Origin of the sequence: Rhodococcus sp. BP-261 (genome assembly GCF_019835205.1) — a bacterium.
GTDB lineage: Bacteria > Actinomycetota > Actinomycetes > Mycobacteriales > Mycobacteriaceae > Rhodococcoides > Rhodococcoides kyotonensis_B.
Window position 1 is genome coordinate 1 of sequence record NZ_JABUCO010000022.1, and the last position, 81,240, is coordinate 81,240.

An 81,240-nucleotide genomic window follows, 5' to 3' on the forward strand; every position below is an offset into this window, starting at 1 on the left:
CCTCCGCCAGCACGAACTATCTAATAAGTCCGATAGCTATAACGGACTTATCCAGTGAAAGTCTGCGTATTGCATCAGATGCATCATCTCGGCGTCGGCTGATCAACCGAGTCCTCCGCAAATGTTCGTCCAAAAAAGTTGTGCAGCAATGGTATGTAGAACATCTACGGCTGGGGCGTCGGCCATGTTGCATTCGTTTTGCGATGCACCGCAGATGCTACTCACCGAACCTTTTTTTCCTCCAACGCTATTGATACCGACGAATCACTCGTTCGTCGGAAATTAACGGATGCGAGGGGACATCGCTTAGGTGCTGTCGGAAGCGGGCGCGCGATACTGATCGGGGCGGTGATCCGCTCCATCGCGAAGGAACGGACGGTCGAGGGCATGCTAACGGGATGGCGCAGCCAGCAGCCGTGCCGCAATCTGCAACTCGAGACAAGTCGAGCAACACTAGTAGATAGTGCGGCGTTCCTGGACCACGCTAACGAGCCTCCCAAGGCATGGACACTGGGCATGGTCGAGGAGTTCTTTGGCGACTTCCGCTCTATTCGCCGCGCCGCTCACTGGACAAATCGTAGCTACCAGTCGTCGTTGAAGCTGTTCACTGCTACAGCAGTACCCTGCCCATGGTTGAAACCAGTTGTGCGAGAATCGGTTCAGGACGAATGCGCGTAGGTGTTCTTCGAGTGGAGTACTGCGGCACGCAGGTGAGAGCCACGTTGGCGTCCGGTACCCCTGGGGGTATCTGTTGGTATGATCGGTGACATGCGGCCAGCAATCCAACACCGGCGCCGGGGCCCGTTGTCGGTGACAGGTGTGCTGGTCGCCTTGACGGTGTTCGGGGTGCTGTTGATGCATTCGGTGATGCCGGTGACGTCGATGAACGGACCTCAGATGACGGCCCGCCACTCCGCGATGGCGCCGACACCCCGGGTCGATAGTTCGGTTCCGGTGGCGTTCGGTGAGCACGACTGCCCGTCTGGACACCAGATGATGCATCCATGCGTCGGCACCACGGTGTCCTGGCCCGCGTTGACGATCCCATCGGTGAGCATCGACGCTACGCCGTCCTTGCTTTCGGCGAACGGTCTCGATGCTCGTGCCGTCACCACGCAGGAACGCGCACCGCCGTGGACATTGTGGGAGTTGGACAGATCGGTGACCTTGCGAGTGTGACAGGGAGCCCGGTGAGCGCACGCCCACCGGCGGATCGGATTACCTCCGTTCTTCCCAGATCAGGCACTCGTACAAGGAGTTTCACATGCGTACCAAACTAGTAGTATCGCTCGCCGCTGCCGCCATCAGTGCACTCGTCGTGGCCGGCTGTAGCGACAACTCGACCGATTCGTCGATGGACGGACATTCGATGGACGGGCAGTCGATGTCCTCATCCGCGCCGTCCTCGTCGCAGGCTGCGAGCGCGTCGGCGGAGTTCAACGACGCCGATGTCATGTTCGCGCGAATGATGTACCCGCACCACGCGCAAGCAGTCGAGATGTCCGCGATGGCGCAGGGGCGTACCGACAATCCGGAGGTGTTGTCGCTGGCATCGGCTATCGAAGCCGCGCAACAGCCCGAAATGGACCAACTGACCGCTTGGCTCGCCGAATGGGGCCAGCCTGCACCGTCGGCGGACATGGGTGAGATGGAGGGGATGGACCACAACGCCGACAGCGGCATGATGACCCAGCAGGACATGGACGCCCTGATGGCGGCGTCGGGTCCGGAGTTCGACCGCCAGTGGCTGACGATGATGATCGCCCACCACACCGGCGCGATCGAGATGGCGAACACCGAGATAGCTGACGGTTCCAACCCCGACGCCCAGCAGATGGCACGCACCATCGTCGAAACCCAGCAGCAAGAAATCGACACCATGCAGCAACTGCTCGGCTGAGCTGACACCGAAGAGTTCGAAGGCCGCACCCTCCGCCCGGAAGGTGCGGCCTTCGGCTCGTTCTGCGGTGACCGTCTGAATCCGTTCAGGGGTCAAGGTCTCAGCTGCGCGTAACCGATTCACTCTGCGGCTTCGTAGTACGAAAGCTGTCAGTTCGGGTACCGGTGATGGCGTCGGGTACGAGGTCGCCGCCGACGCAGCAGCTGTGCGTCGGCGGCGACGATGATCGCCGACAACGACATCAGAATCGCGCCGATCGACATCGGCAGTACGAACCCGACCGACGCCAGCACTCCCGCCGCGAGCGGCACGGAGATCAGGTTGTATCCCGCTGCCCACCAACGTTTTGCTTCGTATTTCAGTAGGAAGCGCGAGCGATGATCACCGACAGCACCGATTCGGGGATCATCGCTGGTATTTCCATCACAGTCCGGTGGCGTCCCCGCTGCCCAGCAGGTGGCGAGGGTGTGTTGTAGCAGCGCTTTGATTCGGTCGTCGACGTCGTCCACCAGATCAAGTGCATCCGCCATATCCGCATGGGCACACCTACGAGCAGCGATTCCGCGGTCCTAGTAATTGAGGGTCGAGATCGACCGATATCGACTCGTGTACAACGCTTTCGGCAGTAGTCTCGTTGGACTGGTCGTCGAATCTGCGGCGCGTCGGCCTAGAGGTGCGCCGGGGTGGCGCGCCCATGAGGTGCGCTCGTGCGACCGTAGCGACTCCGTCCGGGGTCATGGCGGTATTGGGGAACGGCATGTGGCCCCATCGATCGATCGGCACTGCTACCGGACCTGGACTGCGTGGCCACTCTGCCATGTCCGGAGAGATGCCCCGCTGAAGATGCTCTGACAGCAGCGCCGTGGATGGGTAGCGGTCGGAGAACTGCAGCGCTGCCGCCCACCGCTCCCACAGGTCGGCCGGCGAGCTCTCGCAGCCAGTACGTGTCTGGATTCGAATCTGGTCACTTCCTCCGATCCACAGCTCCGGTCCGTCGACCGTGACGTCGGTGCGGTCCAGGGTCTGCGATCGCGGTGTAGGACAGGCCGGCGCCGGGCAGCAGGATCAGGACGGCATCTCGGCGCCCCCAACAGCGCTTCTATCGATCCGATCGCAGTGAAGTGACGCGCTCCTGGCGGTGAATGTCCGGCGTCTTGGTGTGCTCGATTGATCGCCGAGACCCGGCGCAGCTGCACCGCATCACTGTTCTGGTCCATGAACTCGGCCACCGTCATCGGCGTCGCAGGCATGGGTGTTGCGTCGGCTGCGGCGCACCAGCGACCATAGGTGGCTGTGTCCAATGCTGGTAGAAGGGGGCACAACTGCGACGCCACGCCAGGTATCGATGCTGGCGACGAACCGGGTCGCACAGGATTGTTCGTCGAGGTCAACTCTGTTGAGCGAGAGGCTCTTCCCTACCGATAGTCATTAGGCCAGCGTCAGATAGATCAGAGCGATATTGAGCGCAACGATGACGGCCGCGATCAGCCAAGCCGCACACGTGGTGATTCGGTGATTGACGTTCTCCCCCATCAATTCACGGTCCGATGTGAACCGCACCAGAGGGATCAGCGCGAACGGAATTCCGAAGGACAGGACGACTTGTGAGACGACGAGGGCGCGGCTGGGGTCGACACCTGCAGCGAGAATCGCGAGGGCGGGTACGAGGGTCACGAGCCGGCGTAGGACGATCGGAATTCGCTTGCGCAGCAATCCATCCATGATCATCGCTCCGGCGTACGCCCCCACCGATGTCGATGCCAAACCGGACGCCAGCAGTCCTATTGCGAACAGCAGAGCAACAACTGGCCCGAGCGTCTCTCCGACGGCAGCGTGTGCACCTTCGATCGAATCGACGCCTTCTCTGCCGCCGAGTGTGGACGCGGCCAACAGCAACATCGACATATTGACGGCGCCGGCGAGTAACATCGCCAATCCGACGTCGGCACGGGTGATGCGCAGCAGACGGCGCCGGGCCGGTCCGGCCTCGGGGTGGCCGTGGCGGTCTCGGGCGAGACCGGAGTGGAGGTAGACGGCGTGCGGCATGATTGTCGCGCCGAGCATGGCGGCAGCGATCAGAACGCTTTCCGCGCCGTCGAACCGGGGAATCAGGCCTCCCGCGGCCTCGGTGAACGACGGGGGCTCTACCAAGACGCTTGCCAGAAATCCGACAGCGATGACCGTGAGAAGGCCGAGGATGACGAACTCGAACGGCCGTTGACCGCGGCGGTCCTGAACCATCAGCAGGATCATCGACACTGCCCCGGTGATCAACCCGCCGAGCAGAAGCGGGAGATCGAACAACAGGTACAGGGCAATCGCGCCGCCGACGACCTCCGCGAGGTCGGTCGCCATCGCAACGACTTCCGCCTGCCCCCAATAGGCAAGCCGGGTGCTTCTGCGGGACTTTTCGCGAACGACTTCGGGGAGGGTCATTCCGGTGACGATTCCGAGTTTCGCCGACAAGAATTGAACGAGGCCGGCCATTACGTTCGCGGCCACGATCACCCAGACCAACAGGTAGCCGAACTGCGCTCCGGCACTGACATTGGACGCGACATTGCCGGGGTCGACGTAGGCGATCGCGGCAACGAACGCCGGGCCCAGTAGCGCGAACCCCGCTCGAAATCTCGACGGCGATCGGGATGCCCGGCGTTGCAGCAAAGTCATGTGATCGCACCCAACGTGGACGGACAATTTCAGAACCCTGAAAATATAGTTCGGCGACCCGAACAACGCAATGCGTGATGTCGATCCCCGCTGCGAAGCGTCAGATCGGCAGAACCACCGAGGTGACGAACTCATTGCGTATCCACGCGATGAACAATCCCCACACGCCGGTCAGCAGCGCCACGCCGACGGCGACCATGATCACTCCCCCGGCGACCTTGATTCGCTGTGAATTTCTTCGCAGCCACCCGACACCACGCATTGCCGAACTCGACCCGAAGGCCAGCAGAATGAACGGCAACCCAAGCCCCAGGCAGTAGGCGATGATCAGCGTCACTCCCCGAGCTGCGGTAGCACCTTCGGTCCCCGCGGCCACCGACAACACACCAGCGAGCGTGGGGCCCAGACATGGCGTCCATCCGAGCGCGAACACACCGCCGAGGAGCGGTGCCCCTGCAAGCGATGTGATGTTTCTGGGTGCGAATCGGGTGTCGCGCTGCAGTGCGGGGATGAATCCGATGAACGCCAGGCCCATCACGATCGTGATGACTCCGCCGACGCGCTGCAGCAGTTCTTCGTTGAGCCGCAAGGTACCGATGACACCGAATATCGACGCTGTGGCGAGTACGAACACGGCGGTGAAGCCGGCGACGAACAACCCTGCCGCCCCGGCCACCCGCCACCGGTTCGCCGATGTCGACACAGTCGAGGACCCGTTGACACCACCGGGCAGCTGGCCGGTGGGCTGAGAAGATTCGGCCCCTGCGATGCCGGCCAGGTACGACAAATAGCCGGGCACCAGCGGGACCACACAAGGGGATGCAAACGAGACGAGGCCTGCGAGCATGCACGCGGCGATGGCCAGCATCAGAGGCCCACTCGACGCGGCATTCTGGAACGCCGATCCGATGTCCTGAGACAATAGCGTCGTCATTCGGCGGCGACCCGTTGAACGACCGGGAGAAGGTCCTCGGTGAGCAGCGCACGCATGAACACTGCTGCAACGCGGTGCTGGCGATCGAGAACCAAGGTCGAGGGGATGACGCTGGTCGGGTAGCTGCCGCCTAGTGCTATCAGTGTCCGCATCGAGGGGTCGTAGATCGAGGGGTAGGAGACGTTGTTGTCGACGACGAAATCTTGGGCCTTGTCCTTCTGGGGATCTCGGACGTTGATTCCGAGGAACTGGACTCCGCTGCTCTGGGTGGCTTCGAATACTTCCTCGAGGTCGTCGGCTTCACCTCGGCACGGGCCGCACCATTGACCCCAGAGATTGACTACGACGACGTCGCCCTCGTAGTCGGACAGTGCGGTGGTCTTGCCTTCGTCCATCAGGTCCGGTCCGGTGAGTTCGCCGACGGTTCCGCGGCTTTCGGGAGGGTCGTAGAAGATGTCGGTCTGGCCGCCGGGTGCAACGAAGTCGAAACTGCCGCCGGATGCGACCGCGTCGGTGCCTGCGGAGCATCCGGAGATCGACACGGCGACGGCAACGGTGAGTATCGCGCCGACAAGCCGGTTTTCGGTCATTGTCCGTGCACGGTCCAGGCGGTGTTGGTTCATGACGTGGAGTCCTTCACTGCAGTGCGGATCTGATCCGGTGTGTCGAAGACGGTGGGATCGGTGATGCGCTCGACGGCACCGTCCGAGGTGACGATGTAGCTCAGAGGTAGGACAGGCGGGGCCGCTAGCGCGTTCTGGATGGCGCCGGTATCGACGTAGTTGGAGTATCGAATATTCATCTCTCGCAACACCATCGACGCGGCATCCGGTCGGTCTTCGACATTGATTCCGACGACCCGGATTGCCCCTTCCTCTGCGGCATAGGAGTCGAGTACAGGCATTTCGGTCCGGCACGGCCCGCACCACGACGCCCACAGGTTCAGCAGCACTGTCTCGTTGCCCAACGCGTCGGCGAGGTCGAGATCTGTCGCGTCACCGACGCAGCGCACCGTCACCCCGGCGAGCGGCCCCTGCTGTCCTGACGCTGTGGGCGTGGGGCAACTGGATGTGTACTCGGCGTCGGATGGTGGGGAGAATGCCGGTGCACGTTGGGCCGGGGTGACGGCGCCCGGCGTCGTTGCCAGGCCGGAATCAGCGCCATCGGTCCGCGGCCACAGCACCGCGATACAGACGAGCACGAGTGCGAGCATTACCAACGACCAACCAGGCTTCACGATGACCTCGAACTGGCCGCGAGGATCCCGGCGGGTGGACGAGAGGGCGGGCGGTTCATAGCAGCGTGGACCAATACGACCAAAAGCGTTGTGCAATCAAGGTAATCAATGCAAGGAACCACACCGTCACGGGAATGGAGTGATTGCGAATCAGCCAGTCCACCAGCCGACGTGGACCCGGCGACCTCACCGCGAGATCGAGGTTCCGCACGGTGACATACCAGAAGATCGGCACGGTCACCGCCCACACTGCCATGCAGTACGGACACAGCGCGCCGATCTCGTACGCACTCTGAACGATTAGCCAATGCACGAAGATCATGGCCGCGGTGATACCGAATTGAGTTGCAGCCCAAAACCATCGGGCGAACACCGCACCCGCCAGCATCGCTGCCCCGATCGAGGTGACGACCGCGAACCCGGCGATACCGATCAGGGAGTTGGGGAACCCGAACGCTGCCGCTTGCGGGGTGTCCATCACCGATCCACAGTTCAGGACTGGATTGATGCTGCAGCTCGGTGAGTAGGTGGGGTCGATCGCGAGAGTGAATTTCTCGATCGTGAGGACGAACGCTGCCACCAGCCCGATCGCACCCCCGGCCAGGAGCAACCACGGCAGGCTCCGGCCGAGGGGCCGGGCAGGCTGAATCGGCGGCGCGGCCGGGTCAGCCGAGCGCGGCATCGAGTGCATCGGCGAGGTCTCCGTAGGTTCGGGGTTCGATCTTTTCGCCGTTGAGGAAGAACGTGGGCGTCCCTTGCACGCCGAGCGCGGTGCCGTCCGTGACGTCGGCCTGGATGCGCTCGAGGGTGGCGGGGTCGGTGTAGGCGGCATCGAATGTGGTCATGTCCAGTCCGAGATCGACCGCGAAGCTGCGGAACAACTCGTCTTTCGGGGTACGTTGCTCGCCCCACTCTTCTTGGGTTTCGTACATCCGCTGGTACATCGCCTCGAACTCGCCCTGCTGCGCGGCGGCTTCGACCGCACGTGCGGCGCGTTCGGCGTTGAAGTGCGAGGCAATGGGAAAGTAGCGGGCCACGAAGGTGACTCTGTCGCCGTACTCTTCCCGCAACTGTTCGATAGCCGGGTAGGCGGACCTGCAGGCCTCGCACTCGAAGTCGAGGAACTCCACGAATGTCACACGGCCATCGGGTGCGGTGTTCAGGCGGTGACTGTTCTCGCGGACCGCGATCGACGCAGGATCGGTGCTGGCCTGTTGCGCCGTTGCGGCATCGGGTGTTCCTGATCTGTCCATCACCAGAAACACCGCCAGCGCGGCGGCGAACACCACGACCAACGCGAGGGACATCTTCAACGTGCGGCTCATTGTTCTACCTTTTCGAGTCGTTGCACTGACGTGTCGATTCGGCTGCCAGCCGACCGAGCACCTGACACACTAACAATCGTTTGAATGTTTACCTGAAGGGGTTTCCTAACGATCTCACGATTGTTAGATTGATGGGTATGTCCACCGAACCACTCGACTCGTGCGACTTGCTGTGCCTGGATCTTCCCCACGCAGAGCACGTTCGAGACACCCTTCCGACCCTCGGCGATATCGAGCCTTTGGCTGATGCTGCGCGGGCATTCGGCGACCCCACCCGTCTGACGGTCGCGCTCGCGCTCGGCACGGGCGGTCAGATGTGCGGTTGCGACATCGCGTGGATCGTCGGCCAGAGCACCAAACTGGTCTCCCACCACCTGCGCAAGCTCAAAGCCGCCAACATCGTGGCCTCCAGCAGGACGGGAAAGCTGGTCATGTATTCGCTCACCGACCGCGGAGCGCACTTGCTCGCGGTGCTGACCGAACCACTGACCCAGAAATCTGCACCAGCGTCCACCTCTGATGCGACTGCGGGAGTCGGCTATGTCTGACGCATGCTGCGGACCCACTCCACCTGCTTCGGCCGACCGGGCGCCTGAGGACGACCGTCCACCGACTCTCTGGAGGGTCCGTGAACTGCAATTCGCCGCTGTCGCCGCGGTCATCCTCGCCGCATCGTGGGCGATCAGCCGCGCGGGGGCGGATACCGTCGCCACCGCCGGCGAGTTGATCGCCGCCGCCGTCGCCGCCGCGACGTTCGTCCCCTCGACCCTGAACAATCTTCGCCGCCGCCGCATCGGTGTCGGGACATTGATGACCATTGCCCTCGTCGGCGCGATCGCGCTGGGACAGATTCCCGAAGCAGCGATGCTGGCAATCCTGTTCTCCATCGCCGAAGGGCTCGAAGCCCACGCAGTGACGAAAACCCGCCGCGGGTTGCGTGCCCTGCTGTCGCTGGTGCCCCCGACCGTGACGGTGCTGCGCGGCGGAACCGAGACGGTCCTAGCGCCCGACGGCGTCGTCATCGGAGACACGATGGTGATGCGGCCCGGCGAGCGGGCCGCGACCGACGGCATCATCGCCCGCGGTTCCACCAATCTCGATCTGTCCGCGATCACCGGGGAATCTGTTCCCATCGAAGCCAATCCAGGCGACGTGGTGCACGCCGGCGCCATCAACGGCGGCGGAGCGATCGAGGTCGCGGTCACCGCTGCGGCGGCCGACAGTTCACTTGCCCGGATCGTGCACATCGTGGAAGAGGCGCAGGATCGTAAAGGGTCCGGCCAGCGTCTCGCAGACCGCATCGCACGCCCCCTGGTGCCCTCGATCATGATTCTGGCCGTTCTCGTCGCCGGGTTCGGCGCTGTTCTGGGGGATCCGATGTTGTGGCTCGAACGAGCGCTGGTGGTGTTGGTCGCTGCATCGCCGTGCGCCCTGGCGATCTCGGTGCCGCTATCGGTGGTAGCGGCGATCGGAGCTGCCAGCCGCAACGGCGCGTTGGTCAAAGGCGGTGCAGCAGTGGAAGAACTCGGCCGCATCCGGGTCGTCGCGCTGGACAAGACCGGCACACTCACCGCAGGAACACCGCCAGTCGTCGACGTCGTCACTGCAGCCGGTGTCACCCGCGACGACGCGCTGGCCGCGGCCGCCGCACTCGAAGCGCGCAGTGAGCATCCACTGGCTGGCGCCATACTCGCCTGCACACCGACGGTCGTTGCTGCCGACGATGTCACTGCCGTGGCCGGGCATGGATTGACCGGGACCATAGACGGCGTTGCGATTCGGCTCGGAAAACCGAGTTGGTTCGACGACGATACTTTCACCGACGATGTCGCGCGGTTGCAGAGCGCCGGCGCCACCGTCGTTATCCTTGACCGCGCCGGAATTCTGATCGCGGCGATCGCGGTCCGCGACGAACTCCGCCCCGAAGCAGCAGAGGCAGTTCGCCAACTCACCGCCCTCGGAATCGACACCGCGATGCTCACCGGCGACAACGCTCTCACCGCGCAGGCCTTGGCCGCAGAAGCCGGCATCACCGAAGTCCACGCCGAATTGCTGCCCGAGGACAAAGCCCGCCTGCTTGCCGAGATCGCCTCCGGCCGAAAGATCGCCATGGTCGGTGACGGAGTCAACGACGCACCAGCGTTGGCGACCGCCGACATCGGCATCGCGATGGGAGCCATGGGGACCGACGTCGCCATCGAAACCGCCGACGTCGCCTTGATGGGTGAGGATCTGCGGCATCTGCCCCAGGTGCTCGCCCACGCTCGGCGGGCTCGGCGGATCATGGTCCAGAACATCGGCCTGTCCATCGCCATCATCGCAATACTTGTTCCGCTGGCCGCGACCGGTGTTCTCGGCCTCACCACCGTGGTGATCATCCACGAACTCGCCGAGGTTCTCGTCATAGCCAACGCCATCCGCGCGGCACGTGCGAAACCACTGGACGAGCATGCCGCCGCGGCGCCTACACCGCTGTCGGGCACGATCCACGTCGCGGTTGCGCCGCCGCCGCACCTCGACGATGCGTGCTGCGCCCCGCAGGTGAATGCTCGAGAGGTGGGGATCCTGCAGCGGCCGAATCTCCTGATCGCCTCCCCGCCAGCAGATTCGTCGAAAGCCTCTGCTGTCGAACAGTCATCGCCATGCTCTCCGGGGTGCGCGTGTTGCGCGCCTGACGATGAGGCCAGCGCACTCGAGCACCGAGCAAGGTGAAGACATGGCTGCGAACGAGACAGCGCGCACGCTTTATGCCCTCGAAATGAAGGCTGCAGCGACCGCGTCGACGAACACCGATCGATGGCATCACCTCGAACGTGCGCACATACTGTCGCAGCCGTACGCCTGGCTGCACACCAAGAATCATGCTGCGATGCTGACAGTCGCTGTGCGAGAGCATGATCGACGTGAGTCGTGGGGCCAATTGATCCGGATCGTGGTGGCAGCACCGGGATCGTGGTCCAAACGGTACCCGGTCGGCAACACCGGGCGGGTCGATGCCGGATTGACCGTGCCGATGCCGATACCCCCCGATCTCGCCGCGGCGGTGCATCCGGGCGACCGGTGAGTGGCATCGGCATCAGTTGAGTCCTGCGTAGGAGTGAAGTCCGGAGACGACCATGTTGATGATGAACAGGTTGAACAGCATCGCAACGAATCCGACGATGTTGATCCACGCCGCTCGGGTATCGCGCCATCCACTGGTGGCCCGGGCGTGCAGGTACGCGGCGTAGACGATCCAGGTGATGAACGAGACCGTTTCCTTCGGATCCCACCCCCAGAATCGCCCCCAGGCGGCCTCGGCCCAGATCGCACCGAGAATGACACCCATCCCGAACAGCGGAAAAGCGAAAATCGTTGTCTGATAGGCCAATCGGTCGAGCGCCCGCGCGGTGGGCAACCGCGCGGCGAATCGGCGCATCCTGCTGTCGGCAGGGCCACTGTCGGACAGTCGAATTCGGATCAAGAACAACACGCTCGCGGCACCGGAAATGAGAAACACCCCACTACCGAGCGAGATGATCGACACGTGCACCGGCAGCCAGTACGACTGTAACGCCGGCACCACCGGCGCCGCATTCGCGTACAGCACGGTTCCGGCGACGAACAACAGAATCAGAGTAGGAACGAGAACGAACAGCCACAGCGTGCGCAGGTGCTTCGAGCGCAAGACGACGAGTCCGACCAGAACTCCGGCCGCGCATGTGACGGAAACGAATTCGTACATGTTCCCCCAGGGCGGCCGACCCGTGGCGACGCCGCGAAGCACGATCGATCCCACATGCAGAATCAATGCGATTATCACCAGTCCCAGACCCATACGCTCGAGTCGTTCGGACGCTGCTCTGCGCGGGGCGGCGACCACCAACCCCGGTGTCGACGATGACGCGGCGGTGACCAACTCCCTCGTCGCGGGCTCGGTTTCGCGAGTCACCGCCGTCCGGGTGGTCGCGAGCTGCGCGATGAACAGGATGGCAGCGAGGAGGTAGACCACGAACGCGGTCTCGAAGGAGACATCGCTCCAGCGGGCGAGAGTGTCATCGATGGGCATCGAGCGGCTCCGTTTCTCTGTCGGTGGTCGTATGTCGGTTGTCGGCCATCAGAATTCGCGCATGCAACATGTCGAATTCGGGTCCCCAGCCGGCGTGGTCGGTCCGCGCGAGACCGCCCATCTCGACGGCAGATGTCCGCTCGCCCGCAGATCGGACGCGGAAGAAGACTCGGCGGCGCTTGATCACCAACGAGATCAGCAAGCCGGTCATCATCGTGACGGCGAAGACGAGCACCCAAGGCTGTGCGGGGTCGTATCCGACCTGAAGGTTCGCGAATTCCTTGGCGCCGTCGAATCGAACATTGGTGCCATCGCTGAGCGTTGTCGATTCACCGGGCCGCAAGTTGACGCGGTCTTGCTTGACCAGCCGGCCCTGATTGATCATCTCCTTGTTCAACGAGAAGATCGATTGAGGGAACCCGGTGTCCAGGCCTGTGTCGCCCTTGTAGATGTCGATCGCGACTGCAGGGTCGAACAGTTCGGGGAACCGTGACGAGAGCAGGGTTCCGTTGAACTGGGCGGTGGGCGCGAAGAGCCCTTCGATGGCGATCTGTCCCCGACGTCGTTCATCGGCCGTGGCATACGTGCCACCGGGTGGGTCGATGCGCAAGGCCCCGCTGCTGAGGAAGGTGGTGGCGTCGTCGGGCCGAAATTGCAGGGCCTCCGTGCGACTCTGCCCGTCGGGGAACGTGACCGTGAATTCGGGCGCGTATCCATGCCCGGTGAGGTAGACGCGTTCGCTGCCCAGTCGCAGGGGCTCGTTGACCTTGAGTTGGAAGTCTCTCCAGGTGTCGGTGGCGATGTCGTCGGCAGACTGATAAGAGATGTTCGAGGTGAACATCGATGCTTGTCCGTTGTCGAGGTAGTCGGCTGTGAAGTCCTTGACCCGGATGCAGAACGGCTCGAGACCGGTCCCGTCGGTGCTGTTTCCAGTTCGGAAGGAGTCGTACACCGCAGGAGAGGTGTTGCAGAAGCCCGGGCCGTTGTCGGCGATGACGATGACCGAACCTTCGTAACCGACGAGCTTTCCGGTGGCGATGGCCGCGAGGAGTCCGATGAGCGAGAAGTGAAAGAGCAGATTCCCCGCCTCCCGGGCGTACCCCTTCTCCGCGGACAGCGTGACGATTCCGTCGGGTTCGGACCGAACGGCCGTTCTCCAGCCTTTCAAGTGGGTCCGGATACCGGCGACGACGTCCGGTGGGCCGCCGGCAAGGTCGCCGGCCTGATACAGCGGAAGCCTGGCCAGATTTCGCGGAGCTCGAACTGGCTGTGCACGAAGTGATTTCGCGTGTTCGAACATCCGCGGTGTGAGGCACCCCATGAGCGAGACGAACAGTAGAACGTAGATGGCGGTGAACCAGAAGCTGCCGAACACGTCGAACAGTTCCACGGTGTCCATCAGCGGTCCGAGGACCGGCCGTGCGGCGATATAGGAGTCGACGGCTTGGGTGTTGAGGTTGCGCTGCGGCAGTAGGGCCCCCGGGATCGCGGCGAGCGCAAGCAGAAACAGCAGAACCAAGGCTGTGTGCATCGAGGTCAGTTGTCGCCAACGATTGCGAAGCAGAGCAACGACTGCGCGAGAGCGTCGCTGTCGGGGAGGGCCCGAGCCTTCGTCCACTGTCACACCTTTCGATCCGCATCTCAACTACTACGCTGCATAGTAGTTGAGAGGTGGATCGGAGCTGGAGTTGGTGTCCTTCGTAGCGAATAGCCGAGCGCAAGAAGAGCACTCGCGGTCGCGATCCACTGCGGGAGGTCCCCGGCGACAGTGGCGGGGGTGAGCCCCGTACCGAGTGTGATCGATGTGACCACTGCCGCCGAGGTGAACAGCTCCGTCTCGCCCGAGATCGACCCACGCGCGTCGATGACGGCGCTGACGCCGCTGGTGGCCGCGACGACGACGGGGCGGCCGTGTTCGACTGCACGCACCCGCGACATCGCGAGCTGTTGATAGGTCATGTTGGTGCGGCCGAACGTGGCGTTGTTGGTGGGCACCGCGATCAGGCTTGCTCCGGCGCGAACGGACTCGGTGAGCAGTGGATCGAAGGCGACCTCGTAGCAGGTCGCGACGGCGAGCCGGACACCGGCGAGGTCTACGACACCGTTGCCGTCACCGGGGATGAAGTTTCCCGCCTGGGCGGCGAACGGAGCGAGAGCAGTGACAAGGGGGCGTAGCGGCAGATACTCCCCGAACGGTACGAGCTGGCGTTTGTCGTGCTCCTGCCCGGGCCCGGTCTCCGGGTCCCATACGATGGACGTGTTCCGGGACGTGCCGTCGTCCTGCTGCAGTACCGCCCCGACGAGGATCGGAACCCCGATCGCCTGTGCTGCCTCATCGATCCGTTGCGCTGCATCGAGATTACGTAGCGGATCGATATCGGAGGAATTTTCCGGCCAGATGACCAGATCCGGTTGGTCCACCCGGCCGGAGCGAACCTCGGCGGCGAGCTCGATCGTGCGTTGTACGTGATTGTCGAGCACAGCCCGCCGTTGGCTGTTGAAATCGAGACCCGATCGGGGCACGTTACCTTGGATCGAGGCGACTGTGATCCGTTCTTGCGCAGCTGGAGCGAAGTACGGTGCCGCTACGGTCACCGCCGCGACGGCGACGGTCGATCCCAGGCACGCCACGCGTCGACCACGACCGGAGACGACGAACAAGGCCATCGCGCTGCCCGTCATGACGACGACGAAGGACAGACCAGGAGCACCGGCCAGTGAGGCGAGGGGAAGAAGGGGGCCATCTGCTTGACCGAATGCGATTCTTCCCCAGGGAAATCCGCCGAAGGGAATGCGAGATCGAATGGCCTCCATGGCAACCCATGCACATGCGATCCAGACGAATCCGAAACGCAAGCGGGACAACCGATCCACTGTTGCCCCGAAGATCGCCACGAACAGCGCCTGGATGGTGGCCAGTGCCAACCACGGCGCTGCGCCGACGTACTCCCCCACCCACGGGAGCAGAGGTAGGAACAGTGCTAGGCCCATGATCATGCCGTAGCACGCGCCCGCGCGGGCGGATTGTCCACGCACGGTCGCCACGAACATCGCGATTGCCACTGGCGCGAGAATCCACACTCCGATCGGCGGGAAACTGGCGTACAAACCCAACCCCGCCGAGGCGGCTGCGGCAAGCCGGATCCCGATACCGAATCCGCGCCTGGAACGTCCGCGACGAGGCTGCTCCGGATCGTGGTCACCGCACGGTGATGGTCCGATCGGTCCCGCATCGGGTGTAACCGTCATCAACGCTTCCTGACATCATCGTTCGCCGCGGAAGCCCCACCGTACATGAACTACTATGACGAATAGTATTTGACGTGTGATAATGCCAGCGGCAACGGCAATGTCGACAACAGTCGAATCTCTCTGATGCACAACCGAAGCGAGGGCCGATGAAACACCACTCCGCCGCGCGGCTGCGCCTGTCGACCTCGGCGCTCGTCGCCATCTTGGTGGTGCTCTCCCTCGGTGCAGGCTCGTGGGCCCGGCGGAGCCTTCCCGGGACTCCGGCCGAACTGGGACCACTGCAACTGCGGCTGACGTTCAACAGCGGGGTGGCCTTCGGCTTGGGCAACGCCTTGCCGCTCTGGGTCGTTACTGCCGTGACCGGCTCGATCACGGCAGGGCTGGCGCTGTACGCCTGGCGCGCCGCCCGGGAGGCCGGACCGGTGACTATGATTGCGCTCGGTTCGATCCTGGCCGGTGCCGTGTCCAATGTGATCGACCGTCTCGTCAACGGAGCGGTCACCGACTACTTTCATACCGGCTGGTGGCCGACGTTCAACCTGCCCGATGTCTACATCACCTGCGGCGTCGCGGCCTTGATCGTGACATCGCTGCTCACACACCCTCAGACCGAGCTCGAGCCCCGTTCCGGCGAGTCGGCAGCCCCCGGCGTCGGCGAATGAACCGGTAGTCGTCGCCGGGAGCTACGACTACCAGTTCATCTCCCGGCAGCGGCCTTCCCCATCGGCGGGCTCCACTTGCAAGGTCGCGTGCTCGAGCCCATAGTCCTCGCCCAGAATTCGCTGCGCCGTAGCGAGCACACTCGGCGATTGCGCACCAGGGGTGATGGTCAGATGCGCCGATGCGACCTCCATTCCGGACGTCAGTGTCCAGATGTGCAGATCGTGCACCTCGTCGACACCGTCGACGCCGCTCAGCGACTTCTCCACTGCAGTGACATCGATGCCGGCAGGGGCATGTTGCAGAAGTATGCGCACCGCGTGGCGGCCCAGACTGAATGCACGAGGCAGGACGAACAACCCGATCGCGACGGCGATCACGGGGTCCGCGTACCGCCAGCCGAGCACGACGGTCACCAGACCACTGATCAGCACTCCGATCGAGCCGAGCATGTCGGCCATGACCTCGAGATAGGCACCCCGAACGTTGAGGCTTTCCTGCGCCCCGCTGCGCAGCAGCACGAACGCGATGACATTCATCGCAAGACCGAGCACCGCGACGATCATCACCGGCACACCAGGCACCTGGGGCGGGTCCGAAATACGCTGTGCGGCTTCGAAGAGAATCCAACCCGCCACACCGAACAGAAGCAGGGCGTTGAACAGTGCTGCGAACACCTCGGCTCGGTACAGGCCAAATGTGCGATCGGAACGCGTCGTTCTCCGTTGTGCGAGCTTGATCGCCACGATTGCCATCAAAATTCCGAACACATCGGTGAACACATGCGCGGAGTCCGACAGCAACGCCAACGAGGACGTGTACAAGCCCACCACGACTTGCGTCACGAGAGTGACCGCCCCCAGGCCGACTGCAATCCACAGTCGTCCTAGATGTCTGCCGGAGGCGCTCGCCGCCGAGTTCGCGTCGATACCGTGGCCGTGTCCATGTCCGTGCCCCATGATCGCCCCTTTCGGATCTGTTCGACGCAACATATTGTGATATGCGCATATATGCAACTAACCGTTTGGTTCATGCTTGCCGGACCGGCCCGGTCGTGTCAACTATGCTGCGTAGTATTTCCCGGTCGGTGAAGCAGGCGCACCCGCCTGCTTCACCGACCGACCACGAAAGGTCCTCTACATGTCCACCGATGCCCAGGAGCGCCGCGGTGCTGTGAATCGACGCACCGGAGCCCAGGTGATCCTGTTGTGCGCTGCCATCGCCGGCATCGTCGCGGCACTACTCGCGGCACTGTCGACCTCGCAGGCCCTGATTCTGTTGGGAATCCCCGATCCCGGGGCACTGACGACGTTCGGGATTCCGGCGCTCACGGCGCTCGGGGAAACATCGGCCGTCGTGGCAGTGGGATCCTTGCTGCTGGCGGCGTTTCTCGTTCCGCCGCAGAGATCGGGAGTGCTCGACATCGACGGCTACGTCGCCGTGCGCGCTGCAGCGAAAGCCTCCGCGGTGTGGGCGGTCTGCGCGGCGCTTCTCGTTCCGTTGACACTCTCGGATGCCTCCGGTCAGCCGGTCGGGGCGATCGCCGGCCAGCCGCTGCAGTTTCTGCGTGCCATCGGCGACGTCGATGTCGCGACCGCTTGGATGTTCACCTCCTTGATCGGGGCAGCAACCGCTGTCGGATGCGCGATAGCATTGCGGCACAACTGGACTCCAGCTCTGCTCACCATGGCGTTGTTCGCGCTGATGCCCCGAGCGGTGAGCGGCCATTCTTCGACCGGCGGTAATCACGACATCGCCACCAACTCGTTGATCCTGCACATTCTCGCGGCAGCTCTATGGGCGGGTGGACTACTCGCGCTACTGGTTCACGCTTTGCGCGGCGGAGGGCACCTCGCACTCGCCACTCGCCGCTACTCCACGATCGCACTGATCGCGTTCGTGACCATGGCCGCATCCGGAGTGATCAACGCCGCCGTCCGGGTGCCGCTGGACTCGCTGTGGGAGTCCACCTACGGAATCCTGGTACTCGCCAAGGTCGCCGCCCTGACCGTCGTCGGCGTCCTGGGGTGGCGTCAACGACGAAACACGGTCGGCGCACTCGCCCTCGACCCAGCCAACCGAAAGCCCCTCATCACCCTGTCCCTGATCGAGGCGCTCGTGTTGGTCACCACGATCGGCCTCGCTGTCGCTCTGGGGCGCACTCCCCCGCCCGCCCCTGAATCGACCGAACTACCCCAAGCCCATGAGGAAGCACTCGGCTTCGTGCTCGACGGCCCGCCCACCGCAGCACGCCTGGCTTTCGAATGGCGATTCGATCTACTGTTCGGCTCGGCAGCAATCCTGCTGGCAACGCTGTACCTGATCGCACTCCGTCGCCGCCGCGCAGCAGGGCTGACATGGCGACGACGATGGACCGCCAGTTGGCTCGCGGGGACCGCGGTGCTGTTGATCGCCACATCGTCCGGCGTCGGTCTCTACAGTCCGGCGATGTTCAGCGTGCACATGGCCGGATTGACCGCAGTGGCGATCGCGACACCGCTGCTACTGGTGATCGGGCGCCCGATCACGCTGGTGGCATCGATCCTGCCGACAGCATCACCCGGCGCTGCTCCCGGACTTCGACGATGGCTGTCAGCAGCGTTCCACAGTCGAACGACCGCGTTCTTGCTCAATCCATGGATCGGTGCAGCGATGCTACTGGGGAGCTTCTATCTGCTGTATTCGGGCGGAGTGTTCGATTTCGTCGCCGATTCGCATGTGGCACACGCGGCGATGAAAGCGTGGTTCCTGATCGTGGGCCTGTTGTTCTTCTGGGGCACCGTCGGGCTCGATCCCACGCCCCGGCCGATCTCCGGGCTGTCCAAGCTGTTGTCCAGCATCCTCGCCTTGGCAGGCTTCGCGTTCTTCCTGGTCTCGCTCATCGACATCGAGACAGCGCTGGGCGGCACCTTCTACAGCGGTCTACGACTGGACTGGAACTCCGATCTACTCGCCGATCAACGACTCGCGGGCAACCTTGCTTGGGGCATCGGCGAACTCCCTCTGTTGGCTGCCGCCGTCCTCGCGGCGGTGCGCTGGTCCGCAGCTGACGAGAACGCAGCACGGCGGCGAGACCAAGCCATCGACGACACCGGTGATGAGGAACTCGACGCCTACAACTCCATGCTGGACGACCTTTCGTCTCGACCGGGTAACGGCTGACTCGCGCACACCCTCCTCGGACGTCTCTCCACGACCGGGGAACATGGCGTCTGACCAGCGCCGATTCCCCATCGCGAGATCCTCGGCGAAAAACTATGCGGAATAGTAGTAGCCTGTCCGTTGACCGTCACCAATTCGTTATCTCCCGCAGGCTTTCAAGTCGCGTGAGCAACCGAGGACTCACCTTTTGGCCCGACACCGCAAACCCGACACCATCGACGACGAGCACTCGTTCGCCGTCCACCGGTCGACCGAACGAGCTGTGCCGGATAGGGGCAAGCTACCCAGTGCCCAGTTCCTCCCGTCGCGCTTCGTGGTCCCGGCATCCACTTCACTGTCGGTCCCAACGGTTCCAGCGCTCGACATCTCGCTCGAACGACGCACACCATGGCTCGACGAGCAGGATGGGGATCCGCCCGCTGCCGCGGAAGGCGTTCCGGAGCTGCACAAGGCGGCGTCAGTCGGACACCACCGCACCGAGGGGCACGGCCGAGTGCGCCGACTCGGTGCACATCGGCGCCGAGTCCCCAAGCCGGGAGGACGCGCCGTCGCGGCCTCTGTGGCAGTCGGTGCGTTTTTGTCCGCAGCTGCCAGTTCACAGGACGCACCGGCCGAGCATGTGGCGCTGAGTGCATCGAGCAGCGACCAGCCGTCCGCCGGCCTGGCCCAGGGCAGTGCCGCTGGGGTGGAACCGGCCCAGATCTTGCAGGTGCCCGATCTCGACGTCGGCAAGCTTGCCCGACGATTTACCGAGCAACTGGCCGAGGGCAGGGCGAGAGAGGTCGAGCGGGCCGCACGCGAGGCCGAGGCGCGCCGTCCCCTGACGTTGGTTCCGGTGTCGGGGACCCTGACCTCGAACTACGGCGCGCGGTGGGGCACGACGCATTACGGTCTCGACATCGCCAACACGATCGGAACTCCGATCGTGTCGGTGACCGACGGTGAGGTCATCGAATCGGGACCGGCGCAGGGGTTCGGGTTGTGGATCCGAGTCAAGCAAGACGACGGCACGATCGGCGTCTATGGCCACATCAACGAAACGCTGGTCACTGCCGGTCAACGAGTGAAAGCCGGCGACCTGATTGCTACGGTAGGAAACCGCGGTCAGTCGACCGGCCCACATCTGCACTACGAGGTGTGGCAACCCGACGGGGTCAAATCCGATCCGATGGCATGGCTATCCGCTCGCGGTGTGGATGTCACCTGATGACGACAAGGGAAAATGTGCGATGAAGAGGCTCGGCGACCTCGAAGCAGAAGTGATGAACGTGCTGTGGGAGTGCACGGAGCCGCAGTCGGTCCACGATCTGCTCGCGCACATGGCAGATCGACAGTTCGCGTACACAACCATCTTGACCGTGGTGACCCATCTCCACGAGAAGGGATGGGTCGAGCGCACCAAGGTCTCGCGCGCCTATATGTACTCACCCGCGCAGACACGTGCGGAAGCGACGTCACAGGCGCTGCGAGAAATTCTGGACACCAGCCACGACTCCGCCGCAGTGCTAATGCATTTCGCGAAGACGGTTACCGACGACGAGCTCCAAGCCCTACGCGGCAGCCTCCCGGACGCCGACCGATGATCGTCGCGCTGGCGCTCGTGCTCGCGGCCGTGCTGTCGGCCCTCACTGGACCACGGTGGCTCGCATCACTCACGCGGACCGTGTCGCCTGTACTTGCTCTGTCTGCGTGGATCGGGACCGTCGCGGGTGTGTTCTTTCTGCTCGGTTCGGCGGTGGTGGTGCTGATATGGCCCGACCATGCTCCCGCGGAAGGATTTGTCGAGCTCGCGGTTCGATGCCTGGGTTCACTGCAACATGCCGTTCAACCATGGGTGGGAGAAGCCGCCGCAGTCGCCGCCGCAGCAGTGTTCGTCGGTGCAACCGTGCGGTTGACGCGTCTGGCCCGACGACAGATCAGAACCCGATCGCAGGTACGCAACCAACACCTGGACGTCCTGGCGATAGTGGCTCGTCGACAAGCCGGTCCGGATCCGGTCATGTGGCTCGATCATCCCCTGCCCCTGGCCTACAGCATCGACGGACGACCCGGATATATCGTGGCCACCGCCGGCTTGGCCGAGCGTCTCGACTCCGAACAGCAACGGGCAGTCCTGCTGCATGAGCGCGCGCACCTGCGCGGCCGACACCACCGCATCGTCACGCTCTGTGAGATCTTGGCCGCAGCGTTCCCGCGGGTTCCCTTGTTCGCTGCTGCACCGGCGGCGGTCCGTATGCTCGTCGAACTCGCCGCAGACCGGGCTGCAGCCGACGGAACCAGCCCCGAGGCGGTGCGCGCGGCACTGTCGAGGGTCTGCGGATCCGACTCCGACTCCCCCCGGCCGGACTGGGCGTTGGGCGTTTTCAGCGAGTCGACCACCGAACGGCTGCGGCAACTCGACGGAAAGTCGGAACCCGGCACACGACGTCGCGCGGGTGCCATCACAGCGATCGCGATGCTTCCACTGCTCGCACCCACCGCCTTGGCCGTGATCTCCCTCAGTGCCGTATCCGCCCTGGCGTGCATCACGTTTCAGACCTGACCCTAAATACTATGCAGCATAGTATTTAGGTTATTCTGGCGAGCGCGTTCCTTTTCGTGTTCGACAGAAGGTGGTTTCCATGACGGCGCTGACATCTCCTCCCGCTGCGCCAGCGGTGCGGCCCTACCCTCCGCGTCGAGCACGTAAGGGCTCGTTCCTCTACACGATGATCACCACCACCGACCCGAAAGTCATCGGGGTGATGTATCTGGTGACCTCGTTCGGCTTCTTCCTCGTCGGCGGACTGATGGCCCTGATCATGCGGTCCGAACTCGCCGTTCCTGGTATGCAGTTCTTGTCCAACGAGCAGTACAACCAGCTGTTCACCATGCACGGGACGATCATGTTGCTCCTCTACGCAACGCCGATCGTCTTCGGATTCGGCAACTACATTCTGCCGCTGCAAATCGGTGCGCCGGACGTCGCCTTTCCGCGACTGAATGCCTTCAGTTACTGGCTCTACCTCAGTGGCGCTCTGGTCACCACCGCAGGGTTCATCACTCCCGGCGGCGCGGCGGACTTCGGCTGGACCGCCTACACGCCGCTCAGCAGCGCCATCTACTCCCCCGGTATCGGCGCGGACCTGTGGATCGTCGGCTTGCTCGTTGCCGGACTGGGCACCATCTTGGGTGGGGTCAACATGATCACCACGATCGTGTGTCTGCGTGCCCCGGGCATGACCATGTTCCGCATGCCGGTCTTCACCTGGAACATTCTGGTGACGTCCATCCTCATCCTGCTGGCATTCCCGCTGTTGACGGCGGCCCTGTTCGGGCTGCTCGCCGACCGCAAGCTCGGCACCCACATCTTTGATCCCGCGAACGGCGGGGCGCTGCTGTGGCAGCATCTGTTCTGGTTCTTCGGCCACCCCGAGGTCTACATCATCGCGCTCCCGTTCTTCGGTATCGTCTCGGAAATCTTCCCGGTCTTCAGCCGTAAACCGATCTTCGGCTACAAGGGCCTGATCTACGCCACCCTCGGTATCGCAGCACTGTCCATCGCGGTGTGGGCACACCACATGTATGCCACCGGAGCAGTGCTCCTACCCTTCTTCTCCTTCATGACGTTCTTGATCGCCGTTCCGACGGGAGTGAAAATCTTCAACTGGATCGGCACCATGTGGCGCGGACAGGTCACCCTCGAATCTCCGATGCTCTTCTCCATCGGCTTCCTCATCACCTTCGTCTTCGGCGGACTCTCCGGCGTGTTGCTGGCGAGCCCCCCGATCGACTTCAACGTCACCGACACCTACTTCGTCGTGGCCCATTTCCATTACGTCGTCTTCGGCACGGTCGTGTTCGCCACCTACGCAGGCATCTACTTCTGGTTCCCCAAGATGACCGGCCGGATGCTCGACGAACGCCTCGGCAAATGGCATTTCTGGCTCACCTTCCTCGGTTTCCACGCAACCTTCCTCGTCCAGCACTGGCTCGGCGCGCAAGGCATGCCTCGGCGCTACGCCGACTACATCCCCTCCGACGGCTTCACCACGTTGAACCAGATTTCCACAGTCGGATCGTTCATCCTCGGAGCTTCGACGCTGCCGTTCATCTGGAACGTGTTCAAGAGCTACCGCTACGGTGAGGTCGTCACCGTCGACGATCCGTGGGGCTTCGGTAACTCGTTGGAATGGGCGACGAGCTGTCCGCCGCCGCGGCACAACTTCACCGAGATCCCTCGCATTCGCTCCGAGCGACCTGCGTTCGAGCTGCACTACCCGCACATGGTGGAAAAAATACGGGCCGAGCAGCACGTTGGTGGCCCACACCCGGATTCGATCGCACCGTCGGAAGTGATCACTGAATCCATTGCAGGAAAAGATGATTCCGACCCGCCGAGCTCGCTCCGCTGACGCGGAACCGACTGCAGTCCAGCCCATCTCATACAGAAAGCATTCACGTGAAACGACTGTTCTTGATCGCTGTAATGATGTGCGGCGCAGCGCTTGTCGGCGCGTCCCCAGCGGCGGCGCATAGTGAGTTGGTCAGCTCGGATCCACCTGCCGACGTCACGCTCGAATTCGCGCCGATCGGTGTGGGATTGGTGTTCAACCAGAACATCAACGAATCCTTCGCAACCATCACCCTGGTCGGTCCGGACGAGCAGCAATGGTCGCAGGGCTCGACAACCGTCGACGGACCCGATGTCACCATTTCCGTCAAAGACGGACTTCCCAATGGCGACTACACCGTCGGGTATCGCGTGACGTCGGCCGACGGGCACCCCATCACCGGGTCGTACGGATTCTCGGTCGACGTCGCCGCGACCACCGCAGTCGATCAGAACGCCGCATCACCGGAATCGTCCGCTGCTGGAGCCGTGACCACGACGACACCGTCTTCAGTGCCTGCGTACGATCCGGCCGATCCCTCGGCCAGCGAGGGCGAGCGGCCACCGAAGCAGAACACGATGATGCTGCTGTCGATCGTCGCCATCGCCGTCCTGCTCCTCGGCGCCATCGCACTGGCATTGGTGTTCCGGGCGAAGAACAAGCAGTGATGCCCGGGCGATGAACCGTGCAGTAGTCGACACGCCGACAGCGCCGCCCACCCTCTCGGCACTGCTGAGCTGGGATATCCCGCCTCTTCCTGTTCTGCCGATCACCGGCATCGTCATGGCAGCGTTGTACTGCTGGGGACTGCACCGAGTCCGGAAGAAGAGCATCTACTGGTCACCGTGGCGCAGTGCCAGCTTCCTTCTCGGTTGCCTGTTTCTCGTACTGGTCACCGGACTACAGGTCGAGCGCTACGGCTACAGCATGTTCAGCGTCTTCATGTTCCAGCACCTGACATTGTCGATGACGATCCCACCGCTACTGGTCCTGGGCTCACCTGGGCGGATGCTGTTGCGCGCCACATCGCATCACGGGTGTGGACGCTGGATCCTGGTCGCAGCGCTGACCGGTTTGCGCAGTCGAGCCGGCAGGATCGCACTGCACCCAGGGGTGACGATCCCGCTGTTTCTGTTCAGCTACTACGGGCTGTATCTGTCCTCGATCTTCGACGGTCTGGCTGTGACCGTGATCGGTCACGTGTCGATGGAGGTCTTCTTCTTCGCCAGCGGGCTGCTGTTCATCATTCCGATCCTCGCAGTAGGACCCCTGCCGGTCCGCCAGACGAACCTGGGCCGCATGTTCGACCTCTTCGTCGAAATGCCGCTGCACGTCTTCTTCGGAGTCATATTGATGATGACCAGTACACCGATGTTGTCGACGTTCGCCTCCCCGCCGCCGGAATGGGGCGTGGACCCGGTCGACGATCAAAAACTCGCCGGAGCTCTCGCCTGGTCGTACGGAGAGCCGGTCGCACTGCTGGTCGTTCTAATCTTTTGCATCCGGTGGAATCGCGACGAGAAAGATCAGTCGGCTCTCGCGGATCGTCAGGCGGAAGAGGACGGCTACAGCGAACTCAATGCCTACAACGAGTTCTTGAAGACCATCGGCACCGATACCCGCCGGCACCGGTAACCACTATCGGCTGCCAGTGCCAGTGCTTCACCAAAGTACCCGCCACCCGCGCACTCATTGCGCGAGCCGACCAGCGCCGATCTGGGCGCCCCGGTCCCGGAGCCACGACTCCGGGTCGACCTTCTGCCCGCCGGGCGAGGTCGACTCGAAATGCAGGTGCGGTCCGGTCGAATTGCCTCGGTTGCCCACCTGCGCGATCTGCTGGCCCTTAACCACTCGCTGACCGACGGTCACCGAGTTGCCGTCGTTGTGCCCATACGTGGTGATCGACCCGTCGTCGTGTCGAATCCGAACCCACAGCCCGAATCCCTGCGCCGGACCGGCGCTGATCACCGTGCCGTCGGCCGCAGCGACGATAGGGGCGCCCAGGGAGTCGGCGATGTCGACACCGCCGTGCTGTGCGCCGGCACGCGTCCCGAAACTCGAAGTAACGATACCGCTGCTGGGCGCGGCGGCTGTCGCTGATCGCGTTGGTCCAGGTATGGGGGTTGCTTCGATGTCCGGGCGCGGGGCCGGTGCGTCGATCTCGGGCGGGGGCTGCGTAAGACGGGAATCGAGCGAATCCGGTTCGCCGGCAGCTGAATCGGATGTCGATGTCTCATCGGGGCCTTGCTCCGGCGCATGCGGCAGGGCGGGGTCCAGGAGGTCGACCTGTAGCGAGGACAGGACACGTAGCCCCAGCAATGGATCCATCCTGGTCAACGGAGTCAGACATGAGACTGTCTGCGCCGAACCGCCCGCTGCTCCCGTGGCAAGCACGTCGACGACACAACGTAACGTCTCCGCCAAAGGGTCTGAGGCGTCGTCGATGACTCCGCTGCTGCGGGCCGCTTCCACACTCGCCCACGCGAAGTTCGTCAACTCGGACAATGCGATCGGATCGGTGCCCACTTGGGCCGCGCGGTCGGCAAGGCGTATCAATCTTCCGACAGAATCGACAGCCGGTTGGTCCACCGTCGCCGCGTCGACGTTCGATGGTGTGGCGATGGCCGTCGGTGCGAGCGTGAACGCCGCCGCGACCACCATGGCGGCGATCGAGCTCGATCGCGTTCTGCGGGAGCATTTTCCGGCTACGGGCGTCGATGGCGATTCGGAGGGGGTCATGTCTGACCTTTCATGGCGGGAATGTGTATGTAGCACTGCGGTACTGCCTGCCTGTTTCTGAGTACCGGTTGACGCGGCCGGGCTTAGTTTTCTGAGAGCGGCGCGACCCTGTGCGAAGCCATCAGGGTGTCGATCTGATCGATCTCGGCAGTTTGCGTAGAGGCGATCGTCTGCGCGAAGGCAGCAACGACGGGTACCGACGCATTGTCGGCACCGAACCTCGCCATCGGGATCCCGCCCTGATGGTGGCGGCGCAGCAATTGGAGGTACGTTCCGTCGAATTCTTCTCCGTTCATACCCCCCAATGCCTGCAGCTCCGACGAGCTCGCCATTCCCGGCATCGACATCGACGCCCGCCCGTCCATCCCCATGGACATATCGTGGCCGGTCATCGACTCGTCCTCGGCCATCCACATCATCGGCGGAGCAGTCGGCACCGCCGATTTACCCCACATCGCCAACCAGCCCTGCATCGTGCCGACTTGGCTCTGCTGTGATGTCAGTACGTCGTACGCGAGGGTCCGCACAACCGGATCGGAGGAACGATCCAACGCCATAGCGGAGATTTCGATCGCCTGATTGTGATGCACCGACATGTCCTGCGCGAAGCCGACTTCGAGAGATTCTGGCGCAGGAGACTCGACGCCTGTGCCCGACGGAGACACCAGAACGCCGATCAGCACCCCCGCCAGCACTAGCGCGATGCCAACCAGAGCAACGAGAACCTGACGCCGCCCGGGTGCACGGGCCGTTTGCCGTGCAGAATCCGTATCGCCGGTGCTCATCGGCCACTTCCGTCCATCGCTGGCGTCTCATAAGAGACGGGATCGTCGAGCGGAACCGCATCGGGGCCGGGTGTGGTCGAGTCGAACTGCGGCGGATTCTCGGGATCGAACGCACCGGAGATGGTCGAGCAGCTCGCGCCGTTCTCCGGATGGGTCGATGGGTTCTGTCGCAGCGCCGCAATGAACTGAGTGATGCGCGGGTCGGACACGGAGTCGAGTTCGAGTGTGTGCCCCCGTGATTGAAGCGTGATCGGTGCCCGTAGGTCGGGGTAAGGAGACATGAACATGTACGGCTCACCCTCCACACGTGCGGTGAGTGCATCGATGTCGTCTGCCGATACACGGTTGGGGTCGTAGGTCACCCATACCGCGCCGTGTTCGAGTGCATGAACTGCGTTCTCGTTGCGTAGAGCTACCGGGTAGACGACGCCCGTACATGTCGCCCACGTCGAATCATGGGGGCCACCGAAGGGTGGACTTTGGTCGTAGGCGACGCGTTGGTTAGCCGCGACATGCCGCGCTGCTGCGTACTCGATCTCGACTACCCCTTCGATCCCCTGCGCAGGATCTGGATCCTCGGCGGTCGGCGCGAACCGCTGCGCCTGGTTGCGGTCGATGATGCGTGGGGTCAGATTGAATCCGATCAAGCCTATGAGCAGCACTATCACGAAAGTGGCGCCTACGATCGACCACGGCACTCGGCTACCTCCAGGAACCCCGCGGTGCGGCGCCCTAGCACCAGTACGGCCCCGGGTCGGCCTCGACTTACGCATCCACTCCTCCTTGTAAATACTATGAAGCATAGTATTTGCATTCGACAGTAGCTCATCCCCACGAGAGGTCGCCCCGAACCGATGCCGTTGTTCCGCAAACCCGCCACCGTCAAAGGGCTGTTGGTATTCCACGTCTTGGCCTACAACGGCGCTCGACTGCTGTTGGTGTGCGCCACCGCAGGCATCGTCCTGGCTATCAGGGCCGCAGCGGATCTGGCGATCCCCTTGCCCGCGGTGCTGTTCATCGCGCTCGCAGCCAGCCTTCCGTTCTCGGCGTTCGCGTTCAGAAAGCTCCGCCGTACCATCAACGCGGACATCGACGCCGTCGACCGCATGCGTGCAGAAGCACTGAAGAGTCCGGCCTCACGCCCGTCAGCGCGGTGCTCCTCCCGTCGAGGTAATCAATCGCACGTGAAGTGAAAGCGGGTGGGCCTGCCTTTTCTCCAACGATCTTGGTGGGGGTAGTTACCAAATGGTCGAGATGCGATGAAGACAAGCCCCGCCGATAAGTTGGTTATATGTCAGGGGCGGCTCGTCAGGACTTCCCGACGAACAGACTGCAAGCCACGTCAGAGTTCGGTGTCGTCGCCGAGCAGATCGAGGGTGCGCTGCAGGAGCGCTTCGATGCGGTCTTCGACGTCGTCGACGAGTTCGGGCACATCGGCCAGAGCGGCGTGCGCGCGGCGGCGGGCGTCGACGCCGGCTTTGTAGTATTCCGCGCCCAACGGTGCCGAGACCGCTTCCGGCGCAGTCGCACTCGGGACACTGTCGTCGTACTCGCGCGGCCTTGAGAGGCGACGCGGAGGGACATGCTGCGGCGGAATCCCGGTGCGGTGAGCATCGAGCACCGCCCCGATCGCGGCCGCAGTCATCGCTGTCGCAGGAAACGGCAGGTGGCCCCACCGGTCGATCGGCAGAGCGATCGGACCAGGCCGATCATGCAAGTCGCTCAAGTCGGGAAAAGTGTTGGCCTGCAGATGATCTACGAGCAAGGCCGTCGAGGGGTACCGATCCGAGAACTGCAGGACGATGCGCCAGCGTTCCCATATCTCAGACGGTGTACTCCCCGACGCTTCGTCGGCGTCGATACGGATCTGGTGGCTACCGCCGATCCACAAACCGTCGTCGTCGGCGCTGATATCGAACCGGTCGAGGTCCGCAATCGCTTTGTGCGAGAGTCCGACTCCGGACAGCATGAGCAGAACCGCATCTCGGCGCCCGAACAATGCTGCCGCCGACCCCTCTGTGGCGAGCGCGGTCGCCAAGGTCATGTAATGGCGGGCTCGGTGACGCGTCCTCTCGGCTCGTGCGGAGTCCAGAGCCAGGCGAAAAGAGGTGGTCCGCCCCGGCGGTGGATGACCGGTATCGAGGTGGCCTCGGTTGATCGCAGAGACACGTCAGATCTGCACCGAATCACTCGCCGGATTGTCGCCGAGAAACTCCGCAAGGGTCAAAGGCGATGCAGGCAACGCTGCAACCTCGGCGGCGACGCACCAGTCGGCGAACAGCAACCACTCGTACCGATATCGACTCGTCGACGTCGCAGTTGATCTCGGCTGCACGACTGCGACGCTACCGCCGCCCACCGACGTCAACCGTCACGCTCGTCGTCGGTACCGAACTTTCCCATCGCGACAGCCCAGTTCAACTCCGCCGCAGCCTGGACGATCGCCGCCGCTTCCAACGGGCTGCAGGTGCCGTCCTCGACCACCGCGACCACATCTTCCAGGCGCCGACACAGCGCCGCGATGTCCGCACCAGGGGAAGGCTTTGGCATCGGGTCGACAGATCGCAGCAAGGGCCCGGGTGTTGCGGAAGGTGATTCGATGACATCGACTGGCTCTGCGTCGTCGACCTGCTCTACCTCAGCGCTGTCCATCACTGTCGGGTCGCGGTAACCGATCTGGCGTTCGGCCACTTCGTCCTCGGTCTCGGGGCGGTAGTTGCGGGCATTGCCGCCCACGACTGTGCGTTGCCCTTTGCTCAATGCCACGAAGGTGGCGCGGCCGGCGTCTGGATCACCGCTGACACGAAACACCGCCGACGGCATCGACAGCTTGCGGACGATCATGCCGTCTTCGAGCCCGTTCGGGTTGCGGCGAGTCCATGCCACCTCGTCCCTCCGTTTCTCCGGTCGCTCGAGTCCAGAATCGCACACGAGGTGACACCGGAGTCGCATGAAATTGTCGACGTTGAGCCGCGACAGGCATCGTTCCCACGAATGAACACAGTGACCGCGTAAGCGACAGTCCACTTCGCAACGCGTTCGTTCACCTGCAACACAATATGCACCGTTGTTGTTGCCAAGCCTGCGAGCCGCGAACCGGATCCGACTACACCTCGGATGGTCGGCGCTACTGCGCGCCCAAAGCGCAGTTACCGCACCGTCAAGCAAAATTGACGACAAAGTTCAGGTTGGGTATTACTGAGGCTGAAGCTGCTTCTGAGCGCTTTTGCCTACGCGTTGACAAACAGCCCGTGTCTGGCGCGTGATCATGGGTTCGTGCGCGAATTCGCACTACCCTCGCGAGTCGGGGATCAACCGCGAGCTTTACGAACCTCTTCACGAGGATTGCGCACTGTGACGGAGGTACCGCTGGCTGGCGTTGCTGTTGTTACCCAGCGTCCGGCAGTGGCAGACCGATTCGTGACGGATCGACCGCCTACGTCTGTTGTGCGCTTCGCCGACGTCTTAGAGACGAAACGACCCGTGACAGCACTGCGACGTACGGCACCTGTTACTCGATAGACGCCGTTCCCAAGGTCCTGGTATGTACTGCGGTCGCGTTTCATCGTGTACCCCTTCCACCTCACACACTACCCCTGCCACTGCCCTTCAAAGCCGATATAGCCCAGGCGTTCGCTCCAGGCGTTCGCAATGTTCTGCAGTGCTTCGCCCCATATGGTCGCAGTTGGGGCCAGATCAGCCGTCGGGTTTGGTAGTCCAAGTGTCAGGACTGCAGACGCGACCGCTGGCAGCTCTGGATGCGGTACGGAGATAGGCAGAGCCAGCACCGATCGCCAACGCCGGGTCCCGCCTCCGTCTAGGTCTTGATGCAGCATTTCCTCCCCTCCCAGGGCACGACCTGCAATCCATTGGCTGTCATGTCCGGTTTCGATTCGGCGCAACGCAGCGATACTGCGGTAGACCCGGTCGTGCGCGGCCCATCTCACAAGTCCGCCGGTCCCATCAGCTAGCCACAACGTCACGTTCAGTCGGGTGACGTTCAGCTCTCGACTCATGATCTCCGCGTCGGCATCTAGCAAGTCAACGTAAGTCGTTTGGAGTTCGGCGAACTGGCGACTGTGGGCATTCCAGATCGTGCGCGAACGCTCCTGCGGAGCTAAGTAATTGGCGCCATGCACATGGTGCAGCTCGCGGATAATCTGCGCCGCATCAGCGTGGTCTTCGAGAAGAACGGGTTTGATGCCTATGGCAGTCCATTGGTTTGCCAAAGCATCCTTGGCTGCTTCGAACTGCGCCTTCGTCATCTTGAAGCCCTGCCGGGCAAGCAAGACCAACGCCTCACGATCGGAGGGCTTGCTTGGAAGTGCTGAATGCAGCCAATGACGTACATCAGGGTCCCGATAGGACGTACCGGCGATAACCAAGGCCCCACGTGTCACGGCCGCGCGAATATACGAGGCTTGCCATGCGGAGTCGTCTGCGATGACGTCGTAGAACTCTGAAAGAGTGAGGATGACTTGGTCAGTAGCTTCTCGACGTATAACACCATGCAGGTGTTGCACTGTGAAGTCGGCATCTTCCACGGTAGATCCTGACGACGACGAACGAACAACGGCGCTCGTCTCTCGCTCGATTGCTTTCTCAAGGAGCGTGTCGAAATTAAGAGTAACGAGGTCGGTGCTTGGGGCAGCAGGATCAAGCAGATGGCCCACTGCAGCAAGATGTAGGGGTGATGGTTCCTCGTCTTCGACTTCTGCATACAGAGCTCCACGGAGGACTTGTGGCCATCGCGTACCCGCCGCGGCTTTCGCAGCCTCGACGACCAGCATGGGGTCCTGTCGCTCCATGAGCAAGGTCGCGATCTCAGAGTCCGTGACTGCTCCACTACTGACCAGCAGGCGGCTGGCAAACGTATCCCAGTCGGGAAGCCCCGACGACGTGGAGGCGCCGGCCCCCAGCAGGATCGTGAGGTGGTCCCTTACCCCGGAAGCACGAAACTGGCCCATGGTCTCAGCTGAAAGATCGACGGCACTCACGGCCTTAGAATTCCACAGCGTCAACGGCGGCCGAGAACGGGATTAAAGACCTGCTGACCGTATGCCGAGAGAAGTGAACGTAGCCTCCTCCTTCAGGCGTTGACGATGGCGCCCACTCAAGGTTCGAGCCGCGAGCGAGAGTGTCGGAGTCGATTGGATTGGCCAGGCCGCAGACGCTCGCTAACTGCGACAGGGTCTACATCGACTACCTGCATATGTAACTTATTGAAGACATGCGGCAGTGTAGGCAACCAGGTCAACGCTGTTCAACACGAACGAGGTCCTCCGATGAGCGTGTCCCCGCCGGACTGGGCAGCCCTTTACCTGAAATACCGGGACTCGATGTATCGGGTGGCGGTCAGTGTTCTCCGTCCGTTCGGACGTGAAGTTGAAGCGGAAGACGTCGTCATGTCGGCGATGGAGTCTTTGATGAAGTCTCCGCCTTCGAATGTGCAGACCTGGGAAGCGCTGATGATCTCGACGACCAAGCGCCGGGCCCTCGATCACGTGCGATCGGCCGCCGTCCGGCACGGTAGTCCGTTAACACCCGAGGATCAGCTGGAACAGGCAGACAGTGTCGACGTAGCGACCTCCGTTGCCGAATTCGTCGACCTCCAGCGCTCGGGCGCCTTGCTGTGGGACAAACTTTCGCTCCTCAGCGAACAAGAACGCAAGGTTGCGTGGGAGTACATCGCCCTGCAACGACCGCGTGAGAGGTTGGCTGCCGAGCTTGAGGTCTCACCTGCACGGATAAGCCAGATCGCCAAGAAAGTAACGACCAAACTACGAGAAGCACTAGACGAAGACGGTGATCGAAGTGAACGGTGACTCCAAGAGCAGGAGGTTCGATGCCCTTCTTGAAGCGTACCTAGACACTGGTGTTACTTCTGGCTTCGAAAACGCGAGCGATGACGAGCGTCGCGAGCTAGATGCGGTACGCCGGGTGGTGGAGGCTCTCCGAGATCGCGCATATGCCGTCCCGGCGTTGGACAACGATCCTGTGGCGCAAATGCTCGGTTTAGTACCCAAAGCTTCGAAGACGCTGAATCCGGTTAAATTGCAGGCAGCAATGAAATCGACAGGAATGAAAGCGAGCGAGATCGCTTCCAGGCTTGCAAGTAGTGAGTGGGAGGTTTCCACTCGCGATGTTTTCAATTGGTCTGCAAAAAATGCGTCTATGGTTCCCCCTGCACTGATTGACGCTATAGCAAAGGTACTTGCAGTTACACCAGACAGTCTAGTGGACGTTTCCGCAAGAGAGTCAGTTTCGCTACGAAACGCCGAACTCGGCAATGACCCCCTGTTTGCAAATCTGGCCGTACGGTGGGCAAAGATAAAGCGGGTTACTGAAGATGTGGCAGCAGCGATGCTACTGAGCCGTCTGGACGCGACTGTATACAGAGGGGAAACTCCTCCCAACGAACTCCTCTTGCGGTCGCTAGAAGCGCTTGTATCCGCAAGCGAAAAAAAGAGTGTTCAAGATGAGAGTTGAGGATTGCGTGCGTCTGGCGGTCAAGCAGCTTCAGTCAGGTGTTGCTGCTCGGTTCGCCAGTTCGCCTATTGCCACCCTTGAAGAGGAAATCGGTCTAACAATAAAGGCTGTGGACCACCTTTCGGAAAGCAGAAGCGAAGGGGGCCTGTGCGACGGGATGTCATTTCTCAGTGACGATATAATTCTTTATCGAAACACAGGCGATCGGCGACAAAACTTCACGCTGGCTCACGAACTGGGCCACTGGCTGGTTGACCAGATAGACGAAATTTACGATTGGCTGGCTGAACAAGACGAAGCGGCAAAAATTCTAGAGACACTCTGCGACCGAATCGCTCAAGAACTGCTTATACCCAACAGCATTGTTGTGAGTTCTCTGAGGGGGAATGCCATCTCTGCTCAAGGTCTCGTCGACCTGATCGCGGCGACCCACGCGAGCCGTCCCGCATGTGCTATTGCGTTGTCTGCGCGGCTGCCGCACGCTGGTGCCGTTGTGATTATCGACCGAACCAAACAGACAGTCATTTTCTCAAGCGTAAGACCCGACCCTGAACAGGGATGGCCGTCCGGAGTCCCATGGACCGGACAGGCCATTCCGCCTGGCCACCCGCTGGCCGGGCTGGCCGACAATGGGTTGCTTCGACGACGAAGTTATTGGCTTACCCCCTGGGGGATTCGTCACGAGTACTATGTTGACGCGGTATCTGACGGACGCTACATCTTCGCAGTGTTTGCCGTACACGATCTATGGGGTGCTGAGACGCTCCACTTTGATGACCGTCAGGTATACGACGAGCGGCCAACGGGCGAAATCCACTGCTGTAATAAAGCAAGAACGGTTCGTGGTTACCCGTGTGACGAATGTGGCCGTCAGTTTTGCCCAGTCTGTGAACGATGCCTATGTGATCAACGTGCAGCACGTGAGATCGCATGTGCTGGTTGCTTCACGCTATTTCACTCGAACCTCATCGTCGATGGGCTGTGCATCGACTGCCGCGAGTAGTTGGGAGCTAACTCGCGAGCTGGGTGTGCCGACTACTAGGTGTTGGGCACGAAAGGTGTCTAATCGGCCGGATGAGTTGAGTCCGACCGCTGTCTGTGACGCCAAAGCCGTTACAGCTCCGAGGGATAAGGAGATCCCATGGCTAAGGGCAAGGGTTCCGGAGGGCATGCGCGCAGTGCCATCACTGGTCGGTACATAAGCAAGGCTGCTGCAGCCAGACATCCACGCACATCGGTAGTGGAATCGAGCGGCAACAACAGCACCATCAAGGCGCACCGTAGCGCAGTGACCGGCCGTTACGTCACGTCGCGCCAAGCGCAGAATTCGCCAAAGACGACTGTTACTGAGAACGGTTGACCCGAAGGCAGTTCGTGGTGCCCGAATTAGTCGGCCATCACGGACTGCCTTATGTCGATAGACAAGCGCACCTCGCAGATTGGACGGCCAGTGGCAGTACATTGGGTGAACTACGACCTCAATAGGACAGGTCAGAACTACGAGAAGCTCATCGCGTACCTCAAGTCACACGATTCATGGGCAAAACCGTTGGCAAGTAGCTTCTTTATCAAAACCAACCTCACAGTCGCGGAGTTGCGCGATGCCATCAAACAACATGTCGATGCTAACGATAGCGTCGTTGTTGTAAACGTCGATGGCCAAGGATGGGGAACGTACGGCGTCGATAAAAAAGTTAGCGACTGGATGCACGCCAGTATCTAGAGGGATGAGTGCACCAGCAGGGCGTCTCACCGATACCTATTGTGCACGGTCTTTCGAAGGGATTTCGGCTCAGTTGGCCCGTCAGAGACCGATGTCGGTGACGGCGTTACCGACCAAGGGCGCGTGCTCGCGGCGGTACACCTCGACGGAGTCGAGGCGGGTGTGGCCGGTCTGTCGGGCGATCGCGGTGCTGTCGGCGCCGTTGCGGGTGCCTTGGGTGACGAACCCGGCCCGCAGGGAATGACCGCCGAGCTTGGTCAGCGCGGTGGGGTCGTAGCCGGCGTGTTCGGCTCGGCGACGGATCGTCTTGTGAATCGCGGCCCCGGACAGCGGGGTGGCGCCGAGGTTGCCGTTCTGGGCGATGGCACGCAGCAGGGGCGCCCGGGCGGCGGTACGGGGCACTCCCCCACGGCACACATGTCCTGCGAACGGTTCGCGTTTGCGCAACAACCGGATCACCGATGGTCGGCCACCGGCGTCGAAGGCTGAGACGACCTGCACCCACCGGACGTAGGCGCAGGGTGGGCACGTCTCGTGAGAATCGGTATACGGCAGCGCTTTCACAACTCCCCTGCCCTCTTGGTCGGTCTTCGACTTCCGCAGTCGGACGTGAATGCCGTCGAGGCGGTGCAGCGTGACGTCGCCGCAGACCAGGTCTGAGAGTTCGCTGCGGCGGAAGGCGCCAGCGAACCCGAGCAGCAGGATCGCCGAGTCCCGGCGTTCGAGGACGTCGTCGGCCCAGCCGCGGCTCCGGTCTCGCGCGGTCCCGACGAGGACGCGGATGTCGTCGACCAACAGCGGAACCCGCGGTGTGCGGGGCCGGTCCCCCGCCGTCGCGTACTCCCGGCGAATCCCGGACAGGGTCGCGGTCACCAGCTCGTGCGCGGTCGGTGACAGATGTCCGGTGGTGCGGTGCTGGTGATTGATCGCCGCGATCCAGGTCCCGAACGTGGCGGCGGCGTAGGCTCGCTCCCCCGTTTCGGTTCGGGTGTCGGCCGCGTCGACGAGGTAGGCGGCGACGGCGACCGGGTGCGCCGGCAACGCGACATGTCCTTCCCGTTCGCACCAGCCGGCGAAGCGCCGCCACCCGGCTGCGTAGGTCCGCCGGGTGCCCTCCGATCGGGAGGATTCCACCGCCTTCGCGATCCGCTTGGCGACGGCGGGCGGGATCTCGGGTTCCACAGCCGTCGATGACGGCGCTGGAGTGCCTGCCGCTGGGTGGAAGTCCATATCGGCAGCCTAGCGTAGGTCTCCGACAGGTCCGCGGAGCGAAAACTGTGCTGAACTGGCGTTTCGACGCAGCTGGTGCGGAAAATGCAATTTACGTAGTCGACATCCACAAAATAGGAAGTGACTGGATCAGATGGCAACAGAGGGTAAGAAACGCGACGTTAGTTGAGATTTCCCACCAAAATGTCATCGACCTGACCTGGGACACGTCAATTGTTCTCAGCGTTAGGCCGCACGGAATGTCTGCGGAGCGCGCGCAGATGGTGCCCGTTGAGCTGCGGAGATGTAAGAGGGGGCTCGGAACCGGTCAACATGTCGTGTCTCTTGTTTCCCGGACGGACTGCTAGGTGGGGCGCATGGTCGTGCAGGACCTGCTCGCGCACGGCCGGGATCATGCCGCAGGATGTCGGACGGCATCGGTCATCATCGGCGCACTGATCTTTTCGGCACGACCGCGATCTGCAGCCTGGCGTCCGTGGTGTTCATCCACGAGGCCGCAGAGCTGATCGTTATCGTAAATGCCAGCCGGGCCGGTCGAAGAGAGACGCTCAATGACCGGAAAGCCGGTGCCCCGCAGCGTGGTGCCGGTGCACCTGGCGATCGCAGCTTTACCCATCGTTGACGACGCAGGCTGTGCGCCTGCAGCCGAAGGCAGGTTCAGTCACACCTGCGTTGTCGGTGCAACCGTTCAGTTTTGCTGACGGCTCCCCGACCGAGTCAACCGCTACGAACGACAGCGACGAAGGATGTACCGGCTGGCGCCCTGCTTCGGGAGCACCGCTCACCATCCACAACATCTGGGAGCGCCCGCCCAACTCAGTGCGTGTCGGGTGTCTTTACCTGTCCGGACGTCGATCCTGTGAATGCCTCCGCGAGAGAGACTGCGTCAGCGTTGAGCTCACGTGAAGCTATGTGCCACTACCCGACCACATCGGATGTGTCAGTGATTTGTTGGATGTCTCAGAACTGTCACTGTGACGTATTTGGCAGACCTGTGAGGTTCACACGTCGTGTTGTCGTTCTGGTCTGTTTTCGCAATTGAGACGAACTCCTGTTCGGTGCGCGGGCTGTCGACGACTCGTAATCCCGCCGGAGATAAGACCATACGTAGGGCCATAGCGAAGACCATACGGAAGGACGTAACACGGACCAATGCCGTGGCTCCAACTACGGTTGCAAGTCCGATCTTGTGAGGCTCTCGATTTCGTAGGGGGGTTTAGGACCTGTGTGGCTCTGCAATCTGGAGACTCTGGAGCAGGTCTTGAATATGAATGCGCGTGGTGGTTGTGGTTTCTCGCCTTCTACTGTTCGTAGTGCCGCTCAATGAGTGGGCGTCCTCGGTCAAGGAGAGGGCTCAGTGGGCACTAGTTTCGATGTCGGCGGTTCGTAATGGGACTCGCCCTGTCGGAGCGGCGGAGTGTCCGTCGAGTGGGACGTCCAAGGGTCGGCTTGGGTCCGCTAGTACGCATGCTTGTTGGTGACAGGTTTGGGCTGTTGCCGAACGGGGGCATCAGCAAGTGTTGCCGACCGCCTCGTCTGGTTTTTCGCTGTTTGCGATACGCGTTTGCGAACGCATGCGAGCGGTCCAAGTGTCTCCCTATCGACGGCACGGAGTGTTCTCCATTCAGCGTCTGGAATGCACGAACGGTGTCGACTTCTCGTCCGGTGTTGTGATCGCTCGCCGGTCTTTGGTTCAACTGTCGTCGCTTCTTTATGTCGGATGAAGTGACCGACCCGGTACGATACCGAAAGACTGAAAATGGCGCTTGACCGGCACATATGCATGTGACCGGCTGTGCGGCAAGAGGTAAGGCCATACGTAAGACCATACGCATGGCCATATTTATGAGCAGCCGTTCGACCGTATATGGGTACCGTGGCAGGTGCGGTAGATAGGTCGTGTAACGGTGCAGCGCTACGGCCGCACAGATGGACGGGTACAGGGCCAATCGCCAGGGTAAGCAAATGGTCGTACATCCGGCCTGATGGAGGGCCGTGCAGCAAGCTGTTACATGTGCCGACAATACGTACTGGGTCAAGGCGTTACACCAGGCCTCTAAGACGGATTTATATAAAGCTGAATGTAAGATGTTTCATGCGGTCCTGTCTAAGTCCGCAGCTACAGCGATGTGACCCGCCGTACGTCTGGTCGCGGACAAAGCCTGTATCCAGGCTTGAAGTACGGCTATTGCACAGACTTGACCAAACGCTGTACAAGTGCCCTGCTGAATAGCTGGAGAAACAGTCTGCTAGAGGGCTCTTGGATAGGCTTGAGAAAGCGCTGCAGAACCAGCGTGATGTGACGCTCAAACAACGGCTCTATGAACGGCTGTTGCAAAGGGCGTGTCGTAGGACGGATCTGCGGGCGGTGTCCGGTACTTTCATGCGGGTGACGACAACCGGAACTTCGCGGACAGTGCTGGTCGCCAATCAGAAGGGCGGCGTTGGCAAGAGCTCGATCGTGTCGGCAGTGGCGGGCATGGTTGCCGCCACAGGGCGGCGTGTACTCGTCGTCGATGCCGACCAGCAAGCCAATGTCTCCTCCTCGGATCTCGGGGTCGAAGGCGACGGTGGACGTGGGCTCAGTATTACGCTGCAATACGGGCAGCCGCTCACACCTGTCAGGAGCGTGCGTCCGAACCTCGACGTCATCCCAGGTGGCCCGGCCCTCGCGGTCATTTCCGCTGTAGCGGCCACAGCAGCCCAGACCAACACTGACCTGCGCGCAAACCTGACTCAAACACTGAACGAGCTAAACGATGCCGAGAACTACGACCTGGTCCTGATTGATTCGGGACCTGGTGACGCGCCACTCCTCGACGCCCTGCTCGGCACAGCGCGATACCTCGTCGTGCCCACGAAAGATGACGACGCCAGCTTGTCCGGTGTCGAACTTCTCGCGATGCGTTACCTGCGAGCTCGACAAGCTGGATCCCTGATCCAGCTTCTCGGCGTGGTCCTCTTCGACACGAACCCTCGCGCAACGGCACGCAATCGTGAAGTCTTTGAGCAAGTGAACGACCTTCTTGAGGGCAGCGGTGCCGATCCGTTCGAAACGTTCATCCGATCAGATCGTGCCGCCGCGGTCGATCTTCGGACGCGTCATCTCACTCCGCTCGAACTTGTCGAGGTCGCCGAATCGGACCAGAAGAACCGCCTACAGAGATTGCGCCAGAAGGGGAAAGCGGGCGACCGGCTGTGGTCCAGAGATCCATCAGGGCTTGCGTCGGACTACCAAGCCTTGACGCGTGAGATCCTTCGCCGCGTCTCGAACGCAGAACGCGATCGCGTTGCAGGCGGTGTCTCATGAGCACCCGGAAACGCAGGCCCGCGTTCAACCCGAACGCGCTCGACGACATGGACGATCTGCTCCCGCCCATCAACCTCGTCCGAGACGCAGCCGCCGCGGGTGGCAATGCAGCGCCTCAGGCCGGCGACGAACAGACAACGACTCCTACTGACGGCCCAGCAGCCGGCGACAGACACGACGCAGGTGCCGATAATGTAGTGGCGACTGATGCCGAGGCCACCCAACATGCCAACGTATCCAGCGAGGACTACCCCGAGCGGACCCACGCGCTGACTGTTGTAGCAGACAACGAGACAGCGTCGGAGCGCGATACGGGCGCAGCGGGAACTTCTGCCGTCATCGATGAACCCATCTCGGCCGTGACAGAAGACGCGTCGCTGCCGGACGAAGAACCTGTTCAGGCCAACACCCCACCAAATGAGGTCGACGACAAGCAGAGCTTGCCACGCCGTGCAGACGCGCGCCGCAAGAGCTCACGACGAGACTCGCCGACGACCAGTGCCAACCGTCTCGCGCCGCCCGAAGTAGCGCTGCCGCAAGAGATCTACACCGCCCTGCGCGCCCTCACCCTCGACGAGCGAAGCGTGGATCCGGTCAAGGCACGCTCCTACGGTCAAGTTGTGCTCGATGCCGTCGAAGAGCACGCAGACGAACTGAAGGCGCATTGGACAGGCGCTGTCACAAGTTCCGGGACAGGGCTTTTCAAACGCGCAGAGGCAGGAAGGCCAACACGTCGACGACACAACGCGCCACGAGCACGTATTCCGCTCGCGGGTGTCATCAACTCCGATACAGCGGTTCTGGACCAGTTGGCCATCGACTGGGGCGCCGGCAGCAGAAGTGCCCTCGTCGAACAGGCGTTGCGCCTGTACCTACGCGTGGAGTGAGGGTGTGGAGAGGGGACGGGCCGCTCTCCTTCGTCAAGAGACGCAGGCCCTGGACGAAAGCCGGCGCAGCGGTGAGGCTTCGCAGCTTCACCCGAAACCCAGAACTCACCCAATCTGTCCGGCCCACAGCGGGCTGAAACAACGCTGATCACTGAAGGAGTCTTGGAATGGACCTGCGCAGCAACGAAAGCGGCGCCATCGTCTCGTTACCTGTACGCACGGTCCATCCCCAAGTGCTCTTCGTCGCGTTGATCACCGGCATTGCGCTGACTGTGGGCATTGCCGCGTCCTCGTTCTGGTTGTCCTTCGCCGCACTTCGAGAGCTGGCAGTCATGGCCGGAACCGACCCGACGCTTGCATGGGCACTGCCCGCTGTTCTCGACGGCGCAATCGTCGCCACGACGGTGATCGCGCTCGCCCTGTCCCACCACAACGACCCTCAAACGGTCCGCGGCCGTAGACTCGTGCTGGCAGTACTCATAGTCGCAGCCAGTATCTCCATTCTCGGAAACGGCTACCACGCGACCTTGACCACCCACGCCGTTCCGCCACTGGTAGCGGCCGGAATAGCTACTGTTGCACCAGTTTTCCTACTTGCGATGACCGAGGTACTTGCTGTAGTTCTGCGTGCGCCACACCAGCAGGAAACACGGCTCAGTGAGGCGGAAATCGAGCGCACACAGCCGAATGCCCTCGATGCTGCAGAGTCCACCTCCGAACAAGAAAGCGGCGGACTCGAACCGGCCATCTGGGCGACAGTGCTCGTCTACCTTCAGTATCCAGACTGGGCCTACAACGATGTCGCCTCAGAGCTCGGCGTAGACACCGCGACAGTTTCCACACACCTCGCGGCGTGGTTCGACCTACAGATGACGACAGCCCAACGCTGCGGCAACCGGGAGACCACCACGGTCGATCGACCTCACAAGCTCGAAAAGCGTGAACGCATACCAGCCCTCGCATAGACGCACCAGCTCTCCGCTAGCAACCCTCTCCCGAGGACGGCCCGCAACAGGTATCCGCTGCAGTTCGTCTGTCTCGGTAGGCGGAGTAGCCAGCATGGAAAACGACTTCGCCCCACCCGTGCGTAAATTGCATTTTCCGCACCAGCTGCGTCGAAACGCCAGTTCAGCACAGTTTTCGCTCCATAGAACTGTCGGAGACCTACGCTAGGCTGCCCGCATGGACTTCCCACCAGGCCGAATGCCTGCGGAGAGCACTTCTGCGGCCGTGTCGACGGCGGTGGAACCAGAAATCCCGCCGGCCGTGGCCGCGCGGATTGCGAAAGCAGTCGACTCGTCCCGGTCGGAGGGAACGCGCCGCACCTATGCGGCCGGGTGGCGACGCTTCGCCGGCTGGTGCAGTAGGAAGGAACATACCTCGTTGCCGGCACACCCGGTCACGGTCGCGGCGTATCTCGTCGATGCCGCCGACACCCGCACCGAGACAGGGGAGCGGGCCCACGCCGCCGCGACCTTCGGCACCTGGATCGCCGCGATCAACCACCAGCACCGCACCACTGGGCACTTGTCTCCGTCCGCGCACGAACTCGTGACCGCAACGTTGTCGGGGATCCGCCGTGAGTACGCCACCGCCGGCGACCGGCCCCGCACCCCGCGGAATCCGTTGCTAGTCGACGACATCAAAATCCTTGTCACAACGGCCCGAGACCGCTGCCGCGGCTGGGCCGACGAGGTCCTCGAACGCCGGGACTCGGCGATCCTGCTGCTCGGCTTCGCCGGTGCCTTCCGCCGCAGCGAACTCTCCGACCTCGTCTGTGGCGACGTCACGCTTCATCGCCTCGACGGCGTCCACGTCCGACTGCGGAAGTCGAAGACCGACCAGGAGGGCAGGGGAGCGGTGAAAGCTCTGCCGTGCACCGACTCCCACGAGACCTGCCCACCGTGCGCGTACGTGCGGTGGGTGCAGGTCGTCGCTGCGTTCGGTGTCGGTGGCCGGCCGTCGGTGATCCGGTTACTCCGGAAGCGAGAGCCGTTCACCGGACACGTCTGCCGCGGGGGAGTACCCCGCACCGCCGCCCGAGCACCACTGCTCCGGGCCATCGCCCAGAACGGCAACCTCGGCACAACTGCATTGTCCGGGGCCGCGATCCACAAGACCATCCGGCGCCGCGCCGAACACGCCGGCTACGACCCCACCGCGCTCACCAAGCTCGGCGGACACTCGCTCCGCGCCGGCTTCGTCACCCAAGGCACCCGCAACGGCGCAGACAGCACCGCAATCGCCCGCCAGACCGGCCACACCCGCCTCGACTCCGTCGAGGTGTACCGACGCGAACACGCCCCACTCGTCGGCAACGCCGTCAATCAGATTGGTTTGTAGAGCAAATCCGCAGATAGGATCGTGGGTCACGAAATCCTGGGACTTCTGGACGGAACGCACGATTGCGGGTAGTGATCTTTGGGGCGATGTCGAGAGCACCCAGCAAGTCCTAGACACTGCACTCCTCGAAGCAATCACTCGCGGACCGCTGCCAGGACGACCCGACATTGAAGTTGCAGTTGCGTTGGCACAGTTCGCGCATGACGAGTTCGAGGGGTACGGAACCAGCGGCGCGGAAATCGCTCAGGATGAATCGATCGAAGTTCTTCGCACCCTTCAATCGGTGCTCAAACAACTCGTGGCAGCACCGCTCGAGCTACCGTTTCGAGACTTCAACACCTTCCGTAAGTACTGGAATCGCAACGGCGCGTACGGAAGCTGGCAAGCGCGCCGAGACATCCTCGACCAGTACTTCGAGCCGTTGCATAAGTTCCTCGGAGAACGCGAAGCCAAATTACTGACATCGACACTAGTCTCCGCTATTTCGCCTCGTCAAGTTACGGGATGGCCGCGCGTCGACGAGGAGATCTCCACCTCCGCTGCGACACCGCGCACGGCATAGCAGAATCGACGACGATGACAGCAGTCCCCGGCTCGACGCCCGCGAGCTTCAATCACCCCGAGCAGCCGGACCGTGCTCGGCTCGACGCCGCGGGCGAGACCTTCCGGATGCTGTCCGATCCCACCAGGCTGCATCTGCGGTGGATCCTGAGCCACGGATCTGCGGATGTCACCGACTTACCACCAAGACCGCCGCCTCCCGGACCGCGGTCAGTCAACATCTCGCGAAACTGAGATTCATCGGCATGGTGGAGACGCGAAAGAACGGCCGCAACGTCGTCTACAGCCTGGCCGACGGCCACCTCGCACGCCTCGTGCGTGAAGGACTCAACTACGCAGACCACAGTGTCACCGGAGAACCCGCACACTCGTGACACCTGCCTCTCGGGTGCGTGCTGGTGATCTCGGGAGATTCCACTCGCGATGCCAGGTATCGTCGTCGGGGTGAGTGCGCTGGTGGGAGCGTTGACGCGCTGCATCTCAGGGGTGGTTGCCGTCGCGGCGATCTTCGGCGTCCTCCTCATGGGTTCGGTTCCCCTCGAGCACTCCGCACACGGCCATCCACCGAACACTGCGCATTCTGCGGCGGGCGCTCATTCGCACAATTCGGCAGCAGAACACCCCGCCACTCCTGAAGCTGATTGCGCTAGCGATTGTCACGACCACGTCGGAACGCATGCGTTCCTCGCAGTTCTGACCGTCGCAATGGCGCTGGCGGGAGTACGCGTTGTTTTCGCCGGCACTGCGACAGCCCTGTGGCGCAATCCGGTTCGGACGCGATCGAGTCGGCGAACGGGGCATACGCCGCCCTGGGCGACGCTGACAGTGGAGCAACTGTCGATATTGCGAGTCTGACAGGAATCCTCCGCCTGCATCTCGGCGGACGTTTCCTAGTCGCCAGGTTTCCATTCTCTGCCGCACCGTGTGGACCCACCGGTCAGCCATGATCCGGGCCGGTGCAGCCAGGCCGAGGTAGCCGACAATTGCAGGTCGCGATGAGTGCATCTCATGGGCGGACCGCGGTGTCGCGGCCGGTGACGACCTTGATTCGATCCCGCTCGCCCTCGTCCGCGTTCGCCGTCACGAGGGCCGATCACCCGACCCCGGAGGTCTCCGCAATGCGGAACAGAACTACTACAGAAACCGTCGCCAGGTTCTATGTCGGACGCATCCGCGACCGACTGAAGATGCGCCACAACAGACAACAAGTCCGCACAGTGACCGCTACCAGCCCCGGCGGGCACCTCGTGACGCTGAGAACGGCTCGCTTCTCGGACGCCGCGGCATGGCGGCAGATACGCCTACGAGATCGATCCTTGATCGAACCCTATTGGGCCACAACCGATGCCGAATGGAACGAACGACACACCGATGCCATGTGGATCCACGAGTGCCTACGAGGTCGAGCGGACACCGCAGCCGGACGAGCACTGCCCAGGGTGATCGACGTCGACGGTCACTTCGCCGGGCAATGCAACCTCGAATGGATCGACACCTGGAACGGCACCGCCGAAGTCGGAATCTGGGTCGACTCCGCGCACGGACGCGCAGGAATCGGCAGCACAGCAGCCGAACTGATGCTCGACGTGTGCTTCACCGACCTTCACCTGCAACGAGTTTCCGCTCCCATCGGTATCACCAACACTCCCGCCAAGCGACTGGTTGCCAAGATCGGTTTACAACACGAAGGAACGATGAAAAACTACATGAACGCCGGGGGACGCAGAACCGACCACGAACTCTGGGCGATCACCGCCGACCACCACACGAACATCACTCGGAGCTGACAGGGTTTGCGACCAAACCATGTGGGCCGCCGACTTATTCGATCGACAATCGGTGCACCTGGGTGGAAGCAGTCCGATAGTTGCGGCGGACTCACCGAATCTGGACACTTTCGTCAAGGACTCGTTGACGGTGCGGAAACTGCGTTATTCGATCATCCGATTTGAGGTCATCCACCCTGGCGTCGCAGGGTGCCCGACCTTACCAGGATTATCTTACTCCGCGCGGGGAGAAACGCGGTTGACCAACGACCAGCAGCCTTAACAGACAAACCGATCCGCCCACAACCTCGCTCCACCCATCGCCTACTATGTTGCATAGTAGTTGGGATGCTATCGTCGAAAAGGGGGTGCAGCGCGGTGACAGCTGATCGAACCCGGGCGCCAGCATCGCAGCGACAGTTGCGCGGAGCAATCGGTGGGCTGCGAAACCAGTGGCGGCAACTGACCTCGATGCGCACGGCGCTGGTGCTGCTGTTCCTGCTCGCTATCGCCGCAATCCCCGGCGCGCTGCTGCCGCAGCGCAATCTCAACACCCAGGCCGTCGACACCTACATAGCAGCACGCCCGATTCTTGGGTCCGTGATGGATACAATGGAATTGTTCGATGTGTTTGGCAGCTTCTGGTTCACCGCCATCTACGTTCTGCTGTTCGTGTCGCTGATCGGCTGTCTTACTCCTCGAATGATCGAGCACGGCAAAGCCCTTCGCGCACAACCAGTTCGCGTACCCCGAAACCTTGCGCGTCTATCGCTGCACCATTCGGGTGCTCTTGCCGGCAGTCCGACAACCATCATTACCGACATCGCGACCCGATTGGAAAGGTGGCGTACAGCAGTTCGGTCCGAGCCCGATGGAACATTTACTCTTTCCGCCGAGAAAGGGTACACACGCGAGGCCGGGAACCTACTTTTTCATTTCTCGTTGATTGGTCTGCTCGCTGCCATCGCCGTCGGCAAGCTCTTCGGTTACGAGGGATCGGTCATCGTCATAGCAGACAACGGCCCTGGCTTCTGCAACACCTCACCCGCCATCTACGACTCTTTCCGAGCGGGGAACAGCACGGACGGAACCGGCCTCGAACCGTTCTGCATCAGGGTCAAGGACTTCACTGCCGACTACCTCGAGAACGGCCAGGCGGAGATGTTCACCTCCAACATCTCTTACCAGTCCGCCGACGATATAGTCGTCGGCAACTGGCGCGACCATCAGCTCAAGGTCAACGAGCCTCTCCGGCTCGGCGACGAACGTGTCTACCTCACCGGACACGGCTACCCCCCGAATCCACCGTGACCTTCCCCGACGGTCAGACCCGCACCGAGGCCCTGCAGTTCCGACCCGACGACGCCACCACATTTCTCAGCAGTGGGGCGCTGCGTTTCGATCCACCCGGGGGCACCTACGCTACTGCCGACGAGCGCCGCCGCGGCCAGATCGCGATCGAAGGCCTCTTCGCTCCTACAGCGCAATTCAACGGAACTCTGCTCTCCTCCAGCTTCCCGGAATTGACCGATCCTGCTGTTGCAGTGGACATCTACAAAGGCGATACCGGACTCGGCACCGGCATTCCGCAGTCGATATTCGCGTTGGACAAATCCATGATCGACCAAGGTCGGCTCGTCAAACAGGATCGGGTGAATCTGCGGCCCGGAGAATCGACGACCCTCGCCGACGGCACCGTCATCCGATTCGACGGAGCCAAAGAGTTTGCGAACCTGCAGGTCGGGTACGATCCCGCGCAATTGTGGGTCCTGGTGTTCGCAATCACGATGATGACCGGACTGGTGGTCTCGTTGGTGATCAAACGACGTCGCGTGTGGTTCCGAGTACACCCGTACGGAGAGGGTCGAACGCACGTGGAAATGGGCGGGCTCGCTCGTACCGATCACGCCGGATGGGGACCCGAATTCGAGACCCTGCGCACCGATATTTGGACGTCGCATGCAAAGACCCACTCCGAGACCCTCGACACAGAAACGGTGTAGCGCCATGCCGATCGACGACAGTCTTGCCCGCTGGAGCGACATCAGTTTCGAAACCGCTTTCGTGATCTACCTTCTCGCAACGATGTTGTTCACAGCGCAACTCGCCACGACGCGGACAACGACCTTGCGCCGGGCCGGGAGTCCGTATCCTCAGCTGGTCGCTGCGACATCGTCCACGCCGGGATACGTGCCGACACCCGAGCGAAGAGCCCCGGCCGAACGCCTGGGCCGCATGGGGCTGGCCCTGGTGGTGCTCGCGCTCACCCTGCATACCGGGGCGATCGTCCTGCGCGGGATTGCCACGGGGCGACCGCCGTGGGGCAACATGTACGAGTTCGTCTCCGTCACATGCGCGGCCGGCGTCTTGGCCGGATTGATCGTGCTCCGCTCGCAACAACTGCGCACACTGTGGTCGTTCGTTCTGGTGCCGATTCTGATCCTGCTGTTCGTTGCTGGAACTGTGCTCTATGCCGACGCGGCACCGGTCGTACCGGCCTTGCAGTCCTATTGGCTCCCGGTACACGTCTCGATCGTCTCGCTCGGGAGCGGGGTGTTTCTGATTTCCGGTGCAGCAAGCACGCTGTTCTTGATTCGGCTCCGATATCCCGTCACCGACAGCGGAGTGGGTCGGATCGTTGCACGTCTGCCCTCGGCGCAGTCGCTCGATGTACTTGCGTACAAGACCACGGTGTTCGCGTTCCCGCTCTTCGGAATCGGTGTCATCCTCGGCGCGATCTGGGCCGAAGCTGCGTGGGGTCGGTTCTGGGGCTGGGATCCGAAGGAGACCGTCTCGTTCATTGCATGGATCATCTACGCCGCGTACTTGCACGCGCGGGCCACCACTGGGTGGCGTGATACCCGGGCCGCATGGATCAACATCGCTGGATTCGTGGCGATGCTGTTCAACCTGTTCATCATCAACATGGTCGTCTCTGGTCTGCACTCCTACGCAGGCTTGAATTGATTTCGCGTGCGAGCCGGCGACGCCTGCCCCGGCGAGGCCGTGCGGTGCCCGATGGCGGTCTCGTCGATCTCGCGGCCATCCGGCTCGTTCCCTCGCTGCCCGCCGTGGCAGCTGCGTCGATTGCTGCCGTCGCACTTCTGGTCTCCGGGTGCGCCGCCGGCACCGGAGCATCTGCCGCGCCCTCCGGCGGTACCTTCGACTTCGTGGCACCCGGCGGACAGACCGACATCTTCTACGATCCACCCGAAACACGATCTACCGTAGGCGAACTCGCCGGACCCGATCTGATGGAGGAAGGAGAAAGCACTGCTCTGTCGGACTACGACGGTGACGTCGTGGTGATCAATCTGTGGGGTCAATGGTGCGCGCCGTGCCGCGGCGAAGCCGACGACCTCGAAGAGGTCTTCGAAGCCACCCGCGAGCGCGGAGTGCAGTTCCTCGGTATCAACGTTCGAGATCCCCAGAAGGACAAAGCGCAGGACTTCGTCGTCGACAACAACGTCTCGTACCCGTCGATCTACGACCCCTCGATGCGGACACTGATCGCCCTCGGCGGCAACTACCCGACGAGTGTGATTCCGTCGACGCTGGTCCTGGACCGACAACACCGAGTCGCCGCGGTGTTCATGCGCGCATTGCTCACCGAGGACCTCCTCCCGGTCGTCGAACGCGTGGCCGCCGAATGACCGACCTTCTTGCCCAAGGTGTCGGCTCGACATTCCAGAATGCTGCATCCAGCGGCCCCCTGGTCCTCGCGATAGCCGCGTGCATGCTCGCTGGTCTGGTCTCGTTCGCCTCCCCGTGCGTCGTGCCGCTGGTACCGGGCTACCTGTCCTACCTGGCGGGCATCGCCGGTGCCGACGCCCAACCGCTCGGGCCCGCCACGGCGAACGGAGCGCCCCGAAAACTGGCGAGCCGCTGGCGCGTGGCCGGCGCTGCGTCGTTGTTCGTTGCCGGGTTCACCATAGTCTTCGTCCTGGCCACCGCCTCGATCTTCGGGGTCATCGGCACCCTGCGTATCAACGAGCAGGTGCTCCAACAGGTCGGCGGTGTCATCACGATCATCATGGGATTGACCTTCATCGGCTTCATTCCCGCCCTGCAACGTGACACCCGCTTCGCACCGCAACGCATCTCCTCGCTCGCAGGAGCTCCGCTGCTCGGCGGGGTGTTCGCGCTCGGATGGACACCATGTCTGGGTCCCACCCTCGCCGGGGTGCTGTCGGTGGCAGCGGGCACCGAAGGCGCGACCGCAGCACGAGGGGTCACTCTCATCGTCGCCTACTGTCTGGGACTGGGCCTGCCGTTCGTCGTCCTGGCCTTCGGATCGAGTTCGGCGATGCGCGGCGTCGGATGGCTCCGACGGAACTCGCAGAAGATCAAGGTGGCGGGCGGCATCATCATGATCGCCGTAGGTATCGCGCTGCTGACAGGAGTATGGGGTCTGTTCATCGCGTGGATACGCAATGAATTCGTCAGTTCGGTCGTCTTACCCATCTGACAGTGAAGTCGGCCAATTCACACGTTCGAGCCGCGCTGCGTAGTTCGGCGTGATTGCGGCACTGTCGTGGGATTGAGCAGCTGGCCCGGAACCAAGGACGGGTCAGGTATCCCGATAGCGAAGTGCAGGGCTCGGCATCGGCCGAACCCTGCACTTCGATCGACAGCTTTCGATCGACGGTTACTGAACCAGCAGGCCTTCCATCGTGGAGATTTCGCTCTGCTGTTCATCGATGATCGTGGAGGCAAGCTCCTTGGCATCAGGATTGGAACCGTCGGTCAATTCGATCTGAGCCATCTCGATTGCTCCCTTGTGATGCTCGATCATCATGGTGAGCCACATCGAGTCGAACTCCGCGCCGCTGGCAGCCGACAACCTGTCCATGTCTTCCTGGCTCATCATGCCGCTCATGCCACCGCTGCCCATGTCCATACCGCCCATGTCCATACCGCCCATGTCTGTAGACGCAGCGGGCTGTCCCCAGGCAGCGAGCAGAGCGTTCATCTGCTCCATCTCCGGTGCTTGAGCTGCTTCGATGGCTTGGGCCAGCTCGATGATCTGAGCGTTCTCGGTTCGGCCATCGACAAGTGAAGACATGTCCACCGCTTGCGCGTGGTGGGGGTACATCCCTTGAACGAACGTGACATCGGCATCGTTGAACACCGCGGATGCGTCGGCTGAGGCTTCGGAAGACGACGAGGCCGGTGTATCGCCGCTGGACATACCCGGCATATCCATCCCGCCGTCGTTACTGCTGCACCCGGCGAGAACTGCGGCGGCGACGGCGGAAGCCGCCGTGATCGCGATCCTGAAGCGGGTAGATCGGTTCGAACGCATAGCAAACTCCTGAAATTGTCGGGGTGGTTCGGATCGACGGGCGCATTGGCCCGTCGTCATCTGCGTCTCACACAATGTGTGAGCGAGACCTGTCAGATCCGAAGCACTGACAATTCGGAGAGTGAAAGAACGGTCCAGGGTGGCGGGGGTCCGGTTCGATGGCGAACGGTCCATACTCGCGCGGCGTGTACGAGGGACCTGGCAAAGCCCACAACGACTGCACGCAACGCAGCCAACGCCGCGATGGCGGCACCGGCTATAGCCAGGCACAGATGCAAGACCGAGCCGTGATCGCTACAGCCATTCCCGCAGTGTGTGGCGGAAGCATCGTCCATTGCCGGCGCGGAGGGGGCTGTCGAGTGATCGCTGGCGGCCAGTGGAGTGGGTATCGATGAGGTCATCGAATGTTCGCCGATACCGGTAGCCGACGTGAACGGCATCGGCGCGGAGTGCATCAGAACGACCCCGAACAACACCACCAGAGCACCGACCGAACCGATGAGCCAGTTCCGGTTCACAGGTTCTGCCCTCCGTGTGCTCACGAGGTCGATCTTACCGGTCGCTCGCACCGACAACCCCCTTCCTCGTTGGCGGTCGATCCGGGCCGGGGTCATCGAATCGGATGGCGGGACGTTTCGTTGCGGCGGAGGCCCGCGATGAGGTCGGACCAGTCGATGTCGGTGTAGATCCTGACACGTTCGATCGTGCCCGCGACGACCGCGCCGCGGACGACCACCCTTCAACACGAAGATTTTGCGGCCGGACACGATCGGAAGACACGTTGTTGTGGTGTGTCACGGCAACAACCAACTACTATTTAACATAGTAGTTGGTGGGCGGTTGCCCGTCGACGGGTAGAGGGAGGGACGAAGCTGTGACGATGAATGGCTGGCCTGCGCGGCGTTGGGTGGCCGCATTCCTGGGCGCGGTGGTGGCCGCGATGGTTGTGGGTGTCCCGTCCGGGATCATCCACACTGCGTTCTACGTTCGAATGACCCCGGCACAGTGGTGGAACTATCCGGTGTGGATCGCCACCGCAGTTCTCAGTGGCCTCATTCTTGCCACATATGTCCGCACTGGGCTGAAGTCACCGGTTTCTTCCCGGGTAGGGGTCAGTGCGAATGCGTTGTCCTTGTTGGCTGTCGGGTGTCCGGTATGCAACAAGCTGGTGGTGGCGGCGATCGGGGTGAGCGGTGCTCTGGATTTATGGGCACCCGTGCAGCCGATGATCGGAATCGTATCGGTCGGGGTGATGGTGTGGGCTCTTCGACTGCGACTGCGGGGGGAACGCGTGTGCCCTGTACCTCGCGTAGGTGAGCAGCTGGGATTCTCGGTTGGTTTCAGCGGTGACACTGCCACAAAATAGTAAGAACCCGGCAGCCGTGAGAATTCTGCAGTTGTAAGAACCTTGCCACGCCTCATTCGGTGCCCGGCGGCCGCGGATGGCGAAGGCGATCGAGCTTCGATGCATCGTCCGCGGTATCGAGTTGTACTGCTGGTATCGGCAGACGGGCGTCGGTCAGCAGCCCTGCGATCCCGACGGCGACGCAGACCGTCGTCACCACAATCAATGCCGGATGAGTTTGCCCCGTCAACGCGTCCCCGAACAGCACCGCTGCGATCGTTCCGGGCAGAATTCCCACCACGGTGGCCGCGGTGTACGGCAAGAGGCGCACCGCTGAGAGACCGGAGCAGTAGTTGACCAGGGCGAACGGTGCCGGAGCGATGAGTCGCAGGGACCCGACCGCCAGCCATCCCCGCCGAGCCAACCGGGCATCGATGGCCTTGACTGCGGGATGCGTCAGGTGCGCCTTCACCGCGCTACGTCCCATGACGCGCACGAGTAGAAATGCCAGTACTGCGCTGACGGTTGTCGCGGCGATCGTGACGGCGATCCCGGCGGCGGGACCGAACAACAGTCCGGCGCTGAGGGTGAACACCGTGCGCGGAACCGGGGCAATCGTCAACACCACCTGGGCCAGAAAGAACACCAACACAAACAATGCGCCCATCGACTCCGCCCAGTCGCGCACCGAAGTGATCGACGGGCGGGGCACGACGGCGGCGGCCACTGCCAGGGCGACCAGCGCCAACGCGGCGACGAGGACACGGCGATCACGCAGAATCGCCGGTACCCACCGGTTCCCGCGGTGCGCAGATTCGAGAGAGACGTCGACAGCTGAGCAGGCCGAGCCGACATCGTCAGACTGTGAGAGTCCACTGATCGAACCGTCCACCGCCGGAGTGTCGGCCCGCAGGGGCGGCGTCGACGGGGTGGCGGCCTTGCGACGGTCCCCGGGCGGGCGAGCGGGAGAAAGTTCTGGCAAGGCAGGAAGGCCGATGTCAGGAAACTGTTCGGGCATACACAACTCCTGTTCGAGTCGAAGCCCGGCCCGCGGCTGGGACCGAGATCCTGACCCGAATTCGTTCTATGTGGCTACAGCCGACACTGGTTTCGAGCGGCCGGGTGTCAGGAGCGGACGAGTCGAGAGATCGCGGCGGTGGCCTCTTTGATTTTTGCGTCGGCTTCGGGACCGCCGGCGACTGCGGCGTCGACCACACAGTGACTGATGTGAGCTTCGAGCAGGCCCATGGCCACCGCTTGCAGGGCTTTGGTCATCGCCGAGACCTGGGTGAGGATGTCGATGCAGTACTGGTCTTCCTCGACCATTCGTTGCAGGCCGCGGGCCTGGCCTTCGATGCGCTTGAGACGCTTGAGGTATGCGTCCTTTTCGGTGATGTAGCCGCGCGCGGTGTGATCATGACCGCCGGTTTCGGCGGGTGCCTGCGTGGCTGCGAGGGCGGGGGTGGCCGCGGGATTGGCCATGGTGTCCTCCTGATATACGAGTCATGCCGAGCATCCACGAGTATGCCCGCCTGGGGTATGGGACGAGGTGGTCGGTCCGTCGAGTCGTTGCCGAGCCGCCGCCATGGCGCACATCACCGCACAGCGGGCCACCGCCCGCGTCGCGGGGTACCGGGTGATCTGTACCAAGGTCGTGGTCACTGAGGACATGGTCTTCTCCTTCCGGGCTGCGTGGGATGTGGAGGGATGGGGTGGGCGCGCCTGCACGCCCACCCCATCCCTCTGTGCTGGGTCTGTCCGCGGTTATGCCGCGAGGGACTTGAACCGGCGCAGTCGTAGGCTGTTGCTGACCACGAATACCGACGAGAACGCCATCGCTGCACCGGCGAGCATCGGATTGAGCAGCCCGGCCGCAGCCAGGGGGAGGGCGGCCACGTTGTAGGCGAACGCCCAGAACAGGTTGCCCTTGATGGTGCTCAATGTCCGGCGGGACAGGCGGATGGCATCTGCTGCGGCGCGCAGATCACCGCGCACCAGCGTCAGATCGCTGGCTTCGATCGCAACATCGGTACCCGTGCCCATCGCCAGACCGAGGTCGGCCTGCGCCAACGCAGCGGCGTCGTTGACACCGTCGCCGACCATCGCCACTACCTTGCCCTGCTCTTGCAGCCGTTTGACGACGTCCACCTTCTCCGCGGGCAGCACCTCCGCGATCACTTCGTCGATCCCGACCTGGTCGGCTATGGCACGCGCGGCAGCGGCGTTGTCGCCGGTGAGCATGATCGGCGTCAGACCCAAGCCCCGCAGCTGCTCGATCGCCTCAGCGGAGGTGGCCTTGACCGCGTCGGCGACGACCAGCACGCCGCGAGCCCGGCCATCCCAACCGACCGCGACGGCAGTCTTACCCTCGGATTCGGCTGCGCGCATAGCACTGTCGAGATCGTCCGGCAGATGCTGCGCCCGGTCGGCGAGCAGGCGGGCCCGTCCGACGATCACCGCATGGTCCTCGATCATGCCCTGCACCCCGAGGCCCTCGATGTTGGTGAACTGCTCCACCGGCGCCAGAGCGCCTACCTTCTCACGGGCACCCTTGGCGATGGCCTGAGCGATGGGGTGCTCGGACGAATCTTCGAGTGCACCGGCCAGGTGCAGCACCTGCGCGGTGTCTTCGCCGTCGGCGGTGATCACCTCGAGCAGGGTCATCTTGCCGGTGGTGACGGTGCCGGTCTTGTCGAGCACCACGGTGTCGACGCGCCGGGTCGATTCGAGCACCTCGGGACCCTTGATCAGGATGCCGAGTTGAGCGCCGCGGCCGGTGCCGACCATCAGCGCGGTCGGGGTGGCCAGGCCGAGGGCGCAGGGGCAGGCGATGATCAGGACGGCGACGGCTGCGGTGAACGCGGCCGCGATCCCGCCGCCGGTGCCGATCCAGAAGCCGAGTGTCGCCACGGCAAGGGCGATGACGATCGGGACGAAGACTCCGGAGATCCTGTCCGCCAGGCGCTGAGCTTGGGCCTTGCCGGTCTGCGCGTCTTCGACGAATTTCGCCATCTGCGCGAGCTGGGTGTCCGAGCCGATACGGGTCGCTCGGACCACGATTCGACCGCCGACGTTGACCGTCGCGCCGACGACCAGATCGTCGGGTCCGACCTCGACGGGCACGGATTCGCCGGTCAGCATCGAATTGTCGACCGCAGAGGAGCCCTCGGCGACGACACCGTCGGTGGCGATCTTCTCCCCGGGGCGGACGACGAACTCGTCACCGACTACCAGTTGATCGGTGGGGATGCGCTGTTCGACACCATCGCGCAGGACGGAGACTTCCTTGGCACCGAGCTCGAGCAGGGCACGCAGGGCGGCACCGGCGCGCCGCTTGGAGCGTGCTTCGAAGTAGCGGCCGGCGAGGATGAAAGTGGTGACTCCAGCGGCGGCCTCGAGGTAGATGTTGCCGGCCCCGTCGGAGCGGGAAATGGTCAACTCGAACGGATGGGTCATGCCCGGCATTCCGGCGGTGCCCCAGAACAAGGCATACACCGACCATCCGAGTGCCGCGAGGGTGCCCATCGAGATGAGGGTGTCCATCGTGGAAGTGGCGTGCCGCAGGTTGGTGAAGGCAGCCTTGTGGAACGGCCATGCCCCCCACACCACCACGGGCGCGGCGAGGGTGAGGGACAGCCACTGCCAGTTGGTGAACTGCAGTGCCGGAATCATGGCCATCGCGATCACCGGCACACTGAGCACCAGCGATATGAGCAGGCGTTGACGCAGCGAGGCAGTGGGGTCATTCGCGGATGGCCCGGCCGGTTCCGCGTCGGGGTCGGTGGAGGAAGTGGCGGTTGTCGGGACCTTCGCGGTGTAGCCGGCCTGCTCGACGGTGGCCACGAGATCCTCGGCCGACACATCACCGACGTAATCGACGCGTGCCTTCTCGGTGGCGTAGTTCACCGTTGCGGTGACTCCGTCGAGTTTGTTCAGTTTTTTCTCGATTCGGTTCGCGCACGAGGCGCAGGTCATGCCACCGATTTCGAGTTCGACCCGGCCGTCGGCGGTCGGGTGCTGCGTGACGGGATTCATCGTTCCTCCTCTCGGGAGTGGTTTTTCGGTGTTCGTGCCCGCCCGCGACCTTCAGGTCGCGGGCGGAGTGTGCATCGGCTGTCGGTGACCGACCGTCCTCCGGGTCTCCGATCGGTGACCCGTGTGGCCGTAGTGACTACAGGTGGGGCCCTGCGAGATCGAGGTGCCGTGGGTCGGTCGGTGCAAGGCCGAAGACCGCGGAGCAGACCGACGGTGAATGTCCACGATGCGTTCATCGTCGGATCGTCCGGTCTGGGTCAGCCGGCGAGCTGGTAGCCGGCCTCGTCGACGGCCCGTGCGATGTCCGCCTGCTCGACCGGTGTCTCGGAGTCGATCTCGACTCGGCCGCTCGTGAGATCGACGTCGACGGCGGTCACGCCGGGGATGCTGCTGATCTCCTCACGGATCGAGGAGACGCAGTGGCCGCAGGTCATTCCGGTGACGGTGACGGTGGTGGTGCTCATCTGATGCCCTTCGTTCTGTTCGGAATTCGGGTGCGGTCGTCGCGACCCACCTGAAGGTCTACCATACCCCCCTACGGTATTCAATGGGGAGGTGTCGCACTCGTCCAGCGATGGGGACATGCTTTGGACCGGCGGTGAGCAGAGCCGTGCGCGTCGGTCGAGCAGGTACAGGGCGGTTGCCGATGCCCCTCCGACGCCTGTCAATATCAGCCAGGTCAATCCACCCAGTTGCGCGTCGCCGAAGATCCCGAAGACGACACCGGTGCCCAGGTTGCCGAGCAGGATGCCGACCCCGACGATGGTGTTGTAGAAGCCGTAGTGAGTGGCCACGAGCGTCCCACCCGAGAGGGTCACGACGGTGTCCATCTCGAACGGAAACACCGCAGCGGTGCCGATCGCCAGCAGTGCCGCGGTGCACACCAGGGCGCCGGCGGCGGCCCACCCGCCCAGTACGGCCGGGCTCGAAAGCGCGATCAGTGGGAGGAACGCCGATGCCATGATCGCCATACCGACCACCAGGCTTCGCCCCGATCCCCATCTGCGAGACAGCCAGGACGTGATTCGGAACTGCCCGGCGATGGCCACCACCCCGGAGACCACGAACAACGAAGTCACCAGGGCAGTATCGGACCGACCGTCACCGACCACCACCGCCGCCTGCAACGGCAAGGCCAGATAGATCTGGAACGAGAGCACGTAGGACCCGATCATCGCCAACGCGAACAGAACGAAAGGCCGGTTGGAAACGACTACCCGCCAGTCTTCGAGTACCGATGTCCTGACCCCTGCGGTCTCTGCCCGATACGCGGGGAGCGTCCATATCTGCACAATCGTCAGCACCGCGAAAATCGCGGCCGCTGCCAGCGAGGTGATCCTGAAATCGAGAGAGGTCAGAGCAAGACCGATCAACGGGCCCAGCAGAATCCCGGCCTGATAGAACACGTTGAACACCGCGAACGCCTCGACCCGCCGCGGTCCGGCGTCGGCGGCGAGGTACGCCCGCACTGCCGGGTTGAACAGCGCACCGGCGAACCCGGTGGCAGCCGATGCGATCAGGATCGCCGGCAGCGAGTCCACGACCGCAAGCAGTGCGAAACCGGCGACGCGCAGCAGGCACCCGGCGACGATCAAGGGTTTGTACCCGAGGCGGTCGGCGAGGGTGCCACCGAGCAGGAACATCCCTTGCTGAGAGAAGTTCCGCACCCCGAGTACCAGCCCGACCGCCCAGGCCGCCAGACCCAATGGCCCAGCCAGATACCCCACCAGATACGGCATCAACATGTAGAAGCCGACATTGATGGAGAACTGATTGACCATCAACACCTGGCTGGGTCGGTCGAAACTACGGAACTTCCTCACAAACGTTCTCATCGAACGCTCTCGGTGGGATCGACGACGTTCGCGCACCGTGTCCACGACGTCACGACCTGGTCGGCGGGGTGGTCGATCGTGGTCGGCACGGTCGGCGGGTCCACATCGAGCAAGTCATGTTCGGTGCAGTAGTCGTCGTTGTAAATGGTGTCGAAGTAGCGCTGCGGTCCGTCGGGAAAGACGGCCGCGACCCGGGTCTCCGGTGAGCTGGTGCGGGCGATCCAGCCGGCCGCGAGGGCGACGGCACCGACACTCCAGCCGCCGCTGGCGTGATGGGTGGCCGCGAGAGTGCGGCACGACCAGACGGCCTCCGCGGGGGCCACCCAGTGCACCTCGTCGAAGGCCTGGTAGTCGATGTTGTCGGGATAGATGCTCGAACCCAACCCGCGCATCAGCCGGGTACTGGCGGGCTGACCGAAGATGGTCGATCCGATGGTGTCGACGCCGACCAGCTTCAGGTCGGGGCAGAACCTGCGGAGCACCCGTGCCACGCCTGCGGAGTGCCCACCGGTACCCACCGAGCACACCAGCGTGTCGACGCGGCCGAGCTGAGCGATGAGTTCGTGGGCGAGCGACTCGTACGCTTCGACATTGTCCGGGTTGGTGTATTGATCCGGGCACCACGATCCCGCATGTGCATCGAGCAGGTCGCGGACCTTCTCGCGCCGGGCCTGCTGCCAGCCGCCGGTGGGGTGCGGTGTGGTGACCAATTCGACGTGAGCGCCGTACGCGGCGAGCATCCGGTGCACGATCGGTTCGAGCCCGGGGTCGGTGACGAGTGTGACGGGGTGCTGATGGGTGATCCCGGCGAGGGCCAGACCCAGGCCGAGGGTTCCGCTGGTGGATTCGATGATCATCGCCCCGGGAGCGAGATCGCCGCGAGCCCTTGCCCTTTCGACCATGTGCAGCGCGGGTCGATCTTTCATCCCGCCGGGATTGCTGCCTTCGAGTTTCGCCCAGAAGCCGAGGCCGGCGTCGGCGAACGGTTCACCGATCCACAGAACGGGAGTATTGCCGACCATGGTGCTCGGTTCTGGGCAATTCTTGGCGTTCGCCGACAGATGGTCGGCGGAGGGCGGTGTTACGAGCGCGGAGCGAACAGCACTGTTCATGATGAGTAGTCCCTGTATGTGACCTGCGAGGGTGCAGTAAGTGAATGATGGGCAGCGCGAGCTGGGCCACGAGGACGAGACGTTCTCGAATGGCCAGCGGGCTGCTGATCAGCACCTGTTGATACAGAGTTCGTTCAATACGGTCCGGCCGTGCCGGAACAGGATGGGCAGATCCGGTGGGGCTCGAGGACTGTGCGGCACCGCCATCGCTACGAGGATCACAGCCAAGGCCATCGCCGCGACCCCGGTGATGGCGAACGGGCGGGGTGGATTGTCGGATCGAGGCATCGCGACGACGGTGTGCGTCTCGTGCGCCACATGGGTGGATCGGCCGTCGATGTGCGCGTGGTCGGGGGAGAGTTCCACGGCCTGCGAGGAGGACGAAACGATGTGCACGCCCTCGCCGTGATGGTCTTGTTCCCAAGCGAGTCCGCATTGAGCGATGGTGTGGGCCAACAGGTATAGAGCAGCGACGATTGCGATAACCGTCCGCGGGCGCGGTGGGCGTATCGCAAGTGATGTCACAACGTCACGACGGTAGCAGCCCGAAAATGAGGTCGGTCGAGTCCAGCAGGGCGCATCCGAGCTGTTCGACCGCGGAACTGGGCGGTCACGCGACCGCAGGCAGACGCCACATGTTTCTCGTCACGTCGACCGGTCGAGGCGACCGAGGGTGGTGATCACCGCGCGGGCACCGCGCGTGTGCGCGACGCGCCGGAGCCCTGATGTGCCGAGGCGTGCCGGGCCAGTGACGGGCCTGGGTGTACCGCCGGTTACTACTATCGTGCATAGTAGTAACCGAGGGTGGTGGGTGGCGTCATGCCGTACACGAGAAACGAGCCATGAGGCATGATCGATATCGACTCCGGTGCAACGACGGTGAACCGTCACCAGCGAACCCGACGACGCCGTACGTTCACCGCCTCGGCAATCCGGTCATCGTGTGCAATCGCTGCCGGATTGCTGTTGTTCGCGAGTTTCCCGCCTCGGTCGCTGTGGTTCCTCGCGCCGCTGGGCATCGGGATACTCGTTCTCGTCGTCCGCGGCCGCTCCGTCCGGGCATCGTTGTTCTACGGGTATCTGTCAGGACTGGCTTTCTTTCTGCCACTGCTGCCGTGGGTCGGCGTCTATGTCGGTGCCCCGCCGTGGTTGGCGCTCGCAGCGATCCAAGCGATAGCGGTGGCACTGTTCTGCGCTGCAGTAGCTGCCGTATCCGGGTCACGGCTCGATGTGCTGTGGATCGCAGCCATCTGGACCGCCACCGAAGGTCTGCGCGCGCGAATTCCTTTCGGTGGATTCCCCTGGGGAAGACTGGCTTTCGCGCAGGCCGACGGTCCTCTGCTATCGCTTGCCGCCTTCGTCGGTGCGCCCGGCGTATCTTTCGCGGTCGCCCTGATCGGCGCGGCGTTGGCCGCCGTGGTCGGTCAGGTACGACCGCCGAGGCTGCGAGTGTCTGTCGGTTCGGCGGCCACCGTCGTGATCGTTCCGGCTCTGGCCTTCGCACTCACCCCCGATGGGGACACGGCAGCCGCGCGGGCGACGGTCGCCGTTGTTCAAGGCAACGTTCCACGATTGGGTCTGGACTTCAACTCGCAACGCCGAGCAGTTCTCGACAATCACATCGAAAGAACGATGCAGCTCGGGGACGACATCGCCGCCGGCCGTGTACCCACCCCGGACCTGGTCATTTGGCCGGAGAATGCCTCCGACATCGATCCGTTGCGCAATGCCGACGCCAGTGCCGGGATCGACGCTGCCGCGCAGTCGATCGGGGTACCGATTCTGGTCGGCGCCGTCCTCTCCAACGACGACGGCACGTCGACGAACACGTCGATCGTGTGGGATCCGGTCCTGGGACCGGGCGAGCGGCACGACAAACGCAAGCTCGTCCCTTTCGGTGAATATCTCCCCATGCGATCTGTGATGACGAAGTTGTCCTCGTACGCCTCGCAGGCCGGAAATTTCGTTCCCGGCTCGGGCAACGGTGTCGTCGACGTCGCAGGAATCCCGACGGCGGTCGCCACATGCTACGAGGTCGCGTTCGATGACCTGGTCACCGAGTCCGTGCGTGCGGGGGCGACGCTGATCACGGTCCCCACCAACAATGCGACGTTCGGACGCACCGATATGACCTACCAGCAGTTGGCGATGTCGCGGCTGCGGGCGGTCGAACACAACAGAACCGTCCTCGTTGCTGCTACCAGCGGGGTCAGCGCCGTCATCGACCCGCAGGGAAACGTACGAGATCGTTCGGGCCTGTTCACCGGGGAGACTTTGGTGGCCGATGTAGCACTCGAATCGACGATGACCTGGGCGACGAGAGTGGGCGCGCTTCCGGAGTACGGCGCGGTCATCCTCGCCGTGATCGGATGCGCGCTCGCGTACAGAAGGCGACACAACAGCGCCCACAGCCCACAACTGTCACCTGTTCGATCCGGTCCGTAAAGCACAGGGCCGCAGTGAACTACTAATCCGGGTAGTAATTGCGTCACCGTTCCTATACCATTCCGTTACCGTTCCGATACATCACGGGAAGTGCGCTCGAAGGGGCGTGCCTCGATCCCGCCGACACCGAGGATTTCGCAGTGGCACAACACCGTAAGGCCGATCGAAGCCGCCAGTCATGGGACCACGCCGCACAGCAGACAGTGGTGGCATCGAAGGGGCGGCACCGGGCCCGAACGTATATCGCCGAACGCCGTAGTAGTGTCGCTGTCAGTATCGCGGTGGCAGCAGGCGGTCTGATCACGGCGACCGGCCAGTACGCCAGTCCCGCCCTGGCACAGGCGGCACCCAGTTACGAAGCGCCGGTGCAGGACCCGTTGTCGGAGTATCTGCCTCAGATCCTCGCCATACCCGAGATTTCCAACTTCAACAAGGCGATCGAGCAACTGGCGAAAGGGCAACGGCTTGCAGAGGAGAGCGCCGCACGCGATGCAGCGGCCCTGCGACCACTGTTCGTCCGTCCGGTAGCAGGAACCCTCACCTCCGACTTCGGACCACGGTGGGGGACTACGCATACCGGACTCGACATCGCCAACTCCATCGGCACCCCCGTGTACGCGGCAGCCGATGGAACAGTGCTCGATTCCGGCCCAGCGGACGGTTTCGGTCTCTGGGTACGCCTACAACACGACGACGGGTCGACAACGGTCTACGGGCACATCGACCGAACCTTGGTAGCGGTAGGTCAACGAGTGCAGGCCGGTGAGCAGATCGCCACCGTCGGCAATCGTGGTCAATCGACCGGCCCGCATCTGCATTTCGAGGTTGCAGATGCGGCGGGGACCAACGTCGATCCGCAGCAGTGGCTCGCCTCTCGGGGTGTCGCGCTCTCGGACGCGGCCGTCCAGTCCTGAGGTCATGCTTCGCTTCCCGGACGCAACGCTCGGAACCGATCACGCACTACCCCCACACCCGAACGGAATGGTTGCGCGAGGACGGAGAAAGTAGGCCACTCGCAGCTGCGCCGTGACACCAGAGCCGGGACCGGGTCCGATGGTGAGCTGAACCGTGGTTCTCGGACTGCGCGATCCCGCGACGCGTCTGCATCGTGCAGCGTCGCGGCGAGGTCGAGGTCGAACGAAGTGCCGATACGCGTCGAAAGCATTGCAACAGCGCGGAATTGGTTGCTTCGGAATTGGTTGCATCGGGATCAACCGCGGCGGGACATTCGGCTACGAGTTACGACCCGGGCCGGCGATGGAGGCTCCGCGTTCGGCCAGCCACGACCGAGGGTCGACCTTCTTGCCAGCGGGTGTGTCGACCTCGAAATGCAGATGGGGGCCGGTAGAAACACCTCGATTTCCTACCGTCGCAATCTCCTCACCGGCCTGCACTCGTTGACCTACGGCCACGAGGTTGTCGTTGTTGTGTCCGTACGTCGTGACGGTGCCGTCATCGTGGCGTATTCGCACCCAGAGTCCGAATCCTTGGGCCGGTCCTGCACTGATCACTTCGCCATCCGCAACGGCGACGATCGGTGTACCGGTGGAATTGGCGATATCGATGCCTTGATGGTTGCGACCATCGCCGAAGGTCGAGGTCAGTGTGCCGGTCGTCGGCGCACGATACTTCCCGATCCTCGCCTCTGTCGTGTCGGTGGGGGGTTGCGGGGTGACCGACGAGTGATCGCCGACATCGGGCACCGTCGTCGTGTCGGACTCCGTCGTTGTGTCGGGCTCCGTCGTTGTGTCGGGGGACGTGTCGGTATCCGTCGTGTCGGGAACGGTGAGGTCTGGTTCGAGCGCCTGCAGCTCGGGTGTGGACAAGTCGGTGGCCGATTCGGGCTCGTCCCGGGTGCTCGGCTGTTCGGTCGAGGGCTCGTCGTCCGAGGTGTCGGGTGGGGCCGTAGCGTGGCCGCGCGACGGGGTGTGCGAGACGGTCGGATCGTGAGGGTTCTCGGCTGCCGCGAGTGTGGAGGCGAGGGTGGCGATATCCATCGACGACACCAGGCGGGGCAAGAGTGCGGGGTCGATGTCGTCGATCGGCGCGAGACAGGGGATGAATCGCGAGAGGGGTTCTGGTTGTCCTTCAATGACGTCGGTGTCTCCGATCGTGCCCACGAGGCAGGAGACGATGCGGCTTTGGGGGCCGGCCAGGTCGTCGAGGGCACCGCTGGTGCGAATGCTTCGTAGGGCATCGACGACGAGCCCGAGGATCTCCTGTTGCACGTGCGGGTCCGACTCCGCTCGGGCGGTGGCAGCAGACGGATCGGCATCGGGCGTCGCCGCCGACATCGCGGGTGTCAGTGTGAGAATACTTCCTGCGAACGCGGTCCCGACGAGGATGCGAGCACCCCACCGAGTTCGATGCGACATCCACGACGACGACAGCAGAGGTTTCATTGCGGTGGGCCCTCCTGGACGCAACTGCGCATTCGGCAGTCCTTGACAATCGCCTTCGAGTCAAGGCGACACGCCGCATCACTATTACACTATTTTCACACGAACACCATCAGTCACAGTGAATTACATCGGCAGCATTCGTATCTTGTGTCCCGTTCCGACTTCGGATCGGTCTTCCGGAAGCTGGAGGTAGAGCGCCGAAAATGTCGCTGCACCAACAATATTCGTCGCGTTGTTCGTCTTCGCCGTCCGCCTCGAAGGCGATGGTCAGTGTCGATGCTCGGCCGAAGGCTCTCCGTGATGCATTCAGGGGTGAAGGGGTTGCGAAAGCGTTGAGGCCCCGCGTGATTGGCATTGCTACTATCTTCAATAGTAGTTCGTGTACGATGGCACGGACGGGCTGCTTCGGCACGAACGCGACGGAGGTGCAGGGTGCGGCGGGTGACAATGCGCTGGTCCCTGCTGGCAGTCGTTGTCGTCGCAGTTGTCGGCGCGCTGGCGCTGTGGCCCCGACATCCCTCATCCCAGACAGCGGGGCTCGTCGGACCGACGCCTCACCTCGACGACGAGAATCTCCCGTCGGCGGCGCTCGCAACTCGCGCTGCCCTCGATCCGTGCCCGACCTCACCGATTTCACCCCCTCCACCTGGCGAGCTCGTCGGTGTGTCCGTCAGGTGCCTGGGAACGTCGTTGATGTCCGATCTGGGAACTTCCCTGGCCGGTGAGCCCACGCTGCTCAATGTGTGGGCGTCGTGGTGCGGTCCGTGTCGAGAAGAGATTCCGGTTCTGGCTCAATACGCTGCGGAACCGGGTGCCGTTCGTGTCGTCGGCATCAATGTGCAAGACAGTGCCGACGCGGCGTTGAGCTTGCTGACCGAACTGGGGGTGCACTATCCCTCGTTCGACCAGGCCGATGCGGCGTTGCCGATACTCGACGCGCCCCCTGTTCTGCCCTTGAGTTTCTTGATCCAGAGCGATGGAACGATCGAGCGCATCACCTCGACTCCGGTGTTCTACAGCCCAAGTCAGGTGCGGGACGCGGTGACAGCGCTGGAGCGCTGACAGCGCGGCAGCAAGGCGGCGAGGATCAAACGGTCACCGGTACAGGAGCTTTGACAGATTCGGGAGATGTTCATGAACAAGCAGCGGGCAGGTGCGTCCTCGCTCACACGCCGTAGCTTTCTCGCGCTGAGCGCGGGCGGAACGGGCGCCGTCGTATTGGCGGCATGCGGCAACGGCTCGTCGGCAGCGACAGCTGTCGGACCGGACTCCGATCTGGTTCTGAGGGCCGAGGACGCACGCCGCTCGGCCGTCGGTAGACAAGTCGATGTCTCCCTGAGCGCCCAGCCCGCCACGATCGACCTCGGCGGAGTGCAAGTGCAGACATGGGCCTTCGACGGTCGGCTCCCGGGTGCCGAGATTCGTCTGAGCCGGGGGGATGTCCTACGCGCACGGCTCGACAATCGACTCGAGCAGGAGACGACGATCCATTGGCACGGAATCGCTCTGCGCAACGACATGGACGGAGTGCCGGGCATGACACAGCCTGCCGTTGCTTCGGGTGATTCGTTCGGTTACGACTTCACGGTGCCCGACGCGGGTACGTATTTCTTTCATCCGCATGTCGGTACCCAACTCGACAGAGGACTGTATGCACCGTTGATCGTCGAGGACCCCGCCGACGGCGCGGACTACGACCTCGAAGCCGTCCTGGTCCTCGACGACTGGCTCGACGGGGTATCGGGCGACCCCGATCAAGAACTCGAACGGCTACGCAGTACTGGCATGTCGATGGGTGGCATGTCGATGGGAGCGCCCACTGCCCAGTCGCCGCTCGGAGACGATGCCGGCGACGTGAGCTATCCGTACTATCTGATCAACGGCAAGATCGGGTCGGACCCCATCGTGCTCGGCGGGCGGCCGGGTCAGCGAATGCGCCTGCGCATCATCAACGCAGCTGCCGACACGGCCTTCCGGTTCGCGGTGGGCAATCATCCCCTCACGCTCACTCACAGTGACGGATTTCCCGTACAGCCCGAACAGGCGCAGTGCTTGTTGATCGGGATGGGAGAGCGTTACGACGCCATCATCACCTTGCAGGACGGGGCGTTTCCGATTGTTGCCGCCGCCGAAGGGAAGGAGGGGAGCGGGTTCGCGGTGTTGCGTACCGGGCCGGGTGCCGCGCCGCAGGCGTCGATCCGGCCGACCGAGCTTTCGGCTGCCCCGGTTCTGGCTGATCGACTGACTTCGCTCGATACGGTCCGCTTGCCCGTACGTGAGCCGGATCGCACGTACGACATCGTCCTCGGGATGCAGATGAGCGGGTACACCTGGACGCTCAACGATCAAACGTACGATCAGCACACACCCCTCGACGTTCGCGAAGGTGAGCGGGTACGACTTCGCTTCGTCAATGCCACGACGATGTTTCACCCCATGCATCTGCACGGGCATACCTACGAGGTTGTCAACGGCACCGGATCAGGCCCGCGGAAGGACACATCGTTGGTCTTGCCGAACCAAACTGTCGAAGTCGACTTCGACACCGACAATCCCGGCCAGTGGCTTCTGCACTGCCACAACCTCTATCACGGGGAAGCAGGAATGATGACGTCGGTTTCCTACCTGGCGTGAGACCAGCTGCATTCGAGGCGTGCTCGGCCTCGCCAGGTACCCGTTACCGAAGGTTCGGGCAGTCGGCTCGTTCGGCGGGATAGAGTGATCACGCGTCTAGGAGGCACACATGCAGGGTTTGGGAGAGCTCGAAGCTCTGGTGATGGACGTGGTGTGGGATACCAGCTCCGCAGTCCGGGTCCGTGACGTCATCGACCATCTCGAAGATGGTCGGGAACCGGCGTACACAACCATCCAGACGGTTCTCGACAATTTGCACCGCAAGGGCTGGGTACATCGACAACGCAACGGCCGGGCATATTGGTACGAGGCAACCCGAACCCGAGAAGAAGCTGCCTCCGACGCCTTGCGGGTACTTCTCGAATCGACCGGAGACCCCACGAACGTGCTGCTCCACTTCGCTCGCGGTGCTTCCGACGCCGAGTCGAAGGTACTCACTCGCGGTCTGAAAGAGCGTAAGAGGTGACCGCCGTTCTGCTGTGGGCTATCGGTGGACTGTTGGTCGCGGCTGCGGCGCCATCGCTGATGAGGTCGATGATCGCGAGAGGCATCGATGCGTACGTCACCCTCCTGACGTGGTTCGCTCTCGTCGCGGGCACCCTGGTCAGCATTGCGGTACCGGTCGCGCTCAGTGCGATTCCCAGCCATGGAGGCGTGACGACCCTGGTCGGCATCGCGCAGCAGTGCTGGCTCGTCATCCACGGCGACGTGCCCGCTCGCATCGAAGCCACCGTCGGAATCGTCGGGATTGCGGTACTGGGATGCGGCGCAATCCGCTGGATCATCCACCTGAGGGGCGCAGTGCGCGAGCGTCGGCAATCGTACGAGCGACATGTCTGTTTGCTGCGCATCATCGGCGGACACGAAGCATTGTCCGGTTCGACTCGGCCGGTGTCGACACTGTGGCTTCCCTTGGACAGCCCCCTCGCCTACAGCATCGCGGGACGACCGGCGATGGTCGTTGCCAGTGAAGGACTCCGTGCACAGCTGGGGCCTGCTGAGGTCGCAGCGGTCCTCGCACACGAACATGCGCACATCGATGGCCGGCATCATCTGCTGGTAGGTATCGCCGAGTCGGTGGCCTATGCGTTTCCGTGGCTGCCGATCATGCGGGAATCGCCCTCACTCGTGCGGGCTCTGGTCGAACTCGACGCAGATGCTCGTGCGGCACGCTCGCACGGCCGAGGCCCTGTGCGGCGGGCCCTCACGTCGTTGCGCCCGCACTCGGTTCCTCTGCCCGCGCTCGGGATGTTCTCGGACACCACCGCTGTGCGCCTCGATCGTCTCGCGGTGGACCAAGTGGTGCCGCAAGCCCCCTTTCGGTGGGCTCGGGCGTTCGCCGCGTGCACCGCAGCTGCCTTGCCTGCGTTGCCGGTACTCGCTCTGCTGGGGGCAATGACGATGGCATCCTGCGCGGTCGGATAGAGACCGGCTGGCGCACCGACATCACCTCCGCTGCCTCCGTGTCGACCCCCGGCTCTCCCGGCTCTCCCGGCTCTCCCGGCGCGAGAAGCGATCATCGAGACCGAGGAGCGGCGATGACCCCTCGCACTGCCCCGAGACTTCGGCCCTGACCGACTCTGTGCCCCACACCATTTGCTTTCGCGAGCGAGTTTCTCCGCCGGAGCCCGATCACCGCCCTGGAGAAGGCAACTCTCGAGCCCCACGTGCCCTATGCGCGAGATGGCCGTTTCGGCGGCCAGGGCACTGCAGCGGTGCGCCGGGTGTCACCCCGCTGTCGAGGTACGACCCGGGCAGTAGCGTTGACTCCCACTCGTTTCCGACTTCACGATGCACCGCGAACAAGTCGATCCAGGCCTTGTGCTGAATCGTACGCACGGCCACCTTCGGCAAGACGATGTCCGGGTCGGCGTTCGCCAGTGGACGGGAGCGATCATTCTTCGATGGTTCGTCCGGTGTTTTGCCACGCGAGCATGCCGCCTTGCAGTTCGACGACATCGGTGTAGCCAAGAGCGGCAAGGGTTTTCGCTGCTGTGGCGCTCATCGTCCCGGTGCGGCAGTAGATCGCCAGAGGTGTGGTCCGATCGGGCGGCAACGCCGCGGCTTGTTGTCGGATCTGATCGAAGGGGAGACTCGAGTCGGTTCCAGGGAGCTGGCCCTCATCGGGGGTATGGACGTTGATCGTCACCCGACCCGGGTCCGCGATCGCAGCGGCGAAGTCAGCGGGATCGAGCAGTTCGGCCCGCGACGCGGCGGGTGTGGAGATGGTGGATGCAGTGGACTCGCCGCCGGTGCATCCGGCGAGTGCGAGGACAACGACCAGAGCCATTGCCGATGCCGGACACCTCCTCCGGCGCGACCGGGCCACCGTGTGCGGTGCCGTAACGTCGTGGGATGCACGCATCGAGACACGTTCGGTCATCGCGAGAGCACCTGCGATCCTGCGGCTACGCCGATGAGAACCGCGCAGCAGACGAGCGAGACGGCGAGTCGACCACGGCGAGTGTGTGTGTCGACGCGAAACGAGAACAGCCCTTGCCGGATCAAGGTGTAGGCCGCGATGCTGCCGACGAACAACAGCCCTCCAACGGGAAGGTGGACCCGAAGTAACACCGAGAGTGTCACCCCTGCGATCAACAGTGCGGCAGCGGCCTCGTAGAGCTGAACAGGAATCCTTCTCGTCGCCAGGATGCGGTCGGACGAGAACAGGCCCCACCGAGATCGGGTCGGGCGGCCCGAACAGCAGCCCGCCAGAAAGCATCCCGGACGGCCGATCGCCATACCGAGAAACAATCCCGGGGTGGTTGCATCCACTACTGTCCCGACGTCCATACCCCCGAGTGCACCGCCGACGATCAAGGTGCTCAGTGCAACGACGAGGAAGCCTTGTATACACGCTCCAGCGCGGATGAATGCTCGCACAGGCTGACGGTGCAGGATCAGATACCACGCTTTGGCTCCGACATATCCCAGAATGCAACTCACTGCGGAAATCGACACAGCGGCAGCGACATTGGTGTCCGTACGTGAAAGGAGAAGTCCCTGAAGGATCACTGCAACCACCGCGCCGGCGGCGACCAACCCCGGCCAACTCCACAACCGCACAGCAGGACCGTGGTTGAGTAGCGCCGTGCGGGCGGTGAGCACAGATCTTTGCGGGCGTTCGGTCCTTTCCGCGCCGCCGAGGCGGTGCGCGCTGACCTTCCACTCTCCGCTGGCGACTCCATGGATACGAGCGGTGGCGGCGAATCGGCCCCCGGTAGCTGGGAGCGGTTTCACGACCAGTGTTCGCTCGAAGCGGTCCTTTTCGGTCGGTGGGTGATCGTCGGTCGCGACCCGGACACCGGTGAAGCGGATCGTCAGGTCTTCGGAGGGTTCGACATCGGCAGCAACACCCCAGTACGTCGCCGCGAGCCCCAGAGGTTCGACCTGGGAGAACGCGTCGGAACAACTGTTCGCCTGCGGTGGAGCGGTGTATTGCGGTGCGGGGGCGACATCTTCGGAGGTGTCGGCACGGGTGTGCTTCGGCGGCGCTGCGGTTCCGCTTGTCGTCCCTGTGGTCGGGTCCGACGTCCGCGCCACGGGTCGGACCGGTGAGGTCCTCACGGGCGGCGGGGTTGTGGAGGCCGGCGCGAAAGGCCGGGCGACGGTGGGATGCAGTGCGCCACTGCGTAACGAGTGGCCTCTGCTCAGAAGGTAGTCGGCGGCGACGGCACTGACCTGCGCATGTGAGGCGGGGGCGGGATCCCCTGCGTGGAGCCCGGTACGCACGAAGCCCTGTCGAGGAGTCGGTGGGCCACCTCCCGCGGATCGTTCGGCAGCGGTCCGTCGCTGTGTCGTTTTCGATCGTGACTTGCTGGATTTTTTTCCCACGGGTGGCCTCCATCATCGCCGTCGCGGCGACGGTGTCTCGACAGCGAACTACTATCCACGATAGTAGCTCAACTACTAAGGGCTATAGTAGTTAGCGTGAATGGTCGTAGTGCGTATGTCGGCCGGTGGTCCGGTGCGAGAGAGGGGTGACACCATGGACATGGGCAGTGCAATGGGGGGCGGATGGGCGATGATGGTGGGAATGGCCGCGTTCTGGTTGGTCGTGACAGCACTAGTGGCGTGGGGAGCGGTTCGGTTGATTTCCGCTCGCCCGCAATCCGAGGAAGACGCTCAGGAAATCCTCGACCGTAGATTCGCGGCCGGGGACATCGATCGAGATTCTTATCGCGCAGCGGTCGCAGAGTTGGCGACAAGCGCTCCACGCAAACGTGCTGCAGCACGGAAATGAGCAGCTGCTGTGGACGGGGTCGTGCGAGCCCGCCCATGCGGCTACCTGCCGACGAGCCGGTCTGGCAGTGTTTCGCCCGGAACGCAGGTGAAGCCGGACAGCGGCGCGTTCGAACGGGCAGCGACTCAGCTGTATGGAAGGTAGGGCCGTAGTGAGCGACACGCCCATCTACGACATGGTCAGTGCTCTCTTGGCGGCACCGCCGCAGGCGCAAGATCGGGGAGAATGTGGTACTCCACCGTCGGAGCCGCGTCGTCTACGATCGAACGGAGTTTCGCGATCATCGAACGGCGATACGCGAGCCCGCCACGCGCGTCGCGATACGAAGTAACTACCCGAAACAGCGCCTCTAGCCGGTGATCAACTCCTCACCAACGCTCGCGAGAACATCGAACGATTCTGCCACGACCAGAACTACGCCTATCTGCGCCAGCCTCGGTTGCGCCGCCGGATCCGTGGGGCCGCGTCCGGCCGGACCGGCATCACCCCCGGTTCTCTTTCGGTCACGGCGGTGTCCCCTACGAAGCGCGCCCGCTATCCGGTCCGCCCGCACTTTCGCTCTCGATCGCGCTCCGGTACGGGTGGTGAGGCAATTTCTCGTGGCTTTATACCCCCATGGGGTATTATTGTTGGAGATCAGGCTCGGATGATCACCACGCTCTGCCCTGCCGCCTGCACTACGTGCACCCGCCACGGTGCACTGGTCCAGGACGCGTGAGCAGCGAATTCGATGGATGAGAGGACCCGCACGATGAACGATCACACCCACCTCGATGCCGACTCCACGGTGGCAAATACACCGAAACGCAGCGAGCAGCCCGTACTACGCTCGGCAGTAGCCGAGACGGAGACTGGGCACTCGGGCCACAACACCGGCGCGCACGTGGAGCACGCCGGCCCCAGCGGTCATGCCGGGCACAGTGGTCACGCTGACCACGGCGGCCATGCCGGGCACGGTGATCACGTCGGTATGTTCCGTCGCCTGTTCTCGATCATGGCGGTCCTCGCAGTCCCGGTCATCCTTGCCTCCGACATGTTCGCGATGCTCGTCGGCTACTCGCTACCCGACGCACCGTGGATCGCCTGGATCTCCCCGGTACTGGGCACCGTGATGTACGCGTGGGGTGGCTCGCCGTTCCTCACCGGCGCGGTCAGCGAAATACGTTCGCGTACACCGGGAATGATGCTGCTCATCGCCCTGGCGATCACCGTCGCGTTCGCCTCGTCGATGGGTGCGAGCCTCGGCCTCCTGGATCATCAGCTCGACTTCTGGTGGGAACTGGCACTGCTGATCGTGATCATGCTGCTCGGACACTGGATCGAGATGCGATCCCTCGCGCAGACCACCTCCGCCTTGGATTCGCTGGCAGCGCTACTCCCGGACACCGCCGAACGTGTCGAGGGCGATGACGTGGTGCAGGTGTCCCCGGCTGAGCTGCAGCTCGGTGATGTCGTCGTCGTCCGCCCCGGCGGCCGAGTACCGGCCGACGGCACCGTCGTCGCCGGATCGGCGAGCATGGACGAATCGATGATCACCGGCGAATCTCGCACCGTCCGCCGCAGCGAGAGCGACCAGGTCGTCGCCGGGACCGTGGCCACCGACTCCGGTCTCCGGGTCCAGGTCACCGCGGTCGGGGAGGACACCGCCCTCGCCGGAATCGGGCGGCTGGTCGCGGACGCGCAGAACTCGACCTCGCGGGCCCAACGCATCGCCGACACCGCCGCCGGATGGCTGTTCTGGTTCGCCCTCGGAGCCGCGGTCATCACCGCCGCCGCCTGGACCCTGTTCGGGATGCCCGACGACGCCGTCATCCGCACCATCACCGTGCTGGTCATCGCCTGCCCGCACGCACTCGGACTCGCGATCCCGCTGGTGGTCTCCATCGCCACCGAACGAGCCGCCCGCGGCGGCGTCCTGGTCAAGGACCGGCTCGCACTCGAAACCATGCGCACGGTCGATACCGTGCTGTTCGACAAGACCGGCACCCTCACCAAAGGCCAACCCACCGTCACCGCGATCGAGGTGACCGCCGGACGCACCGCAGACGACGTCCTCGCGCTCGCAGCCGCCGCCGAAGCCGACTCCGAACACCCCCTCGCCCGCGCCATCGTCGGTGCCGCACAAGAGCGCAACCTCACAGTGCCGCCTGCAACCGACTTCCAGTCGTCCCCCGCCGTCGGAGTGTCCGCCGTGATCGACGGCGCCCGGATCCAGGTCGGCGGACCAGCGCTGCTCGAGCAAGAACATGCAGCCGAACTCGCTGTCGCCGACCGCTGGCGCGGCGACGGGGCGATCATCCTGCACGTCCTCGCCGGCGGCGCCGTGATCGGCGCACTCGCCCTCGCCGACGAAATCCGGACCGAATCACGTGCCGCTATCGACGCGCTCCACGACAGGGGTAGCACGGTGGTCATGATCACCGGAGACGCCGACGCGGTCGCGAAATCCGTGGCCACCGAACTCGGCGTGGACCGCTACTTCGCCGGAGTCAAACCAGAAGACAAGTCGCACAACGTCGCCGAGCTTCAACGGGAGGGACGGACCGTGGCGATGGTCGGCGACGGAGTCAACGACGCACCGGCGTTGGCGCAAGCCGACGTCGGCATCGCGATCGGTGCGGGCACCGACGTCGCGATCGCATCGGCAGGAGTGATCCTCGCCAGCGACGACCCCCGCTCGGTGTTGTCGGTGATCGAACTCTCGCGCGCCTCGTACCGGAAGATGAAGCAAAACCTGTGGTGGGCAGCGGGATACAACCTGATCTCCGTGCCGCTCGCGGCGGGAGTGCTCGCACCGGTCGGGTTCGTACTGCCGATGTCGGTCGGCGCGGTCCTGATGTCGCTGTCGACGATCATCGTTGCCGCCAACGCTCAACTGCTGCGCCGACTCGACCTCGCACCCGACGCCATCACCGGCAATCGGAGCGACAGCAGCCGGGCAACGGAGCTGCAGCGTGAATCGGTTGCGCACAGCTGAGACGCCGCGCTCGAGCAATCGACCAATAGTTCCTGCACGATCGAGCCGAAGGCCGTGTGCGGGTCAGGTTAGCCGAGCAGGCGATCGAAGTCCGGACCCGACGCGGCCATCAACCCGTCCATCTCATGCGCTGTCATCATGCCGCTGCCGGAGCTGTGATCCATTCCGCCCATGTCTGCGGAGGGTGCGGGCTGGCCCCGTTCGGCGAGCCAGGTGATCATCTGGTCCATCTCGGGCTGCGTCTTCTGCGGCACGGGTGTCCCGCCTGCAGTCTCGCCAGAACGCCGCTATCTGTCGAGATGGTTGTTGCAGATCGGGGCGGGTCATGTCAGCGTGTACAGGCCCTGGGGGCTCGCTGCGTAGGCGGTGTCGTAGCCGATGGCCGTCAAGGCCTCGACGGAATCGGTTGCTGAGCGCTGTTGCCAATCAGTCCCGTTGCGACTGCGCCAGGCGTATCCGTCGGTGTCGATGCCCCACAGCGCATTGCCGGCGCCGGCGAGTAATACCAGGTTCGGGGCTCCGGCGACGGGGGAGAACGTTCGGGCGGTGTCCGTGCTGTACTGGAGTCCGTCGGGTGTTATGGCCCATACTCCGGAGTTCGTGATCGCCAGCGACGCCACGGGCACAGCGGCACCGGGGGACCAGGTGGAGCCGCTGTCTGCGGAGACGAGTAGACCGGTCCGACCGTCGAACCCAATCAGGATGCGTTCATCGGCGGTCAACGCATGGAAGTCGACTTTCCCTTCCAGTGACCGATCCGACCACGACATGCCGCCGTCATCGCTACGACGCAATCCCAGTGGATTCGCCGCAGTGCTCGATTCGCCCGGGTGCCCGGAGGTGAAGAGGGTGTCGGTGGCCGGTACACCCGACAAACCCATGAAGTCATCATCGGAAGATCCAACCCTGGTCAGGTTCCCGGCCGGATCGATGGCGAAGAGTCCTGTGTGGCTGCCAGCGAGGACGGTGCCATCGGCGTTGACGTGCAATCCGTGCACATGAGCCAGTGAGGAGGTGAAATCGACCAATGCCGGATCGGCCGCGTCGACAGTGGCTGTGGGAGAGGAACATCCGACAAGACTGAGAGCTGCGATGAAAAATGACAGCAGGATACGGGGGGCGAGGCGGACATAAAGTATGGTTCCCGTTCTGTCGCCGGGGGATCGGTGGCGCATTCGCTTGAGCGCCAATGCCCCTCGATCTCCCAATCGGACGCGGTGGACATGACTGCTTGGGCGGTGCGTGCGGGAGCGACAGACGCTTTGACCATTATCTCCCATTCACTGAGGCGATGTTCGAACGTGGATAGTTCAGTGTTGGACAGGTGCATGAGCAAATCGCGCCATCGACCGCACCGGCTGCATGCAAACGCTCTCCATTTCTTCGCGCGCCTGGCCGTGGTCAACTTTTAAACTACTAGGAATCATAGTATCTCATGCAGGCCGGTGGTCCGGGTCGGTGGATGCGGGCGCGTTTGGGCCGCACCGATGGATCGGGAACGGTGGCGATCGCTGGGCGGCGTGTGCCGCTGACTGTTCGGCGCGACGGGGTGGCGTCGACACGGAAGTCGCAGAGATCTTCGGTGGTGCAGTCGAGGACGTGGCATAGTGCGCCGAGCAGCGCCAGCGGCAGTCTGTCCGGGGTGTTTCCGAGGAGGCGGTAGAGCTGGGAAGCGGATAGTTCGATCCCGATTTCATGCAGTGGGGTCATCAGGTCCGAGATGTTGTTCATTCCGCGTGCGGCCATGACTTCCCGCAGACGCCATTGATATCCGATGCGGTACTGCATGATCAGAACTCCTTATGCTGTTGTCCAGCAGTGGTTTTCGAAGTGGCGAGGCGGTCCGCGGCGGCCTGTAAGGCGGAGGCGACAATTCGGGTGCGATAGTCGGGGGAGACGAAAGTGTAGATCGATGTGGTGGATGCGTGCTCGTGGCCGACCTGCTCTTGGACGAACCGGGTGTCGTAGCCGGATTCGACGAGCATGCTGACATAGGAACGCCGCAGTGAGTGGAAGTCCAGTCCGGGATCAGTGAGTCCTGCCTGGTCGCACAGTGCTGCGAAACTGGTCGAGATCGCTCCGGCGCTGATGCGGTCGGATCGTTCGGTGGGGAACAATGCCGCGCTGGTGCGGCCGAAGGCGGGGCGCGCGCTCGATCCATTGTTCGAGGCAGTCGATGACCCACGCTGTTTCCGTCAGCGGTGAGCACTCCGCGGCGTTTGGGTGGCGATCCTTTGCTGGGTTTGCCGTATCGGACGTAGCAGACACCGAACTGGCCGAATTGCGGAGCGCGTGGGTTCGGCCCGAAGTCGGACAGGTCGAGCATGCGAGTTTCGTTGCGACGCAATCCCCATGCGTAGGCGACCTTCGTGATGGTGGCAGTCCGGAAGGCGACCATCGGGCCCTTGACGCCGGCGTCTCGGCGCTGGTCGACGAGGTCGTCCGCGGTGTCGCACAGGTCCTGCAGCTCGTCGACTGTGTAGGCGCGTTTGCGTGGATCGCGTGCACCTTCTTGAACGTGGCGGGCGGAGTTCGACTCGAAGATGATTTGCACCGGATATGTGCCGAATCGATCTTCGCACTGGGGAATCCACCCATAGGAGGGTCGGTCAGATACGCCATGAACTGTCGGATCGCGCCCTGGTAGCCCAGGACTGTGCTGTGCGCGGCACCACTGATTCCACGGAGTTTGGCCGCCCAGTCGTCCGCCTGCGTCGCGGTCCACGCCCAGGGCCCGTCCACGTCGCAGAAGTCCCGGAACCTGCGCACAACCGAGATTCGACTCGCGATGGTGCCCGGGGAGAGGTTGCGTGCCAACTGTTGTCGCGTCCAGCCGGTCACCATTGCCTCGAACACCGCTTCCGCCGGTCGCAGTACAGCGACCCCGTCGGCCAGCTGCAACTGTGCCGCGCCAGGCGGCAGTTCACCACGGTTCATCGACAGACCCCCCAGTCATTCGCATGATGTGCGAAAGTCTCGCATAATCCGCGAATCTGCGCATCACGCACCAGGTCACACCGCCCGACGATTGGGGCCGGATCCCGCGCCGCGCCCGGCGCGGCCACCAACCGCTGCGACTCCGGCAGAGCTAGGATCTGCATCAGCGCAGGTAGCTGGCACAGAACTCCCGCTCAGGGATGCGGGTGTCGGGGTGGGGTTCGAGTTCGCACTTTCTGCGACTCGCTACAGTGTACTGGTAAACCTGCATATTCGGTCTCGCCATATTCCAACGACTGGTGTCCTGACTGTTGCGTAGATGGCCTACTGTCGGTGTTCGATCGTAAGGTCTGTGCATGCCGTCATCCGAGCGTGAGACTCGCACGATCGACAACATTGCTGTCGACCGAAGCGCCCTGATCAAAGACATTGCGCGAGAGGTCGCCGCGATCGTTCCGGCCGACAACGTCGAGCGTACGCACCGGGACCAAGTCTTGCGCTGGCTGGCAGAAACGCAGGATGTGTTTCGTCGGGTCGCCAACCCGGTCGCTCCCGTACGGCACCTGGTGTCCTACTTCATGGTTTTCGACGTCACTGCTGGACTGGTCCTCCTCGGCGAGCACATCAAGGCCGGCCTGTGGCTCCCTCCAGGTGGCCACGTCGAGCCCGGAGAGCACCCTGTAGACACAGTCGTACGCGAATGTCGCGAAGAACTCGGCATCGACGCCACGTTTCTGCCGGCTGCCGGTCGAAAGCCTGTATTCGTCACCATCACTGACACCGTCGGTTCTGCCAACGTTCACAACGATGTCAGCCTGTGGTACTGCCTGTCCGTCTCCCGCGACACGCCTATGACCATCGACCCGGGGGAATACACCACCGTTCGATGGTGGTCACAAGACGAGATCACAGCAGCAGAGCCAGCGAAATTCGACCCACACATGATCAGAATGCTGAGAAAGCTGAACAAAGACGGCCTACTCGAGCATTCATTCTGACGCCGAGACGAACACTCTACAGTGACGACAAAGATTGTTTTCGGCCATGATTGACCATATGTCCGAGGTCGAAGTCGTCGTTGCCCACCGACAGCGTGCAACCCTTCGCGTCGGCGAGGTGTTCCTCAAGATCGACGCTGATCAGTCCAAGACCGATATCGAGGTCACGGCCATGCGTCTAGCTCCAATTCGGACAGCGCAAATCCTCTGGCGAACACCACCCGTACTCGCGCTTGAAGCGCTGCAGGGAAGACCACTGGGCCACCTCGGCAAACCTTCGTCCATGCCGCCATCGGCATGGACCGCGGCAGGTTCCGCCATTCGACAGCTCCATAACGCACCGCTACCGCCGTGGCTCGGCCGCAGCCTCGACGAGATCGCCGTGGAACTGAACCGGGAATGCGAATGGTTGAACCGGACCGGCCTAGTCGCCCACAGCGTCGTCGCGGCAAACCGCCGCATCGCCGAGGCCGTGCTGAGGCCGTGGACACCGGTGTTCACACACGGTGACCTTCAAGCCTCGCACGTATTCTCAGACAACGTAGAAGTCACCGGCGTCATCGACTGGTCCGAAGCAGCACAGGGCGATCCAATGTACGACATCGCAACACTGACCTTGGGCCACCCTGAACATCTAGATGACGTCGTGACAGGCTATGGCACCGACGTCGACCGTGACGTGATCCGAGGCTGGTGGTCGCTACGCTGCTTACGAGGTGTGCGCTGGCTCGCCGCGCACGGTTTCGACCCGGGCGCGCCAGGCTGCGAAATCGACATACTCAGTAGACAAGCGATGAGCATCTGACATTCACCGAAACACAGGCCGACATAGCCGATTTCTCCAGACCTGGAAAAGGGGACTGCCCCGAGTTCAGTTGACTCGTGGGGTTGAGTGAATCAGGCCGCGTGTGCGGACTGGTTGATTGTCTCAAACTCGATTGGGGTGAGCTTGCCGAGCCTGCGTTGGCGACGCTTGCGATGGTAGGTCCGTTCGATCCAGGTGACGATCGCCAGCCGTAACTGCTCTCGTGTGGACCAACGTTGTCTATCAAGCACATTCTTCTGTAGCAGAGCGAAGAACGACTCCATCGCAGCATTGTCTCCACACGCTCCGACTCGGCCCATCGAACCCTGTAAACCGTTGCGTAACAGCTCATGTACGAACTTTCGTGAACGGAACTGGCTACCGCGATCGGAGTGGACGATGGTGCCGTCCGGATCTCGTTGCTCGACGGCGTTTCGCAGTGCAGATACTGCGAGCGAGGCTTTCATACGGCTGTCGATCGAGTATCCAACGATCTTGTTCGAGTACAGGTCCTTGATCGCGCAGAGGTAGAGCTTGCCCTCGTCCGTGCGATGTTCGGTGATGTCGGTCAGCCAGATCTGGTTGCGTTCCTCGGCGATAAATTGGCGGTCGACGAGGTCGTCGTGGACAGGCGGGCCGGCTTTCTTGTTCAGTCCGCGCTTCTTGGAGAACACGGACCAAAGCCGTTCCTGTGAGCACAGTCGTGCGACTCTGTTCTCGCTGGCGGTGATGCCGCGGTCCGGTAGTTCGTCGGCGATGAAGCGGTAGCCGAACGCTGGGTCGTCGGCATGGATTTCGCGGGCGATGTTGATCAGATGTGCGTCGTCCCAATCACGTTGTGTGACTGGCTGTTTCTTCCATTTGTAGAACGCTTGGGTGGAAAATCCGAGCACCCGGCAGGTCACTGTGACGGGTACTCCGTCGGCAGCAAGGTCGAGGACCAGCGGGTAGATCATTTTGTGCCCCTATGCTGTTTGTCAAGCAGCAGTCGGAGTGCCGGCGTTGTAGGTGGTGCCGTCGCGGAGCATGGCGAACAGTACGTCGCAGCGGCGGCGTGCGAGTGCGACGAGGGCTTGGTTGTAGCTTTTGCCCTGCGCTCGTTTACGTTCGTAGTATTCGCGCGAGAGTGGGTCTTGCAGTGCTGCGAACGCCGAGAGATACAGCACCCGTTTGAGTTTCTTGTTTCCGCGTCGCGATCTGTGTTCGCCGCGGATCGAGCTTCCTGATCGGCGTGTCACGGGCGCGAGACCGGCGTAGGCCGCAAGGTGTCCTGCGGTGGCGAATTGTTTGCCGGAGGTTTCGGTGATGATGCGTGCTTCGGTCCTGATCCCTACTCCGGGCATCGAGGTCAGGACTGGGTGAAGAGGGTGTGCTTGGACCAGTGCTTCGACTTCGGTTGCGACTTCGGATCGTTGGCGCTGTAGTGCGGAAAGTTGTTCGGCGAGTTTGGGGATGACGGTTTCGGCGGCGCTGGTTCCGACGATGACCACGTTCTGCTCAGCCAGGGCGGTGGTGATCTCGTCGGCCAAACGTGTCCCCATGCGTGGGGCGTTTCTGCTCAGTCGGGTCGCGAGGCGGGAGTGCCCCAGGCGTCGGATTCGGTCGGGGGTGGGGTAGGGCGCGAGTAGGTCCAGCACAGCGGGGTGGGCGATGTGTCGGCCGATGGCCCGTTCGAGGGCGGGGTGGATTTGGGTGAGCAGCCCGTGCAGTCGGTTGCTGGTGGCGGTGATCTGCATGGCCAGGTCGTCGTCGAAGCCGCTGAGGATGGACAGTTCGGCCACTTGTGTGTCGGTGATCTTCAGAGTGCGTATTGCGTGTGGGAGGGTGCGGGCTGCGTCGGCGATGATCGCGGCGTCCTTCTTGTCGGTTTTCGATTCACCGGGGTAGAGATCGGCGATGCGTCGCATTGCCAGACCGGGGAGGTAGCCGACGGTGATGTCCATGTCTTGAGCCACGGCGACGGCGAGGGCGCCGATGGTGGCGGGTTGGTCGACGACGAGGATGGTGGGGCCGTGTTGTGTCAGGGTGTTGATCAGTTCTCGGATCCGAGCTTCGTCGTTGGGGAGTGTTCGGTCGAAGAGTGTTGTGCCGCTGCGAGATAGGGCGACTGCGTGGTGGTGTCCCTTGCCGACGTCGACGCCGAGGAAGACTTCGATTTGATCGTGTGTCGGGGTTGTCATCGCATCCTCTCGAGTGGAGATACGGTGCACTGCTGGGTGTGGCGAGTGAGTCTCGGCATCCACGTTACGACGGCCTGAATGTGCGGGTCCGGCCCCTATCAGCGATCACTCCTCGCCTGTCCACCTCGGTGACATCACAAAATTGATCATCGTTCGACGGGTTGACGTAGTCATGCCGAGGTGTCCAGTGCAGTGGCCGGAAAGCGGGTTGTTTCCGACTACGAAAAGGGTAACGGGTTGACATCCCGGGACAGGTAGGCGACGGCGCGGCGCATGACCTCTGCTTCTTGCTCGAGGAGCTTGATCCGCTTGCGAGCCTCTCGCAGCTCGGCGGACTCGTCCGAGCCAGTAGACGTCGTCGAGCCTCGTTCGATGCCGTCGTCGCGGTCGGCGATCTTCAGCCACCGGTGCAGGCAGCCCTCCGAGATTCCGAAGTCCTTCGCGATCTGGCGCAACGGGGCTTCGCCCTTGCGCGCAACAGCGATGACATCGCGGCGGAACTCGTCTGGGAACGCTTTCGGCATGGAGAACATCCTTCCACCGTGAGGAGTGATCCTCACAGATCAGATGTCAACCAAACCTGGGGCAGTCCC

Annotated in this window: 73 protein-coding genes and 6 pseudogenes; 41 read left to right on the top strand and 38 right to left on the bottom strand. The window is 63.1% G+C overall.

The window, feature by feature from the left end:
• The first annotated feature begins 768 nt into the window (after positions 1-768).
• Together HQ354_RS20180 and HQ354_RS20185 are read left to right on the top strand one after the other, a co-directional pair.
• Entirely contained in the window at positions 769-1,179 is a 411-nt protein-coding gene (locus HQ354_RS20180) for a DUF6153 family protein (protein WP_068422667.1), read from the top strand.
• A gap of 85 nt (positions 1,180-1,264) precedes the next feature.
• The gene (locus HQ354_RS20185; protein ID WP_068422591.1) at positions 1,265-1,900 is read left to right on the top strand and encodes a DUF305 domain-containing protein; all 636 of its coding nucleotides are present in this window, start codon (positions 1,265-1,267) and stop codon (positions 1,898-1,900) included.
• Between the two features lie 149 nt (positions 1,901-2,049).
• On the opposite strand, the pseudogene HQ354_RS20190 reads toward HQ354_RS20185, so the two are convergent.
• From HQ354_RS20190 to HQ354_RS20220, 7 genes and pseudogenes are all read right to left on the bottom strand, one after another.
• Positions 2,050-2,303, bottom strand: a pseudogene (locus tag HQ354_RS20190) (heavy metal translocating P-type ATPase); the annotation flags it as partial.
• Positions 2,304-3,328: 1,025 nt separating this feature from the next.
• Positions 3,329-4,570, bottom strand: coding sequence for an Nramp family divalent metal transporter (locus HQ354_RS20195; protein WP_068422584.1), 1,242 nt, complete (start codon positions 4,568-4,570; stop codon positions 3,329-3,331).
• 100 nt (positions 4,571-4,670) lie between these two features.
• Positions 4,671-5,504 (bottom strand): cytochrome c biogenesis CcdA family protein, encoded by an 834-nt coding sequence (locus HQ354_RS20200; RefSeq protein ID WP_068422581.1) that lies wholly within the window; start codon positions 5,502-5,504, stop codon positions 4,671-4,673.
• A complete protein-coding gene (locus tag HQ354_RS20205) occupies positions 5,501-6,127 on the bottom strand; it encodes a TlpA disulfide reductase family protein (RefSeq protein WP_254303421.1) in 627 nt (208 codons plus the stop codon). Before HQ354_RS20205 ends, HQ354_RS20200 begins: the two co-directional genes overlap by 4 nt.
• Positions 6,124-6,717 (bottom strand): TlpA disulfide reductase family protein, encoded by a 594-nt coding sequence (locus tag HQ354_RS20210; protein ID WP_068422578.1) that lies wholly within the window; start codon positions 6,715-6,717, stop codon positions 6,124-6,126. Before HQ354_RS20210 ends, HQ354_RS20205 begins: the two co-directional genes overlap by 4 nt.
• Positions 6,718-6,796: 79 nt before the next feature.
• A complete protein-coding gene (locus tag HQ354_RS20215) occupies positions 6,797-7,432 on the bottom strand; it encodes a vitamin K epoxide reductase family protein (protein WP_068422575.1) in 636 nt (211 codons plus the stop codon).
• Positions 7,407-8,066, bottom strand: coding sequence for a thioredoxin domain-containing protein (locus HQ354_RS20220; protein WP_068422572.1), 660 nt, complete (start codon positions 8,064-8,066; stop codon positions 7,407-7,409). The genes HQ354_RS20215 and HQ354_RS20220 overlap by 26 nt, the downstream gene beginning before the upstream one ends.
• A gap of 137 nt (positions 8,067-8,203) precedes the next feature.
• Here HQ354_RS20220 and HQ354_RS20225 point away from each other — a divergent pair, with 137 nt between their 5' ends.
• The 3 genes from HQ354_RS20225 to HQ354_RS20235 are packed head-to-tail and all read left to right on the top strand — an operon-like array spanning position 8,204 to position 11,130.
• Positions 8,204-8,614: a helix-turn-helix transcriptional regulator gene (locus tag HQ354_RS20225; RefSeq protein WP_068422663.1), complete on the top strand. Its 411-nt coding sequence runs from the start codon at positions 8,204-8,206 to the stop codon at positions 8,612-8,614.
• Positions 8,607-10,778: a cation-translocating P-type ATPase gene (locus HQ354_RS20230; protein WP_068422569.1), complete on the top strand. Its 2,172-nt coding sequence runs from the start codon at positions 8,607-8,609 to the stop codon at positions 10,776-10,778. Before HQ354_RS20225 ends, HQ354_RS20230 begins: the two co-directional genes overlap by 8 nt.
• 4 nt (positions 10,779-10,782) lie before the next feature.
• The gene (locus HQ354_RS20235; protein ID WP_068422566.1) at positions 10,783-11,130 is read left to right on the top strand and encodes a DUF3703 domain-containing protein; all 348 of its coding nucleotides are present in this window, start codon (positions 10,783-10,785) and stop codon (positions 11,128-11,130) included.
• Between the two features lie 12 nt (positions 11,131-11,142).
• On the opposite strand, the gene ccsB (HQ354_RS20240) is transcribed toward HQ354_RS20235, so the two are convergent.
• The 3 genes from ccsB (HQ354_RS20240) to lnt (HQ354_RS20250) form a co-directional block, all read right to left on the bottom strand.
• Positions 11,143-12,114: a c-type cytochrome biogenesis protein CcsB gene (gene ccsB, locus HQ354_RS20240; RefSeq protein ID WP_068422563.1), complete on the bottom strand. Its 972-nt coding sequence runs from the start codon at positions 12,112-12,114 to the stop codon at positions 11,143-11,145.
• Positions 12,101-13,645 carry a cytochrome c biogenesis protein ResB gene (locus HQ354_RS20245; protein WP_222635441.1) on the bottom strand — a complete coding sequence of 515 codons (1,545 nt, stop codon included), beginning with the start codon at positions 13,643-13,645 and terminating at the stop codon, positions 12,101-12,103. Before HQ354_RS20245 ends, ccsB (HQ354_RS20240) begins: the two co-directional genes overlap by 14 nt.
• 110 nt (positions 13,646-13,755) lie before the next feature.
• Positions 13,756-15,363, bottom strand: coding sequence for an apolipoprotein N-acyltransferase (gene lnt / locus HQ354_RS20250; RefSeq protein WP_084423579.1), 1,608 nt, complete (start codon positions 15,361-15,363; stop codon positions 13,756-13,758).
• A gap of 149 nt (positions 15,364-15,512) precedes the next feature.
• Between lnt (HQ354_RS20250) and lspA the strand changes: the two genes are divergently transcribed.
• A complete protein-coding gene (gene lspA, locus HQ354_RS20255) occupies positions 15,513-16,028 on the top strand; it encodes a signal peptidase II (RefSeq protein WP_068422557.1) in 516 nt (171 codons plus the stop codon).
• Positions 16,029-16,055: 27 nt separating this feature from the next.
• On the opposite strand, the gene HQ354_RS20260 is transcribed toward lspA, so the two are convergent.
• Complete coding sequence (locus HQ354_RS20260) at positions 16,056-16,985, bottom strand: cation diffusion facilitator family transporter (RefSeq protein WP_068422554.1); 930 nt, start codon at positions 16,983-16,985, stop codon at positions 16,056-16,058.
• 181 nt (positions 16,986-17,166) lie between these two features.
• Here HQ354_RS20260 and HQ354_RS20265 point away from each other — a divergent pair, with 181 nt between their 5' ends.
• The 7 genes from HQ354_RS20265 (at position 17,167) to HQ354_RS20295 (ending at position 25,196) form a co-directional block, all read left to right on the top strand.
• Positions 17,167-19,188 (top strand): cytochrome c oxidase assembly protein, encoded by a 2,022-nt coding sequence (locus tag HQ354_RS20265; protein ID WP_068422552.1) that lies wholly within the window; start codon positions 17,167-17,169, stop codon positions 19,186-19,188.
• 187 nt (positions 19,189-19,375) lie between these two features.
• Complete coding sequence (locus tag HQ354_RS20270; RefSeq protein ID WP_254303420.1) at positions 19,376-20,395, top strand: M23 family metallopeptidase; 1,020 nt, start codon at positions 19,376-19,378, stop codon at positions 20,393-20,395.
• A gap of 22 nt (positions 20,396-20,417) precedes the next feature.
• Positions 20,418-20,771: a BlaI/MecI/CopY family transcriptional regulator gene (locus tag HQ354_RS20275; RefSeq protein WP_068422549.1), complete on the top strand. Its 354-nt coding sequence runs from the start codon at positions 20,418-20,420 to the stop codon at positions 20,769-20,771.
• The gene (locus tag HQ354_RS20280) at positions 20,768-21,730 is read left to right on the top strand and encodes a M56 family metallopeptidase (RefSeq protein ID WP_068422546.1); all 963 of its coding nucleotides are present in this window, start codon (positions 20,768-20,770) and stop codon (positions 21,728-21,730) included. The genes HQ354_RS20275 and HQ354_RS20280 overlap by 4 nt, the downstream gene beginning before the upstream one ends.
• A 79-nt stretch (positions 21,731-21,809) precedes the next feature.
• Positions 21,810-23,582, top strand: a complete 1,773-nt coding sequence (ctaD, locus tag HQ354_RS20285) for a cytochrome c oxidase subunit I (protein ID WP_068422543.1) — start codon at positions 21,810-21,812, stop codon at positions 23,580-23,582.
• Positions 23,583-23,629: 47 nt separating this feature from the next.
• Complete coding sequence (locus tag HQ354_RS20290) at positions 23,630-24,229, top strand: copper resistance CopC family protein (protein WP_068422540.1); 600 nt, start codon at positions 23,630-23,632, stop codon at positions 24,227-24,229.
• Between the two features lie 10 nt (positions 24,230-24,239).
• Positions 24,240-25,196, top strand: coding sequence for a cytochrome c oxidase assembly protein (locus HQ354_RS20295; protein WP_068422537.1), 957 nt, complete (start codon positions 24,240-24,242; stop codon positions 25,194-25,196).
• A gap of 54 nt (positions 25,197-25,250) precedes the next feature.
• On the opposite strand, the gene HQ354_RS25685 is transcribed toward HQ354_RS20295, so the two are convergent.
• From HQ354_RS25685 to HQ354_RS20310, 3 genes are all read right to left on the bottom strand, one after another.
• Positions 25,251-26,300 carry a M23 family metallopeptidase gene (locus tag HQ354_RS25685; protein WP_068422534.1) on the bottom strand — a complete coding sequence of 350 codons (1,050 nt, stop codon included), beginning with the start codon at positions 26,298-26,300 and terminating at the stop codon, positions 25,251-25,253.
• Between the two features lie 83 nt (positions 26,301-26,383).
• A complete protein-coding gene (locus tag HQ354_RS20305) occupies positions 26,384-27,085 on the bottom strand; it encodes a DUF305 domain-containing protein (RefSeq protein ID WP_068422531.1) in 702 nt (233 codons plus the stop codon).
• The gene (locus tag HQ354_RS20310) at positions 27,082-27,858 is read right to left on the bottom strand and encodes a DUF3105 domain-containing protein (RefSeq protein WP_068422657.1); all 777 of its coding nucleotides are present in this window, start codon (positions 27,856-27,858) and stop codon (positions 27,082-27,084) included. Before HQ354_RS20310 ends, HQ354_RS20305 begins: the two co-directional genes overlap by 4 nt.
• Before the next feature lie 81 nt (positions 27,859-27,939).
• Between HQ354_RS20310 and HQ354_RS20315 the strand changes: the two genes are divergently transcribed.
• On the top strand, positions 27,940-28,278 hold the full coding sequence (locus HQ354_RS20315) for a DUF4229 domain-containing protein (protein ID WP_068422528.1): 339 nt from the start codon (positions 27,940-27,942) through the stop codon (positions 28,276-28,278).
• 149 nt (positions 28,279-28,427) lie between these two features.
• On the opposite strand, the gene HQ354_RS20320 is transcribed toward HQ354_RS20315, so the two are convergent.
• From HQ354_RS20320 to HQ354_RS20330, 4 genes are all read right to left on the bottom strand, one after another.
• Positions 28,428-29,129: a hypothetical protein gene (locus tag HQ354_RS20320; protein WP_254303419.1), complete on the bottom strand. Its 702-nt coding sequence runs from the start codon at positions 29,127-29,129 to the stop codon at positions 28,428-28,430.
• Between the two features lie 126 nt (positions 29,130-29,255).
• Entirely contained in the window at positions 29,256-29,420 is a 165-nt protein-coding gene (locus HQ354_RS25690) for a hypothetical protein (protein ID WP_254303418.1), read from the bottom strand.
• A gap of 29 nt (positions 29,421-29,449) precedes the next feature.
• The gene (locus HQ354_RS20325) at positions 29,450-29,929 is read right to left on the bottom strand and encodes a hypothetical protein (RefSeq protein WP_157105232.1); all 480 of its coding nucleotides are present in this window, start codon (positions 29,927-29,929) and stop codon (positions 29,450-29,452) included.
• 746 nt (positions 29,930-30,675) lie between these two features.
• On the bottom strand, positions 30,676-32,082 hold the full coding sequence (locus tag HQ354_RS20330) for an SIR2 family protein (RefSeq protein ID WP_308115244.1): 1,407 nt from the start codon (positions 32,080-32,082) through the stop codon (positions 30,676-30,678).
• Between the two features lie 288 nt (positions 32,083-32,370).
• Between HQ354_RS20330 and HQ354_RS20335 the strand changes: the two genes are divergently transcribed.
• The 4 genes from HQ354_RS20335 to HQ354_RS20350 all read left to right on the top strand — a co-directional run bounded on the left by HQ354_RS20335 (position 32,371) and on the right by HQ354_RS20350 (position 35,297).
• Positions 32,371-32,910, top strand: coding sequence for a sigma-70 family RNA polymerase sigma factor (locus tag HQ354_RS20335; protein ID WP_222635442.1), 540 nt, complete (start codon positions 32,371-32,373; stop codon positions 32,908-32,910).
• Positions 32,891-33,574, top strand: coding sequence for a hypothetical protein (locus tag HQ354_RS20340; RefSeq protein ID WP_222635443.1), 684 nt, complete (start codon positions 32,891-32,893; stop codon positions 33,572-33,574). Before HQ354_RS20335 ends, HQ354_RS20340 begins: the two co-directional genes overlap by 20 nt.
• Positions 33,564-34,577, top strand: coding sequence for an ImmA/IrrE family metallo-endopeptidase (locus tag HQ354_RS20345; protein WP_222635444.1), 1,014 nt, complete (start codon positions 33,564-33,566; stop codon positions 34,575-34,577). The genes HQ354_RS20340 and HQ354_RS20345 overlap by 11 nt, the downstream gene beginning before the upstream one ends.
• A gap of 408 nt (positions 34,578-34,985) precedes the next feature.
• Positions 34,986-35,297: a hypothetical protein gene (locus tag HQ354_RS20350; RefSeq protein ID WP_222635445.1), complete on the top strand. Its 312-nt coding sequence runs from the start codon at positions 34,986-34,988 to the stop codon at positions 35,295-35,297.
• Positions 35,298-35,378: 81 nt separating this feature from the next.
• Here HQ354_RS20350 and HQ354_RS20355 read toward each other — a convergent pair whose 3' ends face one another.
• The gene (locus tag HQ354_RS20355) at positions 35,379-36,527 is read right to left on the bottom strand and encodes a tyrosine-type recombinase/integrase (RefSeq protein ID WP_222635446.1); all 1,149 of its coding nucleotides are present in this window, start codon (positions 36,525-36,527) and stop codon (positions 35,379-35,381) included.
• Between the two features lie 403 nt (positions 36,528-36,930).
• Here HQ354_RS20355 and HQ354_RS20360 point away from each other — a divergent pair, with 403 nt between their 5' ends.
• The 12 genes and pseudogenes from HQ354_RS20360 (at position 36,931) to HQ354_RS20415 (ending at position 49,862) form a co-directional block, all read left to right on the top strand.
• Positions 36,931-37,149, top strand: coding sequence for a hypothetical protein (locus HQ354_RS20360; protein ID WP_222635447.1), 219 nt, complete (start codon positions 36,931-36,933; stop codon positions 37,147-37,149).
• Positions 37,150-38,910: 1,761 nt separating this feature from the next.
• Positions 38,911-39,837, top strand: coding sequence for a ParA family protein (locus tag HQ354_RS20365; RefSeq protein ID WP_222635473.1), 927 nt, complete (start codon positions 38,911-38,913; stop codon positions 39,835-39,837).
• Positions 39,834-40,724, top strand: a complete 891-nt coding sequence (locus tag HQ354_RS20370; RefSeq protein ID WP_222635448.1) for a hypothetical protein — start codon at positions 39,834-39,836, stop codon at positions 40,722-40,724. The genes HQ354_RS20365 and HQ354_RS20370 overlap by 4 nt, the downstream gene beginning before the upstream one ends.
• 233 nt (positions 40,725-40,957) lie before the next feature.
• Positions 40,958-41,689 (top strand): DUF2637 domain-containing protein, encoded by a 732-nt coding sequence (locus HQ354_RS20375; protein WP_308115246.1) that lies wholly within the window; start codon positions 40,958-40,960, stop codon positions 41,687-41,689.
• Positions 41,690-41,906: 217 nt separating this feature from the next.
• A complete protein-coding gene (locus HQ354_RS20380; RefSeq protein WP_068422510.1) occupies positions 41,907-43,067 on the top strand; it encodes a tyrosine-type recombinase/integrase in 1,161 nt (386 codons plus the stop codon).
• Between the two features lie 283 nt (positions 43,068-43,350).
• Positions 43,351-43,629: a hypothetical protein gene (locus tag HQ354_RS20385; protein WP_222635450.1), complete on the top strand. Its 279-nt coding sequence runs from the start codon at positions 43,351-43,353 to the stop codon at positions 43,627-43,629.
• A gap of 14 nt (positions 43,630-43,643) precedes the next feature.
• A pseudogene (locus tag HQ354_RS20390) lies at positions 43,644-44,002 on the top strand (ArsR/SmtB family transcription factor).
• Positions 44,003-44,845: 843 nt separating this feature from the next.
• Positions 44,846-45,415 (top strand): GNAT family N-acetyltransferase, encoded by a 570-nt coding sequence (locus HQ354_RS20395; RefSeq protein ID WP_254303417.1) that lies wholly within the window; start codon positions 44,846-44,848, stop codon positions 45,413-45,415.
• A 327-nt stretch (positions 45,416-45,742) separates the two neighbouring features.
• Positions 45,743-47,397 (top strand): annotated as a pseudogene (locus HQ354_RS20400) (cytochrome c biogenesis protein ResB).
• A 4-nt stretch (positions 47,398-47,401) separates the two neighbouring features.
• Positions 47,402-48,361: a c-type cytochrome biogenesis protein CcsB gene (gene ccsB / locus HQ354_RS20405; protein ID WP_222635451.1), complete on the top strand. Its 960-nt coding sequence runs from the start codon at positions 47,402-47,404 to the stop codon at positions 48,359-48,361.
• A gap of 104 nt (positions 48,362-48,465) precedes the next feature.
• Positions 48,466-49,047 carry a TlpA disulfide reductase family protein gene (locus tag HQ354_RS20410; RefSeq protein WP_308115250.1) on the top strand — a complete coding sequence of 194 codons (582 nt, stop codon included), beginning with the start codon at positions 48,466-48,468 and terminating at the stop codon, positions 49,045-49,047.
• The gene (locus HQ354_RS20415; RefSeq protein WP_222635453.1) at positions 49,044-49,862 is read left to right on the top strand and encodes a cytochrome c biogenesis CcdA family protein; all 819 of its coding nucleotides are present in this window, start codon (positions 49,044-49,046) and stop codon (positions 49,860-49,862) included. The genes HQ354_RS20410 and HQ354_RS20415 overlap by 4 nt, the downstream gene beginning before the upstream one ends.
• A gap of 180 nt (positions 49,863-50,042) precedes the next feature.
• Here the strand turns inward: HQ354_RS20415 and HQ354_RS20420 are convergent, their stop codons facing one another.
• Together HQ354_RS20420 and HQ354_RS26035 are read right to left on the bottom strand one after the other, a co-directional pair.
• The gene (locus HQ354_RS20420) at positions 50,043-50,699 is read right to left on the bottom strand and encodes a DUF305 domain-containing protein (protein ID WP_222635454.1); all 657 of its coding nucleotides are present in this window, start codon (positions 50,697-50,699) and stop codon (positions 50,043-50,045) included.
• 92 nt (positions 50,700-50,791) lie between these two features.
• A complete protein-coding gene (locus HQ354_RS26035; RefSeq protein ID WP_374107350.1) occupies positions 50,792-51,313 on the bottom strand; it encodes a DUF6153 family protein in 522 nt (173 codons plus the stop codon).
• Positions 51,314-51,579: 266 nt separating this feature from the next.
• Between HQ354_RS26035 and HQ354_RS20430 the strand changes: the two genes are divergently transcribed.
• Positions 51,580-52,065 carry a hypothetical protein gene (locus tag HQ354_RS20430; RefSeq protein ID WP_222635474.1) on the top strand — a complete coding sequence of 162 codons (486 nt, stop codon included), beginning with the start codon at positions 51,580-51,582 and terminating at the stop codon, positions 52,063-52,065.
• Between the two features lie 52 nt (positions 52,066-52,117).
• On the opposite strand, the gene HQ354_RS20435 is transcribed toward HQ354_RS20430, so the two are convergent.
• From HQ354_RS20435 to HQ354_RS20460, 7 genes and pseudogenes are all read right to left on the bottom strand, one after another.
• On the bottom strand, positions 52,118-52,825 hold the full coding sequence (locus HQ354_RS20435) for a TVP38/TMEM64 family protein (RefSeq protein WP_222635475.1): 708 nt from the start codon (positions 52,823-52,825) through the stop codon (positions 52,118-52,120).
• Positions 52,826-53,169: 344 nt separating this feature from the next.
• Positions 53,170-53,526, bottom strand: a complete 357-nt coding sequence (locus tag HQ354_RS20440) for a metal-sensitive transcriptional regulator (RefSeq protein ID WP_261768964.1) — start codon at positions 53,524-53,526, stop codon at positions 53,170-53,172.
• Between the two features lie 282 nt (positions 53,527-53,808).
• Positions 53,809-56,079 (bottom strand): cation-translocating P-type ATPase, encoded by a 2,271-nt coding sequence (locus HQ354_RS20445; RefSeq protein ID WP_222635456.1) that lies wholly within the window; start codon positions 56,077-56,079, stop codon positions 53,809-53,811.
• Positions 56,080-56,336: 257 nt separating this feature from the next.
• Complete coding sequence (locus HQ354_RS25940; protein ID WP_308115251.1) at positions 56,337-56,663, bottom strand: heavy metal-associated domain-containing protein; 327 nt, start codon at positions 56,661-56,663, stop codon at positions 56,337-56,339.
• Positions 56,643-57,914, bottom strand: a pseudogene (locus tag HQ354_RS20450) (MDR family MFS transporter); the annotation flags it as partial. The pseudogene HQ354_RS20450 and the gene HQ354_RS25940, both read right to left, overlap by 21 nt.
• Positions 57,911-59,026, bottom strand: a complete 1,116-nt coding sequence (locus HQ354_RS20455) for a PLP-dependent cysteine synthase family protein (RefSeq protein ID WP_222635458.1) — start codon at positions 59,024-59,026, stop codon at positions 57,911-57,913. The gene HQ354_RS20455 and the pseudogene HQ354_RS20450, both read right to left, overlap by 4 nt.
• A 108-nt stretch (positions 59,027-59,134) precedes the next feature.
• A complete protein-coding gene (locus tag HQ354_RS20460; RefSeq protein WP_261768963.1) occupies positions 59,135-59,422 on the bottom strand; it encodes a hypothetical protein in 288 nt (95 codons plus the stop codon).
• Positions 59,423-59,875: 453 nt separating this feature from the next.
• On the opposite strand from HQ354_RS20460, the gene lnt (HQ354_RS20465) reads away from it, so the two are divergent.
• Both lnt (HQ354_RS20465) and HQ354_RS25700 read left to right on the top strand, forming a co-directional pair.
• Entirely contained in the window at positions 59,876-61,471 is a 1,596-nt protein-coding gene (gene lnt / locus HQ354_RS20465) for an apolipoprotein N-acyltransferase (protein ID WP_222635460.1), read from the top strand.
• Between the two features lie 281 nt (positions 61,472-61,752).
• Positions 61,753-62,385, top strand: coding sequence for a M23 family metallopeptidase (locus tag HQ354_RS25700; protein ID WP_308115247.1), 633 nt, complete (start codon positions 61,753-61,755; stop codon positions 62,383-62,385).
• Between the two features lie 318 nt (positions 62,386-62,703).
• Here HQ354_RS25700 and HQ354_RS20475 read toward each other — a convergent pair whose 3' ends face one another.
• The gene (locus tag HQ354_RS20475) at positions 62,704-63,873 is read right to left on the bottom strand and encodes a M23 family metallopeptidase (RefSeq protein WP_261768962.1); all 1,170 of its coding nucleotides are present in this window, start codon (positions 63,871-63,873) and stop codon (positions 62,704-62,706) included.
• Between the two features lie 447 nt (positions 63,874-64,320).
• Between HQ354_RS20475 and HQ354_RS20480 the strand changes: the two genes are divergently transcribed.
• From HQ354_RS20480 to HQ354_RS25945, 4 genes are all read left to right on the top strand, one after another.
• Complete coding sequence (locus HQ354_RS20480; protein WP_222635478.1) at positions 64,321-64,935, top strand: TlpA disulfide reductase family protein; 615 nt, start codon at positions 64,321-64,323, stop codon at positions 64,933-64,935.
• 72 nt (positions 64,936-65,007) lie between these two features.
• Positions 65,008-66,507 carry a multicopper oxidase family protein gene (locus HQ354_RS20485; RefSeq protein ID WP_222635462.1) on the top strand — a complete coding sequence of 500 codons (1,500 nt, stop codon included), beginning with the start codon at positions 65,008-65,010 and terminating at the stop codon, positions 66,505-66,507.
• Positions 66,508-66,616: 109 nt separating this feature from the next.
• A complete protein-coding gene (locus HQ354_RS20490; protein ID WP_222635463.1) occupies positions 66,617-66,973 on the top strand; it encodes a BlaI/MecI/CopY family transcriptional regulator in 357 nt (118 codons plus the stop codon).
• Positions 66,970-67,932 carry a M56 family metallopeptidase gene (locus HQ354_RS25945; protein WP_222635464.1) on the top strand — a complete coding sequence of 321 codons (963 nt, stop codon included), beginning with the start codon at positions 66,970-66,972 and terminating at the stop codon, positions 67,930-67,932. Before HQ354_RS20490 ends, HQ354_RS25945 begins: the two co-directional genes overlap by 4 nt.
• Before the next feature lie 469 nt (positions 67,933-68,401).
• Here HQ354_RS25945 and HQ354_RS20500 read toward each other — a convergent pair whose 3' ends face one another.
• Together HQ354_RS20500 and HQ354_RS25950 are read right to left on the bottom strand one after the other, a co-directional pair.
• Entirely contained in the window at positions 68,402-68,797 is a 396-nt protein-coding gene (locus HQ354_RS20500) for a rhodanese-like domain-containing protein (RefSeq protein ID WP_308115248.1), read from the bottom strand.
• Positions 68,798-68,886: 89 nt separating this feature from the next.
• A complete protein-coding gene (locus tag HQ354_RS25950; RefSeq protein ID WP_222635465.1) occupies positions 68,887-70,074 on the bottom strand; it encodes a prolipoprotein diacylglyceryl transferase family protein in 1,188 nt (395 codons plus the stop codon).
• 421 nt (positions 70,075-70,495) lie between these two features.
• Here HQ354_RS25950 and HQ354_RS20510 point away from each other — a divergent pair, with 421 nt between their 5' ends.
• Both HQ354_RS20510 and HQ354_RS20515 read left to right on the top strand, forming a co-directional pair.
• Positions 70,496-70,750, top strand: coding sequence for a hypothetical protein (locus HQ354_RS20510; protein ID WP_222635466.1), 255 nt, complete (start codon positions 70,496-70,498; stop codon positions 70,748-70,750).
• Positions 70,751-71,501: 751 nt separating this feature from the next.
• Entirely contained in the window at positions 71,502-73,727 is a 2,226-nt protein-coding gene (locus HQ354_RS20515) for a heavy metal translocating P-type ATPase (RefSeq protein ID WP_261768959.1), read from the top strand.
• Between the two features lie 68 nt (positions 73,728-73,795).
• Here the strand turns inward: HQ354_RS20515 and HQ354_RS20520 are convergent, their stop codons facing one another.
• The 4 genes from HQ354_RS20520 to HQ354_RS25715 form a co-directional block, all read right to left on the bottom strand.
• Positions 73,796-73,981, bottom strand: coding sequence for a DUF305 domain-containing protein (locus HQ354_RS20520; RefSeq protein WP_308115249.1), 186 nt, complete (start codon positions 73,979-73,981; stop codon positions 73,796-73,798).
• 69 nt (positions 73,982-74,050) lie between these two features.
• The gene (locus tag HQ354_RS20525) at positions 74,051-74,902 is read right to left on the bottom strand and encodes a F510_1955 family glycosylhydrolase (protein ID WP_261768966.1); all 852 of its coding nucleotides are present in this window, start codon (positions 74,900-74,902) and stop codon (positions 74,051-74,053) included.
• A 241-nt stretch (positions 74,903-75,143) separates the two neighbouring features.
• Positions 75,144-75,515 carry a helix-turn-helix transcriptional regulator gene (locus HQ354_RS20530; RefSeq protein WP_222635468.1) on the bottom strand — a complete coding sequence of 124 codons (372 nt, stop codon included), beginning with the start codon at positions 75,513-75,515 and terminating at the stop codon, positions 75,144-75,146.
• Positions 75,516-75,517: 2 nt separating this feature from the next.
• Positions 75,518-75,844, bottom strand: coding sequence for a site-specific integrase (locus HQ354_RS25715; RefSeq protein WP_261768958.1), 327 nt, complete (start codon positions 75,842-75,844; stop codon positions 75,518-75,520).
• A 1,176-nt stretch (positions 75,845-77,020) separates the two neighbouring features.
• Between HQ354_RS25715 and HQ354_RS20540 the strand changes: the two genes are divergently transcribed.
• Both HQ354_RS20540 and HQ354_RS20545 read left to right on the top strand, forming a co-directional pair.
• The gene (locus tag HQ354_RS20540) at positions 77,021-77,662 is read left to right on the top strand and encodes an NUDIX hydrolase (RefSeq protein ID WP_222635469.1); all 642 of its coding nucleotides are present in this window, start codon (positions 77,021-77,023) and stop codon (positions 77,660-77,662) included.
• A gap of 58 nt (positions 77,663-77,720) precedes the next feature.
• Positions 77,721-78,467, top strand: a complete 747-nt coding sequence (locus HQ354_RS20545) for a phosphotransferase family protein (RefSeq protein WP_222635470.1) — start codon at positions 77,721-77,723, stop codon at positions 78,465-78,467.
• 92 nt (positions 78,468-78,559) lie between these two features.
• Here HQ354_RS20545 and HQ354_RS20550 read toward each other — a convergent pair.
• From HQ354_RS20550 to HQ354_RS20560, 3 genes and pseudogenes are all read right to left on the bottom strand, one after another.
• Positions 78,560-79,426: pseudogene (locus HQ354_RS20550) on the bottom strand (IS3 family transposase); the annotation flags it as partial.
• 18 nt (positions 79,427-79,444) lie between these two features.
• A complete protein-coding gene (locus HQ354_RS20555) occupies positions 79,445-80,647 on the bottom strand; it encodes an IS110 family transposase (RefSeq protein ID WP_222635471.1) in 1,203 nt (400 codons plus the stop codon).
• A 233-nt stretch (positions 80,648-80,880) separates the two neighbouring features.
• A pseudogene (locus HQ354_RS20560) lies at positions 80,881-81,171 on the bottom strand (transposase); the annotation flags it as partial.
• Positions 81,172-81,240: the final 69 nt, after the last annotated feature.

What these genes read in the sequence shown, in the direction of transcription:
- HQ354_RS20180 (WP_068422667.1), top strand. Translation starts at nt 769, where the DNA reads ATGCGGCCAGCAATCCAACACCGGCGCCGGGGCCCGTTGTCGGTGACA.
- HQ354_RS20185 (WP_068422591.1), top strand. Translation starts at nt 1,265, where the DNA reads ATGCGTACCAAACTAGTAGTATCGCTCGCCGCTGCCGCCATCAGTGCA.
- HQ354_RS20195 (WP_068422584.1), bottom strand. Translation starts at nt 4,570, where the DNA reads ATGACTTTGCTGCAACGCCGGGCATCCCGATCGCCGTCGAGATTTCGA.
- HQ354_RS20200 (WP_068422581.1), bottom strand. Translation starts at nt 5,504, where the DNA reads ATGACGACGCTATTGTCTCAGGACATCGGATCGGCGTTCCAGAATGCC.
- HQ354_RS20205 (WP_254303421.1), bottom strand. Translation starts at nt 6,127, where the DNA reads ATGAACCAACACCGCCTGGACCGTGCACGGACAATGACCGAAAACCGG.
- HQ354_RS20210 (WP_068422578.1), bottom strand. Translation starts at nt 6,717, where the DNA reads ATGCTCGCACTCGTGCTCGTCTGTATCGCGGTGCTGTGGCCGCGGACC.
- HQ354_RS20215 (WP_068422575.1), bottom strand. Translation starts at nt 7,432, where the DNA reads ATGCACTCGATGCCGCGCTCGGCTGACCCGGCCGCGCCGCCGATTCAG.
- HQ354_RS20220 (WP_068422572.1), bottom strand. Translation starts at nt 8,066, where the DNA reads ATGAGCCGCACGTTGAAGATGTCCCTCGCGTTGGTCGTGGTGTTCGCC.
- HQ354_RS20225 (WP_068422663.1), top strand. Translation starts at nt 8,204, where the DNA reads ATGTCCACCGAACCACTCGACTCGTGCGACTTGCTGTGCCTGGATCTT.
- HQ354_RS20230 (WP_068422569.1), top strand. Translation starts at nt 8,607, where the DNA reads ATGTCTGACGCATGCTGCGGACCCACTCCACCTGCTTCGGCCGACCGG.
- HQ354_RS20235 (WP_068422566.1), top strand. Translation starts at nt 10,783, where the DNA reads ATGGCTGCGAACGAGACAGCGCGCACGCTTTATGCCCTCGAAATGAAG.
- ccsB (WP_068422563.1), bottom strand. Translation starts at nt 12,114, where the DNA reads ATGCCCATCGATGACACTCTCGCCCGCTGGAGCGATGTCTCCTTCGAG.
- HQ354_RS20245 (WP_222635441.1), bottom strand. Translation starts at nt 13,645, where the DNA reads ATGCACACAGCCTTGGTTCTGCTGTTTCTGCTTGCGCTCGCCGCGATC.
- lnt (WP_084423579.1), bottom strand. Translation starts at nt 15,363, where the DNA reads ATGACGGTTACACCCGATGCGGGACCGATCGGACCATCACCGTGCGGT.
- lspA (WP_068422557.1), top strand. Translation starts at nt 15,513, where the DNA reads ATGAAACACCACTCCGCCGCGCGGCTGCGCCTGTCGACCTCGGCGCTC.
- HQ354_RS20260 (WP_068422554.1), bottom strand. Translation starts at nt 16,985, where the DNA reads ATGGGGCACGGACATGGACACGGCCACGGTATCGACGCGAACTCGGCG.
- HQ354_RS20265 (WP_068422552.1), top strand. Translation starts at nt 17,167, where the DNA reads ATGTCCACCGATGCCCAGGAGCGCCGCGGTGCTGTGAATCGACGCACC.
- HQ354_RS20275 (WP_068422549.1), top strand. Translation starts at nt 20,418, where the DNA reads ATGAAGAGGCTCGGCGACCTCGAAGCAGAAGTGATGAACGTGCTGTGG.
- HQ354_RS20280 (WP_068422546.1), top strand. Translation starts at nt 20,768, where the DNA reads ATGATCGTCGCGCTGGCGCTCGTGCTCGCGGCCGTGCTGTCGGCCCTC.
- ctaD (WP_068422543.1), top strand. Translation starts at nt 21,810, where the DNA reads ATGACGGCGCTGACATCTCCTCCCGCTGCGCCAGCGGTGCGGCCCTAC.
- HQ354_RS20295 (WP_068422537.1), top strand. Translation starts at nt 24,240, where the DNA reads ATGAACCGTGCAGTAGTCGACACGCCGACAGCGCCGCCCACCCTCTCG.
- HQ354_RS25685 (WP_068422534.1), bottom strand. Translation starts at nt 26,300, where the DNA reads ATGACCCCCTCCGAATCGCCATCGACGCCCGTAGCCGGAAAATGCTCC.
- HQ354_RS20305 (WP_068422531.1), bottom strand. Translation starts at nt 27,085, where the DNA reads ATGAGCACCGGCGATACGGATTCTGCACGGCAAACGGCCCGTGCACCC.
- HQ354_RS20310 (WP_068422657.1), bottom strand. Translation starts at nt 27,858, where the DNA reads ATGCGTAAGTCGAGGCCGACCCGGGGCCGTACTGGTGCTAGGGCGCCG.
- HQ354_RS20315 (WP_068422528.1), top strand. Translation starts at nt 27,940, where the DNA reads ATGCCGTTGTTCCGCAAACCCGCCACCGTCAAAGGGCTGTTGGTATTC.
- HQ354_RS20320 (WP_254303419.1), bottom strand. Translation starts at nt 29,129, where the DNA reads ATGACCTTGGCGACCGCGCTCGCCACAGAGGGGTCGGCGGCAGCATTG.
- HQ354_RS20325 (WP_157105232.1), bottom strand. Translation starts at nt 29,929, where the DNA reads ATGATCGTCCGCAAGCTGTCGATGCCGTCGGCGGTGTTTCGTGTCAGC.
- HQ354_RS20335 (WP_222635442.1), top strand. Translation starts at nt 32,371, where the DNA reads ATGAGCGTGTCCCCGCCGGACTGGGCAGCCCTTTACCTGAAATACCGG.
- HQ354_RS20345 (WP_222635444.1), top strand. Translation starts at nt 33,564, where the DNA reads ATGAGAGTTGAGGATTGCGTGCGTCTGGCGGTCAAGCAGCTTCAGTCA.
- HQ354_RS20350 (WP_222635445.1), top strand. Translation starts at nt 34,986, where the DNA reads ATGTCGATAGACAAGCGCACCTCGCAGATTGGACGGCCAGTGGCAGTA.
- HQ354_RS20355 (WP_222635446.1), bottom strand. Translation starts at nt 36,527, where the DNA reads ATGGACTTCCACCCAGCGGCAGGCACTCCAGCGCCGTCATCGACGGCT.
- HQ354_RS20360 (WP_222635447.1), top strand. Translation starts at nt 36,931, where the DNA reads ATGTCGGACGGCATCGGTCATCATCGGCGCACTGATCTTTTCGGCACG.
- HQ354_RS20365 (WP_222635473.1), top strand. Translation starts at nt 38,911, where the DNA reads ATGCGGGTGACGACAACCGGAACTTCGCGGACAGTGCTGGTCGCCAAT.
- HQ354_RS20370 (WP_222635448.1), top strand. Translation starts at nt 39,834, where the DNA reads ATGAGCACCCGGAAACGCAGGCCCGCGTTCAACCCGAACGCGCTCGAC.
- HQ354_RS20380 (WP_068422510.1), top strand. Translation starts at nt 41,907, where the DNA reads ATGGACTTCCCACCAGGCCGAATGCCTGCGGAGAGCACTTCTGCGGCC.
- ccsB (WP_222635451.1), top strand. Translation starts at nt 47,402, where the DNA reads ATGCCGATCGACGACAGTCTTGCCCGCTGGAGCGACATCAGTTTCGAA.
- HQ354_RS20415 (WP_222635453.1), top strand. Translation starts at nt 49,044, where the DNA reads ATGACCGACCTTCTTGCCCAAGGTGTCGGCTCGACATTCCAGAATGCT.
- HQ354_RS20420 (WP_222635454.1), bottom strand. Translation starts at nt 50,699, where the DNA reads ATGCGTTCGAACCGATCTACCCGCTTCAGGATCGCGATCACGGCGGCT.
- HQ354_RS26035 (WP_374107350.1), bottom strand. Translation starts at nt 51,313, where the DNA reads ATGACCCCGGCCCGGATCGACCGCCAACGAGGAAGGGGGTTGTCGGTG.
- HQ354_RS20430 (WP_222635474.1), top strand. Translation starts at nt 51,580, where the DNA reads ATGAATGGCTGGCCTGCGCGGCGTTGGGTGGCCGCATTCCTGGGCGCG.
- HQ354_RS20440 (WP_261768964.1), bottom strand. Translation starts at nt 53,526, where the DNA reads ATGGCCAATCCCGCGGCCACCCCCGCCCTCGCAGCCACGCAGGCACCC.
- HQ354_RS20445 (WP_222635456.1), bottom strand. Translation starts at nt 56,079, where the DNA reads ATGAATCCCGTCACGCAGCACCCGACCGCCGACGGCCGGGTCGAACTC.
- HQ354_RS25940 (WP_308115251.1), bottom strand. Translation starts at nt 56,663, where the DNA reads ATGTCCCCATCGCTGGACGAGTGCGACACCTCCCCATTGAATACCGTA.
- HQ354_RS20455 (WP_222635458.1), bottom strand. Translation starts at nt 59,026, where the DNA reads ATGAACAGTGCTGTTCGCTCCGCGCTCGTAACACCGCCCTCCGCCGAC.
- lnt (WP_222635460.1), top strand. Translation starts at nt 59,876, where the DNA reads ATGATCGATATCGACTCCGGTGCAACGACGGTGAACCGTCACCAGCGA.
- HQ354_RS20475 (WP_261768962.1), bottom strand. Translation starts at nt 63,873, where the DNA reads ATGAAACCTCTGCTGTCGTCGTCGTGGATGTCGCATCGAACTCGGTGG.
- HQ354_RS20480 (WP_222635478.1), top strand. Translation starts at nt 64,321, where the DNA reads ATGCGCTGGTCCCTGCTGGCAGTCGTTGTCGTCGCAGTTGTCGGCGCG.
- HQ354_RS20485 (WP_222635462.1), top strand. Translation starts at nt 65,008, where the DNA reads ATGAACAAGCAGCGGGCAGGTGCGTCCTCGCTCACACGCCGTAGCTTT.
- HQ354_RS20490 (WP_222635463.1), top strand. Translation starts at nt 66,617, where the DNA reads ATGCAGGGTTTGGGAGAGCTCGAAGCTCTGGTGATGGACGTGGTGTGG.
- HQ354_RS20500 (WP_308115248.1), bottom strand. Translation starts at nt 68,797, where the DNA reads ATGGCTCTGGTCGTTGTCCTCGCACTCGCCGGATGCACCGGCGGCGAG.
- HQ354_RS20510 (WP_222635466.1), top strand. Translation starts at nt 70,496, where the DNA reads ATGGACATGGGCAGTGCAATGGGGGGCGGATGGGCGATGATGGTGGGA.
- HQ354_RS20515 (WP_261768959.1), top strand. Translation starts at nt 71,502, where the DNA reads ATGAACGATCACACCCACCTCGATGCCGACTCCACGGTGGCAAATACA.
- HQ354_RS20525 (WP_261768966.1), bottom strand. Translation starts at nt 74,902, where the DNA reads ATGCGCCACCGATCCCCCGGCGACAGAACGGGAACCATACTTTATGTC.
- HQ354_RS20530 (WP_222635468.1), bottom strand. Translation starts at nt 75,515, where the DNA reads ATGCAGTACCGCATCGGATATCAATGGCGTCTGCGGGAAGTCATGGCC.
- HQ354_RS20540 (WP_222635469.1), top strand. Translation starts at nt 77,021, where the DNA reads ATGCCGTCATCCGAGCGTGAGACTCGCACGATCGACAACATTGCTGTC.
- HQ354_RS20545 (WP_222635470.1), top strand. Translation starts at nt 77,721, where the DNA reads ATGTCCGAGGTCGAAGTCGTCGTTGCCCACCGACAGCGTGCAACCCTT.
- HQ354_RS20555 (WP_222635471.1), bottom strand. Translation starts at nt 80,647, where the DNA reads ATGACAACCCCGACACACGATCAAATCGAAGTCTTCCTCGGCGTCGAC.